The organism is Parabacteroides hominis, from assembly GCF_014287585.1.
Classification (GTDB): domain Bacteria; phylum Bacteroidota; class Bacteroidia; order Bacteroidales; family Tannerellaceae; genus Parabacteroides; species Parabacteroides hominis.
The window spans coordinates 115344-196347 of record NZ_JACOOJ010000005.1; the positions used below are offsets into that span (position 1 = coordinate 115344).

Below are 81004 nucleotides of genomic sequence, written 5' to 3' on the forward strand. Positions count from 1 at the left end.
TGATATGGGATTTTATTTTAAGACTATTCGTTGCCGGTATTTTAGGAGCCGTGATCGGGCTTGACAGGGAATACAGGGCTAAGGAGGCAGGCTACCGGACCCACTTCCTCGTCTCGCTCGGCAGCGCTTTGATCATGATCGTCTCGCAATACGGATTCCAGCAGATCATCCTGGAAGACAGCGTCTCGCTCGACCCAAGCCGTGTCGCCGCCCAGGTTGTCAGTGGCATCGGTTTCATCGGAGCCGGGACGATCATCATACAGAAACAATTCGTACGGGGCCTCACCACGGCTGCCGGTATCTGGGCGACGGCGGGGATAGGGCTGGCTTGCGGGGCCGGTATGTTCGGCATCAGTATTGCCGCAACGATCCTCACGCTGGTCGGGCTGGAATTGTTGAGTTTAATCTTCAAAAGCGTCGGGATGAAAAGTTCGCTGATCGTATTTTCCACTTCCGACAAGGATATCATCAAAAAGATTATTCCGGTCATATCCGAACGGGGATATCTGTTGGCATCTTATGAGCTAAAGGAGTTAAGCCATACGACAACAAAGACTTACCTCGTTTCACTGGTCCTGAAAGCCAAGAAATATTCGGACGATAGCCCGCTCCTTTGGTTCACGGAAACATTCCCGGAAATAACGATTGAACGAATTGAGTAGAAAGAATTTCTGTCGTCGGGACAAGTTTTAGTATATTTGTCCCCAAATTATCATAACGAACATACAATGAATATCATTTCTAAACTATTCAAGAAGAAAGAAGAAGAAACAGAAGTCGTATCGAAAGGCTCCGTAGAGGAGTTCGTTACGCTGATCCGCGTGTATTACCAGGCGGTAATGGCTGTACAGTTAGGTATCACCAACCTCAACATATTGAACGATATGGCGTTGTTCAAGCGGATGCTTAAGATTCCGACACAAAACAACAAGTTGGGTATAGCCGAAAAATCCCGCTCCCGCAAAATCCTAATGCAGGAATACGGGCTGAACGAAAACTTCTTCAAGGAAATCGACGCTTCCATCAAAAAGAACTGCAAGACGCAGAACGACATCAAGTCTTATTTCATCATGTACCAGGGATTCAACAACGACCTGTTCTCCCTGCTCGACAGCCTGATGCAATGGAAATTCCGCTTCTCCATGCTGGTGAAGAAGCTGTTGTATTCGCAGACGCAGAAGACCATACACGAGATCGTAACCCGTTCGGAATGGAAAGATGTCGGCGTGCAGAAAGTTGCCTGGAGAATACGGAAATACAAAGAAACGCTCGGCTATTCGGAAGAATGGATGACCGACTTCGTGTATAACGTCGTGCTGATGGCCAAAGAAGATGCCAAAAGACAGAAGAAGGAAGACAAATAAATGGTTTCAGAGCAACATCCTTTAGGATTCTTCCTGCCGGAAAACACAAAGTTATTGATGCTGGGCAGTTTCCCTCCTCCACGTGTGCGTTGGTCGATGAATTTCTACTATCCGAATATCCAAAACGACATGTGGCGGATACTCGGACTGATCTTCTATAACGATAAAGAATACTTCTTAGAGACTAAAAAGGCTTTCAGCGAAGAAAAAGCGAAAGCCTTCTGCCGGGAAAAAGGGATCGGGATCGGTGATACCGCCGTGGAGATTATCCGCCTTAAAAACAATGCCTCGGATAATTTCCTGCAGGTTGTCACTCCGCTAAACCCAGCCGAAGTATTGGCACAAATCCCGGAATGTGAAGCGATCGTCGTAACGGGACAAAAAGCGATGGACACACTAATAGCCATGCTGCCTCCGGTAGAAGAACCCAAAGTCGGTTCTTACTCCCGCTTCACCCTGTCGGACCGCATCTTCCGCCTCTACCGCATGCCCTCCTCCTCGCGCGCCTATCCCAAGCCATTAGAGGAAAAGGCTGCAATATATAGAGGAATGTTCGAGGATTTAAAGATGATATAAATACAGATTTGTCTGTTACTTTTGGCTTGATCCAAAAGTAACCAAAAGATCAAGGCCGAACCTGCTTCGCTACTCCGTTCCCTTCGTTCGCTGTCGCGTCTGAAACTCGCTTCGCTTAGGACAGCAGACGCTCCGGACGCTCACTGCGGTCTCTGCGCTTAACGCTCACCAGCTTAGGCCGGAAATAGAGCCTGACGGCTCTTTGGGGATTGCCGATGCTGCCTGTTTTTTTTGTGATCTTGCATTAAGTGAGGCAAGCCTTGTGGTGCAACCTCTCTTTTGCCGTCTGCTGAAGCAGACGGATAGGTGATTGTTCCGGCTTTGCCGGTTCCTCTGTGGGTTTTAACCCCTTTAAATGCAATCGATAAAAGGGGTTAAAACCCACATGGGAAGAGGCTTTGCCTCTAAATCCTTTAAACCGTCTGCTGAAGCAGACGGCAAAAGAGAGGATGAGGGGGGTGGGGATTGCTGATACTGATACCTATATAAGAGGCGGTATCGGCAATCCCAAGAGAAAGCGCAGCTTTCTAAGAAAGGCCTAAGCGGACGGGCGTCAAGCGGAGGGCGAAGGCGGAGCGGCAGGAGCCTGCGCTGTTTGAGCGAAGCGAGTTTCGCAGGCGACAGCGGAGCCTTTGACCGGAGTAGACCGGTCGGTTAAGCCTTGATCTTTTGGTTACTTTTGGATCAAGCCAAAAGTAACGGATAAACCTGTATTTAGCCGCAATGGAAATAGCGATTTACCAATTCCAGCATTCCTTCCGGATCATTTGTCAGATCTTCGCGTAATGTTGTATCGTTATAACCTTCCAACTTCTTGATGATACCATCGATCATGCTTGGGCTAAACACATTATGCTGTTCAAATATGGTTCGCTGCTGTTGCAGGCGCTTGGCAGAGGCAACACAGCTATCCGGCAATTGATCCAACGATTCCAGACGCGCCTTGTTTTCTTCCTGATGGATATTCACATTCACATACGTCTTATCAGCCACATCCAGCGCATCCGGGATTTCAAAACCGTACCGGCAAGCGACCGCCAATCCCGCCAACAACTGATATAAATCAGCCGATCCGTCCGGCGAACGCATCTCGACTGTCTGCTTCTGTGTCGTGTCATAATGGCTGTCTGCCTCCAACGGATTTGCCAACGAACACATGTCCTTCTTGGCAGCCCATCCCAACGGGACACGCACCAATACGGAGCGGTTACGATCGCCCCAGCAAATATTCGTCGGAGCCTCCTGGTGGGGAACCAAACGGAAATAAGAGGTCGGATTCGTATTACCGAAAGCCGTAATGGACGGAGCCAGTTTCATCATGCCGGCAATCGCCTTACGAGCCGTTTCCGACAAAACTCCATTCTGAAGCATCTGATTTTTGCCATCTTTCATAATACGCATGTGTACATGCAGACCGGAACCTGCTTTTCCCGCCGTAATCTTCGGCGCAAAAGTTATATCCAGCCCATATTCGTAGGCCAGATTACGGATGACCCATTTAGCAATCATTAGTTGGTCGGCAGCATCTTCTACCCTTGTCGGCAGGAACTCGATCTCGTTCTGCTCATAGATCTTGCCATTCAATGTAAAATTGCCGACTTCCGAATGCCCATATTTTATTTGTCCTCCCGTTTGTGCGATATATTGCATACATTGCGTACGGAACTGGTTGAACTTAGCATAAGGCCCGGATTCATGATAACCACGCTGATCAGTAGCCGGGAATAATTCTTCCTCATCCGCAATCACATAATATTCCAACTCTCCCATCGCCTCGAACTGCATCCCCGTCACATCCGTAAAAGCCTTGCTTGCCTTGTGCAACGTATATTCGGGCGAGCTTTCCAGCGGTTCACCATCCTTATTAAAGAACGAGCAAAGCATGCTCAATGTCGGCAATTCGGAAAAAGGATCGATAAACGCCGTACGGAAACGCGGAATCACATACAAGTCGCTGCTACCCGCCTCGATAAACGAGAACAGGCTGGAACCGTCCACACGCTCCCCGCAAGTCAGGATTGCGTCCAGATATGCCGCATTGTTAATGACAAAATTCAATGTTTTCAAACGCCCGTCACCGGCAGGATACATAAAGTTCACCATCCGGATATTCTTATCCTTAATGTACGATACGATATCCGCCTTTGTAAATTCGGAAGATGGTTTCTGAAGGAACTCAACCAAGAGGTTGGCATTCATGTCTAATTCGTCTTTCATGTCTTTGTTGATTGTTTAAGATTACTCAATACTCACAAATATATTCAAAACATTCCCAATATACAAACAAGGGAAACCTTTTATATTCGATTTATCTTTCTTATCTTTGTAAAGACAGACAATAAAAACGAAGTTTATGGTAAAAGATATTAGCATAACAGATATGTATATGAGCGTTCTATCCTCCCTCACGGCAGACGAAAAGCTTGATTTAATCAGTAAACTTTCCGAATCTCTCAGAAAGACAAAGAAAGAAAAAAAAGTTGCAGCTGACCCTTTTGCTTGTTACAAAGGAGATTGGGATGATAATCTTCCACGTACATTTACCCGAAAAGTAAAATCTTGGTAAATAAATCTTATGGGCAAATCAAAGCCAATCTCGAATGCAAAGGACTACGAATCGATGATTTTGATATCCTTATAGGGGCTACTGCTCTCCAAAATAAACTCGTTATGGTCACTGCTAATATCGGGCATTTAAATCGCATTCCAAACCTTATAATTGAAAATTGGGAATAAAGAATTTGTTTATTCAAAATATTCTCTTACCTTTGCACCCGCAAACACGGAAGTAGCTCAGTTGGTAGAGCACTGGTCTCCAAAACCAGGTGTCGGGAGTTCGAGCCTCTCCTTCCGTGCAAAAGGAAATCATCTCGATTTCAGCAACTCCGCAATCTGTTCCCCAAACACAATGTTCAATATCTGATCTTTTTTATCGCTGTCCAATTTTATTTGCAGAACAGCTTCGGTCGACATGCCTCCTCCCTTGGATGGAACATACTTCTCCGGAAATGTTATAAGATCTATTACAGAGAGCTGCAATACCTTTGCAATCTGCAATAAGGTGTTATACTTAAGTTCCCGCTCTCCCGACATAATCAAACTAAAGCCAGCCTGCTTCATCCCGATCTGCGTAGCAATATACTCTTGCGAATAGCCTTTATTCCTTCGAATTGTATCTATATTTTCTAATATACTGTTCATGTAACCAAATTAACAATAGTCCCAGAACAAAATAAGTGTACCCTGTAATATTTTATTGCAAATATTTTTGCATATATAACATTTTGTAATATCTTTGCCGCAGATACAATTTAAAACTATTAACAAGGTCAGTGTTTACTTTAAGTAAATGACCGGCCTCTTAATAGACTGTTAACTTAAAAAAAATCATTATGAGACCAATAGTCATTCAAACACAGTTCAAGGAGTGTATAACGCAATCTATCGAAGATATACATCGTAGAGCAATTTTCAACAAATGGGTTGATGACCTATAGCAACCCACTCCCCTATCGTAATTTTCTTTCATACAGCATAATCAATTTTTCCAAAATATATGTTTCATTTAATTCATACTGCCTATGATCTAAATAATATTCGAAATTCTATTTTTTAAGCTGGATAGCAATATCCTATTGTTTTTTTAACCTTATATTCATTTAATAAAGAAAGAACATGAAAAACTTTTCTTTGAAAACACATTCAAAACGAAGCGGTGTCATCAGCAACCTCTTCCGAATGTTAACCTTATCACTTTTTGTACTATGTACAACAGTTGTTTTTGCACAACAAAAGCCCATCAAAGGTACAGTTGTCGATGCTACAGGTGAACCTCTTATCGGCGTGAACGTATCTGTAAAAGGTACTACTATCGGTATTATTACTGATATTGATGGTAAATATACTTTAGAAGTTCCAACAAACGCCACTCTTGTGTTTTCTTATATAGGATATAGAACACAAGAACTTCCTGTAGGAAATCAAACAACCATCAATATCACCATGCAAGAAGATACTCAAAACATCGATGAAGTTGTCGTTGTCGGGTATGGTGTACAAAAAAAAGAAACCGTTACTGGTTCCGTTTCTACACTAAAAGGTGATGATTTGGTAAAGTCGCCGGTAGCCAACTTATCAAATGCTATCGCCGGTAAAATGTCCGGTGTCGTAACTTACCAACGTTCCGGAGAACCCGGTTACGATGGAGCGACGATTCGAATCCGTGGTTCAAACACACTTGGTAATAACGACCCACTGATCGTTATCGACGGAGTGGCAGCAAGAGCCGGTGGTTTGGAACGTTTGGACCCGAACGAAATCGAAACGATGTCTGTCTTGAAAGATGCTTCCGCCGCTATCTACGGTGCACGTGCCGCCAATGGTGTAATCTTGATTACGACAAAGAAAGGACGCCAAGGTAAAAAGCCGGAATTCACTTATTCATTCAATCAAGGCTGGTCTAAACCGACCAACTTGCCGGAAATGTGCGACGCCGTCCAATATTCCGAATTGGTAAACGAATTGTATATGAACAAAGCCATGCTCAATCCGGCAAAGAACAATGGACAGACCATGGGTGATTATACATTATTCAGGACTCCGGAAGAAATTGAATTGTATCGTAACGGAAGCGACCCTTGGAGATACCCCAACACCGACTGGTATGCCGCAACTTTTAAAAACTGGTCTCCGCAGCGTGTACATAACGCTTCTTTGGAAGGTGGTTCTGACAAATATCAGTATTTTGTAAACTTCGGTCATAAATTTACCGATGGCTTGTACCACAAATCAGCCAACAACTACAAACAGTTCAACCTGCGTATGAACGTGGACGCACAGTTCAACGACTACATCAAAGTAGGTGCACAGTTGATGGGACGTCAGGAAAACCGTAATTTCCCCAGCCAGGGAGCAGGTGACTTATTGTGGTTCACTTCCCGCGGAAGACCAACCGACCATGCCTATTGGCCGAACGGACTGCCCGGACCGGCACAGGAATACGGACGTAACCCGGTTGTTGCTTGCACGGATGAAACCGGTTATACGCATGACAAACGTTATTACATCCAGAGCAATGCCAAAGTTGAAATTACCCAACCGTGGATTGAAGGATTGAAACTGACCGCCTCTGTTTCTTACGATAAATATCTGAAACAAAGCAAGACTTGGTTCCAACCTTGGACTTTGTACGATTGGGATGGCGTCAGCTATGACGCCGATGGAAAAACACCGAAATTGACGCCGATGTTAAGCTATCCAAGCCATGAAGATCCTGATTTATCAATGGAGTCTACCGACCAGACCAATACGGTATTGAGCGGTATTTTGACATACGACCGCAATTTCGGCGATCATGGCGTAAACTTTTTGGTCGGTATGGAACGTGACTGGTCAAATGCCGAATCATTCAATGCTTATCGCCGTTATTTCTTATCAAACGCTTTACACCACTTCAATGCCGGTGGTGATAAAGAAAAGAATGCCAAAAGTGACGGAGCCAATTGGGAACGCGCCCGTATGAACTATTTCGGACGTATGGCCTATAACTACAAAGAAAAATATTTGGCCGAGTTCGTCTGGCGCTATGACGGTTCTTATATGTTTGCAGAAGGTAACCGTTTCGGTTTCTTCCCCGGCGTATTGTTGGGATATCGTATTTCTGAAGAAGATTTCTGGAAAGAAAACCTTTCTTTCATCGACTACTTCAAGGTTCGCGCCTCTTGGGGACAGATGGGTAACGACCAAGTTTACTTCGACGGTTCGTTAAGAGAATACCAGTTCTCTCCGACCTACTACTACGAATGGGGTATGATTATCGACAACAAAGACGAAAAAGGATTAAGGATCAGTCGATTCCCGAACCCGAACATTACTTGGGAGCGTGCAAACAACTTCAATGTCGGTATCGAAACCCGTACATTCGACAACCGCTTATATTTGGAAGCCGACTATTTCTACAACAAACGTTCTAACATCTTGTGGCGTAGAAATGCCTCCATCCCGTCAACATCCGGTTTGACACTTCCGGCCGAAAACATCGGTAAAGTAGACAACACCGGTTTCGACTTCAAGGTGGAATGGAGTGACAATATCGGAAAAGATTGGCGTTACAGCATTTCGGCGACTGGAGGTTATGCCAAGAACACCATCAAGTTCTGGGACGAAGCACCGGGATCACCGGAATGGCAAAAATCAACCGGCCATCCGATGAATACAGGTTTGTATTATGAATATGACGGCGTGTTCAAAGATTGGGACGAAATCAACAATACGGCCAATCGCCCGAACTACGACGGTATCACGAAAGACGCAGACTTGCGCCCCGGCGACATGAAGTTCAAAGACTTGGACGGCGACGGCAAAATCACGCCGGACGACCGCTATCGTTCAGACCGTACCAACGAACCGAAATGGACGTATGGTATCACCGGTAACTTGCAATGGAAAAACTTCGACCTGAGCGTATTGTTCCAAGGTGCCGCCGATTCGTGGACCAAGGTCTACTGGGAAGCAGGTGATATCGGGAACTATCCGAAATATGTATATGACAAACACTGGTCTATCGAAAACCCGTCCAGCTTATACCCACGTGTAAACGAACGTTCGGCTTACTACTGGGACGGAACGGCTGCCGGTAACAATACATATTGGATGGTCAACACAAATTATATCCGTTTGAAAAACCTCGAACTGGGCTGGACACTGCCGAAAGCATGGTTGGCTCAGACAAAGCTGATCTCATACGCCCGCATTTATGTAAACGGTGTAAACTTGCTGACATTCTCGCCTTGCAAGGATATTGACCCGGAAAGTACAAGCAGCAATGCAACGAACTATCCGCAGTCTAAAATCATTAATGTCGGTTTTACAGTAACTTTCTAAATTAGTACGAAATGAAAAAAGCGAATATATTATGTTTATTGTCAGCCGCTTTGATGACAGTATCTTGTAGCACGGATTTCCTGAATACGAAATCCCAGACTGAAATCATGGCTGAAGACATCTGGAAAGAAAAAAATCTGGCGGAAGCCTATATGTATGACATATATTTTGCATTCCAGGATGCAGGTTTTACAGAAGAATTGCAAGCCTCTGCTTGCGACGAGGCGCTGTTCACTCACGGACGTGAATTCCGTGAAAGCAATGCAGGAGCCGTAACAGACGTGAACTTAGGCTGGTTTGCAAAGACACAGAGCGGACATCAATGGCAACGTCTATATTTGAACATCCGTTCCTGTAACGATTTTATAGAAAATCTTGAAACGGCAACTTTCGCAGAGGATGCCAAGCAACAGTTGAAAGGTGAAGCCCATTTCTTACGTGCCTACTTCATCCATCGCCTGACAAGAGCTTTCGGTGGTGTCCCCTTGCAACTGAAAGTAACGCAACTGACAGATCCGCAGGAATCATTCTTGTTGTCCCGTTCTTCTTATACGGATTGTATCAAGCAGGTATTAAGCGACCTCGACAATGCTGCCGAATATCTGAAAGACCATACCTTCGCCAACACGCAGAAAGGCCGTGCAACATTGGCTGCGGTAAAAGCCCTGAGAGTACGTGTACTGACAGATGTCGCAAGTGACCTTCATGACCAGGCGAAAGCCTCCGCCAAGTCATCTTTGCTGGGTTCATACGACCATCCTGAACTCATTTTCTATACGGAAGGGACACAAACCGAACGTTGGAAAGCAGCAAAAGCAGCTGCAAAAGAGTTATTGGACAACCCGATGGGACATGCCATCCCGACTTACGGAGGTCCCGGTCTTTCTACGGAAGAAAAAGCAAACGAGATCTGGAGTTTCTTCCTGAAAGAAAGCGCCGACAACATCTTCTCCCGCTACTTCATCGACACGAAAGATGAAAGTGGAACCAAAATGCCGCTTTTCAACGGTCCATCAGGCTACCACGCTTGGGGTGGAAACACTCCGGTACAGGATTTGGTCGATGCATTTGCGATGAAAGATGGAAGCAAATTTGACTGGAACAATGCTGAACATGCTGCTGCTCCTTACGAAAATCGCGAACCGCGTTTCTATGCAACGATCATGTATGACGGTATGCAATGGATACAACGTCCGGCCGACTTTGCTGCGATCGAACCTACGGGTAAAATCCAGACAGGTTATTACCAATTGGATTCTCAAGAGACAGATGATTCCAAATTTTTCTCAGGTATGGATACCCGCTCTGGAGGTGGTGAAAAATGGAATGCAACTTACACCGGTTATTATTTGAAAAAATACATCAATCCGGCTGATGGCGACCATCGCAATAAAATCAACGCCATTTTCCCGTTTATCCGTTTGTCGGAAGTTTATTTCTGCTATATCGAAGCTTGTATTGAATTAGGAGAATTGGACGAAGCCAAAAAGTACTTGAACGAATACCGTGCAAATGTCAATCTACCGGCTGTTACAACCAATGACCAAGCAGAACTGCGTAAAATCTATCAAAACGAACGCCGTCTGGAATTTAGTTTTGAAGAGATCCGTTATTGGGACTTACGCCGTTGGATGATTGCACCGGAAGCACCGGGGTTGAATAGCCTGAAAGGTATTCGTGTAACCGCATGGCTGAAACCGGGAGTTGGCAAACAAGACAAATATAATGCAGACCCGACTAAATGGGTTCTCAAATATAAACCGATCGACTTGTCTGAAGAAGCTCGCCAGTTTGCTGACAAATGCTACTATTTACCGATAATGCGTAATGAAATGCTTAGTAATCCGAATCTGATTCAAAATCCGGGATATGGTGACTGATTAGATTTAGATATTCACTCTTTTATAAAGGACAGTGGCTTATCCACTGTCCTTTTTTTGTCTGTTTATAGATCAAGACAAAACCATTATTGCAATTCAAGCACAAAAAAAACATATGTAAATCAACAAACATCTCTATATGTTGATCTTATCATTTCTGAAAAAGCACGGCAAAATTACACAACGCAATAAATAATTACGCGCTAAAACATTTTTATACATTTATTTTGATTTAATTCCCTTTTTGCCCACTTTTGCCACCGGAACAAGTTCATAATTGTTAACAGGGCTTGTGTTTCATTACAGAAACATTTCCGTAAGAAACTCGATGTTAACCTAAAAAGTTAAATTAAATGCGACCAGGTAAAAATTCTTCAATGCAATTATTCTTTACAAATATACGTCTAATTAAATTACTATCGCCTATGAAAACATAGCTCAATTCATCTATTCACAAAACGGATAAGTAGTTATCCATTAATGTTTTTAACCTTATATTCATTTAATATCTCAAAAACATGGAAAGATATTCTTTAAACCATTTATTCAGGACGCTCGGCTGTTTTTTGCTTTGTGTCATGTTTACAGCTACGGCAATTGCACAGCAAAAGACCATAAAAGGTACCGTAGTGGATGCTACCGGTGAACCCTTAATCGGTGTCAACGTATCAGTAAAAGGAACTACAATCGGTATAATTACCGACATCGACGGTAATTATACGTTGGAGGTACCCTCCAAGTCAACTATCGTATTCTCTTACATCGGCTATCAATCTCAGGAAGTTCCAGTAGGTAGCCAATCAACGATCAATGTAACTTTAAAAGAAGACACTCAAAAACTGGAAGAAGTTGTAGTAGTCGGTTACGGCACACAAAAGAAAGTGACTGTGACAGGTTCTGTTGCCAGTGTATCCGGTGAAGAGTTGAAAGCTTCTCCGACAACCAACTTAACCAACGGTATGGTAGGCCGTATGCCGGGTGTTATCGGTTTCCAGACAGCCGACGAACCGGGTGGTGGAGGTACGACCATCCGCATCCGTGGTACAAACTCCTTGGGTAGCAACGACCCATTGGTTGTAATCGACGGTGTACCCGACCGTGATGGTGGTATGAACCGTTTGAACCCGACTGAAATTGAATCAATCTCCGTATTAAAAGACGCATCTGCCGCCATCTATGGTGCACGTGCCGCTAATGGCGTCGTTTTGATTACAACCAAACGCGGTAAAGAAGGTAAACCAGTTGTTTCATTCAACGCAAGTGCAGGTTTCTCACAACCAACCCGTTTACCCAAAATGACTAATTCATACGAATATGCAACCATGTTGAACGAAGTTCTTCCAGGTTCCTTCTCTGACGAACAACTCGAAGGTTTCCGCACACACGCCAATCCGTGGAAATATCCAGACACCGACTGGTTTGACGAAATCGTAAAAGGCGCTTCTCCGCTATATCGTGCAGACATCGGCGTATCTGGCGGTACAGAAAAAGTAAAATATTACGCTAACTTCGGAGCAAATGGTGAAGACGGTTTGTACAGAAATTCAGCCAACCGCTACGACCAATACAGTTTGCGTACAAACTTGGATGTCAAGACCAGCAAGTACGTTGATTTCCAATTAGGCATAACAGCTCGTTTGGAAGACACCAAATATCCGGCAAAAAGTGCAGGTGACATTTTCGGCTCAGCCCGCCGTACCCGTCCCGACCAAGTGGCATGGTGGCCTTCTGGCGAACCGGGGCCGGCTGTTGAACGCGGTGACAACCCCGCTGTGACCAGTACGGACTTGGCAGGTTTCGACCATTACAAGAACCAGTACATCCAAAACAACTTGTCGGTAAACGTGAAAGTACCCTGGATCGAAGGTTTGACCTTACGCGGAAATGCTTCTTACGACATACACTTCCGAAACCGCCGATGGATGAAAAAGCCTGTTTATCTGTACACTTGGGATGGTGTAAATGAAGGAAGCGAAGGTTTAAATGCATCCAAACAGTGGTTAGACACGCCGCAATTAGAACGTCTGCATTCTGAACAATTAGGCTGGATGCTGAACGGATTACTCGACTATAACCGCACATTCGGACAACACACTATAGGTGTGACTTTCGGTATGGAAGGACAGAAAAAACAATATGAAGAGACATGGGGGTTCCGTCAAGGTTTTATATCCGATTCCAAACCGGAACTAAACTTAGGCGGTGAAGAAGGTCAGTCTGCAAGAGGTTATTCTTGGAAAGAAACCCGTTTGAACTATTTCGGACGCGTATCTTACAATTATATAGAACGCTACTTATTCGAATTTGTTTGGCGTGTAGACGGTTCTTACCGTTTCCCAAAAGACAGCCGCTATGGTTTCTTCCCTGGCGTTTCTTTAGCATGGCGTGCTTCCGAAGAAAATTGGTGGAAAGAAAATATCCGCTTTATCGATTACTTCAAACTGCGCGGTTCGGTTTCTCAAACCGGTAACGATGCATTGGTAGACGGTGATGGTAATTATGACCACTCCATCCAATATCTGACTACTTACGCATTCAACAATGCCGGTACTGTATTCGGTGGCCAGGAAAACAAACGTCTGTACCCGAGCCGCACTCCGAACCCGAATATCACTTGGGAAGTGGGTACAACTTACAATGTCGGTTTCGATTTCAAATTCTTACAAAATCGTTTGAGCTGGGAAACTGACGTTTTCTATCACAAACGTACTAACATGTTGATCTCCCGTAATGCTTCTCTGCCTGAAATCACCGGTATCACATTACCTCGTGAGAACTTGGGCGAAATGAAGAATAGAGGTTTCGAATCATTAGTCAGCTGGCAAGACAAGATCGGGGAAGTTGAATATGGAGCTTCTCTGAACATGACGTATGCACGCAACGAAATCACTTTTTGGGATGAAGTGCAAAATGTACCCGAATACCAATTCTCGACCGGTAGACCGGTAGGTAGCCGCAATATGTTGCTCTATGTTGCAGACGGTATTTTCCATACGCAAGCAGAAATCGATGAAGCACGCGCAAAAGGTTTGTTGTATTCAGACAATACCGTACCGGGTGATATTCGTTTCAAAGATATGAACGGCGACGGCAAAATAGATGGTTTGGATCGTATCCGTCCGGAAAAGAACCAGGAACCTCGTTTTGTTGCCGGTCTGACATTGACTGCCAAATGGAAAGGCTTCGATTTGATGATGTTATGGCAGGGAGCAACCGGTGCCGAAGTGTATATCGAAACATGGTCAGGCTTGGTTGGTAACTTCTTGAAGAGTGACTACGACAAACGTTGGACACCGGAAAATCCGTATTCTGAAGGACCACGTACATGGGACCGTGAAAACCAGTATTGGATCAACAACGACAATACCTATTTCATGAGAAATGCCAACTACCTGCGTCTGAAAAATATAGAATTGGGTTATACATTCAATTTCGAAGGATTGAAAAAGGCCGGTATTTCCAATTTGCGTCTCTATACCAACGGTACGAACTTGATTACCATCGACAGCGTCAACGATGTTGACCCGGAACAACGTAGTAAAGACTTAGGAGATTATCCGTTGAGAAAAATTATCAACTTCGGAGTTCAAGCAACATTTTAAAAGATAATTATTATGAAAACAAAATTGAAATATATCTGCCTTTCGGCAGCAGCGGGACTGACACTTTCACTTAGTTCTTGTTCCGACTTCATGGACCTAACACCTGAAGACCAGTATGACGAAACAACAGTCTGGTCGGATGCAGATTTAGCAAAAACGGTTGTTAACGATGTCTATTCGTACGTATGCGATATAGCACAAGAAGTAAATCCAGACGCCTGGACAGATGATGCTTTCTTTACGCACGTATATGGCTGCCGTGATATCAACGAGGCTACTGTCTCGCCTAGCAACTTGGGCGCTTACGACCGTGATGACTGTCCGTTCAAATGGAGTAAGCAATATAAAGGGATCTATCGTGCCAATTTAGTTTTGGCAAATATCGACAACGTTCCTGAAAAAACCGGTGTGGACTTGAGCATATTGAAAGGAGAAACTTATTTCCTTCGGGCATATATCTATACTGAGTTGCTCCGTGGTTTCGGTGGCGTACCTATCGTAGACAAAGTATATAGCATTGAAGAAGCTTCAGCCTTAAATTTACCACGTGCCAATGTTGCGGATGTAATGGATTTTATTCTGAAAGACATCGAACAAGCTACCAGCCTATTACCAGAACAACAAACCGGTGTTAATTTAGGCCGTGCGACCAAAGGAGCAGCTAAAGCATTAAAAGCACGTCTGTTACTGCATGTAGCCAGCCCACTGTTTGCTGATCGTACCGTCAATAAATTAGAGTGTAACCAATATACAGGTGATCGTCAAGCATTGTACCAACAAGCATTAGATGCCGCTAAAGATGTTATCAACGACAGCAATTACTCTTTGATCGATTGTAATGCCGGTACGATCAAGGAAATTGCAGAAAAATTCCATAACATTATTATTACAAACAACGAAGAGACCATCTGGTCTAAACAGTATGTAAACAAAGATTTGAATGCAGACAACTGGGTTCGTAACCGTGTAGCCCTATTGCATGGACCGAACGGTTATCACAACTGGGCTGGAACAGCTCCGACACATGACTTGGTGATGGCTTTCGAAACAGAAGAAGGTAAAATCCTGAATACGCTATTGAAGCCAGGTGAATCAACCACCGAAAATCCGTATATGAACCGTGAACCGCGTTTTTACGCTACAATCGGTTATGATGGTGCAGAGTGGGGACGTCCCAGAGCTTCCGATGGAGCAGTGTTCGACGCAACGCCACTGGGCAACCTGCAATTCGGTTATTACGAATTGAGTAAAGACGGCAATGAAGTTAATGCGATTTACTCGGTCGACGACGACAACAAACCAATCAAACAGGAAAAATTCAACGGTATGGTAGGCGTTGATACCCGCATGGGACAGATCGAAAACTGGAATGGTACTTACACCGGCTATTTGGAAAAGAAACTGATCGACGGTTCTGTAGCTGCCAACGAGCACAACTTCCAAACTTGTCCAATGCCTTACATCCGCTTAGCCGAAATGTATTTGATTGCAGCCGAAGCCTGCATTGAATTGAACAAATTAGACGAAGCAGCAAGTTATTTGGACGCTGTCCGTGGACGTATCGGTCGCCCGGATACAAAAGCCACATTGGCTGTTCGTGGACAAACATTCAACCAAAGTGATCTGCGTGAATTCTTGCGCCATGAACGTCGTGTCGAATTAACTTATGAACATTCACGTTATTACGATATACGTCGTTGGATGATTGCACCGGAAATCGGAAACAAGAAATTAACCGGTGTATCAATCGTAGGTCGTCTAAAACCGGGTAAAACCGCAACATTACCTTATGTTCACGATGAAGACGTTTATAATTACACCTGGACCGTTCTCAATCTGAACTATATTGAGAAACGCAAATGGGACAACAAGATGTATTTCGCTCCTATCAAGTTAGAAGAGACATTACGTAATCAGGCGATCATACAGAACCCGTATTACGAATAATTTCTGCTCTTAAACAAATCAGAATAGGGAGGGAGTTTTTTACTTCCTCCCTATTTTTTCTTCCATAAATTTTGTAAAGACTTAAAAGAAGACAAACATGAAAACATCTATATACCTCATAATAGCATCTATCTTCATATCCATTGGCCTTAGGGCTCAGGAGCAACAAAAGAGATTCTTTTTCAAGAACTTTCAAGATACTTATGTTTATTACACAGATGGACGGAGCTTTTGCATTCCGGCCAATTACGACTTGGTCAAAGGTTCTTTTGTTTTCATCGACAAGCAAGACGGAGATATGTTGAAACTTTTCGGCGAACAAGATAAAATCTCCAAAATCAAAATAGGGGAACGTATATTTCTCTCTTCACGGTTCGGCCCTACTGAAATAGTCCAAACAGAACCGGAATTTAAAGTTTATTACAAACCCCGTTTATTAGATGCGGGAAAAGCCGGTGGCTATGGAACTACGAGCAATACCTCCGCGACACGTTCCTATTCTCATCTTACAAGTTATGGAGGAAGCATCAAGGCCTTAGACAAAGAAACTAAGTATGTCCATGAAATTGAAAAAGTATATATCATTAAAAGAGGTAATAAGGAAAAACGTTTTTCAACACCTAAGCAATTCCTAAAACTATACAGCAAAAACAAAAAGGGGCTTCAAGAATACATTACAAAAAATCAGATTGATTTCAATACAATCATGCAAGTTCTGGAACTGTACAATTATGCAGAAAAGACAGTTCAATAGGATAATTCCAAACTACTATATCTCCTAATTCCAAAACCCATATCACTCTATCACTTTTTCAAGATAGCATCATAATTATCAACCGATAGAGGAGTGACACATCCCCCTTTTCATATATCACTCCTCTATCACCATGTATCACACGCCGTCCCTGTTTGCCCCGATCTGTCCGCCCTTACCCATACCCGAAAACAGACTATTTTTATTTGAAAAAACTTATTGATTTTCTTGCATTTGCACTATATTTTTATTATCTTTGTAAGGACTTAAAGTCATATACATCCGGATGTTCCTAATCCCTACACCCCCATGTACAGACTGCCGTCACCCGGGTGTTCAGGAATGTAAATCCGGGTGTAAAGAAAGTTAATCAGGCACTTCTCTCAGTTTTATTCATTGGTTTTACGAAAAAACACAGCTTATGTCGCATGCTTATGTAGTACGTCCCAAAGTGGACAAAAGCGGAGAAACAGAAAAAATCCGCTATTATGGCGTTCCGGTGACTGCCGGGCAAGTTTCAACGGAACAATTGGCCGAGTGCATCGCAACCCGGTGCTCGCTTTCAAGAGGCGACGTGCTGGCTGCCGTAACGGAGATCGGACGCGAAATCCAGTTCCAGCTGGATATGGGGTACACCGTAAACCTGCACGGCATAGGGACCTTGTTCCTCTCGGCCGGAAGCGAAGGATATGAAAACCCGAAAGACTGCACGCCCCATCGAGTAAAAGCCAAACGGCTATGTATCAAGGCTGATCCGGAAATGAAAGAGTTCATGAAAAATCTTCGGTTCGAAAGATGGAAATGATTCACGGTTTGAAATTTATGATTTTAATAGACAATAAAGATGAAGGTAACATTATATCGATATGAAAAGGGAGCGCTCGTCATGCGTTCCGTTGAAATGGAAAAACTGCTGGCTGCCCTGCGGACGGAGAATCTCAACAAACCGGTCAGCACCACGCGCGACAAAGTCATGTTTGCACTGCCCGGCACGCAAAACAGTTTCATACAGAAACTTCCGGTAATCATTTTCAGCGGGACATTCCGCAAGACAGGCGACCCCACCCCTCCCATGCGCGACTATTCGGGACTGGTCCTGCTCGAAGTAAACCATCTTTCCGACTTGCAAGAAGCGGTACAAATCCGGCAACAAGCCGCCATGATGCCACAAACGCTATTGGCATTCATCGGCTTTAGCGGGAAAAGCGTGAAAATAGTGGTCCCGTTCACATTGCCGGACGGGACGCTTCCACGCTCACCCGAACAGGTCAAACGATTCCACTCGCAAGCCTACTTGACGGCAGTCAAATATTACCAGCCGCAATTAGGACGTAACATCACGCTGAAAGAACCGGTTCCACAGCACGGATGCCGCATGAGCTATGACCCGCAGCCGGTATATAACCCCGATGCCGTTGCCATCCGGATCGAGCAACCGACGCAGATGCCAGATTCGGAAGAGATCCGTATCATCCCGGAAGAACCGTCCGACCCGCTGCAAAGACTAATGCCCGGTATGTCACGCAACTACCGGATCGCCACACTGTTCAGCATAGCGATGGTAGACGCCATCCGAAAATCCGGACAGATAAAAGACGAGAATCTCAAACCGGTCTTTACCTTATTAGCTGAAAATTGCCTGAAAGCCGGCATCCCGGAAGAGGATGCCGTACAATGCACGCTACTTTACAACGATCTGAAACCCAAAGAGATGGAAATACGCATGACTTTCCGATCCGTCTACACACTGAAAGAAGCACTCGCCGGGAAGACATTCATGCCGGAAATCATGTCGCTGACTTTGCAATTAGAAGAATTCATGCTGCGCCGTTACGAAATCAGAAACAACAAGATGAGTGGCGAAGTGGAATATCGGGACAAATCGCTCCTACGTTTCACATTCAGCCCTTTCACCCGCGAAGTCCGTAACTCTATCTGCACGGAAGCACACAAAGAAGGACTGAATGTCTGGGACAAAGACATCGAACGGTATGTTTACTCGGACAACACACCCGCTTTTTTCCCGATAGAAGAATACCTCGGGCATCTGCCCAAATGGGATGGCAAAGATCATATCCGGGCGCTTGCCAGACGTGTGCCTTGCAACAATCTCCGATGGGCTGACCACTTCTACCGATGGTTCCTCAGTATGGTGGCACACTGGTTAGGGTTGGACCGGGAACATGGCAACAGCACTACTCCCCTACTGGTCGGCGACCAGGGGTGCGGCAAATCGACTTATTGCCTGAACATCCTGCCCCCCGAACTGCGGCAGTTCTACACAGACAGCATCGACTTCAGCAAGCGACGGGATACGGAGTTGGCTTTGCACCGCTATGCCCTGGTAAACATAGACGAGTTCGATTCCGTCAAAGAGACGCACCAAAGCTACCTGAAGCATATCCTGCAAAAAGCGAACGTCAGCACACGGTTGCCCTACCAGACGGCCAACAGGAATTTGAGACGTTACGCCACATTCATCGCGACAAGCAACAACTTCAATATCCTGACCGACCCGACCGGAAGCCGGCGTTTCATTTGCATCGAAGTCACAGACACCATCGACTATACACAGCCGATCGACTACGAACAGTTGTATGCACAGGCGATGGAAGCATTGGCAAACAGCGAACGCTACTGGTTCACACACGAAGAAGAAACCGAAATCGTCGCCAACAACCGGCAATTCCAGCAAATACCGCCCGAAGAACAACTGTTCCTGCAATATTTCCGCCTCCCAAAACAGAATGAGGCAGGCGAATTTCTTCTGTCGATAGAGATTTTAGGGCGGATCAAGCAGAAACAACGCGATTTCAACTACACAAAAACCGTTATCTCCAACTTCGGACGCCTTTTGAAACGAAACGGCATCCCGTCGAAAAGGAGCAACAGAGGTACTATATATCAGGTAGTTGAGCTGAACAAGTCCTAAAAAAAGACTTTTCTTCTTCAAAAAACAGTGACACATGAGTGATATGAGCGTGATAGATATTCCGAGCATCTATCACGCATTATAAATCTAATATACAGATAGTTAAAACAGAAAAGTGATATAGTGATACTGATTTTAGGAAATGTATTGGCATCCGGCTTTGGCACATCTCCATTCTTTAATTCATTACATATATAATATTACATAATGTAATATTATTCTTATCTTTGGTGCTGTTATCCTCTATCAAATATAATCTATTTATGAAAACAGGGACTTCAATCATTCTACTATGTCTATCCATTGGAATGCTGCACGGACAACAAACCGATACCAACAAGAGATTGCTTGGCAAGTTAGTGCAAGATTACTTTTCCGTAGTACAGGAATATGCCCTCGTTTATAACGGAAAGGAATATTCACGCTATGAAAAACAGACAACTAATCATCCGTATCTGGTAAACGCCGGATTCGAGGAAGGGACAATAAGTTTTGGGGGCATCGTCTATCCACGACTTCTCATGAAGCTGGACTTATTCCGGGACGAACTCGTTTTGCAATCGCCGAACAAGCTCTATCCCATCGTTGCCGAAAAAAAGCGAATCGATTACATCCTACTAAACGGTTACCGCGTCATCAACCCGTCGACAAGAGGATGGCAAGACTTCATCGGCAACGAATATATAGTGTTACTGTCCGACAATATCTATCCGGTTATCAAAAAATATATTGTCACCTACGAGGAAAAAGTAAACGGACTTTCCATCGAAGCCTCTTTCCGGATAAAAGAACGGTTCTATGTCGTCAAGGAAAACAGATTTTACCCGGTTAAAAACAAACGGGCGCTACTCAACCTTTTCCCTGATAAGAAGAAGGAGCTAAGCCGATACGCACGGGAACAGAAGCTGAACTTCAAGAAGCAGCCGGAACAGGCTTTCGTTACGATTGTCAAACAATATGAAGCATTAAACAGATGAGGATAAGACAAATCGGATATATTATAATCATGTTGATTATCTGCCATTCCCCGTTATTTTCCCAACAGAATGTCAGTATCCATGCCGAAAAACAACCGGCGACAGAAGTGTTCCGCCAGATAGCCGCACAAAGCGGATTGACTGTCTACTACAATCCGACGGATGTCGATTCGCTGATCGTCACGCTTGCCTGTACGGATACGCAACCGGCCGAAGCCATGCAGCAAGCATTGGAAGGCAGCCATTTGCAAGTATTCGCGTTTGCCGACAAATATTTATTTGTCCTGAAAGACAAAAAACTGATTACCTCCCTTCCCGATAATTTTTTTGGGAGTGACAGGAAAGGAGAAGAAAAATCTAATTTTGCTGCTGTCCTGAATAAACAAAAAGAACAGAAAGCGACTTCGGAAAACAAGGTTTATACCATCGGCGACGCTTCAGCTCCCGGTTCAGGTAAAATCAAACTAAGCGGCCACATGACCGACTTCCGTACCGGCGAACCGGTCGTCGGCGCTGTCGTCTATATCGAGAATCCGACCATTGCGGCGACAACTGACGCATTCGGTTTTTACACGCTGCTTTTACCGGCCGGACGTCACAATCTACAGATCAAAGGGATGGGACTGAAAGATACCCAACGGCAAGTGATGCTCAATTCAGACGGGCAGCTCGACATTGAATTGGAAGAACAAGTCTATTCACTGAAAGAGGTGACCATCACTTCCGACAGGATAGCGAATGTCCGCAGTAATATATTAGGAGTAGAGCGAGTCAACATCAAGGAAATAAAGAACGTGCCGACTGTATTCGGTGAAAAAGACGTGATACGGATCGTCATGATGCTGCCGGGCGTGAAAGCGGTAGGCGAAGCCTCCAGCGGATTCAATGTGCGGGGAGGATCGACCGACCAGAACCTGATCTTGTTCAACAACGGTACGATCTACAATCCGACACATTTGTTCGGACTATTCTCTGCATTCAATGCCGACTTGGTAAAAGATATCGAACTGTATAAAAGCAGCATTCCGGCTAAATACGGAGGTCGTATCTCATCCGTCCTCGAAATTAACGGAAGAGAAGGCAATAAAAAGAAATTCACGGGATCGGCAAGTCTTGGACTTCTGACCAGCCGCATCACTTTGGAAGGACCGATCGGAAAGAAAACATCTTTTATTGCCGGAGGCAGGACGACCTATTCGGACTGGCTGCTCAACCTGTTACCAGAGAAGAGCGGTTACAAAGATGGGAAAGCCGGGTTTTACGATTTAAACCTGATAGTGGATCATAAGTTTTCCGACAAAGACAACTTGTATGCCAGCGGCTATTACAGTCACGATCATTTCTACTTCGATGCAAACGAACGATATAGCTATACCAACGCCAACGGCTCTTTAAAGTGGCGGCATGTCTTCCCGAACCGAATGACCGGGACTTTTACGGGTGGATACGATCATTATGATTATCTGACAAAAACAGAAGAGAATCCGGCAGAAGCCTACAGGTTACGTTTCGGTATAGACCAGATTTTCGGAAAGTTGGATTTCACTCATTACCTGAATGAAAAACATATACTTGACTTCGGAGGCGGGACAACTTACTACCGGTTGAATCCGGGGGAGAACTTGCCAAACCACCCGGAATCATTGATCGCACCGGATAAATTGCAAAAAGAACAGGCGATGGAGACCTATTTTTATCTGGCTGACAGATGGGAGATAAACGACCGGTTGTCGGTAAGTGCCGGTTTGCGCTACATGATGTTCAATTCGATGGGGCCGCGCACCTATTCCCTTTACGATCCCACCTTCCTGCCCAGCGAAGGTACAGAGACAGAGACTAAGACCGTCAACGGTTTTCGTGCCTTCAAGACCTATCATGCCCCGGAAATCAGATTGTCCGCCCGCTATGCTTTCGACGGCGACTTCTCCGTCAAAGCCGGATTCAACACATTGCAACAGAATATACACAAGCTGTCGAACACCACCATCATGTCGCCTACCGACACTTGGAAACTGAGCGACGCGAACATCAAACCGCAAAAAGGGATGCAGGTGGCAGCCGGATTATATAAGAACTTTATGGGAAACAGCATCGAGACTTCGATCGAGGCGTATTATAAAACCATGAAGGACTATCTGGACTATCGGAGCGGTGCGCAACTGACCATGAACCATCATATCGAAACCGATGTAATCAGTACACAAGGCAAAGCCTACGGCGTGGAGTTGATGGTGAAAAAGACACAGGGCAAACTGAACGGTTGGGTCAGTTATTCATATTCGCGAACCCAGTTGAGGCAACATGATGCCCGCATATCCGATCCGATCAACGACGGGAATTGGTATCCGGCAGATTACGACAAGCCGCACGAAGTGAAATTTGCCGGTAATTACAAATTCACGCAACGATACAGTTTCTCTTTAAACTGCGACTACAGCACGGGACGTCCGGTTACATTGCCGGTTTCCAAATTCAATTATGCGGGAGGAGAATTTGTTTACTACTCCGGGCGCAACCAATACAGAATACCGGATTTCTTCAGGATGGATGTCGCGTTCAATATCGAACCGAGCCACAAGTTGACTCTGCTTACACACAGTACATTTTCCATCGGAGTTTACAACGTAACCGGAAGAAAGAATGCTTACTCCGTTTACTACATATCCGAAGGCGGGAAATTACAAGGCTACAAGATGGCTATATTCGGTGCTCCCATTCCTTATTTGTCTTACAATATAAAATTCTGAACCATGAAAAAGTTATCTATAAAACTATATATTGTTTTCTACTGCACGATGATCGGTTTGGCGACCGGTTGCATCACTCCCTACGAACCCGACGTGGAATGGATCAACGACCTTTTGGTTGTGGAAGGCACGATTATCGCTCCTTACGGAACCACAATCCACATCAACCGGACAAACGAAGGGTCCAGTAGTTTCTATGACCCGAGCCTAACCGGCAAAAAAGCAATAGTCACCCTTATTTCCGATAAAGGCACAACAATTGCAACCGCAAAAAATACAACCGGAGGAACCTATACGCTAACAGACTCTATTTCGTTCAAACCAGGAGAAAAATATGCCATTCACTTCCTGTTGGATGGTAAAGAATATCAGTCCGATTTTGTGGAACCGCAGATCACACCGGAAATCGATGAAGTCAATTTCCAATATAAAGAACAGGAAGAAGTCAACATCAGGGTTTCGACCCATAACGATGCCCCGAACGGTTCGCCCTACTATCGCTGGACGTATAAAGAGGATTGGGAAATACGGTCGGAATATTTTGCTTCTTATGTTTGGGATGGTGAAATCGTAGAGCGCATTTCTCATGATAGCCCTAAAAACACATTCTATTGCTGGAAAAACAACTCTTCGATTAATTTCCTGTTGGGTAAAACAGAACAAATGAAAATAAATAAAATAAAAGATCACACATTAATAAATATACCCAGATACGACGATCGACTCTCTTATCTATATAGTGTTTTAGTCAGACAATATTCTTTAGATAAAGAGGCATTCGAATATTTTCGGAACCTGCAAAAAAACATTGATGAAGCGGGTGGATTATTTGCCCCTCAGCCAACAGAAATAAAAGGGAATATTACTTGCCTGACTAATCCTAAAGAAACTGTTATCGGATATATCAATGCTTCCACTGAAACCACATATCGTTTATTCTTCAATGCTTATAAATTAGCAGGGATGGGAGACGTGTATAATTGCAAAGAAACCGAATCTGTTTTATTAAAGGATATAGGAAATGCTTACGGAAAAGGATTGGCAATCTTAGATTTAATCGATGACCGAGGGGGAGAGCCCATATACAAATGCATAAATCGTCGCTGCGTCGACTGCCTGTCACGCGGAGGGACAAAAGACAAACCGGATTTCTGGCCGAACGATCACAAATAAAACTGTATCTTATGAAAACAATTTTATCAATCAAACTTCTATATTTCTTCTTTCTGTTTGCTCTGATAGGAGCAAGCAACGGATATGCCTCCTCCTACGGAGAACGGGTATATGTCCAAACTGACAAACAATTCTATCTATCAGGCGAATTACTCTGGTTAAAACTATATACCACAGATTCCGGCGGGAAATTAAGTTCTTTCAGCAAAGTAGGATATGTGGAATTGATGAATGATTCTATCCCGGAAATACAGATCCGGCTCGATTTGGCAAACGGAACCGGCAACGGCTGGATGGAATTGCCGGTTACATTGCCAACCGGTTATTACCGACTGGTCGCTTACACCCGGTACATGCAAAACGAAGGAGAAGATATATTCTTTGAAAAAAAGATTTCTGTCGTAAATCCTTATCAGCCTCAGGAAAACCGGACACAGCCCGTAACTGAAAATCATTCTTTCAAGCAGCCTAACCGGATAAAATCGAACCATATCATAACGGTATCGACAGACAAGGCTTCATATCAAGCAAGGGATAAAGGGGTTATCCGTATCCAAGGATTACCCACCGATTCCATCTCCCTTTCTGTTTCTGTTGCCGGTACAGACCCGATACAGACAACGGCTCCATCGATCCGGGAATGGAAAGAAAGCCTATTTTCAAAAGGCATGGCAAGTTTCACCACAAAAATTATTCCGGAATATGAAGGCCCCATCTATGAAGGACAGCTCATAGACCGAAGTAATAATCAGCCGGCTACGGAATACGGCATCGTCGGGCTGCTTTCTTTTCCGGGAGAAAATATCCAAGTATTCAACGGGAAAACCGATAAAAACGGACATATCACTTTTTACACGGGCTTGACACATGGGAAAAAGGAGATGGCTACGGTTGCGTTGAATACATCCGGGAAGTCATACCGGATCGATTTACAATCTCCATTTGCCCGGCATCGATCCAAAACATTCCCGTCTATCTATCTCGATTCCACTTGGCATCAATATCTTTTGCAAAGAAGTATGGGAGTACAAGTCATGCAGGTCTATACCGGTGATTCCATCAACCGGATAGAAAGTGCCAGTCCCCACACGTTTTCCAAGCCCTACAAATCTTACATCCTGGATGAATATACCCGTTTTCCTTTTATTGAAGAGATATTGACGGAATTCATTCCCATTGCCAGAGTCAGTAAAAAGGATGGCAAGCGGACCTTCTCTGTTCTAACGGAAAAAATGGATAAGTTCTCTACACAAACGCTTGTTTTGTTCGACAACATACCAATCACAGACCAAGAACAGATATACAGCTATAACCCGTTATTGCTAAAAAAAATAGATGTCTATTTAGGACACTATATTTTCGGCGGGCAACGATTTGACGGTATCTTATCTTTTTCGACATATAAAGGAGATTACCAGGGGATAAAGTTGGATCCGGCAACTCAATTGTTCGACAAAGGAAGCACACAGGCCACTCGTTATTTTTATACACCCGTATATGAAGAAGAGCAGGTTAAAACATCAGGCAAACCGGATTTCCGACATACCCTACTCTGGATTCCCACTTTACAAAATAAAGGGCAGGAAGAAATGACAATTCCATTTTACACCTCCGATCTACCTGGTGAATATACGATTACAGTCGAAGGAATCGGAAGAAACGGAACGATTGTAAATGCGACTTATACGATAAATGTAACAAATTAATATAGTAAATTTATTGTACTTATTACAACATTTTGTAACTTTGGGCAATATCTCAATTCATTGAATTGCTAATTTAATAATATCATGAAGAACAGAAAATTAAGAATGGGAATGGTTGGCGGAGGTAGCGACGCCTTTATCGGGGCGATTCATCGTCGCGCAGCCTTTATGGACAACCAGATCGAATTAGTTTGCGGATGTTTCAGCGTAGACCCTGAGATATCCAAAAGTTCCGGTTTATCTTACTTCTTGCCGGAAGACCGGATTTACAGCACTTACCAGGAAATGTTCGAACACGAAATGACCTTGCCGGAAGGAGAAAGGATGGATTTTGTCACGATCGTGACTCCCAACCGCTGGCATTTCGAACCGGCAATGATGGCACTCGAAAGAGGTTTCCATGTAGTCGTGGATAAACCGATGACATTCTCGCTGGAAGAAGCCAAACTCTTACAGAAAAAAGTGGAAGAAACCGGGCTTGTGCTGGCTCTGACACATGTATACTCGGCCTATCCGGCTGTAAAAGAGGCAAAAGCCCGTATCGCAAAAGGCGAACTCGGAAAATTGCGCCGCGTTTATGTGGAATATACGCAAGGATGGCTTTCCGAACGTATCGAATTGTTGGGAGGCAATAATGCCGGATGGCGCACGGATCCGAAACGTTCCGGCAAAGCTGGTTGCGTTGGAGATATCGGAACACATGCCTGGCATCTGAGTGAATACATTACCGGACTGAAAGTAAAAGAACTTTGCGCAGACCTGAAAGCATTCGTTCCCGGACGTCCGATCGATGATGACGGGGCAGCATTCCTCCGATACGAAAACGATGTGACAGGCGTTCTGACTGCAACCCAGATCGGGACCGGCGAGGCTAATAATATCCGCATCCGTATATATGGCGAAAATGCCGGACTGGAATGGCGGCAAATGGAGCCGAACACCCTGACTATCAAATGGAGAGATCGTCCGACTGAAATACTGAATATTGGCAACAATGGTTATCTGACTCCTGAAGCCCTGTGGAATACCCGAACTCCGGCAGGACATCCGGAAGGTTTTATCGAAGCTTTTGCCAATATCTATCGCAATTTCTCACTCACCGTAAGAGCTATCAAAAACGGCGAAACGCCCAGCGGAGATTGCTTGGATTTCCCGACCGTTTACGATGGCGTAAGAGGCATGCAATTCATTGAAACAATGGTTGAAGCCGGATATAACGATAATGTAAAATGGCAAAAATGGATTGATTGAAATCCTGAAAACCGTAAATAAATAACATCTTATGAAACTAAACGTACTTACTTGCTGCCTGTCCCTGCTTGGGACGGTAGCTTTCGCTCAAAAAAACGAGTGGAGAGACCCTAATGTAAACGAGATCAACAGGGCTCCTATGCACACCAACTATTTCGCGTTCAAAAACGAAAACAGTGCATTGAAAGGATGTAAGGAATCATCCGAGAATTTCATGACCTTGAACGGCAACTGGAAATTCTTCTGGGTAAAAAACGCGGATATGCGCCCGACAGATTTTTATCAGGTGAATTTCAATGATAAAGGATGGGATGATTTGAAAGTGCCCGGCTTGTGGGAGTTGAATGGTTATGGCGATCCGATCTATGTAAATGTAGGATATCCCTGGAGAAGCCAGTTTAAAAACAACCCGCCTGAAGTACCTACGGAAAACAACCACGTTGGTTCTTACCGTAAAGAAATCACGGTCCCGGCAGACTGGAAAGGGAAAGAAATCTTTGCTCATTTCGGCTCTGTCACGTCAAACATGTATCTATGGGTAAACGGACAGTTTGTAGGCTATAGCGAAGACAGCAAATTGGAAGCCGAATTCAACTTGACCAAATACCTGAAACCGGGAAAGAACCTGATCGCATTCCAGGTATTCCGTTGGTGCGACGGGACTTATTTAGAAGACCAGGACTTCCTTCGTCTCTCCGGCGTAGGTCGCGACTGCTACTTGTATGCCCGTACTCCGAAATACATTCAGGACATCCGCGTAACCCCGGATCTGGATGCGCAGTATAAAGATGCCACATTAAATGTTTCACTGAACCTGAAAGGTAGCGGAACTGTCGATCTGAAGCTATTGGACAAGACGGGCAAGGAAGTTGCCACTTCGTCAGTCAAAGGTTCCGGCAAAATCGCCACCGATATGGCAGTAAGCAATCCTGAGAAATGGACTGCCGAAACTCCGGTTCTGTACACTTTGATCGCAACACTGAAAGATGGAAACAACACCGCCGAAGTTATTCCGGTAAAAGTCGGTTTCCGCAAGATCGAATTAAAAAATGCTCAGATATTGGTAAACGGTCAACCGGTCTTGTTCAAGGGAGCAGACCGTCACGAAATGGATCCGGACGGAGGTTACATCGTATCGCCGGAACGTATGATTCAGGATATCAAAGTCATGAAGGAATACAACCTGAATGCAGTCCGCACCTGCCATTATCCTGACAATAATTTATGGTATGACCTTTGCGACAAATATGGTATTTATGTCGTTGCCGAAGCAAATATTGAATCGCATGGCATGGGCTATGGCGACAAGACGCTGGCCAAAAACCCACTTTTCGCTAAAGCACATCTGGAACGCAACCAACGCAACGTACAACGCGGATACAACCATCCGTCCATTATTTTCTGGTCATTAGGCAATGAGGCCGGCATGGGTCCTAACTTCGAGGCTTGTTATACCTGGATTAAGAATGAAGACAAATCACGTGCCGTACAATACGAACAGGCACGGACGAGCGAATTTACCGATATTTATTGCCCGATGTACCGCGACTATAAAGGGAGTGAAGAATATTGCAAGGGAGATATCGACAAACCGCTTATCCAATGTGAATATGCGCATGCAATGGGCAACTCTCAAGGAGGATTCAAAGAATACTGGGATCTGGTCCGCAAATATCCGAAATATCAGGGTGGCTTTATCTGGGACTTCGTTGATCAGTCCCTGCGTTGGAAGACAAAAGATGGTGTTTCTTTCTATGCTTATGGCGGCGACTGGAACAAATATGACGCTTCCGACAACAACTTTATGGACAACGGCTTGATAAGCCCGGACCGCAAACCGAATCCTCACATGCACGAAGTCGGACATATCTACCAGTCTATCTGGGTCACTCCTTCCGACCTGGCTAATGGTGTCGTAAACGTATACAATGAAAACTTCTTCCGCAATCTGGACGGGTACTACGCTGAATGGGAATTACTGGCAAACGGCGAAGTCGTCCAGACAGGCATGATCAAGGACCTGGAAGTTGCTCCACAGCAGACCAAGTCGATAAAATTGAATTACAACACAGACGATATCTGCAAATGTAAAGAGCTACTGCTGAACATAGCCTTCAAGCTGAAAAAAGCAGAGACATTATTGCCTGCCGGTTATACCGTAGCAAAAAACCAACTGACGATCCGTCCGTATAATGCACCGAAACTGGATTTGCAGAACGAACAGCAGGTAAATGTTGCGACTGTCGTTCCGGTCGTCAAAGATAATGATATCAATTATCTGATCGTTGAAGGCGAAAACTTCCGCTTGGACTTTGATAAACATGACGGATTCTTGTGCAGATACGACGTAAACGGCACGACGATGCTGAAAGAAGACGGTAAATTGACTCCTAACTTCTGGCGTGCTCCGACCGACAATGATATGGGCGCCAACCTGCAGAATAAATATGCCGCCTGGAAACAACCTGGGTTGAAACTGGTTTCTTTGACAAACAAAATCGAAAACGACATGGCAACCGTCAACGCCGAATATACGATGGATGCGGTAAAAGCCAAACTGTACCTGACCTATACGATTAATAATGAAGGGGCAGTAAAAGTTACACAGAAAATGGTAGCCGACAAATCGGCTGAAGTTTCCGATATGTTCCGCTTCGGTATGCAGATGCAGATGCCTAAATGCTTGGATCAGATCAACTACTACGGTAGAGGCCCGATTGAAAACTATTCCGACCGCAACAACGTTACCGACCTGGGTAATTACAGACAGACTGTAGAAGAACAGTTCTACTCTTATATCCGCCCGCAGGAAACAGGAACTAAAACGGATATCCGCTGGTGGAAACAGACCAACAAGGGAGGTAATGGACTTATGTTTATTTCGGAAGCTCCGTTCTCGGCTTCTGCCTTGAATTATTCGATCGAATCACTTGACGATGGAGTACGGAAAGACCAAAGACATTCCGAACTTGTACCACAAGTAAACTACACCAATATGTGTATTGACAAGGTACAAATGGGATTGGGTTGCGTCAACAGCTGGGGAGCGCTTCCACTGGAACAATACCGTATCCATTACGGAGATTATGAATTCTCTTTCATCATGAAACCGATTCAATCTAATTTATAAACAGCAATAATGAAGAAACCTGTCCCTGCATTTCTATTTAAGAAGCGGGGACAAGTTTCTCTTTTTACAAAAATTGGTAAAAAAGCATAATCACTATGCATATTTCGTTAAATAGCTGGTGCAAACTTTTATTTTATGTAGAAAAAGACTACTTTTATTGCCGATTTTTAAATCTAATTCAAGACTAATTGTAAAATCGTTTACCATAGAAACAAATGGCTACTAACAACAATTCTAATCGCTATCCTTCCGAAAAAAAAAGGAGATTTTTCAAAGGAAAAACCTTCATTCTTTTGGTCGGGTTACTTCTCGGTGCAGGCATCATGGTTGCCGTATACAAAACATCTGTTTACTTCTCCTCCGATGAATCCTGTATGATGTGCCATGTTCATCCGCATGTAGAAGACAGCTGGAAACTCTCCAAACACGTAAATAACGGGAGCGGCGTTAAAACACATTGTGTGGCTTGTCACCTTCCGCCCCAAAGCGACACATGGAATCATTATACGGCTAAAGCCAAATTGGGATTGAAAGACGTATGGTCCTTCATGACAAAAGACAGTGCGGATTTCGACTGGAACACCAAGTCGGAACTGGAACATGCCGTTAAATATATTCCGAACGAATCCTGTAAAGAATGTCATCAGAACCTGTTTCCGGAAGGGATTAACCAGGATGGAATCACTGCTCACCTTTATTATGACGAAAACGAAAAGAAATTGGATTTGCAGTGTATCAGTTGTCACCTCGACGCCGGACACTATAATCCGAACTATACACATGGCAAACTGGCCGGTATCCCCGGAGCAAATACAACTGCAGCAATAGATACCAGCTTGTACTTCAAAACAGCAACACCTGTTACCTCTTTCACCGATTATACTGAACAAATTCCCGGAACTCCGGTATCCTTCAATATGATTGCCATACCGGGCGGAACGTTCAAAATGGGTAGTACGAGCAAAGAAGCATTCCATAAGGAAGACGAAGCACCGGTACGCAATGTAACGGTTAACCCGTTCTTCATGGCAGAAGTGGAAGTTACCTGGGATCAGTATTGGGCTTTCTACGGACAGACAATGAGTGAAGGGCGTATGCTGCCGGAAACAGTTTATGCAAACAATAGCAGTGATCCGGAAGTAGATGCGATCTCCGGTCCGACTCCTCCGTTCGGATTCCCGGACCAAGGCTGGGGAACCGGCGATCGTCCGGCTATCACAATGACACATTATGCGGCCGAAACATTCTGTCAGTGGTTGTCAAAGAAAACAGGAAAGAAATATCGCCTGCCGACAGAAGCAGAATGGGAATATGCTGCTCGCGGAGGAACGGAAACACCTTACTTCTTTACCGGTAATCCGAAGGACTTCTCCGATCAGGGATTCTGGCGTAAGTTCTTCGATGCAAAAACAGACAGCATCAGTTCATTTGTAATATATGCGAAGAATAGCAAGAACCGGACACAGGAGCCAAGCGAGGTACAAGCAAATCCGTTCGGTTTGAAAAATATGTTAGGAAATGTAATGGAATATTGCGCAGACAAATATGATCCGCAGGCTTATGCCAAAAGCGGTGAAAGCGTTACAAACCCATTGGTTACGGAAGGCGAAGAGTGGGTGGTACGTGGAGGTAATTACACATCGGATGCGGCAGATGTACGTACTGCAGCACGCGACTACACCAAACATGATGCATGGTTGAAGACAGACCCGCAACAGCCGAAAAGTATCTGGTGGTATTCAGATATCCGAGGTATCGGTTTCCGCGTAGTTTGTGAACCGGATCCGGCAATAGGAGCGAATTAAGTATAATATATTAATACCTAAAATTACTATATCATGAAGAAAGAAAACAGTATTAGCAGAAGATCTTTTTTGAAAAGTACGGCTATGGCCGGTGCACTGGGTGCAATCGGTACAGGTAGTGCAAGTGTATTAACATCATGTGCAGGTGGTGGAGCAGAAGGCTCTGCAGCCAACAAACCGCTGAAAGAACCCGGAACATACTATATTCCCGAATTGCCAGACCTGGCTACAGACGGCAAAGAACTGAAAGCTGGTGTTATCGGTTGCGGTGGACGTGGTTCAGGTGCAGCTTTCAACTTCCTGAATGCAGCTAATGGCGTTACGATCGTAGCTCTGGGAGATACATTCCAGGAACGTGTAGATTCATTAGCAGACAAATTGAAATCAGAGAAAAACATTGATATACCGGCAGACAAACGTTTCGTTGGCCTGGATGCTTATCAGAAAGTCATCGATAGCGGTGTAGATGTTGTCATCATTGCAACTCCTCCTGTATTCCGTCCGCTTCATTTCCAATATGCAACAGAAAAAGGCAAACATTCATTCCTGGAAAAACCGATTTGTGTTGACCCTGTTGGTTATCGTACCATTATGGCTACCGCAAAACAGGCACAAGCTAAGAACTTATGTGTATTAACAGGTACACAGCGCCATCACCAGCGTAACTACGTTGAATCTTACAAAAAGATCATGGAAGGCGCTATCGGTGAAATCACAGGTGGTGTAGTTTATTGGAATGGCGGTAAGCTATGGCATCGTGACCGTCAACCGGGTTGGAACGATTGTGAAGCGATGATTAAAGACTGGGTGAACTGGAAATGGTTATCAGGCGACCATATCGTAGAACAGCACGTACATAATATTGATGTATTTACATGGTTCAGCGGATTGAAACCGGTTAGCGCAGTAGGTTTCGGTTCTCGTCAGCGTCGCGTTACCGGCGATCAATATGATAATTTCAGTATTGACTTTACGATGGATAATGGCATCCACCTGCATAGCATGTGTCGCCAGATCGACGGTTGTGTAAACAACGTAAGTGAATTTATCCAGGGTTCTAAAGGCTCATGGTCTACAGCTAACGGCGAAACAGTAATCAAAGATAACGCTGGCAATGTTATCTGGAAATTCGACAAAGAAGCAGAAAAAGCAGCACATTCACAGACTGACCCGTACACATTGGAACATGTAAACTGGATCAACTGTATTCGTGGCGGCAAACCGCTGGAACAGGCTTCGGAAACTGCTATTGCCAATATGGCAGCAATCATGGGACGTGAATCAGCTTACACCGGTCTGGAAACGACATGGGACGCTATGACAGCATCTCCAATGGATTATACTCCGAAAGACCTGAATCTGGGTAAGATGGATATGAGCGGCTTCACTGTTGCTATCCCAGGAAAAGCCTACGAACCCAAGAAGAAATAATATATGGCACTGAACAGAAGAAACTTTTTAAGAACGACTCTGGCAGGTGCGGCTGTTGCAGCCAGTAGTTCAGCCTTTGCTGCTTGTGGCGGCAAGGCTGCTTCTGCAGAAGGTTGCCCGGCTGAAAAGGGATCATGCCCCAACAGCAAAGCCGAGTTGAAGATATCTTTCCAGGAAGGAACCGCTCCGGGGGCCAACCTCAACGAAAAGTTTGACTACATGGAAAAACTGGGCGTTGTCGGTTTCGAACCGGGTGGCCGTAACCTGAAAGACCGCGTAAAAGAGATCAAGGATGCCTTGAACGGACGCAACATAAAAGTGAGTGCTATCTGTGCTGGTTTCCAAGGATTCATTCTCTCTACTGATCCGGCTATCCGCAAGCAGTGCATGGATACAATGAAAGAGATCATTGCTCCGGCCGGTGAACTGGGTTCTACGGGCGTGATTATCGTTCCGGCATTCAATGCACAGAAACCGGTAATGCCACATACGCAGGAAACACGTGACTTCTTGTGCGAACAGTTTAACGAAATGGGTAACTTCGCAAAAGAGCACGGAACTACTGTTATCTTTGAGCCGCTTAACAGAAAAGAAGCATTTTACCTCCGTCAGGTAGCGGATGCAGCTTCTATCTGCCGCGACATCAACAATCCGGGAGTTCGTTGCATGGGTGACTTCTGGCACATGACATGGGAAGAAACGTCCGACATGGGAGCTTTCCTTTCTGCAGGCGAATATCTGCAACATGTTCACGTAGCCAGCCGTAAACGCCGCAGCATGCCGGGTGAAGACGGAGAAGCCGATAACTATATAAACGGTTTCAAAGGCCTGAAGATGCTTGGTTATGATAAATATGTAAGTTTCGAATGCGGATGCCAGGGAGACCGGAATGTCTTGGTTCCTGCCGCAGTTGAATTATTACGCAAACAATGGGAAGAAGCATAAAATATGCCATTAGTATATCCTAATATGCAAATGAGTGAGGTGGTGGAAGAACACCCCTCACTCATTCCTGTTATCAACCGGTTTGGAATACGCCTGGGATTGGGCGACAAATCGGTCAAAACCATTTGTGAAGAATATAAGTTGGATACAGATTTCCTGCTAACAGTGATCAATACGTTTCTCAATGAGGAGTATTTTCCTGAAAAGAAGTTACAGACTTTCCATACTTCGCAGATTATCGATTACCTGACTAAGACCAACCAATACTACCAGCGTTACCAGATTCCAAATATAGAAAGACATCTCGGCTCATTTATTTCCATGAGTACACCGGGGAATAATACGCTTAACCTGATCGGTAAATTCTTTTCTTCTTTCAAAGAAGAGTTGACTTCGCGTATAGAGAAAGATGATCAGATCTGGTTCCCTTACTGCCTGTCGTTAAGCGAAAAACTGAAAGACTATCAATCGGCCGGACAAATAGAGGCTCTCCATCTGGGCTCCGAACAACGACTGGAAGACCCGATAGAAGCCCTGTTAGCAGATTTGAAAAGCATCATGATCAAGCATCTTTCCGGCGACTATAACGAGAATTTATGTTATGCCGTTATATTTGCGATCAGCAGTCTGGAAAAAGATATCAAACAACACAACCGCATCCGTTACCGGATATTGACACCTATGGTTTCGGCTATGGAAAAGTTGTGTATTTAATTATAACCGGATGCATCGTAACAAGCAAATAGCGATTATATTACCCGACACGTTACAGAGCATCGGTTTGCAAAGTATGCTGACCGACTATTTCCCGCCGGTAGTAATCAGTCATTATCCGACATTCGAGGCATTATCGACTTCCGGCAACGATACGTTCGATTACTATTTTACAAATGCCGCATTATTTGTACTTTATGCAGACTTTTTCCTTCCCCGCCGCAGTAAAACAATGGTTCTGATCGACGGGGCCGAAGGTGAAGGAGGGCTATCGGCAACCAACCATATCACGATAAAAGCCTCACAAGAAATCATCATCGAACAGTTGGAACAACTCTTTGCGGGAGACGGCAGTAGTACCTCCAATGAAAACAACAAAGAACTGTCCACCCGTGAAACGGATGTCCTCCAACTAATCGTCAAAGGCAGTACCAATAAAGAAATTGCAGACAAGTTGAACATCAGCCTTAACACTGTCCTCAGCCACCGCAAGAACATCACCGCCAAGCTCGGTATTAAAACCGTTTCGGGACTTACCTTCTATGCCATTATGAACGGCATTATTTCAGGCGACGACATCGAGCTTTAAAATCACTACATATAGTGATTGACTCCCATTCATCTTTACCGTTTCTTTGCAATCGTAAAATACTAATAGTTTACAATTAATACGATGAATCAACGCTATCCGTACGTCCTTGTTGCAGGATTGCTTATATGCCTGCATTCTGTTAAAGCCGAAAGAGTGAATGAAAATGTGAACGACACGATCAGGACCTATAATATAGGCGAGGTGATCGTCACTTCTTCCACAAAGGAAACGAACGACCTTCGTATGCTTCCGGGAGCCGTTTCCATCCTCTCGCCCCAAGCGATAGCAGCCAGGCAGATAGACGCCCTCAAGGATATCAGCGCATTCGTCCCCAACCTGTATATGCCGGACTACGGTTCAAAGATGACTTCCGCCATTTATATACGTGGAATCGGAGCACGTAGCAGCGGGCAATCCATCGGACTCTATGTCGATAACGTCCCCTACCTGGATAAAAGCGCTTTCGATTTCGAGCTGAACGACATCCAGCGCATCGAGGTTTTGCGAGGCCCGCAGGGAACCCTCTACGGACGTAATGCGATGGGAGGCATCGTCAACATCTACACCCTCTCCCCCTTCAATTACCAGGGGACCAAAATCACGATGTCGATGGGGAATTACGGGGCGGCAAAGGCCAAAGTGTCCCAATACAGCAAGATCGGAGAAAACGTCGGGATCTCGCTAAGCGGGTATTACGACCGGAACGACGGCTTTTTCATCAACGAATATAACGGCACAAAGGCAGATAAGGAGGAATCGGCAGGCGGTCGTTTCAAGCTGGACTGGCATATCACGGACCATTTGAAAGCGCAATACGCATTCAACTATGACTATGTTACCCAAAAAGCCTTCCCTTACGGCAGGTACGACCCGCAAACCGGAACCGTAGAGCCGATCCGCATCAACGATCCGAGTTCCTACTGGCGCCGTACGCTGAACAACAGCTTGTACCTGGAATGGAAAACGGACCGCTTCATCCTCTCCTCCACCACGGCTTACCAGTATTTGAAAGACGATATGAAGATGGACCAGGACTACACGGAACTGTCTGTTTTCACCCTCCACCAAAAGCAGAAACAATATGCCTGGAGCGAAGAACTGGCGATCAAATCCAACACGAAAAGCAATTACCAATGGAGCTTCGGCGCTTACGGTTTCTATAACAGCCTGAATACGGACGGTCCCGTGATCTTCAAGAAAGACGGTCTGACAGGCATTTTGCAGAAAGCGTTCGACGACATACTGGCAAATAACCCGAAAGCACCGAAACTGACCGTCCAGGGAGACGAGCTTAACCAGATCTATTTCCCCGGAAACTTCGACACGCCGACTCACGGCTTTGCCGCTTTCCATCAATCGACCTACAATAACCTTTTTGTCGAGGGCCTTTCCATCACCGCCGGCATCCGTCTGGACTACGAGAAGGCCAGCCTGGACTATCACTCGGCTGTAGACAGCATGAAGATAGGCGCACAGATGGGACCGATAAAGATGACGCTCCCGGTCACGACGACTATGGACGGCAAGATCTCACAAGATTTCCTGCAGGTCTTGCCGAAGGTTTCGCTCCGTTACCAGTGCACACCCGAAACATTCACATATGTCTCGGTCGCCAAAGGGTACAAGACAGGAGGATATAACGTGCAGATGTTCGGCGACCTCGTCCAGGCGCAGGCAAAATACGAATTAATGTCGAAGTTCGCACCCGACAAAGCCGAGCAGCCGGAAGAGGTAAAAAACGTCGCTTCCTACAAACCGGAACACAGTTGGAATTACGAAGCCGGCATCCGCAGCGAATTGATCCAAGGCAGGCTGAGCGCGGAACTGACACTCTTCTACATGGACATCCGCGACATCCAGTTGACCAGCTTTGCCGAAAACGGCAGCGGGCGCCTGATCACCAACGGAGGAAAGGCGAATAGCTACGGCGTGGAACTGAGCCTGCGCGGCCGGATCATGGACGGACTTACGGCTGACCTCAACTACGGGTTTACCCGCGCCACTTTCCGCGATTACATCTTCACGGACAAAGACGAGAACAGCCAGATCGTGGAAACGGACTGCAAGGATAATTTCATTCCTTACACGCCTCGCCACACCGTCAGCTTAGGATTGCAGTACACGAAGCTGTTCCATCGGAAAATGATCGACCAGTTTATCGCATCCGCCCAGTTCACCGGGGCCGGCAAGATTTTCTGGACGGAGAAGAACGACATCAGCCAGCCGTTCTACGGCCTGCTCAATGCCAAAGTGGGCGTCCGTAAGGGGATCGTCAACATGAACCTGTGGAGCCGCAACATAACGAACACAAACTATCAGGCGTTCTATTTCGAATCGTTCAACCAGTCATTCATCCAGAAAGGCAAACCTTTCCAGATCGGAGGCGAAATCACCGTTACATTTTAATACATGAGACCATTATATTACCTCCCGATACTACTCTGCCTGACATACACGGCAAGAGGGGAAGAGATCGAAAAAGACACGTCGAAGATCCGCAACGTCGAACTGAACGAAGTGGTGGTGCAGTCGTTCAAGCAACAGCGGGACCTCCGGCTGGAACCCCTGTCGGCCTCAGCCGTGACAGGAACGGCGATCCAGAACCGGAATATCACGGGGATCAAAGAATTCAGTTCCTTTATTCCGAACCTTTTCATGCCGGATTACGGATCGAAGCTGACCTCTCCGGTTTATATCCGCGGGATCGGGTCGAAAATCAATTCACCCTCGGTCGGGCTGTATGTGGACGGCATCCCCTATTTTGAAAAATCGGCTTTCGATTTTGACTTCAACGAGGTGGACAGGATCGAGGTTTTGCGCGGTCCGCAGGGAACGCTCTACGGCCGTAACACGATGGGCGGCATCATCAATGTTTATACGAAATCGCCTCTGAAATATGAAGGGATGAACATCCGGCTCTCCAACGGCAACTACGGCAACCGCAACTATGCCCTCTCCCACTATAAAAAGATCGGCGAAAAGTTCGGATATGCCATCTCCGGCGACTTCCAGAACAGCGACGGCTATTTCACCAATCTGTTTACGGATAAGAAAGCGGACGATATGAAGTCAGGCTCCGCCCGCATCCGCCTGGAGTGGAAACCGGGAAAGAACCTTTCCCTCGGACTGATGAGTTCGTTCGACCGTTCGAACCAGGGCGGCTATCCCTATGCCGTCTGCGATTCGGCCACGCACAAGCCGGGCGAGGTCAACTACAACGACTACAGTTTCTATAAACGGACGCTTTCGACGACCGGGTTCTCCGCCGACTACCAGGGGAATGGCTACAGCATCAACAGCCGGACCGCCTTCCAATATATTTCGGACCATCAAGGGATCGATCAGGACTTCTCCCCCCAAAGCATCTACTTTGCCCGCCAGGATATGAAGCAGAGGATGTTTTCCGAAGAAGTGAACATCAAATCGACTACCTCCGGACGCTACAAATGGCTGTTCGGCGCTTTCGGTTTCTGGCAGGGGGTCGACAATACCGTCATCCTCGATTATCTTGCGAAAGCCTACACGACGCGCAAACTGTACGACATCCCGACCTACGGCGTCGCCTTCTACCACCAGTCCACCGTGGACAACCTGCTGACACGCGGCCTGTCGCTGACCTTCGGCATCCGGTACGACTACGAGCATGCCTCCAACGATTTCCTTTTCTATAAGGAAACAGGCGGCAGCAGCGAGCAGATGGACGCTTTCGACAGCCGGCTCAAGTTCAGCCAGGTCACGCCGAAGATCGCCCTGCAATATATGTTCCCCTCTACCGGCATGCTCTACGCCACCGTGACGAAGGGATATAAGACAGGCGGCTTCAACACCTCCTTCGATCGCGAGGAAGACCGCACGTTCCGCCCTGAAACCAGTTGGAACTACGAGTTGGGAGCCAAGCACCCGTTTCTCGACAACCGCCTGAACGCCGAGTTCTGCTTTTTCTGGATCGACTGGAAGAACCAGCAGATTTACCAGATGCTCGCCACCCAGAACGGACAGTTCCTGCGCAACGCCGGGCACAGCGAGAGCAAAGGCGTCGAGGTCAGCCTGCAAGGAAATCCGGTCAACGGGCTGATGGTGCAGGTGAACTACGGCTTTACGCATGCCACTTTCAAAGATTACAAGGACGAACGGCGAGGCATCGACTACAGCGGCAATTTCCTGCCGATGGTCCCGCGCCACACCTTTGCCGTCGGAGCCGATTATACGATCCCGAACCCTTGCCGCCACATCGATCGCTTCACGATCAGCGCTAACTACACCGGGACAGGACGCATCCAATGGAAAGAAGACAACAAAGTTTCGCAACCTTACTACGGACTGTTGAATGCAAAAGTGTCTGCAACAAAAGAATTTATTACCTTTGCAATCTGGGCGAAAAATATGACCGGGGCAGACTATTCGGCTTTCTATTTCGAGACAGGCGGAAAGGGCCTGGCACAAAAAGGACGGCCGTTCACGATCGGAGGAAACGTACTGCTGAGTTTTTGAAATAACAAACTCCGACAAAACGGCCAAAATTTTTTTTTGGACACTTTGTCGGACGTCAAAACGTTCATTTTTTTCCCTCGGCACTTTGTCGGACGCGAAGAGGCCAAAAAATATTTTTGAAGGCTTTGCCGGACGACAAAACGTCCAATTTTATTTTTTGGACACTTTGCCGCCCGGAAATGGTCTCCAGGGAAATTCCGGCCTCATTGCCGGACGGAAAAATAAAAAAAACATTTGCATGATACAGAAAGACAAAACATACAACCTCGCGACCTTCTTCTGCCTCTACATTGCGCAGACGATCCCGATGAGTTTCTTTTCCACCGTTATCCCCGTCATGATGCGGCAGGAAAACTTTTCGCTCTCGGCCATCGGGCTTCTCCAGCTAATCAAGCTGCCCTGGATACTGAAATTCCTCTGGTCGCCGTTGGTAGACCGCCACGCCGTGACGACGGGCGATTATAAACGGTGGATTTTTTCTTCCGAACTGATTTACGCCGGCCTGATCTTTGCCGTTGCTTTCCTTGATTTCCATACGGATTTCTATACGATCGTCGCCTTGATCATCGTTTCCTTCGTCGCTTCCGCCACGCAGGATATCGCGACCGACGCGTTGGCGGTACTCGCTTTCAACCGGAAGGACAAAAGCCTCGCAAACAGTATGCAGTCGATGGGAAGTTTCGGAGGTTCGATGATCGGGGGCGGCGTCTTGCTCCTGCTCTTCAAACAGATCGGATGGAACGGGCTGTTGCCTTGCGTGGCGTTGTTTGTCATCGCCGCCCTTCTGCCGCTCTTTTTCAACAAAGGCATCCGCATCCAACCGAAAGACACGCATGAACGAGCCAAAAAGGCCGATGTGATCTATTTCTTCGCCCGCCGGAGCATCTGGAGACAGATCGGTTTCCTTTTCCTTTACTATTCAGGCCTGATCGGTACGCTCGCCATGTTGAAACCCTGGTTGGTCGACTTAGGCTACGACATGAAGGAAATCGGGGTGATGAGCGGAGTGGCGGGGACATTCGTCGGATTCCTCTCCTCGTTTGCCGGAGGGATGATCGTACGCCGGATCGGTCGTTTCAGGGCACGCATCCTGTTTGCGGTATTTGTCTTGATAGCGACACTCTATTTCCTCGGACTTTCGTACGTACATCCTACGACCGCCTTGCTCTACGGCGGGATCTTCCTGCTGTGGGGCAGCTACGGGATGGCGACGATCGTGGTCTATACGACCGCAATGGACTGTGTCCGCCCCGGACGCGAAGGGACGGATTTCACGATCCAGACGGTCATCACGCACCTCAGCGGCATGTTGATGGCCATCCTGAGTGGGAAAATTGCAGATCATACGGGCTATCACGGGCTCTTCTTCTTTGAGGCAAGCATCGCCCTGATATCCCTCATCTATATAATAACGGTTTTCAGAAAAGAGACAAATACGATATGAAACAGGAACTTTTAGAAAAGTACAATGTGCCGGTTCCCCGGTATACCAGTTATCCGCCTGCCAACTATTTCCATGACGGATTCACAAGCCGGGATTATGCGGATGCCATCCGTAAATCCAACCGCCAGCAGCCGGAATTTATTTCCTTCTATTTCCATATTCCTTTCTGCCTGCGCCTCTGTCATTATTGCGGATGCAATTCCTACGCCGCTCCGGAACCGGAAATCATAGACCGGTACGTGGCGGCACTGCACAAGGAGATCGACCTGGTGCTTCCTCTGCTCGACAAGAAACGCAAAATCTCGCAGATTCATTACGGCGGAGGAACCCCGACCTCTCTCCCTGCGCTCGAACTGGAAGAGTTGAACGCACATGTTTTAAATGAGTTCTACTCGATCGCAAAACCGGAGATAGCAATCGAATGCCACCCAGGCTGGATGAAAGGACGTGATTGGGCCAAACTGACAAAAATCGGATTCAACCGGTTCAGTATCGGCATACAGGATTTCAACGAACAAGTCCTGAGAACCGTGCACCGGAAAGCCCCTCTACTGCAACCGGAAGAGATCGTGGCAACCCTGCGTTCATGCGAAGTACGCATCAATATGGATTTTCTCTACGGCTTGCCCCACCAGACGGAAGCGAGCTTTTCCGAAACGATCGAAAGGGCCGTTTCCCTGAAACCGGACCGGCTCGTTACCTTCTCGTATGCGCATGTGCCCTGGGCTTTTCCCCGGCAGAAGGTATTGGCAAAAGCCGGATTGCCATCGGATGACGAAAAGAGCCGGATGTTCGAAGCGGCCCGCAAAATCCTTTGCGAAGCGGATTACCAACCGATCGGGCTGGACCATTTCGTCCGCAAAGACGACGAGTTGTACACAGCTTTGCAGAATGGGCAACTGCACCGTAATTTCCAGGGATATTGCACGCGCCGGACTACCGGCCAGGTCTATGCTTTCGGCGTGACCGGGATCAGCCAGCTCGGAACGGCATACGCCCAGAACACAAAAAATATCATGGAATATATCGAAAAGATAGAAGCCGGCGTCTTGCCTGTTGCCAAAGGATATCTCCTAAGCCGGGAGGAACAGGTCACACGGGAGGTAATCGAAATGCTGATGTGCAACTACCGGATCGACTGGAACGAATTGTCGGAACAACTTTCCATCCCCGCCCGCTCGATCAAGCAGGCAACCGCCTACGACGAAACGCGCCTCCGTGAATTTGCGGATGACGGATTGATCGAGTTCGATAAAAACCAAATAAGGATGACACCCGAAGGCAGGCTTTTCGTCCGCAACGTAGCGGCTTCGCTCGACAAGCTGATGCTCGGAACTAATAAATCATTTTCTAAACCGGTCTGACAGAGATGGAACATCGATCGACAGATATTTTAATTATCGGAGCCGGACTGACCGGACTGACAACCGGCTTCTGGCTGACCCGCGCCGGGAAAAACATCCATATCCTCGAAAAGTCGGACCGCGTAGGAGGACAAATCCATACGTTCCGCGAAAAGGATTTCGTTTACGAAAGCGGCCCCAATACCGGCGTAGTCTCCTATCCCGAAGTCGCCGAGCTTTTCGCAGCCCTCTCTCCTGCCTGCAAGTTGGAAACTGCCCGCGAAGAATCCAAACGCCGCCTGATCTGGAAAGGAGACCGGTTCCGCGCTCTCCCGTCCGGACTGTTCAGTGCGATCACGACTCCCCTGTTCACACTCGGCGACAAATTCCGTATTCTCGGAGAGCCGTTACGAGCCAAAGGGAATAATCCGGACGAATCTGTCGGGGAATTGGCAGCCCGCCGCCTCGGACAGTCGTTCCTGCACTACGCGGTTGATCCGTTCCTCTCCGGTGTCTATGCCGGCGATCCGATGAAACTCGTCACCCGTTACGCTCTCCCGAAACTCTACAACCTGGAGCAGCAATACGGAGGCTTTATACGTGGCACTATCGCGAAAGCCAGGCAACCGAAAACGAGCCGCGACCGCCTTGCCACCAAAAAAGTCTTTTCCGCAACCGGAGGGCTGGATCGGTTGACCGGTGCGCTGGCCGAAACGATCGGTGCAGGACAGATCACACTTTCGGCCGCCAACGTCACCATCCGCCCTTATACGGACAAATGGATAGCCACCTATTCGACAGCCGAGGGCGAACAGACAATCATTGCCCGGCAGGTGGTCACCACCACCGGCGCTTATACATTGCCCGGCCTGCTGCCTTTCATCCCGGAAGAAAAGATGGATAGGATCAGTAACCTGCACTATGCTCCGGTCGTACAGGCCAGTGTCGGCTTCCGCAATACCGGTGGGTTGCGTTTCGATGCGTTCGGCGGGCTTGTTCCTTCCTGCGAGAAAAAAGACGTGCTCGGCATTCTCTTCCCATCCGCCTGCTTTGCCGGACGGGCGCCGGAAGGGGGAGCTCTTTTCTCCTTCTTCATCGGAGGTGTAAAACATGCCGGCCTGACCGACTGGCCGGATGAGGAACTAAAGGCGCTTATCAGACACGAGCTTCATGCTATGCTGAAATTCCCGGAAGAGACAGAACCGGACATGATCCGTATCTTCCGCCACAAACATGCGATTCCGCAATACGAACAAAGCAGCGGCGCCCGCTTCGAAACGATCGACGAACTGCAAGCCCGTTACCCAGGTCTCACACTGGCCGGTAACATCAAAGGCGGCATCGGCATGGCCGACCGCATCCGCCAGGCAACAGAAATTGCAAATCATTTAATAAACAAGTAAATGATGATTCACATTACGCAATATATAATATGGAAGATAAAATAGTTGAAATTGCCCGGTTTTATGAACCGGAAGAGGCACAGATACTCGAATCCCTCCTGAAATCGGAAGGAATCAAATGCTATCTGCGAAACGAATACACGAGCCAGGTCATGTACCCGGCTAACATGGGCGGTATTCGCGTCGAACTTCTCGAAAGCGAAGTCCCCCGCGCCATGGAGATAATGGAAGCAAACGGATACGAGTTCCCGAAAGAAGATGAAGAAGTCGAACAAATTCAAGCAGTTTCCGGATGGGCGCGTCATATTCCGTTTCTCCGCCGCCTCCCGCTCGAAAGACAAATCATCGTTTTTTTTATCCTTGTAGCCGTGTTTCTGGCTCTCGTCATTTACTTCGGTTCACTCGTTTCATCCAACTAAACAAATGTAAACAATGGCACGCAGAAAGATTACAAATAGTCAAGCGGTATGCATAACTCTTTTATGGGGCGTTCTTTGCTACATGCTGCTTGCATACAGCGAAAAGATAACATTCGACATCATCTTCGCCCTGGTAGCGTCAGCTATCATTGTGTTCGTCCCTATCTATAAGAGCAGAAGACGTAGAGACGAGTGACATTTAGTTACTTTTACCCAATTAAAATACCTAAATGATATTTTTAATGCATTTTTTCTTTCAAATATTTGTTTGTATAAAATATTAGCTTACCTTTGCGAGGTCGTTAAAAAACGGCTTTCGATTTACAAATTGATACAATAAATATAACATTCTAAATAAAATCAGTCTTATGAAGGCAAGTGAAGTTTTAGACAACTTAAAGAGAAGATTTCCGAATGAACCGGAATATCATCAGGCAGTTTCAGAAGTATTAGGAACAATCGAAGAGGCTTACAATGAACATCCCGAATTCGAAAAGAGCAATCTGATCGAACGTCTTTGTATCCCCGACCGTATTTTTTCCTTCCGTGTAACTTGGATGGATGACAAAGGTCAGATCCAAACCAACATGGGATACCGTATCCAGCATAACAATGCAATCGGCCCGTACAAAGGCGGTATCCGTTTCCATGCTTCTGTAAACCAGTCGATCCTTAAGTTCCTGGCTTTCGAACAGACTTTCAAAAACTCACTGACAACTCTGCCGATGGGCGGCGGCAAAGGTGGTTCCGACTTCAGCCCGCGTGGCAAATCAAACGCTGAAATCATGCGTTTCTGCCAGGCTTTCGTACTGGAATTATGGCGTCATATCGGCCCGGACACGGATGTTCCCGCAGGCGATATCGGCGTAGGCGGACGTGAAGTTGGCTATATGTATGGTATGTACAAAAAACTGGCTCAGGAAAATACGGGAACATTTACCGGCAAAGGACGCGAATTCGGCGGTTCATTGATCCGTCCCGAAGCAACCGGTTACGGCAATGTTTACTTCCTGCTGGAAATGCTGAAAACAAAGGGAATCGACATCAAAGGAAAGACCGTTTGTGTTTCCGGTTCAGGCAACGTAGCTCAATATACCGTAGAAAAACTGATCAGCCTCGGCGCTAAAGTGGTGACAATGTCCGACTCGGACGGTTACATCTACGATCCGGACGGCATCGACCGCGCTAAATTAGATTACATCATGGAACTGAAAAACCTGTATCGTGGCCGAATCCGTGAATATGCAGAACAATATGGTTGCAAATATGTAGCAGGCGCTCGCCCCTGGGGAGAAAAATGCGACATCGCCATGCCGAGTGCAACTCAAAACGAATTGACTGGCGACGATGCCAAGACTCTGCTTGATAACGGCTGTATCGCCGTATCGGAAGGAGCCAACATGCCTTCTACCCCCGAAGCAATCGACGCATTCCTGGAAGCAAAAATCCTGTATGCTCCGGGTAAGGCTGCCAATGCCGGCGGTGTATCCGTGTCCGGTCTGGAAATGACCCAGAACGCTCAGAAACTGAGCTGGAGCAGCGAAGAAGTAGACGAAAAGTTGAAAAGCATCATGCAGAATATCCACGAACAATGTGTAAAATACGGCAAGCAAGCCGACGGTTACACAAACTACGTAAAAGGCGCTAACGTTGCCGGCTTCATGAAAGTAGCCAAAGCGATGATGGCACAGGGCATTCTTTAACTTAAGAATTAAAAATCGAAAAATAGCTTGATTCGAGATTTGTAAATAGGGATTAATGATTATTTGAATAAGGGGAGAAGATCTGGCAACAGACGCTTCTCCCCCTTTTTTATTGCCGGAATCTCTCTTAATTTTCAAATTTCAATTCTCCATTTTCAATTATTTAATCTTACCTTAGTGCCGAAAATAAAAAGACATGATAACTGAAGAATTAAAACAACTTTACCAGGCACATACCGGCTCGCCGGCAACTGAGATAACCGAACTATCCTCTTCCGGATCTAACCGCCGGTATTTCAGATTGTCAGGTCCCGTTTCCCTGATCGGTGTAAGCGGAACTTCCACAGAAGAAAACAATGCCTTTATTTATATGGCCGCACACTTCCGGGAAAAAGGATTGCCCGTTCCCCGGGTTTATTGCTGGTCGGATGATAAATCGTTCTATCTCCAGGAAGACTTGGGGGATGACTTGCTCTTTAATGCAATCGAGAAAGGGCGGAAAAGTTGTTTCTTCGACGAGACAGAAAAGTCTTTGCTGCATAAGACGATCACGCTTCTGCCGGCTTTGCAATTTAAGGGTGCGGAAGATTTTGACTTCAGCCAATGCTATCCCCAACCCGAATTCAATAAACGTTCGATCCTCTGGGATCTGAACTATTTCAAATACTGTTTCCTGAAAGCGACCGGAATGGAATTCCAGGAAAACCTTTTGGAAGATGATTTCCAGAAAATGAGCGATGTCCTGCTGCAAGATTGTACGCCGACATTCATGTACCGGGATTTCCAGTCGCGTAACGTGATGGTAAAAGATGGCGAACCCTGGTTCATTGATTTCCAGGGAGGACGCAAAGGCCCGATCTACTACGATGTCGCCTCTTTCCTTTGGCAGGCGAAAGCCAAATATCCGGCTGAATTGAGACAGGAATTGATTGCCGACTATCTGCAAGCGCTACGCGGGTATACGGAAATAGACGAAAAGCATTTCTTCCGGCAATTACGCCATTTCGTTCTTTTCAGGACTTTACAGGTCTTGGGAGCCTACGGTTTCCGGGGATATTTCGAAAAGAAACCGCACTTCATCCAAAGTGTTCCCTTTGCAATCGATAACCTCCGGCAGCTTTTGAAAGAAAATTATCCGGAGTATCCCTATTTATGTACCGTACTACGGAATCTGACGAATCTGTCTCAATTCTATGACGACATCCAAAAGCATACGCTCAAAGTCAAGATTGTCAGCTTTGCCTATAAAAAAGGAATCCCCAATGATCCGAGTGGCAATGGCGGTGGATTTGTCTTTGATTGCCGCGCTATCAATAATCCTGGTAAATACGAACGTTACAACCATTTTACCGGATTGGACGAACCGGTAATCCGCTTCCTCGAAGAAGACGGAGAGATTACTCGCTTCCTCGATCATGCTTACGAAATTGTGGATGCTTCTGTCAAACGTTATATGGACCGGGGATTTACCAACCTGATGATTTGTTTCGGTTGTACGGGAGGCCAGCACCGTTCGGTCTACTCCGCCCAACATACGGCGGAACATATTCATTCCAAGTTCGGAGTCCGGGTAGACCTCGTACACAGGGAACAAAACATTGAACAACTCTTTAACGCAATATTATGAAAGCTATGATTTTCGCAGCCGGTTTGGGAACACGCCTCAAACCGTTGACCGACAACACCCCAAAAGCATTACTTCCTATCAATGGAAAACCTATGCTCGAACATGTAATCCTTAAATTGAAAGATGCCGGTTTCCACCAGATCGCCATCAACATTCACCATTTAGGGAATCAAATCATCGATTTCCTGAAGGCAAACAATAACTTCGGCATCGAAATCCATATATCCGACGAACGTGATTACCTGCTCGATACCGGAGGAGGAATCAAGCATGCCGCCTCATTCCTGCAAGGAGACGAACCGTTCCTGGTGCATAATGTCGACATCATGTCAAACATCGATCTGCGTGCACTTTACAACCACCATCTGGAAACAACTCCTTTGGCAACATTGCTGGTCAGCAAGCGCAACACTTCCCGCTATTTGCTATTCAATAAAGAAAACAAACTGTGTGGCTGGCATAATCATGAAACCGGCGAAGTCAAATCGTTTTATCCGGACTTTGATCCGAAGCAATACAACGAATATGCATTCAGCGGCATCCATGTATTGTCTCCCCAAATATTCGACTATATGGAAGAATGGACCGGAAAGTTCTCCATCATCAACTTCTACCTGTCCATCTGCGCAAAGACCAATATCCATGCCTATGCAGACGAAAACCTTCATCTGATAGACGTCGGAAAACCGGAAACATTGGCGGTGGCGGAACAGTGGATGCAGACGCTTATTGTATAATATTGTTTATTTAACAATGGAATACATTCTTGTACAAATGGCTTTAGATTCGGGCTTTTTGCCCTTGAAAAGGCTCTTCTGCCATAAAGTGCGCAGTTTTTTACAATGAAGACGGTCTTCTTTGCCCTGACGACCGTCTTCACACACTATCATCCCGGCAGCTCACGGCAACGACGACCGTGATCTTTTTAATGACGACCGTCTTCATAGCCATAAAGCGCCGGATCTCTTTTTAAAGATTCAGAACACTTCCAATCTTTTCTTTTTACAGACAATTCTCCGGAAGTTAAGGTTTTTCAATATGTAAGCGTTCTTTCCTTTTCGCTATCCCCAAAACAGCATATTTTCATCTTCTGCAGATATTGTTTTTCTATTTGTCAGCTTAACAGAAAAAACAACATAAAATTATCAAACCAAAATGATCCGGAATTTTGAACGAAATAGAGAAATGCCAAAACCGGGGTTATTGTACAATTCACGAATGATCCGGACGAGCGATATAGGTTCTTCCGATGCAGTAATCGTATCAAAGTCGGTAACTTGGCAAAAAAGAATGATTCGCTGTCAATACCAATAGCTTCGGATGTCATATTCTGTGCGATGACTTCCAGGTCTGAGAACCAGGGGACAGTTCCCAACGAGGCATATCACCATGTTCATTGACCAAGTCACCGGCCATTTGCTTGCAGATGTCGAGAAATTTTGCGAATATTGCATATAAGTTGTGTATACGATAATTGTAAACTATATGATTAAACACCTTTAATTTGCTAAATATCAATAATATGCACAATTTTCTAAACATAAATCTTTTAAATTTGTAATTCTGCCAACGGATAAAAACATTCATTATATTCGGTGTCTCATTTTTAATCAACAATATAATCAATATATGCCATGAACAAAAAACTTATTTTTATCTTGACGATTATTCATCTCAATATATTTTGTACATCCGCTCAGATCTATCCTGTCCGGCCTCAACTCTCCGACAAGAATTCTTTTTCCATGATTCTGCTACCCGATCCGCAGAGTTATAACAAGTTTGATGCCAACCAGCCGTTGTTCGAGCTACAGACAGCCTGGATCGCCAACAGCATCGAATCACTGAACGTCAAAGGAGTTCTATGTACCGGAGATTTGGTTGAGCAGAACGAGATACGGATTCCGGACGGTGTAAACGGGAATCAAACAAGCGAAGAACAATGGCAGGCCGCATCCAGAGCATTCGAACGGCTCGACAACAAAATCTCTTATGTCGTTTGTACCGGAAATCACGATTACGGATATGAGAAAGCAGAAAACCGTCTCTGCCACCTTCCCGATTATTTCCCTTCCGAACGGAATAGCTGCTGGAAAAAGTCACTGGTCGAGACAGGCCTGAACTACCAAGGGATTCCGACTCTTGAAAATGCAGCTTATGAGTTCGAGACAGACACATGGGGAAAACTATTAGTCATCTCGCTCGAATTTGCTCCGCGTGATGAGGCGATCGAATGGGCGGCAAAAGTTGCCGATAAAGACAAATACAAAAATCATAAAGTGATCCTGCTGACACACTCCTATATGTCTCCGGAAGCCAAGCGCCATATCAAGGAAGGCTACAAAATATCGCCCGCCAATTACGGAGAAGCAATCTGGCAGAAACTGGTCTATCCTTCCTCCAACATCTGCATGGTGATATGCGGACATGAATGCGAGATAACAGACTACAAGGGCAATGTCAGCTTCCGAACTGACAAAAACAGCACAGGCAGGAATGTAGCCCAAATGATGTTCAACGCTCAGACCGCTGACGGCCAATGGCATGGTAACGGAGGCGACTGCTGGCTCCGCATCATGGAATTTATGCCAGACGGGAAGACGATCAAGATCAAAACATTCTCTCCCCTGTTCGCACTTTCTCCCCTGACTTCCGAAAAGGCATGGAGAACAGATTCATACGATCAATTCGACATCACAATCGAGTAAACAATTCATAAACAAAACATAAACAAAAACTATTTAAAGATGAAACGACTTCTTATCATCCTTTCACTTGTGCTCGGATGCCTGCAACCAGGCTACGCACAGAAGCCAAACTTGAAATTCAACAAAGACGGCAAATTCAAAATCGTACAGTTCACGGACGTACACTACATTCACGGAAATCCCAAGTCAGCTATTTCCATCGAACGCATCAACGAAGTGTTAGATGCGGAAAAGCCGGACCTGGTGTTATTCACAGGAGATGTCATCTACGGTCAGCCGGCAGAGGAAGGGATGCGCACGATCCTGAACTTAGCTGCCAACCGCAAGATACCGTTCGGGGTGACATTCGGCAACCACGACAACGAACAGGGACTTACCCGTACCCAGTTATTCGATATCATACAGACGATTCCTTATAACCTGACCGATTCCGTGGCCGGAGTCGTGGGGGCAACCAACTTTATTCTTCCCCTGAAATCGTCCGATGGAAAGAAAGATGCAGCTATCCTGTATTGCCTGGACTCACATTCATATTCACAGATCAAAGGGATAGGCGGCTACGATTACATCAAATTCGACCAGATCCAATGGTATCGCGAAAACAGCGCGAAATACACGAAACAAAACGGTGGCACTCCCCTGCCCTCGTTGGCATTTTTCCACATCGCCCTGCCGGAATACAACCAAGCTGCATCAGACGAAACAGCCATTTTGATCGGAACACGAAAGGAAAAAGCCTGCGCTCCGCAACTCAACTCCGGAATGTTCGCTTCGATGAAAGAAATGGGTGATATTTTAGGTGTATTTGTCGGACACGACCATGATGACGACTATGCTGTTTTTTGGAAAGGTATCTTACTGGCCTACGGTCGTTACACCGGTGGCGACACGGTGTACAACAATCTGAGCAACGGTGCCCGCGTGATCGAAATGACCGAAGGCGAAAAAAACTTTAAGACTTGGATTCGTCTGAAAGGCGGAGAGATCGTCAACTCGATAAACTACCCGGCGGACTTTATCAAGAAGAAAGATTGATCCATCCATCTCTTCTAAAAAAGGGACTATGCATCTTGTTCCGCATAGTCCCTTTTTTATTCTCTTAACAACAACGACTATTCCTCAAATGGCAACCGATACATTCTCTCTGATAATATTGTGCAAGTATAACCATGTTCAACAGATGAAATTCCTCCTTGAAATTTATTATGATACTCTTCTGTCAAATCCTCCGTCAAATCAATCTGAGCTAACTGTTCCGGTACGGTATTTTCGGATTTCAAACTATTCAGATTGAAAAAAGACTTTAATATGGATTGCCCTTCCGCGTTCCCTCCTATTTCAAAACGAGAAGATCGGCTCCCGGCTTCCAGCACCAGATAAAACTTATCTCCTGATTTCAGTATATCATAAGAACCTTTAGATTTATATGGACTTTTGGAAACAGACTTAAATGTTTCATCTACTTCAATATCTTCTTTCTTATCAAACAGATACATCGTTTGGGCTTCATCTTTCACCAGCATAAAAACATTTTTCGGACCCAGGAAAGGATCCTTTTTCAACTCCGCCATTATAACATCGTTTTTATCTTTATCAGCCATACATAAGAAGGATTCACGCTCAACATTGAATACTATATAAGCATTGACGACAGTTATATCCACCTCCTTTTCTTCAATCCCGTTAGAGATGACAAATGTAGTTTTACCTTTCGATACGGGAGTGACAACCACACTGGCATCCCCGTTGTCAGTCTTCTTTATTTCACCGGTTGCAATACTTTCATCCAAAGATTTCACTTTGTAATTCCCTTCAAGAGGGAAAAGGGGAATATTGTCCTTATTGTCCATCATCACAAAGACATCAGATTTACCAACCTCAAATGCACCACCTTTGTCATCATCATTACATGAACAAAAACAGGTCAACAAAACCATCATTACAAGCCATCCCAATAAACACTTTGCTTTCATAATTTTCATTTTATAATTAGGGAAATGTAAACACTATAAGAAGAAAATGAGTCAAAACACCCTTGTTTGTCTCCTTATTTCACAAACTTACGATAAAATCTTCGATTTATATGCCAGTCTCATAAAAAACAGGGCAACCGCGTCAAAAAATCCTTGTTTATTTATTTTAATCTGCGTCTGTCAGAATCAAACTTCGTATGTGAAGTTGTTCCTATAGATGCCTGTCGCTTCCCGAAAAGGTCGGCATCGGTTGCCGGATAGATGCCGACCTTTTTCCTGCTACCCTACAGGCTTTTCCCGGACAGGCTAAAGGCTGTATTTTTTAGCCTATAACCTATATTTACGGGACAGGAACCAATCAGATCCCTTATATGACAAAAACAGAAAAACAGGGTTCACGGCGGTAAAAGGCTAATGACCAGCTATTTGTTGTGAAGGCTGTGAAACCTGTTTACGATCAGCCAATCCTATCGGTCAATCCCGCCTTTTTTATCTTGCATTCACAGGGTTCACAGCAACATGCTGATCTACAGAGCCTACCAAACAGTGTGAACCCTAATTAAATAAAACAACCAGGGGATATTTAGAGGATAATCTAAGAATAAGGCAACAATGAAGTCTCACTTTTCAGGTTTCAACACCACTCCCAAACTCTTCTTTCCGTCCATCTTGATCACGATCGGCTTGTCGAAACGGACATGGCGGAGATATTCGGTTTCCTCCACGGCAGGCAAGGAGTTCAGATATTCCTCATCGAACCAGCCATCACCTTTAAATGGGTTGATTGTAAAATAGCCGACACCGAATGACGTCAGATTCTGGAAGAAATGCGTCCCCTGGCTCGGATCGACGCGATAGTTTTCCAGTCCGCATTCCACAATGACGCGGGCATTGCTGATATGCGGCCATTTCACCGGGATGCCCAACCAAGAGTCGCTGCTTCCCCAACGGCCGGGGCCGACCAGGACATAACTCTTCTCTTCTCCTGTAAACCGACGGTTCATCTTCTCGATATCATAAGCGATCAACTGGTTGTTGGAAGAACAGAAAGCTCCGGTCTTTACATATATAATGTCTTGCACATCCGTCACGATGCCATGCCCCAGGACGCTGGTCGATGCGAGTATCGTATCCTCCTGCGCCACAAGCGTCAAATCTTCCTCCATCACCTCCTTGTTATCTACGATCGGACGAACCTGTAACAGGTAGAAAGTAGCGAAACCGGGATTCTGAGGATCGATGTTCACCGCAAACTCAATCTCGATAGGACGTCCCATCTCATCCTGTCCGACATGCAGAATCTGATCGAGCGTATCGGCAAGGGGAAAAACATCATGCTGGAGGATATTCACAAAAGATAAGATCTTACGACCGCCGGGATAGTAACCGTCCCGAATGATCTGATCGTATGGATCGTAAGTCGAGACAATAAACTTCAACGAGCCGTCCCCATCCGCATCTTTCAGATTCAAGCGAAGCAGGTTAAACGAGTCGTCTACAGAAAACTGCTCCGTCAGATTCTTCAGGTCAAGCGCATAAAAACGGGTTTGCGTCTCGCGCAAGGCGAAATCCATCGTGCTCATCTGCAATATATTGTGCGGATGGCGGGGAGAAAAGCGCAGAGTCTGGCCACCGTCTACGATATATTTGCCAAGTCCTAAAGCGATATTGGCGATTCCGTCTTCCGCTTTTTCATTACCAATCGGGTAGAAATTCAATGAACGGGCCACACCTGAAATAGTCGGATAGAAACGATCGTCATAACGGTTGCCGACCACTTCCTGCAAAACGATCGCCATCTTTTCCTGGTCGATAAGGTTCGATGTTGCTGTCATATATGCCTTACTGTCACGATAAAACACAGAAGCGTAAACTGCTTTGATCGCATCGCTTAATGTACGGAGCATATCGTATTTATCCTCCAGTTTGGGTATCATATAGGTAGAATAGATCCCGGCGAACGGTTGATAATGGGAATCCTCCAAAAGACTGGACGACCGGACGGCAATCGGACTTTTGACAACATCGAAAAACGCCATCAGGTCTTCAATCAGGCGAGCCGGAAGGCTGGCACGCAGGAAATATTTCAAGATCGTCTCATCATCCACATCGCTCAAAGCGACCGGATACAGTTCGTTCGTCTCCATAAATTCGTCGAAGATATCCGTACAGATCACGACCGTCTTCGGAATGGTCACCGCAAAATGTTCGTGTTCCAGCTTGGGATAACGCTTCACCATCGCCCCGATAAACGCAAGGCCCCTGCCCTTTCCTCCTAACGAACCGTCACCGATACGGGCGAAGTTGCTGTATTCGTCGAAGCGCTCCTTCTGGTAGACCGCAACAACACCGGAGTTCTTCATCCGGCGGTACTGTACAATCAGGTCGAAAATCAGCTTACGCGCCTCATCCATATCTTTATAGTCGCTCACGTCCACACGCTTCAGCACTTCTGCCGGCGGAAACATGGCACGGGAATAGAAAAAGCGGGAGAAATGGTTACGGCTCAGGTGGTAAACCAGCGAATCGTCGGGTATCTGAAAGACCTTCTTTTGCAAATCTTTCAAATCCTTAATGCGCATGATCTCTTCCTTTGTCTGAGGATTCAGGATGACGAAGTCGCCGAAACCGAAACGCTGCATAATCTTTTTCCTCAGATCCTGCGGATAGCTCTTGGAATTCTTATCGATAAAAGAAGCGCCTAACTCCTGCGCATACACGCTATTGTTCGCTTCAGAGGATTCGAGTACGAAAGGAATAATCAGTCCTGTCTTCCGTATATATTGTCCGAATTTATATCCGGCATACGGATCTTTCACCCCGTCGTGCATGAAACTCATATCCGAAATGATCCCTAACATATTATCCCGGTACTGGTTGAAGATGCGGACAGCCTCCTCATAAGTACGCGCCAGTTTGATCTTGGGACGTCCGCGCATGCGCAGCGTACGCTGGTGGTCGTTCAATGCCTCCTTGGCAAACATCTGGCTCTGTTCCAGCACGAACTTATACAGGTGCGGCAAAGCCGAAGAATAGAAACGGACGGAATCTTCCACCAGCAGGATGATCTGCACACCGACGCTGGCCGTATCGTCCGGAGCATTCATCTTGTCCTCGATCAGCTTAATGATAGCAAGCAGCAATTCCGCATTTCCCAACCAGCTGAACACATAGTCGATCGCGCTCAGGTCTTCGTTCGCGATCCGCTTGGACACCTCTTTCGAAAATGGAGTGAGGACAACGATCGGTATATTGGGGTAATGAATCTTGATCTCCGTCGCCGCCGCGAAAATATCACGGTTATCCATATTCGGCATGCAGATGATCAGTTCGAAGTTGCGGTCTTTCAACTCGGCAAGCGCCTCCTCCTCCGTCGTCACCTGCGTGAACCGGGGAGGATAGCGAAGGCTGAGAGAAGTATATTCATTGAATATCTGCTCGTCCACACGACCGTCGTCTTCCAGCATGAAGGCATCGTATTTTGTTGCAATAAGCAATACATTATATATACGCTTATTCATTAGATTGGCGAATGATGTGTCTTTAAACACAAGGTTCTTAAAGTCCGGTATTCCGCTCATGATGATTTGATAGAATTAACTGCCCCAAATGTAAGGAAAAATATGATACGACAAACGCCTCAAACGCCACCTTACAACAAATATCCAAATGACTTCAGGCGATTAACCACCAATTGGATAGAACCGGACTTCACAGGCAGCAAATATTTTTCTCCGCGAACAGTATTCTTCCGAATGATCGGATCGGAAGAAACCAAACGCAACAATTCTTCATTATAGGTATCCAACTGATAATACCTGTTGCAAAGATATCGTCTCATCCTCAAAATTCAAACTGGCCTCTCCTTCCAAAAAATCGATGCCGGAAGAAAACGCCACGTTCAGTTTCGGAGATACTACTTTAACTTTATATTCACGTAGATTTTCAGCACCGACCAACACAAAATCCTTCAACAGAGAAGGAAGCGCATGCAACAGAAACGGGCCGGCAGTATCCGCCGGAACGATAAAAAAGTTATTTTCCTGATAGATATTCTTCTTCGCTTGTTTATCCGGGGCATATCTCAGAATCGTTTTATGCAAACTGGCAATAAACGGATCCAGCGGTTGGCGGATAATCCGTTTAAGGATAATTTTATGATTCACCCCTAACGATACTTTCCAGGTAAGATCGAACCGTTCCGCTATCGATAGATCTGTCCCTGTAAGGGTATGGTCGACATGCAGGTACAACGCCTTATCCGCATCCACCTTCTCGATAACAAGCATGGGAGAAGTCTGAATCTCTGTGGCGGAATACTCTACTTCATAGTCTTGATACAAAACATCCACATTCTCCATATAAGAAAAGAAGATGGAAAAAAGGTTTCCAGCATATCCTCCTTAAAGGCAGATTCAAAAAAACGCATCTGCCCATAATTCTCGCCTACCGGCTCGACCGGATAAATCGTGTTGCCGGCCAACACAAAAGATTCTTTTCCCTGATAGTATCCAAGCTACGTAAGACATTAAACGTATCACCATTATAACTATGGTAATCCACCGCAATCTCCTGCATGTTCTTATCCGCTACAAAGACAAAAGCCACTTTCTCGTCAAAATCCAGACAGAAATAGATTTTCCCGACAACAAAATCGATGTTGATAAGACTGTATGGCTGATAATAAGACCGATCATTCTATTAATTGTCAGTGATTTATTTTATAATATTATCGCATTGGACGAAAAATGAACACATACGCAGAAGAAGATTTGAAGAACATTGTTCAATAACATAAAAAACAACTATCAAAAAGTAAGCAAAATGTTTTGCCAACTCAGGTTATTCCCTACATTTGCAAACAGAATGTTATCTTAAAAAGAAATTATATACTATGAAGACAGAAGTAATCTTATCAGCACTGGAAGCAAAACATCCGGGCGAAAAGGAGTATTTGCAAGCAGTAAAAGAAGTTCTTCTTTCAATTGAAGAAGTGTACAACCAGCATCCCGAATTCGAGAAAGCTAAAATCATCGAACGACTGGTTGAACCGGAACGTATTTTCACCTTCCGTGTGCCCTGGGTAGACGACAAAGGGGAAATACAAGTTAACTTGGGATATCGTGTACAATTCAACAACGCGATCGGCCCGTACAAGGGCGGTATCCGCTTCCATCCTTCTGTCAACCTGTCCATCCTGAAGTTCTTGGGATTCGAACAGACTTTCAAAAACGCTTTGACGACATTGCCGATGGGTGGCGGTAAAGGTGGTTCCGATTTTGCTCCTCGCGGAAAGAGTGATGCAGAGATCATGCGTTTCTGCCAGGCGTTCATCCTCGAATTATGGCGTAACCTCGGACCGGACCGCGATGTTCCTGCAGGCGATATCGGCGTAGGCGGACGTGAAGTCGGTTATATGTACGGTATGTATAAGAAACTGGCTCGCGAAAATACCGGTACGTTCACAGGTAAAGGTATGGAATTCGGCGGTTCTATCCTCCGTCCCGAAGCTACCGGTTTCGGTGCTCTTTACTTCGTTCACCAGATGTTGGAAACTCATGGTATAGATATTAAAGGTAAGACTGTCGCCATCTCCGGTTTCGGAAACGTTGCCTGGGGAGCTGCCACTAAAGCGACCGAACTGGGTGCAAAGGTCGTCACAATTTCCGGCCCGGACGGTTATATCTATGATCCGGACGGCATTTCCGGCGAAAAGATCGATTATATGCTGGAACTGCGTAACTCCGGTAATGATATCGTAGCTCCTTACGCCGAAGAATTCCCCGGCGCAACCTTCTATCCCGGCAAGAAACCCTGGGAACAGAAAGTGGATATAGCACTGCCTTGCGCCACTCAGAACGAGCTGGACGCAGATGATGCACGCAAGCTGATCGAAAACAATACATTATGCGTAGCCGAAGTCTCCAACATGGGATGTACGGCCGAAGCTGTCGACCTGTTCATCGAACACAAACGGCTCTTTGCTCCGGGCAAGGCTGTCAATGCCGGCGGTGTCGCCACTTCCGGTCTGGAAATGACTCAGAACGCTATGCATATTTCCTGGACGGCTGCCGAAGTCGATGCCAAACTGCATCAGATCATGAGCGCTATCCACCAGCAATGTGTCGAACACGGAAAAGAGGATCAATATATCAACTATGTGAAAGGTGCAAACATTGCCGGCTTCATGAAAGTAGCCAAAGCGATGATGGCACAGGGTATCGTGTAGATCGACGTGTATTCAACATACATAGAGAAGTGTGTCTATGAGAAGGGGGATGCCTGTAATTACAGGCATCCTTTTTTGTTTTTCCACCATTAATCAGTACATTTGCCTCATATAATATCCTGGATAACACCATGAAAATTAACTTTAAATGAATAATGCCATGCAAAGAAGAAACTTTTTCCGTTCTATCGCGTTGGGAAGCATGTCGGCCGCCCTTTCACCAATCGTAAAAGCAGCTCCCCTGCAAGATACGGTAAAGCAAAAGCCAGCAACAAATATAGACGAGGCTACGGCCATTCCCCGGACAAGTCATTCCATGCCCGGCAAATATCCCGGTAAAGTGATTAAAACCAATCATCCCGCTTGTATCGTTGACGGCCAGCCTTCGGAAACAGCCGCTTACGAGATGTTGAAAACCTCCATGCTGAACCTGACCGGAAAAGCAAACCTTCGCGATGCATGGCTCGAACTGGTAGGCCCGCAGGATATCATCGGACTGAAGGTGAATCCGATTGCCGGAAAACTCCTTTCCACGTCCCATGCCGTAACTCGATCGATCGTCAAACAGTTGGAAGAAACGGGTATTCCCCGAAAGAACCTGATTATCTGGGACAGGCGCGAAGCCGACCTGAAAGAATCCGGTTTTACAGAAGAAAACTATCCGGGGATCAAGATAATCGGGACGGAATACCAGGATGAAAACGGCAGTTATATCGATAAGGAAGGTAAGTTCTACGGAGAAAGCCGGATCGACAAGTCCCAATCCTTCTTTGTCGACCTGGAAGGCGAATATGATGCTTACACCATGCCTTACATGATAAACGGGGGCAAACATTCCTACTTTACCCGTATATGCACGGAAATGGTTACCAAGATCATCAATGTCCCGGTCATAAAAAATGCCGGAACCACCATCACGGTCTGCATGAAGAATCTGGCTTTCGGCTCCATAACGAACACAGCCCGGCTTCACGGACTGATGTGGCACGACACATGTGCCTATGCCTGCGCTTTCCCTCCTTTGCGGGATAAAGTCGTACTCAACATAGCCGACGGTCTGACCGGCTGTTTCGACGGAGGCCCTGCTGCAAACCCGCAGTTTATCTGTCATTACAATACGCTTGTCGTAGGGACCGATCCTGTCGCAACCGACCGGATTTGTTATGACATCGTCCTTGCCAAACGGATCGAAGAGGGCTTGCAAGATAGCGAGAAAGCCGGCGCCCGCGCTTATATGGAGACAGCCCAGCAATTGCAATTAGGTGTTGCCGACAAAGATAAAATAGAACTCAAAGAAATAAACTTGGAAGCATGAATAAATATCTGACAGGACTCCTGTTTTTCCTCCTTATTCCTCTTACTGTTTGGGGACAAGATCCGGAGATTAAGCGGGAACGCGTCTTTACCGGTACAGGACTGTATGGTTTTATGAACGGAGGAGCGGACCAATTCCTGGAATATGGCGTTAGCAAACTGACTACACGGGATGTCGTTTATAAAGGGAACGAATATACGATCGATATTTACGAAATGCCGACACCGGAAGATGCTTTCGGCATTTACTCCCTGCATGTCTTCAAATGTAGCCGGGCAGACACGCTTGGTTGCATTGATTGCCTGGCTCCTTATCAATTGCAGGCTGTAGCAGGAAGCAAATATATATCTGTCGTATTCCCGTCCGGTTCCGCTGCCGCCCAAAGCAAAGTGGACGAACTGATCCGCCTGTATGTACCGATGGAAGAAAACGGGAATCCCCGGATACCGGAGACCCTCGGTATAACCCTTCCCTATTCCGGAAAGTTAAAACTGCTACGAGGCCCCATTTCCGTATCGGGAACAAGCATGTCCCTTTCCAACCTGCTGGAAGGTATCACCTATTCAGGTGTCTGGTTCATAGCTGACAGACCGGCGAAAGGATACCGGGCTCTGATAGAAGTAACCGATCCGAAAGAAACCGAAACACTGAAAAAGAAGGTTGCAGCTCCGGACATTCTCAAGGCCGGTGAGACTTACCTATTTATAAAAGGCTGCGAAAAAGAAACTGAACAGGATGACCACGGAGGATTCGGATTCTGAAGTTCTCAAACAGCAGTTAGCGGACTTTGCCCGGATTCTTCGCAATAAAGTCCTTCCAACCCGTATATTTCTTTTCCTGTATCGGATTATTCGTCTGGAAATAATGGCAAACGGCAGCCGCCAATCCGTCTGTCGCATCCAATTGCGGCAGCATGGATGCTTCCGGAATATGCAGGTAACGCTGTAGCATCCCGGCCACTTGTTCTTTTGCCGCATTCCCATTCCCGGTAATGGACATCTTGATCTTTAGCGGGGCGTATTCAAAAATCGGGATATCCCGTTCGAGCGCGGCAGCCATAGCGACTCCTTGTGCACGGCCGAGCTTCAACATACTCTGCACGTTCTTCCCGAAAAACGGGGCTTCAATGGCCAGTTCGTCAGGATGATACTGGTCGATAAGCCCTAAGACACGCTCAAAAATCTTGCGGAGCCGCAAATAATGATCCTCGTATTTATTCAATTGGAGTACGCCCATAGCTTCCAGTTTAGGTTTATTTCCTTCAATCTTCAGCACTCCGTAACCCATCACGATCGTTCCGGGGTCAATGCCCAATATGACACGGTCTTTCGTCATTTTTCCCAGTCTATCTCTTCCAGTAAAGTGCTAAAGCCGGCAATCTTATGACCGAAACGGGCAACCAGTGCCCGGTGAAGGTTATTTCCTTCGTTCTGCAACCAGAAATTCAACGTATCTACATTCTTAACATGAAACTGGACGGAGAAACTGACGCCCTCTCCCGCCTCTGCCTGCATCACGCGTCGCAGGCATGGCCGCTGCAAAAAACCGCTCTCCACGGCTTTCGGGATATACTGTTTTTTCAGATAATCCAAGCTTTCATCCAAAATATCTTTTTCTATATGGAACGTTGTATTATAAACAATCATCTTATTTTCTATAAAAATTCTATGGCAAAGATAGTGGTTATATCAGGAAAAGCCCTATATTTGCACCTGAAAATAAGTCGCACGGGGCATTAGCTCATCTGGCTAGAGCGTCAGACTGGCAGTCTGAAGGTGATCGGTTCGAGTCCGATATGCTCCACACCTTATAAATCAAGCGGTTACTGGAAAAGTAGCCGCTTTTTTTATTGATAAAAACCGTTTTATTTTGGCGTTTTACGGCGTTTTATTACATTTGGTGACGCAAATTTGACGCAAATAATAACGCAAAAAATAAAACGATATGGCTAACGAAAAGATTATACTGGACAAGCGAAGCAAGAAAAAGGACGGTACGTACCCTATCAAGATATACCTTAGGCATAATCGGGAAATACTTATAGCCACGGGGTACTCATGCGAGGAGTCTGAGTTTGCGAATGGGCTATTATCTAAACGCCACGATAACTACAAGGTGAAAAACGCGAAATTGAAATCGATGCTATCAATGGTGGAAATGGAGATGATCAGCATGTCAGCGTCCGGCAAGCTTGAAGACATGACGGACAAGGAATTGAAATCACATCTACAAGACAAGCTTTTCGGGAAAGTCTCCGACTCCTTAAAAGAGAAAAAAAAGAGGTTTGCCGACTTTTTGAACGAGTTCTTGGAGACCAAGACCAACGCCGGCACGATAAGAACGTACATAACCACAAGATACAATATAGAGGCATACGATCCCAATTGCACGTTTGATACCATGGATAAGAATTGGCTGATGTCGTTCGATAAATGGATGGCGTCAAGGGGTTTGAGCGTCAATTACCGCGCGTTCAACTTCAGGAATATCCGATCTGTATTCAATTACGCCATAGATAATGACTACACGACGCTATATCCTTTCCGTAAATTCAAGATAAAGCAGGAAGAGACCTATAAAAGGAGCATGAATATTGACCAGCTTCGCAAGCTGATGAATTACGAATGCGAGGAGCACCAAAAGAAATACCGTGATTTGTTTATGCTGATGTTTTATCTGATCGGCATCAACGCCGGGGATCTCCTTACGCTAAAGCATGAGAACCTGTATAATGGTCGGATAGAATACCATAGGATGAAGACCAACAAATACTATTCGATAAAGGTAGAGCCGGAGGCCATGGAGATCATAGAGAGGTACAAGGGAGAGGAATACCTGCTGTCTTTCATGGACGGGAACAAGACATACAAGGATATACTGAAACAAATGAACAACCAATTAAAACTCATAGGAAAGGTAGAACGCAAGGGACTTGGAGGAAAAAAGACACGCGAGCCGGAGTTCCCGGAGATATCATCTTATTGGAGCAGGCATACGTGGGCTACTATAGCCGCCGATCTGGACATACCGGTAGAGACCATATCCATGGCTTTAGGACACAAGGCCGGCTACAAGATAACGAACGTGTATATAAAGTTCAACCATAAAAAGATAGACGAGGCTAACAGGAAGGTGATAGATCATCTATTGGGAATAAAAGGGGAAAAGGATATGTAGTTTAGCCTCTCTTATAGAGAGGTATTTTATTTAGGTTTCACCCCCCCCCCCCGTTAACTTTATTTAACTTTTTATCCATTAAGCATTTTGGTTCTCCAAAACTAACCTTGATTCCCTTTTCTCCATTGAGCAAGGCCAGGGATCTTTTCAATTCTTCAATTTCATTACGGTTCCTTGTACACTCCCGGACACACGTAAGTACGGTTTTCGCCAAAGCCTCAACCTTAATAACTAAATCATAAATAACACTCATACGCCCAAATTTTTAATATATTATAAAAACAGCGCATAAAATAACTTAGTTCCTTTAAAAGGTATGTTTTTAAGCACCTTTTGATACTTTCTTTATCTCCATCATCAATCTATAGACTTCGCCTTGAAGCTTCAATATCTCCTCATCCTTTCTCTTTATGATATCCTCATAAAAATTGACCATTTCCGGATCAACAGGAATGGAAGATGCATGCTTAGCCAAATCTTCATTGTTCAAAGCGTCCTCAACGCTGTCTGACGCAAGAAACATTTTTCCTTTCCCGGTAAGAAGCCAATTTGCGTCAACTCCATAAAACTCACAAAATGGAGCAACAACTTTTACTGATACATCTATCAAACCGTTTCTTATTTTCGACATATTTTCCTTCTTGATAGAATCGACCGATTTTGATACCTTATAATCAGATAGCCCTAATTGGTCTACTGATTGTAAAAATCTTTTAGTAATATCATTCATACACACAACAGTTATAAAATTATCACTACATTTGTACTGTATCACATGCAGGTGATACGATTATTAATTAAAGCCCGGCCTGCATGCCGGATAAACATCATGAAAGCCATAGATATTATCATTAATATTACATGCTCTATAGTATTGATACTATGCTCATCTATACATATATATGTAGGCTATTCCGAAAGAACAGGTAAAAAGATACCTTTTTTCGAAAAGGCATTCGACCTGTTGGATGCTGTATGGTGGAATGTCAGGATATTTAATTTTTATATTAAAGATCTATTCAAAAAAAGACCTTAATATATTCCATATCAAGCTAATGACACCGGCGATACAACCGATATATGCAGCTATCCTATCCCATATCTTCCGTTTGTTCTCAGATACATAACCTCCATTCTTTATAAACGTCTCCCCTTTAGGGGTAGGGCTAATTCCCAAATAGCCATAGCTGTTATCATTATAAGCATATCCATCTTTTATAAGATCCACCCTTATAACTTTAAACTCCTTTTCAGCTATACCGCATGCTATCATTATATCATCAGCAGACCTTTTGCCTCCAACAATAGCGGATAACACAGAATCCAACTTATCAACTCCATTCATTAAATATCTATATATAAAACACTTGCAAAAAACATGTTATTAAACATACGATAATGGTGATAATTTTATCATTAAAAAACAATCAGGTGATAAAAATATCACTATATTTGCATCATCAAATTAAACAAACATGTTGCGAAAGTCAACAAAACAGAGCAACGGACAAATATAATAAAAATATGACAAAAACACCTATTAAAACGAGAGTTTGCATCAAGGATACACTGCTAAGTATCCCTGTAGGCGAAACAATTGTAATAGAACGCAAGGATATTACAGACCGAAGCGTGGTCTATTCGGCAACTCGCCTAAACAAGAAAGGCTATAAATTCAAAACATCTGTAGCAGGCCGAATAGACAGCATAGCGGTAACCAGATTAAAATGAAAGAGTATGGCACGAGGACTAACAATAAGCAAGGTAGAGTCTGTCGAGAAACTCGTCATGAGCGAAGACGAGGCGATCAAGTACCTCGGTTGCTCTAAGAGGTTTATGAGGACGCTCCGAGAGAAAGCGGAGATCTCGTTCTCGAAATACGGAAAAACGTTTTTCTACGAGGTGAAAAGCATAAACCGGTTCTTGAATAGGCACAAAGTCGTTTAACGATTCAGGGTATAAGCCGAAAGCGTTCGGCTGGTGAAGGAAAGCGTTCCTGACCGGGTTCGAGTCCCGGATGCCCGCCAAAAAAGAGTTCTTTTACTTATTTCCACCTTAGTACTCGCCGAAAGGGAGTTGAAACGACAGGATAACAATCTACCTTATTAATGATGGTAATAAGGTTGGCGATATTGGATATCACGTCGTGTCTGTGAAATCCGGTTGACTTGTCCCGGATCGGTGTTAAACAGTCTATCGAATATCGCTTTAACATATTCCCGGTATGATGCGCGATGCAGCCGATCGAATCGGTTACCGGGCACAAGTAACTAATTGTATTAAAACATGAACATTTTCAAAGTAATCAAATTAAAAATAAGACAATGGTATATTAGAAGATTATTCTTCCGAATATACTTTGGTTTTCTAAAGAGGAGTAATGAAAATTACCCTTTTGAGAGAGCTGCTTATGACCTGGACAATATCATTGACTTTCTTAAACAGGCTTCAAATTCACACCAAATTTCGCATTTTGAACAGGATAAGGAGGAAGGACAACTGGAATAGAGAATCTAACCTTCGAAACATTTTCGTCTTTGGTTGTATTTCCACTGCCTATACTTCCTGCTACAATAGCAGACAGGACAGTGATCTTTCCTGCTATCTCATTAGATGAACCTACTGAAACTGATACCTCAAAATCAATATCTGAAACAGTTAATGCACTTAGTTCTTTTGATTGTATATGATTTTTATTATTCCAATTACCTGTAGGAGCAATTATAGCACCATTATTCAGTTCTTGTTGACACTCCTTGACAGCATTGGTTATATCAAAAATTACCCCTTTGATAAAATCTTTTAATTCCATATATTCTTAATATTTATGTTTAGCACCGTAAAGTTAAGAAAACCCTCCGAAAAAGCGTGAAGCTGCTGATCGAATTAGCCGGAGGGATCATAAACGGAGGTTCGCAGGTGGTAACGAATATGTCTGTAGCCGTTTTCATATTCGTTATGCTGTTCAATACAGCATCCTCCACTTTGTATTTTTTGTAATTGGTTTTTTATTGGTTTTATGTCTCTCTCGTCTGTGAAGATATAGCGAGTTTTTTTATTATCACGAATTATATACAAATTACCGGAGTCATCTGCGAAGACCGCTCCGGCTTTATCTGAAATTCAAAAATCAACGATATATGAAAGCAATTCAATTATTTATGTTTTCAGCTTCATTGCTGATTACTATTGCGCTATTCATTGGCGCATTCTTTAATCCCATTCATTTTGTAATGGGATCGATGTCTGCTTATCTCACGTGGGTTTTCTTCAAGGAAAAGCGATGGTAAGGGATATCTACATTATAGATCCGGAAGGGGAGCAAGACTTTGACGGATTTGAAGAAACGGAATATTCCGAAGATGTATATCAGAGGGAATGGGAGGCATCAACATTTAACTGGTAATAAAAATGAAAAATAAAAAATACCATGCCAACGGAAATTTGGCATATATTGAAACAATAAAAACGATTTCCGAGGCTGAATACAAAACAGGCAAATACCCTAATTGCAGGGTATCAGACAATGGAGTTATATGGGTGCGTGTTGGATTAAACGCTAAGTACCACGCCAACGGAATAATGGCATGGGGGATGCAATACGATGATTACGGGAGTCTTACACAACTCCATCCTTCAAAAAGAGAAGATGGATCATTAATTACATATTGAAGCAAATGCAAAGAATTAATTATTGAAATTATCAATGAAAATAAATATGATGAATAAGAACGAAATTTTAAATAGCGACTGTGATGTCCGCTATAGCACCGCCGGCAACCCTAACACGCCGGTAGAGGTGTTAACTGAACTGGCTAAGGATAGCGACTGTGATGTCCGCTATAGCACCGCCGGCAACCCTAACACGCCGGTAGAGGTGTTAACTGAACTGGCTAAGGATAGCGACTGTGATGTCCGCTATAGCACCGCCGGCAACCCTAACACGCCGGTAGAGGTGTTAACTGAACTGGCTAAGGATAGCGACTGTGATGTCCGCTATAGCACCGCCGGCAACCCTAACACGCCGGTAGAGGTGTTAACTGAACTGGCTAAGGATAGCGACTGTGATGTCCGCCGTAGCACCGCCGGCAACCCTAACACGCCGGTAGAGGTGTTAACTGAACTGGCTAAGGATAGCAACTGTGATGTCCGCCGTAGCACCGCCGGCAACCCTAACACGCCGGTAGAGGTGTTAACTGAACTGGCTAAGGATAGCGACTGTGATGTCCGCTGTAGCACCGCCGGCAATCCTAACACGCCGGGATATAAAGAAACAATCTACGATTTCATAGTTACTAAAAACTATGTAGCGGTAAAAGGCACTAATCATATGTGGTATAAACATAAATACCCCAAAATCGCACCATTTTATACTTGTGGATGTTTCTGCGGTTCAAGAGAACAACTTCTTGTAAGGATCTATTCGATTGATAATTTAAATTGTGATCCGGCAATAAGAGTTAGAATACTTAATGCTTTAGACAACAAATTCAAAGAAATATTTGGTCGGTAGATAAAAACAGAACATCCGAGGTGCAAACCTTGCCTCAGACCGGCAACCGCAAATCTTGTAAGTGGTAGACCTTGACATTTGCAAGGGTCCGGTAGGCAGGAGCACGGTAGGATGAGTATTAATAATCAATGTTTAATCAATTCCGCTGTTAAAGGGCAGCGTCCGGTGAGAGACCGGTTATTTGTTTTTATTTATTACGTTAACATCCCGGTGTGCTTTGGTCGGCTATCCGGGAGCAATTACCGCCGAGAGGCAGGAAAGACCCAAAAACATTTTATAAGTTAAACAGACAGCCGGGAAAGACCGGCAACCGGGCGCATGGCTCAATGGTAGAGCGTTCCTGAACGGGAAAGAAAGGGGTTCGATTCCCTGGCGTCCACAAATTAAAACTGAATAACATGAAGACAATAGACATTATTATCAATATCATGTCTGCTATTTCAAAAAAAAGACTTTAATATATTCCATATCAAACTAATAACTCCTATCGCACAACCGATATCAAGAGTGATGCAAAAGACTGGAAAACATCTTGTCTGCCATCGGTATCGTGTATGATACTTACAAAAATGATCAACTTTAAAATATAGAGCAATGGAAGAAAAGAATCAAGTAAATCAAGAATCAGAGGCATTAGCCATATTCGGTAAAGGTAAAACTATCTATCAGGTGGCTGGTAATGATGTTGCATTATCATTTGATATTGTGCGTAACTATCTTACTAAAGGTAACGGTCAAGTGTCTGACCAAGACATTGTACAATTTATAAGCATATGTAAATTCAACCAACTCAATCCGTTTCTTAACGAAGCCTATCTTGTTAAATTCGGGCAACAGCCTGCGCAAATGATCGTCAGCAAAGAAGCATTTTTCAAACGTGCTGATGCTAATGAGCAATATGAAGGCTTTAAAGCTGGAATAATCCTTATTAGAGATAATCAGATAGTCGAAGTAGAAGGGTGCTTCTTTAATGAAAAGACAGATACCCTCGTAGGTGGATGGTGTGAGGTTTACCGTTCTGATAGAAAATTCCCAATTGTAGCTAAGGTTAATCTTTCTGAGTATGACAAGAAGCAATCAATCTGGAACGAAAAGAAGTCTACTATGATTTCCAAGATTGCCAAAGTTCAGGCTTTACGTGAAGCGTTTCCTGCTCAACTTGGAACAATGTACACACAAGAAGAATCTGCTACAGTTCAGGATGTTGAATATGAAGAAATCAAGCCAAAGGACAGGCTGGCCGATTTGGCTGCTAAAGCTGCAGGAGTTGAAGAACCGAAAGTTGCTGCCCCTAAAGAGCAACCACAGGCTAATGCAAGCAAGCAACCGCAACAAAAGACTTTATTGTAATGGAAGCCCAGCAGGAGATATGGAAAGATGTAGTTGGGTATGAAGATTATTATCAAGTATCTAACTTTGGAAAAGTTTGTTCAAAAGATAGAACAACACTACATAAGGATGGAAAGAAAGTTTCATACAATGGAACTATGTTGACGGCATGTAATGATACACATGGATATTTGTTTGTAACATTATCTATCAATGGTAAAAGCCGAAAAGTAAAAGTTCATAGACTTGTTGCTATCGCATTTATTCCTAATCCGAGAAATAAACCTGAGATAGATCATGTGAATGCAAATAGGCACGATAACCGTGTTTCCAATTTGCGTTGGGTTACACGGCATGAGAATAATTCCAATCCAATATTCGTGCAAAGACAACGTGAAAGTCAATTAGGCAAAAGACATTCAGAACAGACAAAAAAGAAAATTGGAGAAAAATCAAAAGGGCATAGACTTTCATATCAATCAAGAATTAAAATAGCTGCCTCGAAAAATAGACCAGTTGAAATGCTTGATTTAAATGGTTGCCTTATTATGTCATTTGATTCCATACTGAATGCGTGTTCTTTTGCTGGAGTCACAAGCATGGCTATAATTAATGCATGTAATGGACGTACTAAGACAAGTGGTGGTTATAAATGGAGGTATAAATATGGAAATAAATAATGCTATACAGCGGAGTGATGAATGGCTAAAATTGCGGTTAGGGGTTTTGACCGGTTCTGAAATAGGCAAACTCATGAAATCATCCCGTAAAAATGGAGAGCTATTTGGGGACACCGCCCGTAGTTATATCTATAAAAAGGCAGCGGAGCGAGATTTGGTTGATGATGTTAAGAATGATGATGATATATGGGGTATGTACAAGAATCAATATTCTTTTTCCTCTAAAGCAATGGACTTTGGCACTGAATGGGAGTGGAAAGCCAGAGATTTGTATGAGAAAACAACAGGAAGGCGCATTGTGGAAGTAGGGTCGTGCAAACACCCTACTATACCAAACTTTGCAAGTAGTCCTGATGGCTATTTTTATGACGAGAACACAGGAGAAAAAGGATGCTTGGAGATAAAAGTACCCAATATCGATACTTATTATAAATATCGTACGGAAATCACTAAAGGTACAGATTTACTTACTGTAAATTCAGATTATTACTATCAGTGCCTTTCTCACATGGCATGTTGTGAAGCACAATGGACTGATTTTGTATGTTTTAATCCTTTTCTGAAACACAATATCCACATCGTCCGCATTCTACCCGATGAAAAAGTATTTGCTGAGATGGAGAAGCGTATCCGTGTTGCCAACGATATTATTGATGAATTAATTGATGCAGAATGATATGGTACAAATTTTAAGAGATATTCATCCTGTTGCCCGTAAAGAGCATAAATGTATGTTCTGTGGCGGAACGATAAAAGTTGGTCAAAAATACAACCGTCAAACAAATGTATATGATGGACAAATTTATGATTGGATAACGCATGAGGAATGTAGTATCATAGCGCACAAGCTCAATATGTATGACGGTTGTGATGATGATGGACTTGATGATGAATCATTTCTTGAGTATATAAAGCAGTATGTCTATGATAGCCACTATGATGATAGCATTGATGATATTGCCAAAGACTGGCAACTTTCATATTACGATATGGTAAAGAAAATATTAGAAGAACTTATAAAGCTTTAAATAATGGGAGAACTATTAATAAAAGAAACACAGCTTAACCGCATTATCCGTAAGACCGGAAGAAAGCCATGCGAATGCAAATGCTCGTTATGTAAGATGCAGTGCCACACTCCATGTCTTGGTACTCCGCAAGATATAGAGAACCTTATAGATACCGGATATGCCGATAAGTTAGCTCCGACCTTATGGGGTGCTGGCATGATAATGGGAGTCATTGATGTTCCAATCCCTATGATTCAAGCCATCGCTGGTGACGAATACTGTGTGTTTTTCCACAATGGCTTATGTGAACTTCACGACAAAGGATTGAAACCTACTGAAGGACGTTTATCACACCATTCAACACGCATTGATAATTTCAAAGCATCTAAAAGTATAGCTTGGAATGTCGCCAAAGAATGGCTTTCTGTAGATAATGCAGAGGTGATAGAACGTGTAGCGGATAAATATAGTAGAAACTTAAAGCGCGTAGAATAATTAAGCCGGATATTATAATCAAACAGTTAGATAATGGATGTTTTGATGTCCATGTCGATGATAAAAGCACAGAACAGCTATCATTTGACGAAATGCTTGGATTTGTTGCTCAATTGACTGTCCCTGAAAATAAAAGATGCCTTCAATGGCTTAAAACTAAAGAACAGCATGATGCTTTTAGAAATAGAAACTTAAAAACGATAGAGCGATGAACACCCAATTAGCAATCCAAGAAACCGACCTCGAATTGGTCGTTAGTGAAAAGACGTTAGGTAGTCTTACTACCAACGCAAAGCAAATCAGAGACATTGTAATGGCAAACCTGCCTAAGTACGATATATCCAACTACACGGATGATAACATTGACCAAGCAAAGAAAGACAAGGCAGCTCTCAACAAGGCTGCAAAAGCACTTAATGCCAAACGTCTTGAAATCGAAAAAGAGTTCATGAAACCCTTCGGAGAGTTCAAGGAGATTATTACAGAAACTGTAAAGCTGATTGGCGACTGCTCCGCTAAGATTGATACTGTGGTTAAACTGAATGAGCAGCAGTATAAAGACAAGAAAAAATCTACCATTAAAACCTATTTCGATGGAATGAACGTGAACCTTGTTGATTTCAACAAGGTATTCCGTCTCGAATGGCTCAACAAGTCAGCAAGCATGAAATCCGTCTGCAATGATATTGATGCCATATTTACTAAAGTTGAGAACGAGCTTTCTACGCTGAAAGGCTTTGGTGAGGACTTTGATGTTCTCCGTACCTACTATATGGATACACTGAATATCAATAATACTATTCAGTATGCCAATCGCTTGAAAGAACAGCGCGAACGTGCAAAAGCTGCCGAAGAAGCACGCATTAAAGCAGAACAGAATCGCAAGCAGGAGGAAGAAACACGTAGAATAGCCGAAGCTGAAAAGCTGGAATCACGCCCTGCCAATCCATTTGACAGAGCAAACCAAATGATAAACGAACAACCGGCTTTCATGGAACAACCCAAAGAACAGCCTGTATCAGTGCAGCCGGAGCTTCTCACCCGTGCTTTCAAGGTTACTACCACACGTGAGAATATTATTGCCCTCGGTGACTTCATGAATGAGAGAGGAATTGATTTCGATAAGATTGAAATTCCATGAACAGCTATGCAACTATGCAAGACCGACATACAAAATATTCAACAAGTCGATTACAAAACATCCGAAATGAGCACTTCCGAGTTATCTTCATTTATGGACAAGATGAAAATGTGGGCGCAATCAGAGTTAGGATGCTATCTACCCTACTTTGGTGATCCCGGATATGAGGAGATGGTATCAGAGTATAATGGAGTAACAAAACAGAAAAGGCTATTCAGCTCCTAAAGAATGGAGACATGAATAGTCTTTTTAATTGCAAAAAGTTAATTACTGAAATAATAAAAGAAAAATATGATCAAAGGTTATAAAGGGTTTGACAAAAACCTACAATGTAGAAACTTTCAATATAAAGTCGGTGAAACATTTGAAGAAAAAGGGACAATTAAAGCATGCGAAAGCGGTTTTCACTTTTGCGAAAATCCATTTAATGTATTCGATTATTATCCCCCTTCCGATAGTAGATATTGTAATGTTGAAGGTGATGGTAAAATAGATACAGACAATAGTGACAGTAAAGTCGCTTGCTCAAAACTACACATACATACCGAAATCGGATTAAGTGGTCTTATTTCCGCTGGAGTTAAATTTATACTTGACAAAGTAGATTGGGGGAACAACAAGGCCACCAACACCGGCGATCGGTCAGCCGCCACCAACACCGGCGATCGGTCAGCCGCCACCGTAGAAGGGAAAGACAGTATAGCTATCGTAACAGGATATGATAGTAAAGCCAAAGGAGCTATGGGCTGTTGGATTGTATTAACAGAAAGAGGTGATTGGGATGGGAATACTTATCCTATTATAGATGTACAGACGTTTAAAGTCGACGGAATATCAATTAAAGCCGATACATTTTATAAATTAAAAAACAGTAAACCTGTAGAAGCAGAATAGCTTATGAAACAATATCAACTCCCCGACTACCTGATAAAATCTTTCCTTCGACATGTATCAAAAATTGTAGATCATGTAGAAGATAAAGGCTGTAGTCGAGTAGCTGATGCAGTTCGACTAACTAAGAAGGATTTAAAGAAAATTGAATCACTTATTTCCAAATAAGAAAAATATGGAACTATGAGAGTAATACATGTTCATTTGATCTTTAAAAAACAAGATCATTTCTTTGGTAGTATTTCTGCCATATTTGATTATTTGAGTGAAGATGATATTGGAATGGCAAAATCCACCCTTATTCATTCTTTAGGCTCCGATACAATATGTACGGGGAGAGCGATAATAAAGAGACGGGAGATACTAAGGTGTAAACATAAGTAGAACTTCATGCGGTTAATAATTTAGGTTTTCACCCCCTGCCGTTCGTGAGAATATGCAGGGTGTTTAGGGGCGAAAGGTAGTAGATGTATATTAGATTGGTTCGATTCCGATCCGCCCCACATTGATATTGGAATTATGGATTTTGGATATGATATTCCGGATTTTGATCCGGATGATTACGACAATTATAATTATGATTAAGAGAGACAGAGTAATAGGAATAGATCCCGATTGTGACAAATCAGGAGTTACAGAGCTGCATGTTAAATCAAGGTGTTTAAACGTGACTAATCTTTCATTTCCTCTCCTTGTTGACTACTTAAAGTATATAAAAGAGGATTTTGTTGATCGTCAAAAAGAATCTATCATAATCGTTGTCGAAGCCGGCTGGATGAATGAAAGCAACTGGCACGCTACACGATCCACTCCGGCCGCCGCTGCTAAGATAGGTCAGAATACTGGTCGAAACCATGAGGTAGCTCATAAAATAGCTGAAATGGCAAGGCACATAGGACTGGAAGTTGACGAAATTAAACCTCTTAGAAAATGCTGGAAGGGTAAAGATGGGAAGATAACTCAAGAAGAACTATCTAAGATCGTTGGAGGATTGGATAAGAGGTTAAATCAGGATGCCAGGGATTCCTGCATCCTATCATGGGTTTATGCGGGATTACCAATAAAATTATAAATATGGCTAAGAAAGAAATTACTCATGCAAGGTGTAGTGATTGCATACACTCTAAACCGTTCTCCGAACTGGTCATTACCTGCAAAGAGAAGAAAATAAACTTGGTAGGGAACGCAATTAGGGTATGTTTATTGTTCAAAAAGAAATAGCAAGAAGTAAATATGAAAAGTTATCAATATGAAGAAATTGTAAATAGGCTAATCGAATTTCTTTCATCAATACTGTCTAAAGGAGGGGAAGAGGAATAAATATATGGATAATGGATTTATAATGCTATCTAGGAAGTTATTTTCCCACAGAATATGGAAAGCATCCCGGACGTTTTCGGAGTGCGAAGCGTGGATAGACTTAATACAGTCAGCACGATTTGAGGCAACCGTAACAATTGAACGTATCGGAGGTAGGGATATAACATATGAAAGAGGGCAATATCCTGCATCTATTAGTTTTCTCGCCAAGAGGTGGGGATGGAAATCAGAAAAAAAAGTTAGAAATTTCTTAGATATGCTCAAAAAAGAAGGTATGATAACCACTGACGCAAAACAGGGGATGAATATTATAACTCTTTGCAAATATGATGTTTATAACACTCCTAATAATGATCAGGGCGAGCCAAAGGGCAAGGGCGAGGGCATAGATATAGTAAAGAAAATAAGAGACTTAGAACATGCTCTGGGCAAGCTAACGGCAAGCATAGGGACATCAGTAGGGCAAGGCGAGGGCAACAATAATAAGAAAGTAAAGAAAGAAAAGAAAGAAAAGAATAATACAGAAGATTCTAACGAATCTCCTGTATGTGGGACTTCGCAGCCCCACGCCGAACATATCGACTACTCCGAACTTGTAAAATTCTTCAATGAGAAGACGCAAGGAGTATTTGGTAGTATACGGATGCCTCTGTCCGACAAACGAAAAGGAATGATCAACGCCCGTATCAAAACATACGGCAAAGAAACCTTTGCCAAAATGATACAAATGGCGTTAAACAGTGATTTTCTTAAAGGGCAGAACAAAAACGGCTGGCGAGCTTCTTTCGACTGGCTTATCAAACCAACGAATTTTGAGAAAGTAATATCAGGTAATTATGACAACAAAAATAGGACAAACAATAACGCAGGAGATCGAGACATGGAGGAGTTCTACAGAAGTATCGCCTCTGGAATCGCCCGCCAATCTTACGAAGAAGCAAAACGATGAATATTTCATCAGTCTGTATAACGGCAAAGAGGCTTCTCCAAATGAAATCGCAGTATCATTAGGCAGGTTAATGATGGCATTCCCTAAAATGAACAATGGATTCTTTGACCTATTGGCGGAAAGAATTGCAGCAAACAAATTTACGTCAAAGCGGTTATACGACGCTGTCAATAGCTTGATAGACAATTTTAACTATAAGGAATTGAACATTGCCGATATAATAAAATTCGACAAAAAAGCAAAATTGTATTCGTACAACGAAGTTTGTAGAATGGTGTCAAAAGGAGAAGTTTCTTTTTCGGATTTCGAAATACGAGAGGTGAACGGAGAATGCTATAGAGTCAAAAAAACCGATTTGATATCATGAAAATAAACGTATTCAACACCCAATGCCGTATCGGAAGCAAGATCAGATACAAGGGTAAAATCAGAGAAGTGTATGACATTAATCGACTCACGCACGAACTGTGTTTTTCGGGAAATGCTAAATGGGTAAGATGCACAGAAGTAGAATTATTAAACTCTATGGCACATGAAAAAGTATAGCAGTTGGGACGAGATAGACAAGGACACAGGCGGCCTTGTTACAAGTTTGACATACATCGTCCTGTTTATAAACGATCAGGTCTATAACTTCGAGATGCAGCTTTCCGATCACATTAAGGGATGCGGATTTTATCGTCAAAAGATCAAGATGCTGGTCAACAAAATGGATCGTCAAATGGCTGCATACAACAAACAAATATCCTTGACGGCAGGTGCAAATGTGGAAGCTATGGCTCTCATTACTCAGAGCATGGAGGATGATATCAAACCTCATATAGATCGTTACGGATTTACCGTTAGCCAAGCATTACATAATGCTGGATGCCATGGAGATTTGAACAAAGCCATCTCTATTTGTTTTACAGTAGACATGCTATGTCAGACATCTAAGATTGCCATTCGAGATTTCTTTACCAGCATAAGCAAGTACGTTCCATTAGCTTGCAATCCCCTTGAATATCTCTCAATGGATAAGATATTACACCTTGTTATAGAACTTACAGATGTACTTACTCCCAAAGAGATACATATGAATTTAAATGAATTACCAGAAATTACAACCGCTTATCAAGCTATAGCAAATAATATGCTGAAAACGGAAGTATTTGAAAAAGCTTTTGAATCATGCGAGATTGGAGAATAGAAGAAATAAAGCGTCTTGAAAAAGAGCGAGACCGAAACTTAGCGATACACTGCAATTATGTAGCGGCTAAGTATCAAAGGATGATTGATAAAATTAAGAAAGGAGATTTAAAATGAAACAGACAGTAGAAGAAGCCGCAAAAGACTATAATGATAGTTTTAAATGGAAAAGAGATACAGAGCAAATTCAGCAATATTGTATTGATAGTTTTATCGCCGGTGCGGAATGGCAGGCAAAGCAAGCACCGTGGATAAGCGTTGAGGAGCGGTTACCCAAAGAAAACGAACTTGTTCTTTGTAGAATGGTATCAAACGGAGCCATTGTGAGTGGATTCATCAATCCAATTCCAGGATGTCAACCACAAGTGTCAACATCGCCGGATTTTGAATTTGAAGATTATGGTGATTACACTTGTGATATGTGGATGTCCATCCCCTCTTTCGATGAGATAATCGAAGCCAACAAGGATGTACTAAAACGGATTAAAGAGAAAGGAGATTGACATGAAGAAGATATCGTTCTCAGATAAATATGGCTTAACCCAAGCCGTGTTGGATGGTCGAAAGACTATGACAAGAAGAGTAATTACATATCCTTCAAGATTCAGAGATGAAAACATAGCTGGTCTTTATAGATATGGTATAGTTTTAGGAGACCAACTAAACGTTGTCCTGTATGATGCAGATGAACGTCTTGATAGCTGTTACATATCTCCGAGATACAAGGTTGGAGAAGTTGTTGCCATTGCGCAAAGTTATAGTGATTGTGGTAATATGCCTGATTACGGGTTAGACGAAGATGGTTATCCTATAATGCTAAAGATAAGCGGATTTTTTAATAAGATGTTTGTCCGCGCTGACCTTATGCCCCACCACATCCGCATTACCAACATCAAGATAAAACGGTTGCAAGACATTTCCGACGGGGATTGCTTGAAAGAGGGCATTTACAAGCTTAATTCCGCGAACGGTAACGGTGGAATTGCGTACTCTTTTGTCGGCGCAAGTAGTAGCAAGCATATTGGTTTATATGCCTCTCCCCGTGAAGCCTTTGCCGCCCTCATAGATAAAGTCTCCGGCAAAGGTACGTGGGAGTCCAACCCTTATGTATTTGCTTACGAATTTGAACTGATTGATTAATATGATTATGGAAACCGTGGAACTGATAATTAAAGTCTCCATCTCTTTATTCAATGCCATTGCATTAGGATTTGTCCTAATCCTGGTAAGCAGATGGCATAGACGCATGGAGGACAAGCTGAATGAGATAAGGGAATATACCCGTAGGGTTTCAGACCGTGATGATGTTATTTATATGAATCAGCTTCAATGGCTGAAAAGTAAGTTGATTGAAGAGGAACGGTACGAGGAAGCCGCTAAAATCAATAAATGTATTGAGGATGAGTATAACAAATTAAAGAATAGAAAACATGAATCTAAATGAATTGCGCGACCGCGCCTATAAAACCGCCTGTGAGCACGGTTTCCATGATGAAGAATTGAGTAACGAACATTTTATTTGCCTTGTTATTAGCGAACTGATGGAAGCGGTAGAAGCAGATAGACAAGGACAAGATGGTAGAGCCAATGTGGTTGGATTCGAGACCTGCATAAAAAATGCCTATCAAGGCATTGTTCGGGACGATTGGTTTCTGAAAGTTTACAGAGCCGATATTAAAGGAAGTGTTGAAGAGGAACTTTCCGATGTGACCATACGTTTGCTTGATCTTGCGGGACTTCGCAAGATTGATTTATCCGAATTACAAGGACCGCTATTCGATAAATTAAATATTACCCCTGAATTTATCAGTTGGGAATTCCAGCTTAAAGAGATGAGCTTCACTGAAAGAATGTTCTTCCTATGCTCTCTCTTAACAAGCGGAGAAAGTATTGAAGATGTTGTCAGATCATCCATAGTGGTAACATTCTTGAACGCTAATATATTGAGGATTGATCTTCTTTGGCACATCGAACAGAAACAAAGATATAATGAATTAAGACCGGTGATGCACGGAAAAAAGTATTAACCCTCAATTAAAATAACGAGTTATGACAGTAGAAGAACTTATAAGTATCTTGGAGGAATACAATCCTAACGCCACAGTGATTTTAGATTGTGGCGATATGAACCAGGTGGAAGTCGATGACGCTTCGCAGACAAAAGATAAACGATATGTAGTAATTAGCTAACAACTAAAAAGAAGTAAATCATGGAAAAAATATATATAACAAAGTACGCACTGACAGGTGGAATAAAAGAGATAGAAGCCAATATAACCACTTATTCTACAAGTGATGGTAAAGGCACAGAGTATGCTCGTGAGCCTAATAGTTATGGTTCTTTTATAATAGGGAAAGAAGCATTCAGATCCCTTGAAGATGCTATTAAGAATGCTGAAGAGAAGAGACAGAAAAAGATTGCCTCGTTGAAGAAGCAGATCGAAAAGTTGGAAAAACTCTCATTTAAATAATAATATGATAGCACCTAATACTACGGTAGGTATTTAGAGTTTGACTCTGCGGAGGACGCTTTAAAGTGGTGGTGCTCCGGATTAAGCCAAAAGGTGTATCTGGCAAATAAGAAACAATTAGAAATTCAATTTAACAAGATATGAAACAAGCATTAGAAGAAGCAAAAGGAAAGATTCTCCGCTATTATCACGACTTTATTAACAAATGTCTCGAAGTTCACGGCATTGATCTAACAACAATCATCAGCGATTGTATAACCGCAGGATATGAATCGCGTTCTGGCGAAATCATAGAATTAAGAGAAAAATTAGATCAAAAGATGAGACAAAAGATTGAGTATGTGAAGTTGTACGATGAAGCTCAAGAAAAACTATATAAAGCAGGGATTGAAATACGTCCTATTCGAGAAAACGACCATTCACGCAATTCATAATTAAAAAACAATGAGCCAGGTATTAATTGACGAAACAAAGAAAGCCCTCGGATATACAGAGGTGCAGGTAAAGTGCGGAGATTGCAAGTATGCAAGCGAATATGAAGATCAGGGCGGTTTATGGAACTGGTCATGTGATTATAATAACGTGTGTTCGTTCTGCGTGAAGGCGTACGCACACTGTGATAAGTTTGAAAGAAGGATTAATCCATAATTAAAAAGAAACCTTAGTTTTGGCAGATAGGATTTCGATAAGATAAAAAAGATAGATTTGTAATATGTCAAACAATTGAAAGAAAGGAAGACAAAGAGTGAACCAGTAAAAAGATGGAATAAGATTCAT

The 81004-nt window shown here is 44.3% G+C and carries 72 protein-coding genes, 2 tRNA genes and 1 pseudogene (1 of these 75 running past the window's edge); 63 read left to right on the forward strand and 12 right to left on the reverse strand.

Annotation, left to right across the window (positions count from 1 at the left end; translation table 11 throughout):
- The 3 genes from H8S65_RS04455 to H8S65_RS04465 all read left to right on the forward strand — a co-directional run.
- Positions 1–662: the 3' portion of an MgtC/SapB family protein gene (locus H8S65_RS04455; protein WP_186928803.1), read on the forward strand. It extends 1 nt beyond the left edge of the window; only the last 662 of its 663 coding nucleotides appear in the window; the start codon is cut by the window's left edge — 2 of its three bases fall inside, at positions 1–2; its stop codon occupies positions 660–662.
- Between the two features lie 66 nt (positions 663–728).
- Positions 729–1364 carry a DUF8491 family protein gene (locus tag H8S65_RS04460; protein WP_186928804.1) on the forward strand — a complete coding sequence of 212 codons (636 nt, stop codon included), beginning with the start codon at positions 729–731 and terminating at the stop codon, positions 1362–1364.
- On the forward strand, positions 1365–1940 hold the full coding sequence (locus H8S65_RS04465) for a uracil-DNA glycosylase family protein (RefSeq protein WP_186928806.1): 576 nt from the start codon (positions 1365–1367) through the stop codon (positions 1938–1940).
- Between the two features lie 714 nt (positions 1941–2654).
- Here the strand turns inward: H8S65_RS04465 and H8S65_RS04470 are convergent.
- Entirely contained in the window at positions 2655–4157 is a 1503-nt protein-coding gene (locus H8S65_RS04470) for a glutamine synthetase family protein (RefSeq protein ID WP_186928807.1), read from the reverse strand.
- A 136-nt stretch (positions 4158–4293) separates the two neighbouring features.
- On the opposite strand from H8S65_RS04470, the gene H8S65_RS04475 reads away from it, so the two are divergent.
- Both H8S65_RS04475 and H8S65_RS04480 read left to right on the forward strand, forming a co-directional pair.
- Complete coding sequence (locus tag H8S65_RS04475; RefSeq protein WP_186928809.1) at positions 4294–4506, forward strand: hypothetical protein; 213 nt, start codon at positions 4294–4296, stop codon at positions 4504–4506.
- A 216-nt stretch (positions 4507–4722) separates the two neighbouring features.
- A tRNA-Trp gene (locus H8S65_RS04480) sits at positions 4723–4795 on the forward strand.
- A gap of 10 nt (positions 4796–4805) precedes the next feature.
- Here H8S65_RS04480 and H8S65_RS04485 read toward each other — a convergent pair.
- Positions 4806–5141 (reverse strand): helix-turn-helix domain-containing protein, encoded by a 336-nt coding sequence (locus tag H8S65_RS04485; RefSeq protein WP_186928811.1) that lies wholly within the window; start codon positions 5139–5141, stop codon positions 4806–4808.
- Between the two features lie 474 nt (positions 5142–5615).
- On the opposite strand from H8S65_RS04485, the gene H8S65_RS04490 reads away from it, so the two are divergent.
- From H8S65_RS04490 to H8S65_RS04625, 28 genes are all read left to right on the forward strand, one after another.
- Entirely contained in the window at positions 5616–8822 is a 3207-nt protein-coding gene (locus H8S65_RS04490; protein ID WP_186928812.1) for a SusC/RagA family TonB-linked outer membrane protein, read from the forward strand.
- An 11-nt stretch (positions 8823–8833) separates the two neighbouring features.
- Positions 8834–10702, forward strand: a complete 1869-nt coding sequence (locus H8S65_RS04495) for a RagB/SusD family nutrient uptake outer membrane protein (protein ID WP_186928814.1) — start codon at positions 8834–8836, stop codon at positions 10700–10702.
- Positions 10703–11220: 518 nt separating this feature from the next.
- Complete coding sequence (locus tag H8S65_RS04500) at positions 11221–14304, forward strand: SusC/RagA family TonB-linked outer membrane protein (protein ID WP_186928816.1); 3084 nt, start codon at positions 11221–11223, stop codon at positions 14302–14304.
- Between the two features lie 12 nt (positions 14305–14316).
- Positions 14317–16251, forward strand: a complete 1935-nt coding sequence (locus H8S65_RS04505; RefSeq protein WP_186928818.1) for a RagB/SusD family nutrient uptake outer membrane protein — start codon at positions 14317–14319, stop codon at positions 16249–16251.
- Positions 16252–16348: 97 nt separating this feature from the next.
- Entirely contained in the window at positions 16349–17005 is a 657-nt protein-coding gene (locus tag H8S65_RS04510) for a hypothetical protein (RefSeq protein WP_186928820.1), read from the forward strand.
- 421 nt (positions 17006–17426) lie between these two features.
- A complete protein-coding gene (locus tag H8S65_RS04515) occupies positions 17427–17810 on the forward strand; it encodes an HU family DNA-binding protein (RefSeq protein WP_186928822.1) in 384 nt (127 codons plus the stop codon).
- Between the two features lie 39 nt (positions 17811–17849).
- The gene (locus tag H8S65_RS04520) at positions 17850–19937 is read left to right on the forward strand and encodes a BT4734/BF3469 family protein (RefSeq protein ID WP_186928824.1); all 2088 of its coding nucleotides are present in this window, start codon (positions 17850–17852) and stop codon (positions 19935–19937) included.
- Positions 19938–20200: 263 nt separating this feature from the next.
- Entirely contained in the window at positions 20201–20914 is a 714-nt protein-coding gene (locus H8S65_RS04525) for a hypothetical protein (RefSeq protein ID WP_186928825.1), read from the forward strand.
- On the forward strand, positions 20911–23661 hold the full coding sequence (locus tag H8S65_RS04530) for a TonB-dependent receptor (RefSeq protein ID WP_186928826.1): 2751 nt from the start codon (positions 20911–20913) through the stop codon (positions 23659–23661). Before H8S65_RS04525 ends, H8S65_RS04530 begins: the two co-directional genes overlap by 4 nt.
- Positions 23662–23664: 3 nt before the next feature.
- Positions 23665–24834: a DUF4249 domain-containing protein gene (locus H8S65_RS04535; RefSeq protein ID WP_186928827.1), complete on the forward strand. Its 1170-nt coding sequence runs from the start codon at positions 23665–23667 to the stop codon at positions 24832–24834.
- A gap of 11 nt (positions 24835–24845) precedes the next feature.
- The gene (locus tag H8S65_RS04540; protein WP_186928828.1) at positions 24846–26540 is read left to right on the forward strand and encodes a hypothetical protein; all 1695 of its coding nucleotides are present in this window, start codon (positions 24846–24848) and stop codon (positions 26538–26540) included.
- An 84-nt stretch (positions 26541–26624) separates the two neighbouring features.
- Positions 26625–27791 carry a Gfo/Idh/MocA family protein gene (locus H8S65_RS04545; protein WP_186928829.1) on the forward strand — a complete coding sequence of 389 codons (1167 nt, stop codon included), beginning with the start codon at positions 26625–26627 and terminating at the stop codon, positions 27789–27791.
- A gap of 31 nt (positions 27792–27822) precedes the next feature.
- Positions 27823–30921, forward strand: coding sequence for a beta-galactosidase, LacZ type (lacZ, locus tag H8S65_RS04550; RefSeq protein ID WP_186928830.1), 3099 nt, complete (start codon positions 27823–27825; stop codon positions 30919–30921).
- A gap of 215 nt (positions 30922–31136) precedes the next feature.
- Positions 31137–32726: an SUMF1/EgtB/PvdO family nonheme iron enzyme gene (locus tag H8S65_RS04555; protein ID WP_186928831.1), complete on the forward strand. Its 1590-nt coding sequence runs from the start codon at positions 31137–31139 to the stop codon at positions 32724–32726.
- Positions 32727–32759: 33 nt separating this feature from the next.
- Positions 32760–34157 carry a Gfo/Idh/MocA family oxidoreductase gene (locus H8S65_RS04560; protein ID WP_186928832.1) on the forward strand — a complete coding sequence of 466 codons (1398 nt, stop codon included), beginning with the start codon at positions 32760–32762 and terminating at the stop codon, positions 34155–34157.
- Positions 34158–34160: 3 nt separating this feature from the next.
- A complete protein-coding gene (locus tag H8S65_RS04565) occupies positions 34161–35102 on the forward strand; it encodes a sugar phosphate isomerase/epimerase family protein (RefSeq protein ID WP_186928833.1) in 942 nt (313 codons plus the stop codon).
- A 24-nt stretch (positions 35103–35126) separates the two neighbouring features.
- A complete protein-coding gene (locus H8S65_RS04570) occupies positions 35127–35816 on the forward strand; it encodes a helix-turn-helix transcriptional regulator (RefSeq protein ID WP_186928882.1) in 690 nt (229 codons plus the stop codon).
- A 10-nt stretch (positions 35817–35826) separates the two neighbouring features.
- A complete protein-coding gene (locus tag H8S65_RS04575) occupies positions 35827–36405 on the forward strand; it encodes a LuxR C-terminal-related transcriptional regulator (RefSeq protein ID WP_186928834.1) in 579 nt (192 codons plus the stop codon).
- Positions 36406–36489: 84 nt separating this feature from the next.
- On the forward strand, positions 36490–38814 hold the full coding sequence (locus H8S65_RS04580) for a TonB-dependent receptor (RefSeq protein WP_186928835.1): 2325 nt from the start codon (positions 36490–36492) through the stop codon (positions 38812–38814).
- A gap of 3 nt (positions 38815–38817) precedes the next feature.
- Complete coding sequence (locus H8S65_RS04585) at positions 38818–40899, forward strand: TonB-dependent receptor (RefSeq protein WP_186928836.1); 2082 nt, start codon at positions 38818–38820, stop codon at positions 40897–40899.
- Positions 40900–41137: 238 nt separating this feature from the next.
- The gene (locus H8S65_RS04590; RefSeq protein WP_186928837.1) at positions 41138–42343 is read left to right on the forward strand and encodes an MFS transporter; all 1206 of its coding nucleotides are present in this window, start codon (positions 41138–41140) and stop codon (positions 42341–42343) included.
- Entirely contained in the window at positions 42340–43707 is a 1368-nt protein-coding gene (hemN, locus tag H8S65_RS04595) for an oxygen-independent coproporphyrinogen III oxidase (protein WP_186928838.1), read from the forward strand. Before H8S65_RS04590 ends, hemN begins: the two co-directional genes overlap by 4 nt.
- Before the next feature lie 5 nt (positions 43708–43712).
- Positions 43713–45089 (forward strand): protoporphyrinogen oxidase, encoded by a 1377-nt coding sequence (gene hemG / locus H8S65_RS04600; protein WP_186928839.1) that lies wholly within the window; start codon positions 43713–43715, stop codon positions 45087–45089.
- A gap of 29 nt (positions 45090–45118) precedes the next feature.
- A complete protein-coding gene (locus H8S65_RS04605; protein WP_186928840.1) occupies positions 45119–45508 on the forward strand; it encodes a putative signal transducing protein in 390 nt (129 codons plus the stop codon).
- 13 nt (positions 45509–45521) lie between these two features.
- Positions 45522–45704: a hypothetical protein gene (locus H8S65_RS04610; RefSeq protein ID WP_186928841.1), complete on the forward strand. Its 183-nt coding sequence runs from the start codon at positions 45522–45524 to the stop codon at positions 45702–45704.
- A 172-nt stretch (positions 45705–45876) separates the two neighbouring features.
- Positions 45877–47211 (forward strand): NADP-specific glutamate dehydrogenase, encoded by a 1335-nt coding sequence (locus H8S65_RS04615; RefSeq protein ID WP_186928842.1) that lies wholly within the window; start codon positions 45877–45879, stop codon positions 47209–47211.
- Between the two features lie 196 nt (positions 47212–47407).
- The gene (locus tag H8S65_RS04620; protein WP_186928843.1) at positions 47408–48838 is read left to right on the forward strand and encodes a RapZ C-terminal domain-containing protein; all 1431 of its coding nucleotides are present in this window, start codon (positions 47408–47410) and stop codon (positions 48836–48838) included.
- Positions 48835–49575, forward strand: coding sequence for a nucleotidyltransferase family protein (locus H8S65_RS04625; protein WP_186928844.1), 741 nt, complete (start codon positions 48835–48837; stop codon positions 49573–49575). Before H8S65_RS04620 ends, H8S65_RS04625 begins: the two co-directional genes overlap by 4 nt.
- Positions 49576–50111: 536 nt before the next feature.
- Here the strand turns inward: H8S65_RS04625 and H8S65_RS04630 are convergent.
- Positions 50112–50380 (reverse strand): annotated as a pseudogene (locus H8S65_RS04630) (IS982 family transposase); the annotation flags it as partial.
- A 92-nt stretch (positions 50381–50472) separates the two neighbouring features.
- Between H8S65_RS04630 and H8S65_RS04635 the strand changes: the two are divergent.
- Positions 50473–51546, forward strand: coding sequence for a metallophosphoesterase (locus H8S65_RS04635; protein WP_186928845.1), 1074 nt, complete (start codon positions 50473–50475; stop codon positions 51544–51546).
- Positions 51547–51585: 39 nt separating this feature from the next.
- Entirely contained in the window at positions 51586–52581 is a 996-nt protein-coding gene (locus H8S65_RS04640) for a metallophosphoesterase family protein (protein ID WP_186928846.1), read from the forward strand.
- Between the two features lie 77 nt (positions 52582–52658).
- Here the strand turns inward: H8S65_RS04640 and H8S65_RS04645 are convergent, their stop codons facing one another.
- The 3 genes from H8S65_RS04645 to H8S65_RS04655 all read right to left on the reverse strand — a co-directional run bounded on the left by H8S65_RS04645 (position 52659) and on the right by H8S65_RS04655 (position 57880).
- A complete protein-coding gene (locus H8S65_RS04645) occupies positions 52659–53519 on the reverse strand; it encodes a hypothetical protein (RefSeq protein WP_186928847.1) in 861 nt (286 codons plus the stop codon).
- Between the two features lie 620 nt (positions 53520–54139).
- Positions 54140–57100: a PEP/pyruvate-binding domain-containing protein gene (locus tag H8S65_RS04650; protein WP_186928848.1), complete on the reverse strand. Its 2961-nt coding sequence runs from the start codon at positions 57098–57100 to the stop codon at positions 54140–54142.
- 213 nt (positions 57101–57313) lie between these two features.
- Positions 57314–57880 (reverse strand): hypothetical protein, encoded by a 567-nt coding sequence (locus tag H8S65_RS04655; protein WP_186928849.1) that lies wholly within the window; start codon positions 57878–57880, stop codon positions 57314–57316.
- 533 nt (positions 57881–58413) lie between these two features.
- On the opposite strand from H8S65_RS04655, the gene gdhA reads away from it, so the two are divergent.
- From gdhA to H8S65_RS04670, 3 genes are all read left to right on the forward strand, one after another.
- Entirely contained in the window at positions 58414–59748 is a 1335-nt protein-coding gene (gdhA, locus tag H8S65_RS04660; protein ID WP_186928850.1) for an NADP-specific glutamate dehydrogenase, read from the forward strand.
- 160 nt (positions 59749–59908) lie between these two features.
- Positions 59909–61063 carry a DUF362 domain-containing protein gene (locus H8S65_RS04665; protein WP_186928851.1) on the forward strand — a complete coding sequence of 385 codons (1155 nt, stop codon included), beginning with the start codon at positions 59909–59911 and terminating at the stop codon, positions 61061–61063.
- Positions 61060–61824, forward strand: coding sequence for a DUF6599 family protein (locus tag H8S65_RS04670; protein WP_186928852.1), 765 nt, complete (start codon positions 61060–61062; stop codon positions 61822–61824). The genes H8S65_RS04665 and H8S65_RS04670 overlap by 4 nt, the downstream gene beginning before the upstream one ends.
- A 16-nt stretch (positions 61825–61840) precedes the next feature.
- Here H8S65_RS04670 and ruvC read toward each other — a convergent pair whose 3' ends face one another.
- Both ruvC and H8S65_RS04680 read right to left on the reverse strand, forming a co-directional pair.
- The gene (gene ruvC, locus H8S65_RS04675) at positions 61841–62398 is read right to left on the reverse strand and encodes a crossover junction endodeoxyribonuclease RuvC (protein WP_186928853.1); all 558 of its coding nucleotides are present in this window, start codon (positions 62396–62398) and stop codon (positions 61841–61843) included.
- Positions 62395–62709, reverse strand: a complete 315-nt coding sequence (locus tag H8S65_RS04680) for a DUF4286 family protein (RefSeq protein WP_186928854.1) — start codon at positions 62707–62709, stop codon at positions 62395–62397. The genes ruvC and H8S65_RS04680 overlap by 4 nt, the downstream gene beginning before the upstream one ends.
- Positions 62710–62792: 83 nt before the next feature.
- Here H8S65_RS04680 and H8S65_RS04685 point away from each other — a divergent pair.
- A tRNA-Ala gene (locus H8S65_RS04685) sits at positions 62793–62866 on the forward strand.
- Between the two features lie 141 nt (positions 62867–63007).
- Entirely contained in the window at positions 63008–64240 is a 1233-nt protein-coding gene (locus tag H8S65_RS04690) for a tyrosine-type recombinase/integrase (protein WP_186928855.1), read from the forward strand.
- A gap of 37 nt (positions 64241–64277) precedes the next feature.
- Here the strand turns inward: H8S65_RS04690 and H8S65_RS04695 are convergent, their stop codons facing one another.
- The 3 genes from H8S65_RS04695 to H8S65_RS04705 all read right to left on the reverse strand — a co-directional run bounded on the left by H8S65_RS04695 (position 64278) and on the right by H8S65_RS04705 (position 65585).
- Positions 64278–64493 (reverse strand): hypothetical protein, encoded by a 216-nt coding sequence (locus H8S65_RS04695; protein ID WP_186928856.1) that lies wholly within the window; start codon positions 64491–64493, stop codon positions 64278–64280.
- A gap of 69 nt (positions 64494–64562) precedes the next feature.
- Entirely contained in the window at positions 64563–64970 is a 408-nt protein-coding gene (locus H8S65_RS04700) for a helix-turn-helix transcriptional regulator (RefSeq protein WP_186928857.1), read from the reverse strand.
- 285 nt (positions 64971–65255) lie between these two features.
- Positions 65256–65585: a hypothetical protein gene (locus tag H8S65_RS04705; RefSeq protein WP_186928858.1), complete on the reverse strand. Its 330-nt coding sequence runs from the start codon at positions 65583–65585 to the stop codon at positions 65256–65258.
- Between the two features lie 53 nt (positions 65586–65638).
- Between H8S65_RS04705 and H8S65_RS21005 the strand changes: the two genes are divergently transcribed.
- Both H8S65_RS21005 and H8S65_RS04715 read left to right on the forward strand, forming a co-directional pair.
- Positions 65639–65971 carry a hypothetical protein gene (locus H8S65_RS21005; RefSeq protein WP_255489028.1) on the forward strand — a complete coding sequence of 111 codons (333 nt, stop codon included), beginning with the start codon at positions 65639–65641 and terminating at the stop codon, positions 65969–65971.
- 6 nt (positions 65972–65977) lie between these two features.
- Complete coding sequence (locus H8S65_RS04715) at positions 65978–66187, forward strand: helix-turn-helix domain-containing protein (protein ID WP_186928859.1); 210 nt, start codon at positions 65978–65980, stop codon at positions 66185–66187.
- Between the two features lie 490 nt (positions 66188–66677).
- Here H8S65_RS04715 and H8S65_RS04720 read toward each other — a convergent pair whose 3' ends face one another.
- Positions 66678–67052 carry a S8/S53 family peptidase gene (locus tag H8S65_RS04720; protein ID WP_186928860.1) on the reverse strand — a complete coding sequence of 125 codons (375 nt, stop codon included), beginning with the start codon at positions 67050–67052 and terminating at the stop codon, positions 66678–66680.
- Between the two features lie 328 nt (positions 67053–67380).
- Between H8S65_RS04720 and H8S65_RS04725 the strand changes: the two genes are divergently transcribed.
- From H8S65_RS04725 to H8S65_RS04825, 21 genes are all read left to right on the forward strand, one after another.
- The gene (locus tag H8S65_RS04725; protein ID WP_186928861.1) at positions 67381–67530 is read left to right on the forward strand and encodes a hypothetical protein; all 150 of its coding nucleotides are present in this window, start codon (positions 67381–67383) and stop codon (positions 67528–67530) included.
- Positions 67531–67651: 121 nt separating this feature from the next.
- Entirely contained in the window at positions 67652–67912 is a 261-nt protein-coding gene (locus H8S65_RS04730; protein ID WP_186928862.1) for a hypothetical protein, read from the forward strand.
- Positions 67913–67958: 46 nt separating this feature from the next.
- Positions 67959–68753, forward strand: coding sequence for a HEAT repeat domain-containing protein (locus tag H8S65_RS04735; RefSeq protein ID WP_186928863.1), 795 nt, complete (start codon positions 67959–67961; stop codon positions 68751–68753).
- Positions 68754–69347: 594 nt separating this feature from the next.
- Positions 69348–70103 (forward strand): phage recombination protein Bet, encoded by a 756-nt coding sequence (gene bet, locus H8S65_RS04740; RefSeq protein WP_186928864.1) that lies wholly within the window; start codon positions 69348–69350, stop codon positions 70101–70103.
- Positions 70103–70762 (forward strand): NUMOD4 domain-containing protein, encoded by a 660-nt coding sequence (locus H8S65_RS04745; protein ID WP_186928865.1) that lies wholly within the window; start codon positions 70103–70105, stop codon positions 70760–70762. The genes bet and H8S65_RS04745 overlap by 1 nt, the downstream gene beginning before the upstream one ends.
- Positions 70749–71438 carry a lambda exonuclease family protein gene (locus H8S65_RS04750; protein WP_186928866.1) on the forward strand — a complete coding sequence of 230 codons (690 nt, stop codon included), beginning with the start codon at positions 70749–70751 and terminating at the stop codon, positions 71436–71438. Before H8S65_RS04745 ends, H8S65_RS04750 begins: the two co-directional genes overlap by 14 nt.
- 1 nt (position 71439) lies before the next feature.
- Entirely contained in the window at positions 71440–71790 is a 351-nt protein-coding gene (locus tag H8S65_RS04755) for a hypothetical protein (RefSeq protein ID WP_186928867.1), read from the forward strand.
- Between the two features lie 3 nt (positions 71791–71793).
- Complete coding sequence (locus H8S65_RS04760) at positions 71794–72267, forward strand: cupredoxin domain-containing protein (protein WP_186928868.1); 474 nt, start codon at positions 71794–71796, stop codon at positions 72265–72267.
- A 208-nt stretch (positions 72268–72475) separates the two neighbouring features.
- Positions 72476–73408: a DUF1351 domain-containing protein gene (locus H8S65_RS04765; RefSeq protein ID WP_186928869.1), complete on the forward strand. Its 933-nt coding sequence runs from the start codon at positions 72476–72478 to the stop codon at positions 73406–73408.
- A 291-nt stretch (positions 73409–73699) separates the two neighbouring features.
- On the forward strand, positions 73700–74302 hold the full coding sequence (locus H8S65_RS04770) for a DUF7666 domain-containing protein (protein ID WP_186928870.1): 603 nt from the start codon (positions 73700–73702) through the stop codon (positions 74300–74302).
- 574 nt (positions 74303–74876) lie between these two features.
- Positions 74877–75371 (forward strand): hypothetical protein, encoded by a 495-nt coding sequence (locus H8S65_RS04775; protein WP_148477748.1) that lies wholly within the window; start codon positions 74877–74879, stop codon positions 75369–75371.
- A gap of 252 nt (positions 75372–75623) precedes the next feature.
- Positions 75624–76568, forward strand: coding sequence for a hypothetical protein (locus H8S65_RS04780; RefSeq protein ID WP_186928871.1), 945 nt, complete (start codon positions 75624–75626; stop codon positions 76566–76568).
- Positions 76569–77100: 532 nt separating this feature from the next.
- Positions 77101–77757, forward strand: a complete 657-nt coding sequence (locus H8S65_RS04785; protein WP_186928872.1) for a hypothetical protein — start codon at positions 77101–77103, stop codon at positions 77755–77757.
- Positions 77758–77869: 112 nt separating this feature from the next.
- On the forward strand, positions 77870–78259 hold the full coding sequence (locus H8S65_RS04790) for a hypothetical protein (RefSeq protein ID WP_186928873.1): 390 nt from the start codon (positions 77870–77872) through the stop codon (positions 78257–78259).
- Position 78260: 1 nt separating this feature from the next.
- Entirely contained in the window at positions 78261–78896 is a 636-nt protein-coding gene (locus tag H8S65_RS04795; RefSeq protein WP_186928874.1) for a hypothetical protein, read from the forward strand.
- Positions 78897–78903: 7 nt separating this feature from the next.
- The gene (locus H8S65_RS04800; RefSeq protein WP_186928875.1) at positions 78904–79200 is read left to right on the forward strand and encodes a hypothetical protein; all 297 of its coding nucleotides are present in this window, start codon (positions 78904–78906) and stop codon (positions 79198–79200) included.
- On the forward strand, positions 79178–79783 hold the full coding sequence (locus H8S65_RS04805) for a nucleoside triphosphate pyrophosphohydrolase family protein (protein WP_186928884.1): 606 nt from the start codon (positions 79178–79180) through the stop codon (positions 79781–79783). Before H8S65_RS04800 ends, H8S65_RS04805 begins: the two co-directional genes overlap by 23 nt.
- Positions 79784–79805: 22 nt before the next feature.
- Positions 79806–79946 carry a hypothetical protein gene (locus H8S65_RS04810; RefSeq protein WP_186928876.1) on the forward strand — a complete coding sequence of 47 codons (141 nt, stop codon included), beginning with the start codon at positions 79806–79808 and terminating at the stop codon, positions 79944–79946.
- Positions 79947–79966: 20 nt separating this feature from the next.
- Positions 79967–80227, forward strand: coding sequence for a hypothetical protein (locus H8S65_RS04815; RefSeq protein WP_186928877.1), 261 nt, complete (start codon positions 79967–79969; stop codon positions 80225–80227).
- 140 nt (positions 80228–80367) lie between these two features.
- Positions 80368–80661 carry a hypothetical protein gene (locus tag H8S65_RS04820; RefSeq protein ID WP_186928885.1) on the forward strand — a complete coding sequence of 98 codons (294 nt, stop codon included), beginning with the start codon at positions 80368–80370 and terminating at the stop codon, positions 80659–80661.
- A gap of 10 nt (positions 80662–80671) precedes the next feature.
- Positions 80672–80875 (forward strand): hypothetical protein, encoded by a 204-nt coding sequence (locus H8S65_RS04825; protein ID WP_186928878.1) that lies wholly within the window; start codon positions 80672–80674, stop codon positions 80873–80875.
- Positions 80876–81004 lie beyond the last annotated feature (129 nt).

What these genes read in the sequence shown, in the direction of transcription:
- H8S65_RS04815 (WP_186928877.1), top strand. Translation starts at nt 79,967, where the DNA reads ATGGAAAAAATATATATAACAAAGTACGCACTGACAGGTGGAATAAAA.
- H8S65_RS04775 (WP_148477748.1), top strand. Translation starts at nt 74,877, where the DNA reads ATGATTAAGAGAGACAGAGTAATAGGAATAGATCCCGATTGTGACAAA.
- ruvC (WP_186928853.1), bottom strand. Translation starts at nt 62,398, where the DNA reads ATGACGAAAGACCGTGTCATATTGGGCATTGACCCCGGAACGATCGTG.
- H8S65_RS04470 (WP_186928807.1), bottom strand. Translation starts at nt 4,157, where the DNA reads ATGAAAGACGAATTAGACATGAATGCCAACCTCTTGGTTGAGTTCCTT.
- H8S65_RS04555 (WP_186928831.1), top strand. Translation starts at nt 31,137, where the DNA reads ATGGCTACTAACAACAATTCTAATCGCTATCCTTCCGAAAAAAAAAGG.
- H8S65_RS04735 (WP_186928863.1), top strand. Translation starts at nt 67,959, where the DNA reads ATGATGAATAAGAACGAAATTTTAAATAGCGACTGTGATGTCCGCTAT.
- H8S65_RS04705 (WP_186928858.1), bottom strand. Translation starts at nt 65,585, where the DNA reads ATGAATGGAGTTGATAAGTTGGATTCTGTGTTATCCGCTATTGTTGGA.
- H8S65_RS04825 (WP_186928878.1), top strand. Translation starts at nt 80,672, where the DNA reads ATGAGCCAGGTATTAATTGACGAAACAAAGAAAGCCCTCGGATATACA.
- H8S65_RS04500 (WP_186928816.1), top strand. Translation starts at nt 11,221, where the DNA reads ATGGAAAGATATTCTTTAAACCATTTATTCAGGACGCTCGGCTGTTTT.
- H8S65_RS04585 (WP_186928836.1), top strand. Translation starts at nt 38,818, where the DNA reads ATGAGACCATTATATTACCTCCCGATACTACTCTGCCTGACATACACG.
- H8S65_RS04580 (WP_186928835.1), top strand. Translation starts at nt 36,490, where the DNA reads ATGAATCAACGCTATCCGTACGTCCTTGTTGCAGGATTGCTTATATGC.
- H8S65_RS04570 (WP_186928882.1), top strand. Translation starts at nt 35,127, where the DNA reads ATGCAAATGAGTGAGGTGGTGGAAGAACACCCCTCACTCATTCCTGTT.
- H8S65_RS04510 (WP_186928820.1), top strand. Translation starts at nt 16,349, where the DNA reads ATGAAAACATCTATATACCTCATAATAGCATCTATCTTCATATCCATT.
- H8S65_RS04590 (WP_186928837.1), top strand. Translation starts at nt 41,138, where the DNA reads ATGATACAGAAAGACAAAACATACAACCTCGCGACCTTCTTCTGCCTC.
- H8S65_RS04530 (WP_186928826.1), top strand. Translation starts at nt 20,911, where the DNA reads ATGAGGATAAGACAAATCGGATATATTATAATCATGTTGATTATCTGC.
- H8S65_RS04715 (WP_186928859.1), top strand. Translation starts at nt 65,978, where the DNA reads ATGGCACGAGGACTAACAATAAGCAAGGTAGAGTCTGTCGAGAAACTC.
- H8S65_RS04655 (WP_186928849.1), bottom strand. Translation starts at nt 57,880, where the DNA reads ATGGAGAATGTGGATGTTTTGTATCAAGACTATGAAGTAGAGTATTCC.
- H8S65_RS04540 (WP_186928828.1), top strand. Translation starts at nt 24,846, where the DNA reads ATGAAAACAATTTTATCAATCAAACTTCTATATTTCTTCTTTCTGTTT.
- H8S65_RS04810 (WP_186928876.1), top strand. Translation starts at nt 79,806, where the DNA reads ATGACAGTAGAAGAACTTATAAGTATCTTGGAGGAATACAATCCTAAC.
- bet (WP_186928864.1), top strand. Translation starts at nt 69,348, where the DNA reads ATGGAAGAAAAGAATCAAGTAAATCAAGAATCAGAGGCATTAGCCATA.
- H8S65_RS04750 (WP_186928866.1), top strand. Translation starts at nt 70,749, where the DNA reads ATGGAAATAAATAATGCTATACAGCGGAGTGATGAATGGCTAAAATTG.
- H8S65_RS04790 (WP_186928873.1), top strand. Translation starts at nt 77,870, where the DNA reads ATGAAACAGACAGTAGAAGAAGCCGCAAAAGACTATAATGATAGTTTT.
- H8S65_RS04730 (WP_186928862.1), top strand. Translation starts at nt 67,652, where the DNA reads ATGAAAAATAAAAAATACCATGCCAACGGAAATTTGGCATATATTGAA.
- H8S65_RS04780 (WP_186928871.1), top strand. Translation starts at nt 75,624, where the DNA reads ATGGATAATGGATTTATAATGCTATCTAGGAAGTTATTTTCCCACAGA.
- H8S65_RS04745 (WP_186928865.1), top strand. Translation starts at nt 70,103, where the DNA reads ATGGAAGCCCAGCAGGAGATATGGAAAGATGTAGTTGGGTATGAAGAT.
- H8S65_RS04680 (WP_186928854.1), bottom strand. Translation starts at nt 62,709, where the DNA reads ATGATTGTTTATAATACAACGTTCCATATAGAAAAAGATATTTTGGAT.
- gdhA (WP_186928850.1), top strand. Translation starts at nt 58,414, where the DNA reads ATGAAGACAGAAGTAATCTTATCAGCACTGGAAGCAAAACATCCGGGC.
- H8S65_RS04485 (WP_186928811.1), bottom strand. Translation starts at nt 5,141, where the DNA reads ATGAACAGTATATTAGAAAATATAGATACAATTCGAAGGAATAAAGGC.
- H8S65_RS04605 (WP_186928840.1), top strand. Translation starts at nt 45,119, where the DNA reads ATGGAAGATAAAATAGTTGAAATTGCCCGGTTTTATGAACCGGAAGAG.
- H8S65_RS04515 (WP_186928822.1), top strand. Translation starts at nt 17,427, where the DNA reads ATGTCGCATGCTTATGTAGTACGTCCCAAAGTGGACAAAAGCGGAGAA.
- H8S65_RS04770 (WP_186928870.1), top strand. Translation starts at nt 73,700, where the DNA reads ATGATCAAAGGTTATAAAGGGTTTGACAAAAACCTACAATGTAGAAAC.
- H8S65_RS04495 (WP_186928814.1), top strand. Translation starts at nt 8,834, where the DNA reads ATGAAAAAAGCGAATATATTATGTTTATTGTCAGCCGCTTTGATGACA.
- H8S65_RS04490 (WP_186928812.1), top strand. Translation starts at nt 5,616, where the DNA reads ATGAAAAACTTTTCTTTGAAAACACATTCAAAACGAAGCGGTGTCATC.
- H8S65_RS04650 (WP_186928848.1), bottom strand. Translation starts at nt 57,100, where the DNA reads ATGAGCGGAATACCGGACTTTAAGAACCTTGTGTTTAAAGACACATCA.
- H8S65_RS04765 (WP_186928869.1), top strand. Translation starts at nt 72,476, where the DNA reads ATGAACACCCAATTAGCAATCCAAGAAACCGACCTCGAATTGGTCGTT.
- H8S65_RS04795 (WP_186928874.1), top strand. Translation starts at nt 78,261, where the DNA reads ATGAAGAAGATATCGTTCTCAGATAAATATGGCTTAACCCAAGCCGTG.
- lacZ (WP_186928830.1), top strand. Translation starts at nt 27,823, where the DNA reads ATGAAACTAAACGTACTTACTTGCTGCCTGTCCCTGCTTGGGACGGTA.
- H8S65_RS04460 (WP_186928804.1), top strand. Translation starts at nt 729, where the DNA reads ATGAATATCATTTCTAAACTATTCAAGAAGAAAGAAGAAGAAACAGAA.
- H8S65_RS04505 (WP_186928818.1), top strand. Translation starts at nt 14,317, where the DNA reads ATGAAAACAAAATTGAAATATATCTGCCTTTCGGCAGCAGCGGGACTG.
- H8S65_RS04465 (WP_186928806.1), top strand. Translation starts at nt 1,365, where the DNA reads ATGGTTTCAGAGCAACATCCTTTAGGATTCTTCCTGCCGGAAAACACA.
- H8S65_RS04565 (WP_186928833.1), top strand. Translation starts at nt 34,161, where the DNA reads ATGGCACTGAACAGAAGAAACTTTTTAAGAACGACTCTGGCAGGTGCG.
- H8S65_RS04695 (WP_186928856.1), bottom strand. Translation starts at nt 64,493, where the DNA reads ATGAGTGTTATTTATGATTTAGTTATTAAGGTTGAGGCTTTGGCGAAA.
- H8S65_RS04755 (WP_186928867.1), top strand. Translation starts at nt 71,440, where the DNA reads ATGGTACAAATTTTAAGAGATATTCATCCTGTTGCCCGTAAAGAGCAT.
- H8S65_RS04800 (WP_186928875.1), top strand. Translation starts at nt 78,904, where the DNA reads ATGGAAACCGTGGAACTGATAATTAAAGTCTCCATCTCTTTATTCAAT.
- H8S65_RS04785 (WP_186928872.1), top strand. Translation starts at nt 77,101, where the DNA reads ATGAAAAAGTATAGCAGTTGGGACGAGATAGACAAGGACACAGGCGGC.
- H8S65_RS04720 (WP_186928860.1), bottom strand. Translation starts at nt 67,052, where the DNA reads ATGGAATTAAAAGATTTTATCAAAGGGGTAATTTTTGATATAACCAAT.
- H8S65_RS04520 (WP_186928824.1), top strand. Translation starts at nt 17,850, where the DNA reads ATGAAGGTAACATTATATCGATATGAAAAGGGAGCGCTCGTCATGCGT.
- H8S65_RS04610 (WP_186928841.1), top strand. Translation starts at nt 45,522, where the DNA reads ATGGCACGCAGAAAGATTACAAATAGTCAAGCGGTATGCATAACTCTT.
- H8S65_RS04545 (WP_186928829.1), top strand. Translation starts at nt 26,625, where the DNA reads ATGAAGAACAGAAAATTAAGAATGGGAATGGTTGGCGGAGGTAGCGAC.
- hemN (WP_186928838.1), top strand. Translation starts at nt 42,340, where the DNA reads ATGAAACAGGAACTTTTAGAAAAGTACAATGTGCCGGTTCCCCGGTAT.
- H8S65_RS04615 (WP_186928842.1), top strand. Translation starts at nt 45,877, where the DNA reads ATGAAGGCAAGTGAAGTTTTAGACAACTTAAAGAGAAGATTTCCGAAT.
- H8S65_RS04575 (WP_186928834.1), top strand. Translation starts at nt 35,827, where the DNA reads ATGCATCGTAACAAGCAAATAGCGATTATATTACCCGACACGTTACAG.
- H8S65_RS04700 (WP_186928857.1), bottom strand. Translation starts at nt 64,970, where the DNA reads ATGAATGATATTACTAAAAGATTTTTACAATCAGTAGACCAATTAGGG.
- H8S65_RS04475 (WP_186928809.1), top strand. Translation starts at nt 4,294, where the DNA reads ATGGTAAAAGATATTAGCATAACAGATATGTATATGAGCGTTCTATCC.
- H8S65_RS04670 (WP_186928852.1), top strand. Translation starts at nt 61,060, where the DNA reads ATGAATAAATATCTGACAGGACTCCTGTTTTTCCTCCTTATTCCTCTT.
- hemG (WP_186928839.1), top strand. Translation starts at nt 43,713, where the DNA reads ATGGAACATCGATCGACAGATATTTTAATTATCGGAGCCGGACTGACC.
- H8S65_RS04635 (WP_186928845.1), top strand. Translation starts at nt 50,473, where the DNA reads ATGAACAAAAAACTTATTTTTATCTTGACGATTATTCATCTCAATATA.
- H8S65_RS04690 (WP_186928855.1), top strand. Translation starts at nt 63,008, where the DNA reads ATGGCTAACGAAAAGATTATACTGGACAAGCGAAGCAAGAAAAAGGAC.
- H8S65_RS21005 (WP_255489028.1), top strand. Translation starts at nt 65,639, where the DNA reads ATGGTGATAATTTTATCATTAAAAAACAATCAGGTGATAAAAATATCA.
- H8S65_RS04525 (WP_186928825.1), top strand. Translation starts at nt 20,201, where the DNA reads ATGAAAACAGGGACTTCAATCATTCTACTATGTCTATCCATTGGAATG.
- H8S65_RS04725 (WP_186928861.1), top strand. Translation starts at nt 67,381, where the DNA reads ATGAAAGCAATTCAATTATTTATGTTTTCAGCTTCATTGCTGATTACT.
- H8S65_RS04620 (WP_186928843.1), top strand. Translation starts at nt 47,408, where the DNA reads ATGATAACTGAAGAATTAAAACAACTTTACCAGGCACATACCGGCTCG.
- H8S65_RS04535 (WP_186928827.1), top strand. Translation starts at nt 23,665, where the DNA reads ATGAAAAAGTTATCTATAAAACTATATATTGTTTTCTACTGCACGATG.
- H8S65_RS04645 (WP_186928847.1), bottom strand. Translation starts at nt 53,519, where the DNA reads ATGAAAGCAAAGTGTTTATTGGGATGGCTTGTAATGATGGTTTTGTTG.
- H8S65_RS04640 (WP_186928846.1), top strand. Translation starts at nt 51,586, where the DNA reads ATGAAACGACTTCTTATCATCCTTTCACTTGTGCTCGGATGCCTGCAA.
- H8S65_RS04560 (WP_186928832.1), top strand. Translation starts at nt 32,760, where the DNA reads ATGAAGAAAGAAAACAGTATTAGCAGAAGATCTTTTTTGAAAAGTACG.
- H8S65_RS04665 (WP_186928851.1), top strand. Translation starts at nt 59,909, where the DNA reads ATGCAAAGAAGAAACTTTTTCCGTTCTATCGCGTTGGGAAGCATGTCG.
- H8S65_RS04760 (WP_186928868.1), top strand. Translation starts at nt 71,794, where the DNA reads ATGGGAGAACTATTAATAAAAGAAACACAGCTTAACCGCATTATCCGT.
- H8S65_RS04625 (WP_186928844.1), top strand. Translation starts at nt 48,835, where the DNA reads ATGAAAGCTATGATTTTCGCAGCCGGTTTGGGAACACGCCTCAAACCG.
- H8S65_RS04820 (WP_186928885.1), top strand. Translation starts at nt 80,368, where the DNA reads ATGAAACAAGCATTAGAAGAAGCAAAAGGAAAGATTCTCCGCTATTAT.